Source organism: Streptomyces sp. NPDC085932 (assembly GCF_044540525.1).
Classification (GTDB): domain Bacteria; phylum Actinomycetota; class Actinomycetes; order Streptomycetales; family Streptomycetaceae; genus Streptomyces; species Streptomyces levis.
In genome coordinates this window covers 1-115105 of record NZ_JBITSJ010000009.1, presented here as the reverse complement: position 1 = coordinate 115105, position 115105 = coordinate 1, and the positions used below count along the sequence as shown (strand labels likewise).

Here is a 115105-nt window from a genome sequence, read left to right as displayed (position 1 = left end):
TGTGCCAGCCGCGCGGGTTCTCGCCGTTGCCGCACTCGTAGTGGGCGATGCGGTCGCTGGCCATGGCGATGTTCACGGTGAAGCCGGGGCGGCGGTGGACGGCGCGGTCCATGGCGGCGAAGAGGTGGTGGCCGGTGGGCTCGGGGGCGGCGGGGACGGGCGCGGCGGCGACGGCGTGCAGCCGGGCGAGGGTGGCCACGCCGAAGTGAGGTGCCGTCAGGAGTGGTGTCACCGTGTCGCGTTCGATCCAGCCCTTGATGCGCGCGTGCCAGCGGTCCCGTTCCGCCGGGCTCGCGCCGGCCGCGAGGAGGGCGATGGCCGCGATGAGCTGGTGGCCGTGGAAGTGGTCGCCGCGCAGGATCCGGCGGTCCTCGGTGCGGAGGTGACCGCGGCTGATGGCGCGGCCGTTGACGCTGTCCATGACGAGTCCGTCGTGGATGAGCGGCGCGTAGGCCCGTTCGACGCTGTCGAGGACGATCTGCCGGTTCGGGTCGGTGACCTCCCAGTCGGAGCCGGCGAGCAGGGCGAAGAGTCTGGCCAGGCCGTCGAGCATGACCTGCCCGTAGGTGCCCGAGTAGGCGACCCAGGTGTGCTGCACGAAGGATCCGTCGGCGTAGAGGCCGTCGCCCGTCGTGACGTACGGGAAGACCGGTGAGAGTGCGTCCCGGGCGAGGGCGATCTTGGCCGGGGCGCGGCCGAGGATGCCGCGCAGGGCGACGGAGCGGCACAGGTCGACACGGTTGGCGCCGGTGGAGGTGCCGGAGTAGTCACCGAGGGCGGAGTCCGGGACGAAGTGGTCGACGGCGGCACAGGCGGCCGCGATCCGGTCGTCGCCCAGCCGGTCGTGGAGGGCGGCCGTGATGTCCAGGAGCGGGCGGGGGCTGCCGATCTGCCACTCCCACCAGTTGCCGTAGCGGGTGGTGCCGGGGTGGTAGACGGTGGCGGAGAGGTGGTCGAGGCCGCGCAGGATGCCGGTGAGGAGGTCCGGGTCGCCCGTCGAGCCGGTGCCCTGTTGGACGTAGGCCTGGGTCATGGTCCACAGGCGGTTGTAGCTGCGGGTGATGCCGGCCGGTGGGTCGAAGGGGTGCCCGGCCCAGAGGGAGCCGGCCGTCGGGGCCAGCTGCGCGAGCAGCTCCCGGGCGAGGGCGCCGGTGGCGGCGAGCCGGGAGGCGTACGGCTCCGCCGACGGGTCGTAGCCGGTGCCGAGCGCGATGTCGAGCCAGCGCCTTCGCAGGGTGTCGTAGGGGTCGGCGGGAGCGTCCGCGACCCGGGCCGCGGGCGTCGCGCCCCCGGTCGCCGCGAGCGCCACGGCGGCCAGCAGCAGGGCACGACGACGGCTCGGGCCGTCGGCCACGCCCGTACGACGGAGGGACACACGGCGCTGCGCAGTCATGACCCTGCCCTACCACGGGAGGCCGGTCACCTGAACGGAGGATCCGGCCGAGTGCCCGGGATGGCGGAACGGGGAGTCGGCCCCGGGACGGTGGGCCGGGTGTACCGGCCCGTCAGCCCCGGCGGTCCCGCAACCGGCGGTAGAGACCCGGTTTCAGGGCGCGGGCGCGGCCCTCGGGCGGTGGGGCGAGGTGGGCCTCGTCCCGGTGGCGGCGGACCGCGTCGAAGATCGTGGCGGCGACGTGGCCGGGGGTGAGGAGGCCGGACCGGTGGGTCCGGGACTCCGTGTCGACGGGCCCGGGGACGACGTAGGTGACGCCGACGCCCGTGCCGCGCAGTTCCTCGCGGAGCGCCCCGGCGAAGGCGGCGAGACCGGCCTTGGCGGCGGAGTGCACCGCTTCCTGACCCGCGCCGGCGACCGCGCCGAGCAGCACCACACGGCCCCGCCCGGCCGCGATCATGGTCGGCAGGACCTCGCGCACGAGGTGGAGCGTGGCGTTGAGGTCCAGGGTCAGCACGCGGTCGATGTCGGTGTGCGGCATGGCGGCGAACGGGCCGGTCCAGCGGATGCCCGCCCCGGCGACCAGGACGTCGACCCGGCCGGTCGTGTGCAGCGCGGAGCGGGCCAGCAGGCGTGGTCCGTCCGGGGCGGCGAGGTCGGCGGGCAGCACGACGGCCGACGTGCCGGCGGCGGTCCGCTCCAGGCGGTACCGGTCGCGCCCGCTGAGCAGGAGCTGCCAGCCGTCCATGGCGAAGCGCCGAGCCGTGGCCGCCCCGATGCCCGAGGAGGCGCCGGTGACCAGGGCCACGCGCCGGTCGAGACGCCGTTCCGGTCCGTGGACGCGCGTCCGGGCGGGCCCGGGGGCGCCGGCCCGGCGTGCGGTGGCGTCCGCCGGTGGGTCGTAGGCCGAGCCGGAGCCGGTGAGTGTCACGAGTCGTCTCCCCTGCGCTGTGCCTCGTCTGTCTCCCTACGGTCCTTTGCTACGGAACCTCCTCTTCCGGTGCGCCGCCACCGCACCCCGTCGTCCCGGTGGTCCCGGCGCACCGGCCGACGGGCCCCGCCGCCCAGGTGAACCGCGGGTCGCGGCGTCGCGCACCCGATCGTCGCGGAACCACCCGTGCGGGGCCGCCCGGTGCCGCCAGGCGGCGGTACGGGCCCCCGGTCGGGCGGCCGCGGGAATCCGATGCCGACACACCTTCCAAAGATGTTGAAGCTTGAACGGAATAGGTCTACGGTGGATCCCGTTGAGTAGTTCAACATTCAACATCAAGCCCAGGAGGCACCCCATGAGCATCTTCAGCCGCACCGACGCCGAGACCGCGACCGCCACGGGCACCGCCGTGACCCCGGAGCTCGCCGCTCTGACCGGCGACTACACGATCGACCCCGCGCACTCGACGATCGGGTTCGTCGCCCGCCACGCCATGGTCACGAACGTCAAGGGCAGCTTCCAGGACTTCACCGGCACGCTCCACCTCGACGGCACGGACCCCTCGCGGTCCACAGCCTCGCTGGACGTCGTGATGGACAGCATCGAGACGGGCAACGCGGACCGCGACGGGCACCTCAAGAGCGCCGACTTCTTCAAGGCGGACGAGTTCCCGACCATGACGTTCCGCTCCACCAAGGCCGAGGCGCTCGGCGGTGACGACTACCGCGTCACCGGCGATCTGACGATCCTCGGCACCACCCGCCCCCTGACCATCGACCTGTCGTTCAACGGCGCCGCGAAGGACCCCTTCGGCAACGAGCGCGTCGGCTTCGAGGGCAAGGCGCAGATCCTGCGCTCCGAGTGGGGTCTGACCTGGAACGCCGCGCTGGAGACCGGTGGCGTGCTGGTGTCCGACAAGATCAAGCTCAGCTTCGACATCTCGGCGATCCGGAACGCGTGAACCGGCGGCACCGGCCCGGCGCACCCCCGCCGGGCCGGCCTGGCCGGATCGCGCCCCTTGTGCGAGAACCGTCGGCGTTCCCATAATCCAGCAGCAGAATTTTGACCAGTCCATGCCAGCACATGGACGTTCTTTTTTGCTGCGCTGCTGTCATGCGCTCGTCAAATGATGCTTCGGTTGCACGTCTCCCCGGTCAACCCCCCACGAAGGGCATCACGTTGAAGAGACTCCTCACGGCTCTCAAGAGATGCGCGGCCCTCGGCGCCGCCGCCCTCGCGATCGCCAGCCTCCAGCCCGTCTCCGCCGCGCAGGCCGCTCCCTCGCCCGTCGTCGGCGGAACCCGGGCCGCGCAGGGCGAGTTCCCGTTCATGGTCCGGCTCTCGATGGGCTGCGGCGGCGCGCTCTACACCCAGCAGATCGTGCTCACGGCCGCGCACTGCGTGGGCAGCTCCGGCAACAACACGAGCATCACCGCCACCGCGGGGGTCGTCGACCTGCAGTCCACCAGCGGTCGCGTCCAGGTCCGCTCCACCAAGGTGCTGCGCGCCCCCGGCTACAACGGCACCGGCAAGGACTGGGCGCTCATCAAGCTCGCCCAGCCCATCAACCTGCCGACCCTGAAGATCGCCACCACCACGCAGTACAACACCGGCGACTTCACCGTCGCGGGCTGGGGCGCGAACCGCGAGGGCGGCGCCCAGCAGCGCTACCTGCTGAAGGCGACCGTGCCGTTCGTCAGCGACGCCGCCTGCAAGGCCTACGGCGGTCTGTACAGCGGCCTCGTCGCGAGCGAGGAGATCTGCGCCGGCTTCGACGCGGGCGGTGTCGACACCTGCCAGGGCGACTCCGGCGGCCCGATGTTCCGCAAGGACAACGCCGGCGCCTGGATCCAGGTCGGCATCGTCAGCTGGGGCGAGGGCTGCGCCCGACCCGAGGCGCCCGGCGTCTACACGGAGGTCTCGACCTTCGCCTCCGCCATCGCTTCGGCGGCGTCCACACTCTGACCCGCCACGCACGGGGCCCGGCGCCGGGACGGCGCCGGGCCTTCGGTGTGTGGGGCGCCGGGGGCGCAGGGGTGCCGTTGTGGCGGGCTCAGGGGGTCGGCTCGATGCGGGACTCCAGGTCGGCCACCGTCGACGCCACTCGGGCCTGGCGCAGGCTGGGTGTTGTGGCGCGCAGGACGCCGAGCATCGCCAGGTAGCGGTCCGTGCGGCCTAGGGCGTGGAAGGCCGCCGCGGCCCGTGGGTTCCGCTCCAGGGCCGCCGCCAGGTCGTCGGGGACCCCGGCCTCCTTCTGCGACGCGTACGCCGCGTCCCACCGTCCGTCCGCCCGCGCGGCCGCCACCTCCGCGAGCCCGCCCGGACGCATCCGGCCCTCGGCGGTCAGTTCGCCGACCCGGCGGACGTTGACCGCGGACCAGAGGCTGCCGGGGCGCCGCGGGGTGATCCGCTGGAGGTAGCGCGAGGCGTCGAGTCCCTTGCGCTGCCCCGTGATCCAGCCGTGGCACAGCGCCACGTCGTTGACGTCGGCGGCGCTGACGGAGGGGATGCCCGAGCCCTTCTTCGCGACCTCGATCCACAACCCGGGGTGCGGGGCCGGATGGGCGGTCAGCCAGGAGTCCAGCTCGGCCACGGTCGCGAAGGCGAGGGGGCCGGTGTCGTCGGAGGCGGTCATGGCACCACCGTAGGCGGGCAGTAGGACGGATGCTGTCCGCTACCCGAGCAGGGCGCGGGCCTGTTCGCGGGCGGAGGCGGCGGCATCGGGGAAGATGCCGAGGCCGTGCGCGACCAGGGCGCCCTCGTGGAGCAGCATCAGCGTCCGGGCCAGCTCGCCGGCCCGGTCCGGGACGATGTCCTCGGCGAGCCGGGTGAACAGGTCGAGCATCCACCGCTTCTGGCCGGTGATGACCGGGTGGGCCGGATGGGCGGGGTCACTGATCTCCGCGTGGGCGTTGACCATGCTGCACCCCTTGGGGCTGAGGTCCGCGGCCCAGGCGCCCGTGGCGTCGAAGACGGCCAGGGCGCGTGCGCGCGGATCGGGCCCCGCCGCGTCCAGGTGCTCGGCGAGGAACGCCCGCCAGCGCTCGTCCCGGTCGGCCAGGTACTCCACGACGATCTGCTCCTTGGACCCGAACCGGTCGTAGAGGGTCTTCTTCGTGACCCCGGCCTCGGCGGCGATGAGGTCGACCCCCACGGCGTGGATGCCGCGCTCGTAGAACAGCCGGGCGGCGGCGTCCAGGGCGCGGCGGGCCGCGGGGGTCATCACGATCCGGTGCGGGGTCTGCGCGGGGGTACCCATGACAGTCGAGTATACCGATCTGTATAGTGAGGAGGGAAAGGGTATACCGATCTGTTTACTGGTTGTGATGTCGTGAACATCCTCCTGTCCCTCGCCTTCGTCCTGTGCTGGAGCTCCGGCTTCATCGGCGCCAAGCTCGGCGCGGGCAGCGCGTCCGCGCCGACCATCCTGATGTGGCGCTTCCTGCCGCTGGCCGTCGTCCTCGTGGCGGTCGCCGCCCTGATGCGCCCGGCCTGGCGGGGGCTCACCGCCCGGGACGTCACCCGGCAGGCCGTGATCGGCGTGCTGTCGCAGAGCGGCTACCTCCTCAGCGTCTACTACGCGATCCAGCTCGGCGTCTCCAGCGGCACCACCGCCCTGATCGACGGGGTGCAGCCGCTGGTCGCCGGGGCCCTGGCGGGGCCGCTGCTCGGGCAGTACGTCTCGGGCCGGCAGTGGGTGGGCCTCGGCCTGGGGCTGAGCGGCGTCGCCGTGGTCACCCTGGCCGACGCGACCGCCGGCACCGGTGTGGCCTGGTGGGCGTACGCCGTCCCGCTGCTCGGCATGCTGGCCCTGGTCGCGGCGACGTTCCTGGAGAGCCGGTCCCGCTCGCGGGTGGCGCCCTCGGTGTCGCTGACCGTGCACTGCGCCACCAGCGCCGTCCTGTTCACCGTGCTCGCGCTGGGCGCGGGGGCCGCGGCGCCGCCGGCCGAGCCCGGCTTCTGGATCGCGGTGGCCTGGCTGGTGGGGCTGTCCACGTTCGGCGGGTACGGGCTGTACTGGCTCATCCTCGAGCGCTCCGGGGTGACCAAGGTCAACACCCTGATGTTCCTCATGGCGCCGGTCACGGCCGTCTGGGGTGCGCTGATGTTCGGGGAGCCGTTCGGCGTGCAGACCGCCCTCGGGCTGGCCGTCTGCCTCACGGCCGTCGTCGTGGTGCACCGCGGTGCCGGGCGCACCGGCCCGGCCGTGACAGCGGCCAAGGGCGAGCCGTCGGGGCACCGCTCGGCCCACTCCCCCGACCGCGCCCGGCCCGCGGCGCCTTGCGGACCCGGGCGGCCGCGGTGTCAGAAGCCGCCTCCGAAGTCCCCTCCCCCGCCGCCGAAGTCGCCGCCCCCGAAGCCCCCTCCGAAGTCACCGCCGAAGTCGCCGGAGTCGAAGTCGGCCCCCGAGACGTCGCCACCCTCGTAGCCGCCGAAGTCGCCGTAGCCGGAGCCGTAGTCGGCCGCGTAGGCCGGGCCGGCCATCATGCTGCCGAGCATGGTGCCGACCAGGAGACCGGGCAGCAGGCCGCCGCCGAAGTAGCCGCCGGCCCAGGGGCCGTAGGCCGGGCCGGCCTCCCAGTACGGGCGGCGGCCGTGGTCGGTGTCGACCTCGCGGATCACCGGGTCGCGGCCCTCGGCGAGCCGCGTCCGGTCGGCCGCGCAGACCGGCACCTCGCGCGCGGCGCCTCCCGGCGGCGTCCAGCTCGCGTCGGTGACCGACGGGCCGTGTCGCGGGTCGAAGAAGCAGGGCGGCCGGCGCTCCGGCAGCGGCCTGCCCTCACGGCGCGCAGCGAGTCGGGCCAGGGAGAACCGGCCGTCCTCCACGGCCTCGGTGACGGCCTTCACGTCCTCCGGCCGCACCGCCGCGGCCATCAGGGCCTTGGCCTGCTCGTAGGCGTCCAGCGCGCGTTCGTAGTCGCCGCGCATGGCGTCGTCGGCGCCCGGCTCCCCCGGATGGAAGTCGAGGCGGTCGAGTTCCTCGCCGAACGCGGTGATGTCCTCGTCGACGACCACCCGCAGCTTCTCCAGCGCGGCCCGCTGCTCCTCCTCGTGGCGGCGCCGGTTGCGCCGGACCACGGCGTAGGCGCCCGCACCGCCGGCCGCGACCAGCGCGCCGACCGTGATCAGCCCGCCGACCGGGACGTCACCGCCCGAGCCGTCGCTCCAGCTGCTCGGCGCCGTGCCGCCCACGTTGCGCAGTGCGTCGTCGACGAAGTCGTTCAGCTGCGCCTTGGTGTCGCCCGCGCCGCGCACGGCGGTGACCAGGTTGGACACCGCCTGGCGGCTCATCACGGAGCTGTCCGCGCGGGCGTCGAACCGGTCACCGAGGCGGATGCCGTACAGGCCGGTCACGCCGGTCTCGGTGCGCAGGTTCCGGAAGAGGTCCTGCGTGGGGTACCCGGCCGGGAGGACCGCCACGAAGACGGGCTTGTCCGCGTCCCGGATCTTGTCGGCGAGCGCCTGCGCGTCCGACTCCGCCAGCAGGCCGGCGGCGGCCGGATCGACGTACACGGGGTTCTCGCGCAGTTGCTGGGCGACCTTCGTCAGGTCGGTGGCCGCGTGCGCACCCGGCGCACCGGCCAGCAGCACCGCCAGGACGGCGGCGATCGGCACGATCAGCAGGCGTACGGCAGTGCGCACCAGTGCGGGCCTCATATGTTCGAAGCTACCTGAATCGGTACAGAAACGGATATCCGTGAGGGCAGGGATTTCGGGGCTCGGCTGCGCCTACGATGCCTCCTGGCCCACCGCCGTGGGCCGGTCCGGCCGGTCCGGCCGAGCGGTCGCAGCAGAAGGGGCGGGAAGAGGGGCATGTTCGGAAGACGCAGAGCCGCGGACATGACGGTGTCCGAACTCGCCGAGCTGGACCGGTCGCGGACGCGGTCCGACCTGTTGTGGGAGCTGTTCCGGCATGCCGAGGCCGAGGTGACGTCGGCGATCGACTGGTATCTGGCCCGGCGCCGGGGTCCGGCGCTGTGGTCGCGGTCGCTGCGGGCGCTGGCCGCGCTGCTGGGCATCGTCGGCACCCTCACACCGCTGGTGCACGCCGCCGCGCCCACGGCCGTGCAGCCCGAGTGGGGCTTCGTGTTCCTGGCCGGCGGGGCGGGCTGCGTCCTGTTCGACCGGATCTTCGGCTTCTCCGCGTCCTGGACCCGCTACATCCGCACCCAGCTGGCGCTGCAGCAGCTGCTGAAGAAGGCGCAGTCCGACTGGGCCCAGGCGTACCTGCGCACCACCGACTCCCCGAGCGACAAGGAGCAGGCCGCGCTGCTCGGGGTGATCGAGCGGCTGCGCACGGACGCCCAGCGGATCATCGAGGACGAGGGCACGGCGTGGGTCGGCTACCTGGCCGACGGGGTCGAGGAGCTGACCCGCTCCACGTCCCACGCCGCCGGCCAGCGTCCCCACGCCGCGGGCCTCTTCCGCCTCGACCGCACACCCGGCCGCGACCGGAACGGCGACCTCCCGGGGCCGCGCTCCCGCGACACGGCGATGTGAGGTCCGCGGGTCCCGACCCAGGCGGCCGGGGCCCGCGGCCCGCCCGCGGTTACTGCGCCGGCTCGACTCCCGCGCGCAGCAAGCCGTACGTGTACGCGTCCTCCAGGGCCTGCCAGCTCGCCGCGATGACGTTGTCGGCGACGCCCACCGTCGACCACTCGCCCGAGCCGTCGGAGGTGGAGATCAGCACCCGGGTCGTCGAGTTGGTGCCGTGCTTGCCTTCGAGGATGCGGACCTTGTAGTCCACCAGCTCCAGCTTGGCGAGCTGGGGGTAGATCTTCTCCAGCCCGACGCGCAGGGCCCGGTCCAGCGCGTTGACCGGGCCGTTGCCCTCGGCCGTGGCGACGATGCGCTCGCCCTTGGCCCACAGCTTGACGGTCGCCTCGTTGGCGTGGGACCCGTCGGGCCGGTCCTCGACGATGGCCCGCCAGGACTCGACCTCGAAGTAGCGCAGCGGCTTGCCCTGCACCTCGGTGCGCAGCAGGATCTCGAAGCTCGCGTCGGCGGCCTCGTAGGTGTAGCCCTTGAGTTCGCGCTCCTTGACCCGCTCGACGACCCGGCCGACCAGCTCGCGGTCGCCGCCGAGGTCGACGCCGAGTTCCTTGCCCTTGAGCTCGATGGAGGCGCGCCCGGCCATGTCGGAGACCAGCATCCGCATGGTGTTGCCGACCTGCTCGGGGTCGATGTGCTGGTACAGGTCCGGGTCGACCTTGATGGCCGAGGCGTGCAGTCCGGCCTTGTGGGCGAAGGCGGAGAGGCCGACGTAGGGCTGGTGCGTGGAGGGCGTGAGGTTGACGACCTCGGCGATGGCGTGGGAGATGCGGGTCATCTCGCGCAGGTGTCCCTCGGGCAGGACCCGCTTGCCGTACTTGAGTTCCAGGGCCGCCACGACCGGGAAGAGGTTGGCGTTGCCGACGCGCTCGCCGTAGCCGTTGGCCGTGCACTGCACGTGCGTCGCGCCCGCGTCGACCGCCGCGAGGGTGTTGGCCACCGCGCAGCCCGTGTCGTCCTGGGCGTGGATGCCGAGCCGGGCGCCGGTGTCGGCCAGGACGGTGCCGACGACGGCCTGGATCTGGGCGGGGAGCATGCCGCCGTTGGTGTCGCACAGGACGACGACGTCCGCGCCGGCCTCGGAGGCCGTACGGACGACCGACTTCGCGTACTCGGGGTCGGCGCGGTAGCCGTCGAAGAAGTGCTCGCAGTCGACGAAGACCCGGCGGCCCTGCTCCTTCAGGAAGGAGACCGTGTCCCGGACCATCTCCAGGTTCTCGTCGAGGGTCGTGCGCAGCGCGAGTTCGACATGGCGGTCGTGCGACTTGGCGACCAGCGTGACCACTGGGGCGCCGGACTCCAGCAGTGCCCTGACCTGCGGGTCCTTGGCGGCCGTGGTGCCGGCGCGGCGGGTGGAGCCGAACGCGACCAGCTGGGCGTGGCGGAAGCGGATCTCCTGCTGGGCGCGGGCGAAGAACTCGGTGTCCCGGGGGTTCGCGCCGGGCCAGCCGCCCTCGATGAAGCCCACGCCGAAGTCGTCCAGGTGCCGTGCGATGGCGAGCTTGTCCGCGACGGTGAGGTTGATGCCCTCCCGCTGGGCGCCGTCGCGCAGGGTGGTGTCGAAGACGTGGAACGAATCGTCGAGCTCGCTGGTAGCGGTCATGGTGTCAAGGCTCCTGAGGATGGGATCTCGGTCGTACCGGAATGACCGGCTCCACCGCCCTCACATACTCCCTCGCGCTCTCGCCTCCGGCTGTGGGTGGGCCAGAAATGCGAAAAACCTCTCGCGGGTGCGAGAGGTCTGCGCGCGGGTCGAGGACGACGGTGTCCGCCCGTACCTGGTCGTACGTGGCGGTCACTGCGGACCGGCGCGCCTGCTGCCAATAATCATGGCGAACGAGAGCACGGGGGCAGTCTGGCACAACCCCCGCGCCTCGCTCACGGTTGTCTCAGGATGCGGTCGGTCACCTCGTGTGGCGGACGTAGACGTGCGAGGTGTCGTACGTGTCGCCGGGCACGAGGTCGGGTGAGGAGCTGGCGAAGGCGACCGTGCGGCCGTTCCGGTCGAGGACCGGCGCGGACACGCTGTGGTCGTTGGGACCGCCCTGGGCGTCCGGGCTGGCGAGGACCGTCCGTCCGGTGCGCAGGTCGCGGACGTAGGCGCGGTCGGTGTGGTCGGTGTCGCCCGGGTCGGCCGAGACGAAGGCCAGATACCGGTTGTCGGCGCTGAGTTGTGGGGCGCCGGTGAAGGCGGCCGGGTCGGCGGCGTCGATGCGGCGCAGTCCGTCCGTCCTGAGGTCGCGGACGAAGACGTTGTGGCCCTTGTTGGTGTCGCCGGGCGTGAGCTGCGCGTCGAGGGAGTTGAAGACGGCGTACCGTCCGTCGGCGCTGATCTGCGGGAACTCGGTCTGTCCGTCGGAGGTCCGGCCGTCCGGGGCCCGGTCGGCCTGGATCAGCTCACCGCTCGGCACGTCCCGGACCCAGGCGTCGCTCCAGTCGCCCGAGGCGGGGTGCGGCACGAAGAACTGGTAGGCGACGCGCGTGCCGTCCGCGCTGATGGACGGGTGCGCGGCTGCGGTCCTGCGGTCGCCGGCGGCGGGGACCTGGCTGATGCGGACGGCCTCGCCGCTGGTGCGGTCGACGCGGTAGACGCGGGCCCAGCGGTCCTCGCCCTCCGGGAGCCCGGACTGCTGGGCGACGAACGCGACGTAGCGGCCGTCGGCGCTGAGAGCCGGCTGCCGGCCGGTGTCGTAACCCGGGGCGACGGTGTCCTCGATGCGCTGCAGGGCGCCGGTCCTCAGGTCCTCGACCCAGACGTGACTGCGTCCGTCGGCGGGATCGGTGGCGCTGAAGGCCAGGTGGCGGCCGTTGCCGCTGAGGGCGACGTCGTCGACGGAGCCCTCCACCGCACGGCCGGCCATCCGGGTCGTGCCGGTCCTCAGATCGCGGACGAAGGCGTCGGCGGTGCCGTCGGTGTCACCGGCGACGAGGTTGTCGGCGCTGGAGACGAAGGCCAGAACACGGCCGTCGGTGCTCAGGCTCGGGCCGCCGGAGGGGCCGTTGCCCTCGGTGCCGTCCGGGGCGAGGCTCGCCTTCTCGGTCCGCGGCGGCGCGGGTGCGGCGGTCGCGGGCAGCGCGGCGGCGCCGAGCGTGACGGCCAGGGCCACGCCGAGCGCGCCGGACGTGGCCCTCCTGGTGCTGGTCATGTGCTGTTCCCCCTGTGTTCCCCGTGGACGCTTCTCCCCCGGCCCCGCGCCGAGGGCTCCCCAGAGCCAACAGCACCTGCGGTCACGGGTCAATCCGTCGTAATGAGTACAACCCGGGCGCGCGTTCAGTCGTCCGCGAGGAGGCCGTCGGCGAGGAACTCACGCACGTGGCTCAGCACTTGGGCCCGGTCGGTGCCGCGCAGGCCGATCGCCACGTGGATGGACAGGCCGTCCAGCAGGGCGCGCAGCCGGGCGGCGAAGCGGTCCGGGTCGACGGGGCGGAACTCGCCGCGCGAGATGCCCTCGGCGAGCAGGGCGACCAGGTCGCGGTGCCAGGCGCCCTCGATGGCGGCCTGCCGGTCACGGGCGTTCTCGTCGGCGCCCTGCGAGCGGTTCCAGACCTCCAGCCACAGGGTCCAGTGCGGGTCGCGGTGGCCGTCGGGGACGTACAGGTCGACGTAGGCGTCGAGCCGCTCGCGTGCGGGGGCCGCCCGGGTCAGCAGGCGGGCCCGCTCGGCCCCGAGCCGGCCCTCGCTCCACTCCAGGGTGCGCAGCAGCAGTTCGTCCTTGGAGCCGAAGTAGTAGAGCAGATGACCGCTGCTCATCCCGACCTCGCGGCCGAGCGCGGCCATGGTGAGCTTCTCCAGGCCGCGCTCGGCGATCATCGCCATGGCGGCGGCGAGCACGTCCTCGCGGGGCGGGGCCGGGGTACGGCGGCGGGGCGCGGCGGCGCTACTCATCGGCTCGCCACCACGTCCGCCCCACGGGCCACCGGGGAAGGGTGTCCGCTCGCGTCGGGGCCGGGTCCCAGTGGGAGGCGGAGGGGCTCGGTGGGGTGGGGGGCGGGGGACGCGCGGCGCGGCGTTTCGTTCACCCGTACGTTCTACCTGACGGCCGTCCTCGGCTGCTGTTGCGTGATGCAGTGGATGCCCCCGCCACCGGCGAAGATCGTCCGGGCGTCGACCAGGGTCACGGTGCGCTCGGGGAAGAGGCGGCGGAAGATGCCCGCGGCGATCTCGTCGCGCGGGTCGTCGAAGGCGCACAGCACCACGCCGCCGTTGCACAGGTAGTGGTTGATGTACGAGTAGTCGGCCCAGTGGCCGTCGGCCTCCAGCACGGTCGGGGCGGGGACCTCCACGACCTCCAGGCGCCGGCCCCGCGCGTCCGTCTGCGCCTTCAGCAGGCCGATGACCTCCCGGGTCACCTCGTGGTCGGGGTGGGCGGGGTCCGGCTGGGAGTGCGCCACCACGACGCCCGGCCGGGCGAACGCCGCGACGATGTCGACGTGGCCCAGGGTGCCGAAGCCGTGGGGAGGGTAGTCACCGGTCAGGCCGCGCGGCAGCCAGATCGCCTTGCGCGTGCCGAGTTGCGCGTGGATCTCCGCCTCGACCTGCTCGCGGGTCCACCCGGGGTTGCGCTCGGGGCCGAGCTGCACCGTCTCGGTGAGCAGGACCGTGCCCTCCCCGTCCACGTGGATCGCCCCGCCCTCGTTGACGAGCCGGGAGGCGTACGTCCGCGCCCCCGCGAGGTCCGCGACATGCGCGCCGATCTTCGCGTCGTGGTCCCAGCGTGCCCACTCCTGGGCACCCCAGCCGTTGAACGTCCAGTCGACGGCGGCCAGTCCACCGCCCCCGTCGACGAGGAAGGTCGGGCCGATGTCGCGCATCCAGGCGTCGTCGAGGTCCCGTTCGACGGTGTCGACGTCCGGCCCGAGCAGCGCGGCGGCCTCGGCGGCCTGCCCCGGCCCGCACACCACCGTCACCGGTTCGAAGCGGCGCACCGCGCGGGCGACCGACGCCCAGGCCGCGCGGGCTGCGGCCAGTTCACCGGGGTCGTCGAAGGTGGGGTTGGGGGACGGCCAGGCCATCCAGGTGCGCTCGTGCGGGACCCATTCGGCGGGCATGCGGAAGCCGTCGGCGGCTGCGGGCATCGTTGACCTCAGAGGAAGTAGAGACGGTTGAGGGAGACGGACTCGGCCGGTGCGGAGCGCAGCGGCTCGCCGTCGAGGGTGACCAGACCGGTGCGCTGGTCGACGTCCACCGACCCGGTGCGGGAGTTGAGGCGCAGGTCGGCCGGGCCGATGCCGCGCGTGCCGCGCACCGCGACCCTGCGGCGGCGGGTGGGCAGCAGGTCATGCCCCTGGTCGACGGCGGCCTGTGCGACGAAGGCCACCGAGATCTCGGCCGGGGTCGCCCCGTGCGCGCCGAACTGCGGTCCGAGCACGAGGGGTTCGCAGGTGTCGGTCGCCGCGTTCGGGTCGCCGGTCACGCCGTAGGCCGGGAAGCCGGCCTTGAGGACCAGCTGCGGCTTGGCGCCGAAGTACTCCGGGCGCCACAGCACGACGTCGGCGAGCTTGCCCACCTCCAGCGACCCGACCTCGTGCGCCAGGCCGTGGGCGATGGCCGGGTTGATGGTCAGCTTGGCGATGTAGCGCAGGACGCGCTCGTTGTCGTGGCCGGCGCCGGGGTCGCCCAGCTCGGCCTTCATCTTCCCGGCCATGGCGAAGGTGCGGCGGACCGTCTCGCCCGCGCGGCCCATGCCCTGCGCGTCGGAGGAAGTGATGCCGATCGCGCCCAGGTCGTGCAGGACGTCCTCGGCGCCCATGGTCCCGGCCCGGATGCGGTCCCGGGCCATGGCGGCGTCGCCCGGCAGGTCGGTCTTGAGGTCGTGGACGGACACGATCATGCCGTAGTGCTCGGCGACGGCGTCCCGGCCGAAGGGCAGGGTCGGGTTGGTGGAGGAGCCGATGACGTTCGGCACGCCGGCCATCTTCAGGACGTTGGGGACGTGCCCGCCGCCGCAGCCCTCGATGTGGAAGGCGTGGATGGTGCGGCCCTCCAGCACATGCAGGGTGTCCTCGACCGAGAGGCACTCGTTCAGGCCGTCGCTGTGCAGCGCGACCTGGACGTCGTGCTCCTCGGCGACGCGCAGGGCGGTGTCCAGGGCGCGGGTGTGGGCGCCCATGTCCTCGTGCACCTTGAAGCCGGAGGCGCCGCCCTCGGCGAGGGCCTCGACCAGGGGTGCCTCGCGCGAGGAGGAACCCCGGCCGAGGAAGCCGATGTTGACCGGCCAGGCGTCGAAGGCGCCGAACGCGTGCCGCAGCGCCCAGGGCGAGTTGACGCCCACCCCCCACACGGGCCCGAACTCCTGGCCGATGATTGTGGTCACGCCGGACGCCAGCGAGGCCTCCATGATGCGCGGTGACAGCAGGTGGACGTGGGTGTCGACGGCTCCGGCGGTGGCGATGAGGCCCTCCCCGGAGACGATCGAGGTGCCGGTGCCGACGACGACGTCGACCCCGTCGAGCGTGTCGGGGTTCCCGGCCCGCCCGATCGCGTGGATGCGGCCCTCGCGGATGCCGATGGAGACCTTGCGGATGCCCTGCGCGGCGTCGATCACCACGACGTTGCTGATCACCACGTCACAGGTGTCCCGGACGGCGGCGGCCTTGAGGTGCAGTCCGTCGCGTGCGGTCTTGCCGAACCCGGCGAGGAACTCGTCCCCGGGCCGCTGGGAGTCCGACTCGACGCGGACGACCAGCCCCGAGTCGCCGAGGCGGACGCGGTCGCCGGCGCGGGGGCCGTGGGTGGCGGCGTACTCGTACGGGGTGAGCCGGCGGGCCTGCGCCGGGTGTCCTCCTGGGCGGCTCATCGCTCGGCCTCCTGCTCGGGTGTGTCCGGTACGCCGAGGTAGCCGCAGGCGGCGGCGCGGCGCAGTGCCTCCTCGCGGGCGCCCGGGGCGTCCAGCGGCCCGTCGACCAGCCCGGCGAAGCCGATCGCGATCCGGTCGCCGCCGATCGGCACGAGCCCGACCTCGGCGCGCTCGCCCGGGCCGAACCGCACCGAGGACCCGGCGGGTACGGCGAGCCGCATGCCGTAGGCCCGCTCGCGGGCGAAGTCCAGGCGCGGGTTGGCCTCGAAGAAGTGGAAGTGGGAGGTGACGGAGACCGGCACGGTGGCGGTGTTCACGACCGTCAGCCGCACCTGCGGTTCCGGCTCGGCGTGGTCGGGGCCGGGCAGCAGCGCGCCCGGCGCGTCGGCTCCGCTGCCGCCGCCGATGGGGTCGGAGACGACCGCGAGCCGCGAACCGTCGTCGAAGACCGCCTCGACGTGGACCTCGGTGACGACGTCGGCGACGCCGGGCAGCACGTCGCCGGGCCCGAGCACGGACCGGGCGGCCTCGACGGCCTCCGCGAGCCGCCTGCCGTCCCGGGCGGCCTCGCACACCGTGTCGGCGATGAGCGCGGTCGCCTCGGGGACGTTCAGCCTCAGCCCCCTGGCCCTGCGGGCGCGGGCCAGCTCGGCGGCGCCGAAGAGCAGCAGCCGGTCGCGTTCGGTCGGGGTCAGCCGCATGTCACTCCCTCCGTTTAGAGCATCACTCTAAACATGAATTTCCCTTGTCCGGAAGGTTGACGGCGCACCATCGCACACATCACATTGAACGTCGCTCTAACCGAGGGAGACCAGCATGCCGATCGAACAGCGCGGAGTCGACACCATCCCCGAGGAGGAACGCACCAGTGGGCCACGCGACCTCGTCTCGATCCTGCTGGGCTCCAACCTCTGCCTGGGCGTGATCGTCTTCGGCTGGCTGCCCCCGTCCTTCGGCCTGGACTGGTGGTCGTCGGTCAGCGCGGTGCTCGCGGGCACGGTGGTGGGCTGCGTGTTCACCGCGCCGCTGGCCCTGGTCTCCCTGCGCACCGGCACCAACCTGTCGACGTCCTCCGGGGCCCAGTTCGGGGTGAGGGGCCGTCTGGTCGGCTCGGTGGTCGGGCTGCTGCTGGCCCTCGGCTACACCGCGCTGACCGTGTGGATCGGCGGGGACGTGATGGTGGGCGTACTGGGCCGCCTGGCCGGACTGCCGCAGAGCGACACGGCCTACGCGCTCGTCTACGGGCTGCTCGCGGCGGCCACCGTCGCCGGCGCGGTCTACGGCTACCGGGTGCTGCTGGCGATGTCCCGGGCCCTGGCGTTCGGCATGACGGCCCTGCTGGCGCTCGGGGTGATCGCCTACGCCCCCGGCTTCACGACCGGAGCGCTGCCGGAGGCCGGCGGCTATCTGCTGGGCGGGTTCTGGCCGACGTGGCTGCTCGCGGCCGTGGCGGCCGGGCTGTCCGGCCCGGTCGCCTTCATCACCCTGCTCGGCGACTACACCCGCTACATCTCCCCGGCCCGCCACTCCTCGCGCCGGGTGCTGCACGCGACGTGGCTCGGCCTGATGCTGGGCCTGCTGGTGCCGCAGCTGTTCGGCACGTTCACGGCGTACGCGGCCCGGGCCGCCCTCGACTACGCGGGCCCGCTGGTCGACGCCGCCCCCGCCTGGTACCTGGTCCCGCTGCTGCTCGCGGCCTCGGCGGGCTCGGTCGGCAACGCGGGTCTGATGCTGTACTCGATGGGTCTGGACCTGGACGCGATCCTGCCGCGCGCGTCCCGGGCGCGGGCGACGTACACGGTCGCGGTCGTGGCCACGGCCGCCGTCTTCGCCGGGCACTACCACTCGACCGCGCAGGACGCGATGACGTCGTTCGTGCTGCTCCTGACGGCGATCGGCACGCCGTGGGCGGTCATCACCCTCATCGGTTTCGCCCGCTGCGGCGGGGTCTACGACGCGGACGCCCTCCAGGTCTTCAACCGCCGCGCGCGGGGCGGCGTCTACTGGTACCGCGCCGGCTGGCACGTCCCGGCGACCCTCTCCTGGGCGGCCGGCGCCACGGTGGGCGTCCTGGCGGTGTCCCTGCCGTCGTACGAGGGCCCGCTGCTAGCCCTCACGGGCGGGGTGGACGTCAGCTTCCTGCTGTCGGGCCTGGTAGGAGGCACGGCCTACCTGCTGTCGACCCCGGGCCCCGCACGGAGGGAACCTGCGGCTCGGGGGGCGGCCGCACCCCCGGCCGACACGGAGGACGCGTCGAACGCGACGCGTTGATCGCGGCGGGGGGATGGGGCGAAGGCCGGAAGCGGGGATGGGCAGGGGACGGGGCCGGGGGCCGGGAGGAAGCCGGAGGGCGGGACCGGGCCGCAGTCTGCGACCGGGCCGGAGGGCCGAGGCCGTCCGGGCCGGAGGGCCGCGGCCGGGATCGGGCCCCTGGGCGGAAGGCGGGTCCGGCTTCCTGTGGGGCCGGTTCGGGTGGTGGGTGGGCGCAGGGACGGGGGTCCGGGGGCGGAGCCCCCGGGACCAGGAGGGGTCTAGCCCAGCCGGTGCATCCAGCCGTGCTTGTCCTCGGCCGTGCCCCGCTGGATGTCCAGCAGCGCCTGCCGCAGCCGCAGCGTGACCTCGCCCGGCTCGCCCCCGCTCTGCTTCCACTCGGCCCCGGCCCGCTTGACCGTCCCGACCGGCGTGATGACCGCGGCCGTACCGCAGGCGAACACCTCGGTCAGCGACCCGTTCTCCGAGTCCCGCTGCCACTGGTCGGCCGAGATCCGGCCCTCCTCGGCCTCGTACCCGAGGTCGCGGGCGACGGTGAGCAGGGAGTCGCGGGTGACACCCTCCAGGATCGAACCGGTGAGGGACGGTGTGACGATCTTGTTCCCGTACACGAAGTACAGGTTCATGCCGCCGAGCTCCTCGACCCAGGTGTGCTCCACCGCGTCGAGGTAGCAGACCTGGTCGCAGCCCTTCGTCGCGGCCTCGGCCTGCGCCAGCAGGGAGGCCGCGTAGTTGCCGCCGGTCTTCGCGTCGCCCATGCCGCCGGGGACCGCGCGCACCCGGTCCTCGGAGACCCAGATGGAGACCGGCTTCACGCCGCCCGGGAAGTAGGCGCCGGCCGGCGAGGCGATCACCAGGAACAGGTACTCGTTGGCCGGCTTCACGCCCAGCCCGACCTCGGTCGCGATCATGAAGGGGCGCAGGTAGAGGGATTCCTCGCCACCGTGGGCCGGCACCCACGCCTTGTCCTGCCCGACCAGGGCGTCGCACGCCTCGATGAACGTCTCCACGGGCAGCTCGGGCATCGCCAGCCGCCGCGCGGACCGCTGGAAGCGCTCGGCGTTCTTCTCCGGCCGGAAGGTGGCGACCGAGCCGTCGGGGCGGCGGTAGGCCTTCAGCCCCTCGAAGATCTCCTGCGCGTAGTGCAGGACCGTGGTGGCCGGGTCGAGGGAGATCGGCGCGTACGGCACGAGCTGGCCGTCGTGCCAGCCGCGACCCTCGGTCCACTTGATCGTCACCATGTGGTCGGTGAAGTGGCGGCCGAACCCGGGGTTGGCCAGGATCGCCTCCCGCTCAGCGGCGGAGAGCGGGTTGGCGGAGGGCTTGAGCTCGATCGTGGGCGTCGTCATGGGTTGATGTCCTTCACCGGTTGTAGTGACGGGCCGCGCTCGGTACCGCGCTGATGGTGACCAGTGCTAGGACGTCCGAGCATTCCCTCATTCCGCGGCCTTGCGTTCGATTATCGCCCGGGGGCGGCGGCGGAAGGAACGGGGTGAATCCGGCCCGGTGGTCGATGGTGGCACCCGGCGGGAACACACGGAAGCCGCCGGGCGCGGATGCGACCCGGCGGCTTGCGGAAAGCGGCGGCGGATCAGCCGGCTACGCGTACGGCGAGGGCGTCGCCGATCTCCGAGGTGGAACGCGCGGGCTTGCCGGCCCGTTCGCCGAGGTCGGCGGCGACCGCCTCGTCGATGCGGGCGGCCTCGGCCTCCAGGCCGAGGTGGCGCAGCAGCAGGGCGACGGACAGCACGGTGGCGGTCGGGTCGGCCTTGCCCTGGCCTGCGATGTCCGGGGCCGAGCCGTGCACGGGCTCGAACATCGAGGGGAACTCGCCGGACGGGTTGATGTTCCCGCTCGCGGCGACGCCGATGCCGCCGGAGACGGCCGCGGCGAGGTCGGTGACGATGTCGCCGAAGAGGTTGTCCGTGACGATCACGTCGAAGCGCTCGGGCTGCGTGACGAGGTAGATGGTCGCCGCGTCCACGTGCATGTACTCGGTGGTGACCTCGGGGTACTCCTCGGCCACCTTGTTGAAGATGTTCGTCCACAGGTGGCCGGCGAAGGTCAGCACGTTGTTCTTGTGGATCAGCGCCAGCTTCTTGCGCGGACGGGCCTGGGCACGGGCGAAGGCGTCCCGGACCACGCGCTCGACACCGAAGGCCGTGTTCACGGAGACCTCGGTGGCGACCTCGTGCTCGGTGCCCTTGCGGATCGTGCCGCCATTGCCGGTGTACGGGCCCTCGGTACCCTCGCGGACCACGACGAAGTCGATGGCCGGCTCGCCCTTGAGGGGCGTGTCCACGCCCGGCAGGAGCTTGGACGGGCGCAGGTTGACGTGGTGGTCGAAGGCGAAGCGGAGCTTGAGCAGGAAGCCGCGCTCCAGGACGCCGGACGGCACGGAGGGGTCGCCGATCGCGCCGAGCAGGATGGCGTCGTGCTGCTTCAGGGCGTCGAGGTCGGCGTCGGTGAGGGTCTCACCGGTGGCGTGGTAGCGCCGGGCGCCGAAGTCGTACTCCTTGGTCTCCAGCTTCACATCCTGCGGAAGGACGGCGGAGAGGACCTTCAGGCCTTCGGCCACGACCTCCTGGCCGATGCCGTCACCGGGGATCACTGCGAGATTGATGCTGCGAGACATGCGGGCACCCTACTCCTCGTCCCATGGGATGACACGAGGTGTCCGTGATGCGGACACCCGCGCGGGTGACCGCACGCGGCCGTCGCCCGCCGTTCACCCGTATGTGTTGCGGCCGTTGGCCTCCGCTGGGAAGTTCACTGGCCATGGAGATCCCCCACTTCGGCATCCCGCCCGAGCTCGCCCGCCGGATGAGCATGGCGGAGCAGCACGAGTACCTGCGCACGCGACTGTCCCGGCGGCGCACGCTGGTGACCGCGGGCGCGGTGGCGAGCGGGCTGCTGACCGGCTGCGGCTCCGGCCCGGACTCCGGGCAGGGCGGCGCCCCGGCGACGCGGAGCCCGTCGCCGAGCACCTCGAAGGCCCCCGGCTCGTTCATCACGCCCTTCGGCCGCCACCTCGCCTTCGGGGCCGACCCGAAGACGCAGATGCGCATCTCCTGGCAGGTGCCGCTCGCGGTGAGGAAGCCGTACGTCCGGGTGGGCCTGCGCCCCGACGACCTCGGCCGCAAGGTCGAGGCCGAGCTGCGCGACCTGCACACGCCGGAGCTGACGGGCGTCCGGCCGGCGGTCGAGCAGTACTACCTGCACGCGGCGCTGGACGGCCTGCGCCCGGGGACCACGTACTACTACGGCGTCGGTCACGAGGGCTTCGACCCGGCCTCGCCGCGGCACCGGTCGACCGTCTCGTCCTTCCGCACGGCGCCGGCGCGTCCGCCCGAGCGGTTCGTGTTCACCGCCTTCGGCGACCAGGGCGTCGGCGCGGAGGCGGCCCTCATCGACCGTGCGCTGCTGCGGCAGAGGCCCGCCTTCCACCTCCACGCGGGCGACATCTGCTACGCCGACCCGACCGGCAAGGGCAAGGAGTCGGACGTGTTCGACGCGAGCCAGTGGGACCGGTTCCTGAAGCAGACCGAGCCGGTGGCCCGTTCGGTGCCGTGGATGGTGACGACCGGCAACCACGACATGGAGGCCTGGTACTCCCCGGACGGCTACGGCGGTCAACTCGCCCGGTTCTCCCTGCCGGAGAGCGGCTTCGACGCGCGGACGGCCCCGGGCGTGTACGCCTTCACGTACGGCAACGTCGGCGTGGTCGCCCTCGACGCCAACGACGTGTCCTACGAGATCCCCGCCAACTTCGGTTACACGGCAGGGAGGCAGACCCGCTGGCTGGACCGCACGCTGGGCGAGCTGCGGGCCGCGAAGGACGTCGACTTCCTCGTCGTCTTCTTCCACCACTGCGCGTACTCGACGTCCACGCACGCCTCCGACGGCGGGGTGCGCGCCGCGTGGCTGCCGCTGTTCGCCCGGCACGAGGTCGACCTGGTCGTCAACGGCCACAACCACGTGTACGAGCGGACCGACGCCGTCCGGGGCGGCGAGGTGGGCAGGCCGGTGCCGGTCGGCGGCACGACGGATCCGCGGCGGGACGGGATCGTCTATGTCACCGCGGGCGGCGGCGGCAAGGAGCTGTACGGCTTCCCGGGCGGGGTGAAGGAGAGCTACGAGGGGAACACCGCCGATCACGAGCCGGTGGACTCGTTCCGCTGGACCAGGTCTCGGGACACGCAGGCGGAGACGGTGCACTGGTCGCGGGTGCGCTACCGCGGCTTCTCGTTTCTCTCCGTGGAGGCGGTGAGCGGCGCCGCGCCGAGGCTTCAGGTGTCGGCGCTGACGTCGAGCGGTGAGCGGATCGACCATTTCGAGGTGCGGCGCGGGGCGTGAGGCCCCGCACCGCACCCCGTCGGGTGCGGCTCCCGGTCGGGGTGGTGCGGCTCAGTGGCCGGTGGATCCGCCGTTGTCCCTGCGGTCGAGGGCGCGCTGCAGCGCGGCGGCGGCGTTCTTGCGGTCGGACTCGGTCGCACGGGAAACGTGGCGGACTCGGCGGCGGACGGTCGTCTCGGCCATGGGAAATCGACTCCTTCGACAGCACGGAGTGCAAGGGGAGGGTGGTTTCGAGACGCCGGAAGAGGCGGGGAGCGGTGCCGCAGGGATTGCCTGCACGGGGCCCGGCTCACGACCGCCATTCGCTTGGTCGAGCGAGACGTTCGGCTCCTACAAAGCTAAGGGAGGCCGGAGCGTCTGTCTCCACAATTACTCGGACTTCCTACTATCTGAGACGGCGGACCGGATCACACCCCGCTGACCTGGGGATCCTCAGAGCACGTCCCCGTCGCGCCAGTCGAAGACCAGTTCCTCCCCCGGTTCGGCCGCGAGAGCGGGCCACAGGTAGGTGCTGCCCTCCTCGTCCGGCAGGCGGACGAGGCCGTCCGGGCCCAGGGCGTGGATGGGTCCGGGCCAGGTCCGCCAGCCGCGGGCCGCGTACAGCGCCGCGCCCTCGTCGCTCGCGGACAGCGCCCCGACGTCGTAGGCGCGCACGACGATCTCCTCCAGGGCGCCCATGACCGTGCCGCCGAGCCCGCGCCGCCGTACGTCGCGGCGGACGGCGACGCCCTCCACGTAGCCGACGCGCAGCCAGCGGCCCCGGTGGCGGACCCGGCGCATGACCACCGCCCCGTGCGCCGCGAGGCCGTGCCCGTCGTGCACCAGGGCGTGCATGCCGCCCAGGGTGTGGTCCCAGTCGTCGTCGCCGAAGTCGCCGTCGAACGCGTCGTGCAGCAGGCCGCGGACGGCGGAGAGTTCCGCCGGGGTGAGCCGGGCGGTGTGGGCGGTGCGCACGTCGGTGGTCATCGCCCCAGTATGCGGACCGGCCGGGTGGCTCTCGACGGGTTTGCCGCGCACGATGGAAGGGTCCGGCTCGGGAGGGAGACCCGATGGCCACGGCGCAGGCGCGCGCGCAGGTGATCACCCAGCACCGCTTCGGCGGGCCGGAGGTCCTGGAGGTCGAGGAAGGGCCGCGGCCCGCGCCCGGACCGGGCGAGATCCTGCTCAGGGTGCACGCGAGCGCGGTCGATCCGGCGGACCGCCTGGCCCGTTCCGGCACCGCCCCGCTGTTCGGGGACCCCCCGTTCACGCTGGGGCACGACGTGTCCGGGGAGATCGAGGAGGTGGGGGCGGGGGTCACGCGGTTCCGGCCGGGGGACGAGGTGTTCGGCCGGATCGACGGTGGCGGTCACGCCACGCACGTCACCGCGCCGGCCGGTCACTTCGCCGCCAAGCCCGCCGGGCTCGACCACGTCCACGCGGCCGCCGCCGCGACGGCGGTGCTCACCGCCTGGCGCGCCCTGGTCGACCTGGCCCGTGTCGGTCCCGGCAGCCGGGTGCTGGTGCGCGCGGCGGCCGGCGGGGCGGGGCACGTGGCGGTGCAACTGGCCGCAGCCGAGGGCGCGTACGTCGTCGGCGTCGCCCGCGCCGGGGACCACGGCTTCCTGCGCGACCTGGGAGCCGACGAGGCCGTCGACGACAGGACCGGTGATCTCGCCGAAGCCGTGCACGGCGTCGACGCCGCCCTGGACCCGGTCGGCGGCGACCTGGCACCGGGCGTCCAGGACACGCTGCGCCCGGACGGCATCCTGCTCGCCACCGTCCCGGCCGACCTGGGGCTCGCCCCCGAGGAGGTGGAGGCCCGGGGCCTGCGCTTCGCCCTCGTCCCCGACGCCCCGTCGGGGAGGCTGCTGGAGCGGACGGTCCCGCTGCTGGCCGGCCGGCGCGTCCGTGTCCATGTGTCGGCGACCCTGCCGCTGTCGGAGGCGGCCGCGGCCCATGAACGGGCCGAGGAGGGCTCCCGGGGCGGGATCGTCCTGGTGCCCCACCCCTGAGCCCGAGCCCACGGGTCCCGTGGCCCGGCATGCCGACGGGCCGGGTCGTCGACCCGGCCCGTCGGTCCACGTGGGGCTCAGCCCATGTGCGGGTAGGTGTAGTCCGTCGGCGGGACCAGCGTCTCCTTGATGGCGCGGGTCAGGGTCCAGCGCATCAGGTTCTGCGGGGCGCCGGCCTTGTCGTTGGTGCCGGAGGCGCGGCCGCCGCCGAAGGGCTGCTGGCCGACGACGGCGCCGGTGGACTTGTCGTTGATGTAGAAGTTGCCGGCGGCGTAGCGCAGCTTGTTCGCCGTGTACGCGGCGGCCGCACGGTCGTTGGCGATGACCGAGCCGGTCAGGGCGTAGTCGGAGACGGCCTCCATCTGGGTCAGCATCTCGTCGTACGTGTCGTCCTCGTAGACGTGCACCGCGAGGATCGGGCCGAAGTACTCGGTGCGGAACACCTCGTTGTCCGGGTCGGTGCACTCGATGACGGTCGGGCGGACGAAGTAGCCCTCGGAGTCGTCGTAGGTGCCGCCCGCGACGATCGTGCAGGAGGCGTCCTCCTTGGCGCGGTCGATGGCGGCCTTGTTCTTGGCGAAGGCACGCTCGTCGATGACGGCGCCGATGAAGTTCGACAGGTCGGTGACGTCACCCATCTTGATGCCGTCGACCTCGGCGGCGAACTCCTCCTTGAAGCCGGAGTTCCAGATCGAGGCGGGGATGTAGGCCCGGGAGGTGGCGCTGCACTTCTGGCCCTGGTACTCGAAGGCACCGCGGGTCAGGGCGGTCTTGAGGATCGCCCGGTCGGCCGAGGGGTGGGCGACCAGGAAGTCCTTGCCGCCGGTCTCGCCGACCAGACGCGGGTAGGTGCGGTACTTCTCGATGTTGTTGCCGACCGTCTTCCACAGGTACTGGAAGGTCTTGGTCGAGCCGGTGAAGTGGATGCCGGCCAGCTCGCGGTGCTCCAGGGCGACCTTGGAGACCTCGATGCCGTCGCCGGTGACGAGGTTGATGACGCCCTTGGGCAGGCCGGCCTCCTCCAGCAGCTGCATCAGCAGCACGGCGGCGTGGGTCTGCGTCGGGGACGGCTTCCAGACCACGACGTTGCCCATCAGGGCCGGGGCGGTCGGCAGGTTGCCGGCGATGGCGGTGAAGTTGAAGGGCGTGATCGCGTAGACGAAACCCTCCAGCGGGCGGTGGTCCAGACGGTTCCACACGCCGGGGGCGTTGGCCGGGGGCTGCTCGGCGAGCAGCCTGCGGGCGTAGGAGACGTTGAAGCGCCAGAAGTCGACCAGCTCGCAGGGCGTGTCGATCTCGGCCTGCTGGGCGGTCTTGGACTGGCCGAGCATGGTGGAGGCGGCGAGGGTCTCGCGCCAGGGACCGGCCAGCAGCTCGGCGGCGCGCAGGATGATCGCCGCGCGGTCGTCGAAGGACATGGCGCGCCAGGCGGGCGCGGCGGCCAGGGCCGCGTCGATGGCGTCCTGGGCGTCCGCCTGCGTGGCGTTGCGGTACGTGCCGAGCACGGCCCGGTGGTTGTGCGGCTGGACGACCTGGAAGGCCTCACCGCCGCCCATCCGCTTCTCGCCGCCGATGGTGCAGGGCAGGTCGATCGGGTTGTCGGCCAGCTCCTTCAGCTTGGCCTCCAGCCGGGCCCGCTCGGGCGAGCCGGGGGCGTAGCCGTGCACCGGCTCGTTGACGGGCGTGGGGACCTGGGTCACAGCGTCCATGTTTTCCGTAACTCCTTACTGAGCGGTGGTTCGGTCTCAGCCCTCGGAGGGCTGTCAGCCCTTGGTGAGCATCGAGCGGGCGAAGAAGCGCAGGTTCGCCGGCTTCTCCGCGAGGCGCCTCATGAAGTAGCCGTACCAGTCGGTGCCGTACGCGGTGTACACGCGCATGCGGTGGCCTTCGGCGGCCAGCCGCAGGTGCTCCTCGGCGCGGATGCCGTAGAGCATCTGGAACTCGTAGTCGCCGGGCTTGCGTCCGGCCCGGTGGGCCAGCTCCTGGGCGATCGCGATGAGGCGCGGGTCGTGGGACCCGATCATCGGGTACCCCTCGCCCTCCATCAGCGTCCGCAGGATCCGCACGTACGCACGGTCGATCTCGTGCTTGTCCTGGTGGGCGACCGAGGCGGGCTCCTTGTAGGCGCCCTTGACCAGGCGGACCCGGCTGCCGTCCGCGGCGAGGCGGCGGGCGTCGTCCTCGGTGCGGAAGAGGTAGGCCTGGATGACGCAGCCGGTCTGCGGGAAGTCCTTCCGCAGCTCCTCGTGGATGGCGAACATCGAGTCCAGGGTGGTGTGGTCCTCTGCGTCGAGCGTGACCGTGGTGCCGATCTCGGCGGCGGCCTCGACGACCGGGCGGACGTTCTTCAGCGCCAGCTCGTGGCCGTCCTCCAGGGCCTGCCCGAACATCGACAGCTTGACCGACATCTCGGCGCGGGTGCCGAGCTCCAGCGGCTTGAGGCGGTCGATCAGCTCCAGGTAGGCGTCCCGGGCGGCGGCGGCCTGCGCCGGGCTGGTGATGTCCTCGCCGACGACGTCCATCGTGAGCTCCAGGCCCTGCCCGGAGAGGTCCCGGATGACGGGGACGATGTCGTCGACGTCCTCACCCGGGATGAAACGGTCGACGACCTGCTTGGTCACCGGAGCCGCCGAGATCAGACGTCGCATCCGGTCGCTGCGCGACGCGGCGAGAATCACGGGACCCAGCACGGGGCACCTCCAGAGCACAAGCAACGTGAGGGCCGTATCCCAGGCGGACGACGCCTCGGGTACGGCACGGAGAACCACCGTGAAACCTAAGGATCCCTCCGATCGTCGGCCATCGACAGCTGTCACGCATCCGTGCCACAGATCTCAGACATATGTATGAAGGTGCCCGTGGGGTGGGGGACAATGCCCGGGTGACGCCGGAACACAGGGGTGACTACCAGGAGCTGGCCGACGAGATCTCGGAGCTGCTCGGCGCGCCCGCGACGCTGGAGAACCGCGACTTCGAGCTGATCGCCTTCGGGGCGTACGACAGCGAGGGCGACCTCGATCCGTCGGCCCTGGACCCGGTGCGCACCCGCTCGATCCTCACCCGCCGCTCCACCGCGGCGGTCCGGGCCTGGTTCGAGGGCTTCGGCATCACGCGTGCGACGGGCCCGGTCCGCATCCCGCCGACGCCGGAGGCCGGCGTCTACCGCGGCCGGATCTGCCTGCCCGTCCGCCACCGGGGCGTGGTCCACGGCTACGTCTGGCTGCTGGACGACGACCCCGGCCCGAGCGAGCGGCAGCTGTCGGCGGCCATGGGGGTGACGGCCCGGATCGGTGCCCTGCTCGCCGACGAGGCCCAGCACGGCGCCGACCTCAGCCGCGAACTGCGCGCGGTCCTGACCGCGGAGCGGGACTGGCAGCGCGACATGGCCATCGCCGAGCTGCGCACGGCGCTCGGCCACCGGGCCGACGCCCCGCACACCGTGGTGTGCGTCGCGCCCTGGCCCTCGGCCGACCCCGACGACGCGCCGTCGGTCCGCACGATGCCGGGCGCGGCGGCGCTGTGCACGCTGCCGTGGGGGGCGACGGACCAGTGCGTGGCGGTCCTGATGCGGCTGCGCTCGGCGGACGTCCTGAGCCCGGCGACGACGGCGGCGAACCGCCTGCTGGAACGGGCACGTGCCGCAGGCGCCCCGGGCGACCCCGCGCGGCCCGGGCACCCGGCCGGGGGCAGCGCGGCGGGCGGGCCGGCCGCCGGTGTCGCCACCCCGGGGGCCGGGCTCGCCGGGCTGGGCACCGCCTGGCGGGAGGCGTCCGCGGCGGCCCGTGCCGCGCTGGCGGAGCCCCGGCTGGGGCCGGTCGCCGAGTGGGCGGCGATCGGGCCGTTCCGGCTGCTCACCGCGCTGCCCGCGGAGGTGGCCCGCGACCCGGCCGTACAGACGCTCCTCGTGCCCGTCCACCGGGAACTCGCCCGTACCGCCGAGGTCTACCTCGACTGCGCCGGGCAGGCCGCCCGGGCCGCCGCCGAGCTGGGCATCCACCGCCAGACCCTGTACTACCGCCTGTCCCGGATCGAGAAGCTGACCGGTCTCGACCTGGACGACGGCGAGGACCGGCTGCTGCTGCACATGACGCTGAAGGGAGCCCGGCTCTCCCCCGGCGGGGCCGCGGGGCCGTCCGGGTGAGACCCGTCGCCCGGCCGGGCGGTTTACGGGACCGGCCCGTGCCGTCGCGCCCTCCGCGCGGACACGGTTCTCCCGGTGTGCCATCGGCTGGGAGGAGCTCACGTGCGCGACCGACGTGCCTGGTCCGCGACGCGGACGGCGGTGGCGGGGCTGGCGTGCGGGGTGCTGGCCCTCGCGCTGCCGGTTCCGCACGCGAGCGCCCGGCCCGGCCCCGACGGCCGGGGCGCCCACCGGGACGTGCGGAGCGCCGCGGTCGTGCTCGACTGGATGCGCACGGCGGACGCCGTCATCGAGGCCGAGGCCAGGCCGGGCCCGGCCGAGACGTTCGTCTGGCAGGCGTACGTCTCCACCGCCGTCTACAACGCGGTCGTGGGCGTCGAGGGCCGCTTCGCGCCCTACAAGTGGGACGGGCGGTCTCCCCGTACGGCCTCCTCCGCGGCGGCAGCCGCCGCGGCGGCGCACCGGATGCTGCGTCACCACTTCCCCGCCGCCGCGCCCCGCCTGGACGACGCCCTGACCGGCACCCTCGCGACGATCCCCGACGGCAGGGCCGAGGACGAGGGCGTGGCGTTCGGCCGGCGCGCCGCCGCCCACGTCATCGAGTTGCGCCGGGACGACGGCCGGGGTGCGCCGGTGTCCTTCCCGGCGCGCCCCCGACCCGGCGTCTGGCGGCCCACCCCGCCCGGTCACGAGCCGTTCGCCGGCGCCTGGCTCGGCAGGATGCGGCCCCTGCTGCTGGACTCCCCCGGCCGGTTCCGCCCCGGCCCGCCGCCTCCGCTCGGCTCGGCCCGCTACGCCCGGGACCTGCACGAACTGGCGCTCTACGGAGGGCGGACCGGCTCGCACCGCACACCGCGGCAGACCGACACCGCCCGGTACTTCGTCGCCCTGGACCTCCAGGGGGCCCTGGGTGACCACGCCACCCGCCACGGCTTCGGCATCGCCGAGACGGCCCGGCTGTACGCGGCGGCCAACACGGCCCAGGCGGACGCCGTCATCACGGCCTGGGACGCCAAGCTCCACTACGGCACCTGGCGGCCCGTCACCGCCCTGCGCGAGGCGGACACCGACGGCAATCCGGCGACCCGGCCGGACCGCCACTGGGAACCGCTGCTCACCACCCCGGCCCACCCCGACTACCTCAGCGGCCACGCCACGATGGGCGGCGCGCTGATGCGCATGCTGACCGGAATCCTCGGCACCGCCCGCGTCGACCTGCGCATCCGGTCGGCCACCACCGGCACGACCCGCCACTACCGCTCGGCCCGCGACTACGAACGGGACGTCAGCGACGCCCGGGTCTGGGGCGGGATCCACACCCGGACGGCCGACGAGGTGGGCGTCGCCACCGGCCGGCGGCTGGCCGACTGGGCGCTGCGGACGTACTTCCGCCCCATTCCCTGACTCCGCCGGCCACGGGACCGCGAGAGCGCTCCGTCACGCCCGGGCAGCCGCCTCGATGACCTGCCGGAGCCCCGCGGCGAGCTGACCGGCCTCGGGCGCGCTCCTCGGGTCGAAGGTCCACTGCGCCATCAGGCCCATCATCAGCGTCAGGTAGAAGTACCCGAGGGTGTCCACCCGGTCCTCCGGCACGTCGTCCTCGTGCCCGCCGTGGAAGAGGGTGACGATGCCGCGCGCCCCCTCCCGCTGGGCCCGCGCGAGATGCTCCCGCACCTCCGGCAGTTGGTCCCCCATGGCCACGATCTCCAGGCTGAGCCGCCACAGCGAGCCCGGTTCCCGCATGGTGGCGATGATGTTCGTCCACACCTCGGCGAACCGCTCCAGCGAGCCCGGCTCGCCCCGCAGTTCGCCACCACCCTCGAAGGCCGCGGACATCCCCTCCACCATCTCGATGTAGGCCTGCGCGAGCAGCGCGTCCTTCGAGCCGTAGTGGTAGCCGATGGACGCGAGGTTGGTCCCCGACTCCTTGACGATGTCGCGCGCGGTGGTGCGCAGGAAGCCCTTGGCCAGCAGGCAGCGCTGGGCGCCTTCCAGCAGATCCTCACGGTGTCCCATGGTGCGCCACCCTACTCCGGCGTCCAGACGGCCGTCTTATACAGCCGTACTAGACAAGCGTTTAAGACGCTCGTACAGTCCTGCCCATGACGACGAACCCGTCCCCTCCCGCCCTCGCCGGCCGCCGCGAATGGACCGCGCTGGGCGTGCTGATGCTCCCGCTGCTCCTGGTCTCCATGGACGTCTCCGTCCTGTACTTCGCGGTCCCGGAGATCAGCGCCGACCTGGAGCCCTCCGGCACCCAGCAGCTGTGGATCTTCGACATCTACGCCTTCGTCCTGGCCGGCCTGCTGATGACGATGGGCGCGGTCGGCGACCGGATCGGCCGCCGCAGGCTCCTGCTGATCGGCGCGGCCGCCTTCGGAGCCGCCTCCCTGGCGGCGGCGTACGCCCACAGCGCCGAGGCGCTGATCGCGGCCCGCGCGGTGCTCGGCATCGGCGGCGCGACCCTGATGCCCTCCACCCTGGCGCTGGTCCGCACGATGTTCACCGACCCCGGGCAGCGCGCGAAGGCGATCGCCCTGTGGTCGGGGGTCATGACCGGCGGCGTCGCGCTCGGCTCGGTGATGAGCGGCGTGCTCGTCGAGTGGTTCTGGTGGGGCTCGGTCTTCCTGGTCAATCTGCCCGCGATGGCCCTGCTGCTGGTCCTCGGCCCGCTCCTGCTCCCCGAGTCGCGCGACCCCGCCCCGGGCCGCTTCGACCTGTGGAGCGTGCCGCTGTCGATGGCGGCGGTGCTCCCGGTGATCTACGGCCTGAAGGAGATCACCTCCGAGGGCTGGAACGTCCGGTACGTCGTCTCGATCACCGTCGGCCTGCTCTTCGCGGCCCTGTTCGTCCACCGCCAGCGCACCTCGGCCTCCCCCATGATCCCACCGGCCCTCTTCCGCGGCCGGGGCCTCGGGCCCGCCGTCGTGCTGAACCTGCTCTCGCTGTTCGCGATGATGGGCTCGGCGTTCTTCACCACCCAGTACATCCAGTCGGTGCTCGGCAAGAGCGCCCTGGAGGCCTCGCTGTGGGCGCTGCTCCCGTCCGTGCCCATCGGTCTGGCGGCCCCGGTCACCGCCCAGGTCGTCCGCAAGGGTGCCTCCCGTGTCGCGGTCGTCACGGCAGGCTTCTCGATCTCGGCCGGTGGCTATGTGCTGCTGGCCCTGGCCGGACCGGACTCCATGGCGGTGGTGCTGACGGCCTGCGGTGTCCTGGCCTTCGGCATCGTGATGGTCACCACCCAGGTCATGGACCTGGCCATGGGCGCGGCCCCGGTGGAGCGGGCGGCGACGGCCTCGTCGCTGATGGAGACCGGCGCGGAGTTCGGCGGCGCCCTGGGCATGGCGGTCCTGGGCTCGATCGGTACGGCGGTCTACCGGCACGAGATGCCCGGCTCCGCCCCGGCCCCCGCCCACGAGACGCTCGGCGGCGCGCTGGCCGTGGCCGGGCAACTGCCGGGGCGCGCGGGGGACGCCCTGGCGGCGACGGCCCGGGAGGCCTTCACCAGCGGGATGAACGCGGCGGCCCTCGCGGGGGCGGCGGTGCTGCTGGGCGCGGCGGTGTTCGGGGCGCTGACGCTCCGGCGCGTCCCCGGCTTCCACGGGCCGGACACACAGAACGCCGGACCGGCTGAGAAGCTCAGCCGGTCCGGCGTCTGAGGGACGAACCGCGCCCGGGGGCCGGGCCCCCGGGAAGGTCAGGCCAGGTTCACCGAACGGGCGGACGTGGCGCCGATCTCGGCGGCCACCTCGGCCAGCACCGACGGGGTGACCGTGTCGTCGACGGTGAGGACGGCCAGCGCCTCACCGCCGGCGACGGCACGCGAGACCTGCATACCGGCGATGTTGATGCCCGCCTCGCCCAGGATGCGGCCGACCGTGCCGACGACACCCGGCCGGTCCTCGTACCGCAGCACCGCCATGTGGTCGGCGAGCGCGAGGTCCACGTCGTAGTCCCCGACGGCGACGATCTTCTGGAGGTGCTTCGGGCCGGCCAGCGTGCCGGAGACCGACACCTCCTCGCCGTCGGCGAGGGTGCCGCGCACCGTGACGACGTTGCGGTGCTCGGTCGCCTCGGAGCTGGTGGTCAGGCGCACCTCGACACCGCGCTCCTGCGCGAACAGCGGGGCGTTGACGTACGACACCGTCTCGTCGACGACGTCCTCGAAAACACCCTTGAGGGCCGACAGCTCCAGCACCTTCACGTCGTGCTGGGTGATCTCGCCGTAGACCTCGACGTCGAGGCGGACCGCGACCTCGCCGGCGAGCGCGGTGAAGATCCGGCCCAGGCGCTCGGCCAGCGGCAGACCCGGCTTGACGTCCTCGGCGATGACACCGCCCTGCACGTTCACCGCGTCCGGCACGAGCTCGCCGGCGAGGGCGAGGCGCACCGAGCGGGCGACGGCGATACCGGCCTTCTCCTGCGCCTCGTCCGTGGAGGCACCGAGGTGCGGGGTGGCGACGACCTGGTCGAACTCGAACAGCGGGGAGTCCGTGCAGGGCTCCTTCGCGTACACGTCGAGACCGGCCCCGGCGACCCGGCCCTCCTTCAGCGCCGAGTACAGCGCCTCCTCGTCGACGATGCCGCCGCGCGCGGCGTTGACGATGCGCACGCTCGGCTTGACCTTGCGCAGCGCCTCGTCGCCGATCAGGCCGAGGGTCTCGGGGGTCTTGGGGAGGTGGACGGTGATGAAGTCGGAGACCTCCAGCAGCTCGTCCAGCGACAGCACCTTGACGCCCATCTGCGCGGCCCGGGCGGGCTGCACGTACGGGTCGTAGGCGACGACCTTCATGCCGAAGGCGGACATGCGCTGCGCGACGAGCGCGCCGATGCGGCCGAGGCCGACGACGCCGAGGGTCTTCTCGGCCAGCTCGACACCCGTGTACTTGCTGCGCTTCCACTCGCCGTTCTTCAGCGCGGCGTTGGCCTGCGGGATGTTGCGGGCGGTGGCGAGGAGGAGACCGCAGGCCAGTTCGGCGGCGGTCACGATGTTCGAGGTGGGGGCGTTGACGACCATCACGCCGGCCTTGGTGGCGGCGGAGACGTCCACGTTGTCCAGGCCGACGCCGGCTCGTGCGACGACCTTGAGCTTCTTCGCGGCGGCGATCGCCTCGGCGTCGACCTTGGTGGCCGAACGGATCAGGATCGCGTCCACGTCGGCGATGGCGGGGAGCAGTTCGGCTCGGTCCGCGCCGTTGCAGTGCCGGATCTCGAAGTCCGGGCCCAGCGCGTCGACGGTGGCGGGCGACAGCTCTTCAGCGATGAGTACGACGGGTTTCGAGCTCACGTGAGTCCTCACAAGTCCAGTGCTGCGGACGGCCGTCCCGACGGCCGCAGGCGGTGGAGGGGTGCTTGCCGCGTGGAAGACGCACGACGCTGTGGGCCTGACGCGTATATGTGCAGCAGTGTAGTGGTGCGGCGGGGGGCGTCCTGCGCGTTGGCGGAAGGATCACCCGGACGGGAAAGGGCCCGTCCGCGGCGTCGGTGCCGCGGCCGGGCCCTGGGGGCTCACGCCTCCTCGTCGACCCAGCTCATGAGCTTGCGCAGCTCCTTGCCGGTGGTCTCCAGCAGGTGCTCGGAGTCCTGCTTCTTGTACTCGTTGTACTTCTTCAGACCGCCGTGGTACTCGTCCATCCAGTTCTTGGCGAACGTGCCGTCCTGGATCTCGGCGAGGACCTTCTTCATCTCGGCCTTGGTGGCGTCCGTGATGATGCGCGGGCCGGTGACGTAGTCGCCCCACTCGGCGGTCTCGGAGATGGACCAGCGCATCTTCTCCAGGCCGCCCTCGTACATGAGGTCCACGATCAGCTTCAGCTCGTGCAGGCACTCGAAGTAGGCGATCTCCGGCTGGTAGCCGGCCTCGGTCAGCGTCTCGAAGCCCGCCTTGACCAGCGCCGCGGTGCCACCGCACAGGACGGCCTGCTCACCGAACAGGTCGGTCTCGGTCTCCTCGGTGAAGGTCGTCTTGATGACGCCGGCGCGGGTGCCGCCGATGCCCTTGGCGTAGGACAGGGCCAGCTGGAAGCCGTTGCCCGTGGCGTCCTGCTCGACGGCCGCGATGCACGGAACGCCGCGGCCCTCCTCGTACTGGCGGCGGACCAGGTGGCCCGGGCCCTTCGGGGCGACCATGCAGACGTCGACGCCGGCCGGGGGCTTGATGAAGCCGTAGCGGATGTTCAGGCCGTGACCGAAGAACAGGGCGTCCCCGTCGTTCAGGTTCGGGGCGATGTGCTCCTCGTAGACCTGGGCCTGGATCGGGTCCGGGACGAGGATCATGATGACGTCGGCCTCGGCGGCGGCCTCCGACGGGCTCACCACGCGCAGGCCCTGCTCCTCGGCCTTGGCCTTGGACTTGGAGCCCTCGTGCAGACCGACGCGGACGTCGACACCCGAGTCACGGAGCGACAGCGCGTGGGCGTGGCCCTGGCTGCCGTACCCGATGACCGCGACCTTGCGGCCCTGGATGATGGACAGGTCGGCGTCGGCGTCGTAGAACAGCTCGGCCACTTTGGGTTCTCTCCTCGGGAGTGCAGGTGTTGCGTCCCACCGTATGACGGGGGGCGGAAGGGAAGTCTGAGGGTCTCGGAATACGGGCGGCCGACGGCGCGCCGACCGCCCGTTCCGGGTGTTACGCCGACCGGTCCAGGGCGCGCAGCGACCGGTCCGTGATGGAACGGGCACCGCGGCCGATGGCGATCGTGCCGGACTGGACGAGCTCCTTGATGCCGTACGGCTCCAGCATCTTGAGCATCGCGGAGAGCTTCTCGCCGGATCCGGTGGCCTCGATGGTGACGGCCTCCGGGGAGACGTCGACGGTCTTGGCGCGGAACAGCTGGACGATCTCGACGATCTGGGAGCGCGTCTCGTTGTCGGCGCGCACCTTCACCAGGACGAGTTCGCGCTGGACGGCCTGCGACGGCTCCAGTTCGACGATCTTCAGCACGTTGACGAGCTTGTTGAGCTGCTTGGTCACCTGCTCCAGCGGCAGGTCCTCCACCCCCACGACGATGGTGATCCGGGAGATGTCGGGGTGCTCGGTGACACCGACGGCGAGCGAGTCGATGTTGAAGCCTCGGCGGGAGAAGAGGGCGGCGATCCGGGCCAGGATGCCGGGGGTGTTCTCCACCAGGACGGAGAGCGTGTGCTTGGACATGGTCTTCTTACGTCTCTCTCGCTCAGTCGTCTTCGTTGTCGCCGAAGTCGGGGCGGACGTCCCGGGCGGCCATGATCTCGTCGTTGGAGGTGCCGGCGGCGACCATCGGCCAGACCATGGCGTCCTCGTGGACGATGAAGTCGACGACGACGGGGCGGTCGTTGATGGCGTTCGCCTCCTCGATGACCTTGTCGAGGTCGTCCGGGGACTCACAGCGGATGGCGTGGCAGCCCATGGCCTCCGAGAGCTTCACGAAGTCGGGGACGCGGGTGCCGCGGGCCTCCGGGTTGACGTCGTCCGGGCCGGAGTGCAGGACGGTGTTGGAGTACCGCTGGTTGTAGAAGAGGGTCTGCCACTGGCGGACCATCCCGAGGGCGCCGTTGTTGATGACGGCGACCTTGATCGGGATGTTGTTCAGGGCGCAGGTGGTGAGCTCCTGGTTGGTCATCTGGAAGCAGCCGTCGCCGTCGATGGCCCAGACGGCCCGGTCGGGGGCCCCGGCCTTGGCGCCCATGGCGGCCGGGACGGCGTAGCCCATCGTCCCGGCGCCGCCGGAGTTGAGCCAGGTGCCGGGCTTGTCGTACTCGATGAAGTGGGCGGCCCACATCTGGTGCTGGCCGACGCCCGCCGCGAAGATCGTGCCCTCGGGAGCGAGCTGCCCGATGCGCTCGATGACCGCCTGCGGGGAGAGCGAGCCGTCGCCGGGCTGGTCGTAGCCGAGCGGGTAGGTCTCGCGCCAGCGGTTCAGGTCGTTCCACCACATGCTGTAGTCGCCCTGGTGGCCGTCGCCGTGCTCCTTCTGGACGGCCTGGATCAGGTCGGCGATGACCTCGCGGGCGTCGCCGACGATCGGCACGTCGGCGGCGCGGTTCTTGCCGATCTCCGCCGGGTCGATGTCCGCGTGGACGATCTTTGCGAACGGGGCGAAGCTGTCCAGCTTGCCGGTGACGCGGTCGTCGAAGCGGGCGCCGAGGGCGACGATCAGGTCGGCCTTCTGCAGGGCGGTGACGGCCGCGACCGAGCCGTGCATGCCGGGCATGCCCAGGTGCTGCGGGTGCTTGTCGGGGAACGCGCCGAGCGCCATCAGCGTGGTGGTGACGGGCGCGCCGGTCAGCTCGGCGAGGACCTTCAGCTCGGCGGTGGCCTTGGCCTTGAGCACACCGCCGCCGACGTAGAGCACGGGCCGGCGGGCCTGGGTGATCAGCTTGGCGGCCTCGCGGATCTGCTTGGCGTGCGGCTTGGTCACCGGGCGGTAGCCGGGCAGGTCCATGGTGGGCGGCCAGGAGAAGGTCGTCTTCGCCTGGAGGGCGTCCTTGGCGATGTCGACCAGGACCGGGCCGGGGCGGCCGGTGGAGGCGATGTGGAACGCCTGCGCGATGATCCGCGGGATGTCCTCGGCCTTGGTGACGAGGAAGTTGTGCTTGGTGATCGGCATGGTGATGCCGACGATGTCGGCCTCCTGGAAGGCGTCCGTGCCGATCGCCTTGGACGCCACCTGACCGGTGATCGCGACCAGCGGCACGGAGTCCATGTGCGCGTCGGCGATCGGGGTGACCAGGTTGGTGGCGCCGGGGCCCGAGGTGGCCATGCAGACGCCGACCTTGCCGGTGGCCTGCGCGTAGCCGGTGGCGGCGTGTCCGGCGCCCTGCTCGTGGCGGACCAGGACGTGGCGCACCCTGGTGGAGTCCATCAGCGGGTCGTAGGCCGGGAGGATCGCACCGCCGGGAATGCCGAATACCGTGTCGGCGCCGACCTCCTCGAGAGAGCGGATGAGGGACTGCGCGCCCGTCACCTGCTCGGGGGCGGAGTGTCCTCCGGATCGGGGCCGGGGCTGCGGGTGGTGGGCCCCGGTGGCCTGCTCGGTCATCGGCATTCTCTTCTCAGATGCTGAGGGTTTTTGCGAGGTTCGTGCGGTTTTCGGCTGCTGCACGGGGGGTGCCTGTGCAACAAAAAACCCCTCGTGCCATAAGGCAAGCGAGGGGAGCGCGCCGGGTGGGGTCGCTGAGCGGTCGAGGCTCAGCGTCAGCCGACGCGCTGTCCAAGTACGAGAATTCGGGTGCGCATGGCACAGACCCTCCCCCCGGCACGCACTCACTGTCAAGTGGGTGGGACGGGAGTCTCATTATGTGAACGGAGGGCCGTGCCGCCTCCGATGACGGCGGACACGTTCGCGCTGTACACCCGGCCCGCGCCGCCCGCCAGGGCCGGTTCGGCCGGTGCATGCGGCAGCGGGTAGTGGCCGCCCGCGAGCGCCCGGCGCAACCGGTACTCGTCCAGCGGCCCGGAGAAGGCCATGCCCTGCCCGTGGGTGCACCCCATGGCGCGCAGGGCGACCACCTGCTCGGGCAGATCGACCCCCTCGGCCACGGATTGCAGCCCCAGGTCACCGGCGATGCGCAGCAGCCCGCTGGTGATCTTGTGCAGCCGGGCGGACTCGACGACGCCCTCGACCAGACCGCGGTCGAGTTTGAGGATGTCGACGGGCAGCCTCCTGAGGGCCGTGATCGCCGCACAGCCGTTGCCGAAGCCGTCGAGCGCGATCCGTACGCCGACGCGCCGCAGGGCGCCCAGACGCCGCTCCAGCTCGTCCAGCGGGACTCTCGGGTCCGCGTCGGACAGCTCGATGACCAGCGAGCCGGACGGCAGGCCGTGCCGGGTGAGCAGTGCCTCGATCGTGCCGAGCGGCATGGACTTGTCCAGCAGCCGGCGGGCGCTCATCCGGACGGCGACCGGCACGGACAGCCCGGTCGCGTGCCGTTCGGCGGCCTGCTCGACGGCCTCCTCGATCATCCAGCGGCCCAGCTCGGCGGTCCTGTCGCTGTCCTCGGCCACGCGCAGGAACTCCGCCGGGGTGAAGAGCACCCCCTGGGAGGAGCGCCAGCGCGCCTGCGCGGACACCGACGCGATCCGGCCGTCCGCCAGGCACACCACCGGCTGGTGCAGCAGGGCGAACTCGCCGTCGTGCAGCGCGGCGCGCAGCCGGGTGGCCAGCTCCGCCTTGCGCACGACGTCCTGCTGCATCTGCGGCTTGTACAGCTCGACACGGCCCTTGCCGCCGGCCTTGGCCCGGTACATCGCCAGGTCCGCGTTGCGCAGCAGCTCGCCCGCGCCGAGGCCCGGTTCGGCGAAGGCCACGCCGATGGAGGCGTTGACACGGACATCGTTGCCGTCGATGAGGTAGGGCTGGGACAGCGTCGTCCTGAGGCGGTCGGCGAGCTCCAGGATGTGCCGTTCCCGGGCCTGTCGGTCGCGGGTGTTGTCGCCGACGATCAGGGCCGCGAACTCGTCCCCGCCGAGCCGAGCCGCGGTGTCGCCCTGGCGGACCGAGTCCTGCAGTCTGCGGGCGGCCTGGACGAGCAGCTCGTCCCCGGCCTGGTGCCCGATGGTGTCGTTGACGGCCTTGAAGCCGTCGAGGTCGATGAAGAGCACGGCCGTGTTGCGCAGGGCCAGGCCCCGGTCGGAGGCGCGGCGGCCGGACAGCGCGTGCTGGACGCGCTGGGTGAACAGGGCGCGGTTGGGCAGGTCCGTGAGCGGGTCGTGCTCGGCGTTGTGCTGCAACTGGGCCTGCAGCCGGACCCGTTCGGTCACGTCCCTGCTGTTGAAGATGAGGCCGCCGTGATGGCGGTTGACGGTCGACTCGACGTTCAGCCAGCCGCCGTCGCCCGAGCGGAAGCGGCACTCGATGCGCGTGGTGGGCTCCTCGACCGGGTTGGCGGCGAGGAATCTGCGCACCTCGTGCACGACGCAGCCGAGGTCCTCGGGGTGGATGAGATGGGCCAGCTCCGTGCCCACCAGTTCCTCCGCCGGGCGGCCGTAGACGCCGGCCGCGGCCGGGGAGACGTAGCGCAGGACACCGGTGGGGGCGGCGATCATGATGACGTCGCTGGAGCCCTGGACCAGGGAGCGGAAGTGGTTCTCCTTCTGGGCCAGTTCCTGGGTGAGGGTGATGTTGTCGAGCAGCATGATGCCCTGGCGCACCACCAGCGCGAGCACGACCGTGCCCCCGGTCAGCAGGACCACGCGGTCCACGCTGCGGCCGTTGAGGACGTTGTAGAGGATGCCCAGGGTGCACACGGCGGCCGCCAGGTACGGCGTGAGCGCGGCGAGGGAGCCGGCGATGGGCCGGGCGGCCGGGTAGCGGCTGTGCTCCCCTCCGGGCAGGGCCGGGAGGGAGTGGGGGCCGCTGCGCTGTCCGGGCACGTGCTCGTGCACGACGCGGGTGTGCCCCGCCGCGCCGTGCCGGTCCGGGCCGTGCCGGTCGCCCTCCGCCGCGCGGGGCGCGGCCCACGGGGCGTAGGCCAGGAGCAGCGAGCCCGCGAACCAGCCCGCGTCGAGCAACTGGCCGGAGCGGTAGTCGTGGTGCATCAGCGGCGAGGTGAACAGGGCGTCGCACATCACGGTCAGCGCGAGCGCGCCGATGGCGGTGTTGACCGCCGAGCGGTTCACCGAGGACCGCCGGAAGTGCAGCGCCAGCACCATGCTGACCAGCGCGATGTCGAGCAGCGGGTAGGCCAGCGACAGCGCGGTGTGCGCCACGTCGGGCCCTTCGGACCTCGCGGCCTGGGCGAGGGCGAGGCTCCAGGCCAGGGTGAGCAGCGAGCCGCCGATCAGCCAGGCGTCGAGCCCCAGGCAGACCCAGCCGGCCTTGGTCACCGGCCGCTTGGCGAGGACCAGCAGCCCGACGATCGCGGGCGGCGCGAAGCAGAGGAAGAACAGGTCGGCGTAGCTGGGGCTGGGCACGGGCAGGCCGAGGACCACCTCGTACCACCCCCAGACCAGGTTGCCCAGGGACGCCATCGCCGAGGAGAGGCCGAACAGCAGCCAGGCGGATCGAAAGCGGGTGCGGCGGCTTCGGGCGTAGAGGAAGCACGACACGGAGGCGGTGGCCGCCGCGGCGCTGAGCCCGAAGTCGCCCATGATCAGGGCCATCTCGCGCGAGCCCCAGCCGAACGCGGCGCCGATGGCGTATCCCGCGCAGGCCAGCGCCAGGACGAGTTGGAGGGCCAGGCCCGGCCGGTGGCCGCGGGCGGGCATGCGGGGCAGCAGCGCACTCTGGGGGGCCGGAGACTGTGCCCGCAGCGCTCCGTCCAGCGTGGTGGTCGGGGGCGCGCTCACCGGACGCTCCCGGTCCGTGTCGCTCCGGGGTCCCGCGGGCGCCGATGGACCGGCTGGGCCTGCCTCCTGCGGCTGCCGGGCCTGCGGCGGTGATGGCTGTGATCGGTGTGCCGGTCGCTGTGCTGGGCGCGGTGGCCGCCGTGATCGGCGGGCCGGCCGCGTCTGCCCGCGGCCGTCCGCCAGGGTCGCCGCCGGCCGCCCTGCCCCGTCGGATCGCTCGTCCATAGGCCGTGCATCGCCTGTCGCCCCCCTCACAGTCCTGAAGTGTCCGTCCCCGGCGCCGAACGTGCCCCGGCGCAGCCCCTGTCGGGACGATACACCAGTCTCGTCACTCAGGGACATAGGTTCTCTACTCTCCGTGACGATCAACAGATATATGAGTACCCACCGCGCCCGGAGGATTGCGGACGGTACTCGAAGTCGGTCAGCCGGTGGGTGCACCCGTCGTGAGGATCACGTTGCGGAGCGGCTCCCGGTTCACATGGCGGCTCAACTGGTCCACCAGGAGCCGCTTGGCGCGCGGCAGGAACGCGGAGGTGGGACCGCCGGCATGAGGGCTGATCAGTACCCCCGGCGCACGCCACAGGGGGTGTTCGCGCGGCAGGGGCTCGGGGTCGGTGACGTCCAGGGCGGCGGTGAGGCGGCCGCTCTCCAGTTCGGCGAGCAGGGCCTTGGTGTCCACGACGGGGCCCCGGGCCACGTTGACCAGCAGCGCACCGTCCTTCATGCGGGACAGGAAGTCGGCTCCGGCCAGGCCGCGGGTGGTCTCCGTGAGCGGCGTGGACAGGATCACGACGTCCGCCGCGGGGAGCAGCGCGGGGAGTTCGGTGAGCGGGTGCACCGGCCCGCGCGCCGTGGTGCGCTCGGAGCGCGCGACGCGCGCCACCCGCGCCGGCTCGAACGGAACGAGCCGGTCCTCGATGGCGGAACCGATCGATCCGTATCCGACGATGAGCACGTTCTTGTCGGCGAGCGCGGGCCGGAAGCCGCCGAGCCACTCCCGGCGCTCCTGGGCGCGCACGAAGTCGGGGATCCCGCGCAGCGACGACAGGATCAGCGCCAGGGTGAGCTCGGCGGTGCTGGCCTCGTGGACCCCGCGCGCGTTGCACAGCCGCACGCCCGGACGCAGCCGCCCCAGGCCCGGCTCGACGTGGTCGATGCCCGCGGAGAGGGTCTGCACGACCTCGACGCGGCTCATCCGCGCCAGGGGACGTACGCACAGCGCGCTGGGCTTCATATAGGGGACGACGTAGAAGGCGCAGTCGGCCGGGTCGGCGGGGAAGTCCTCGGCGCCGTCCCAGAAGCGGTACCGCGGCCCCTCGGGGAGTCCCTCGATCTCGTCCGGCGGGATGGGCAGCCACACGTCAGCAGTCATGCTCCGGAGGCTATGTCAGGAGCGCGCCACGGCAGAGGTTAGGTTGGGGTGGCCGGAACAGGGAGGGTCACGACCAGGTGGAGCGCAGGACGATCGGCGCGGGCGCACTCGCGGTGGGGGCCGTCGGACTCGGGTGCATGCCGATGAGCTGGGCCTACAGCACCTCGCGGCAGCGTGGCGAGGAGTCGCTCAGGGCGGTGCACCGGGCGCTGGACCTGGGCGCGTCCCTGCTGGACACGGCCGACATGTACGGCCCGTTCACCAACGAGCTGCTGGTGGGGCGGGCGTTGAAGGAGCGGCGCTCGGACGCCTTCGTGTCGACGAAGGTCGGGCTGCTCGTGGGCGACCAGCACATCGTCGCCAACGGCCGCCCCGGCTACGTGAAGCGGGCCTGCGACGCCTCGCTGCGACGGCTTCAGACGGACGTCATCGACCTCTACCAGCTGCACCGGGCCGACCCGGAGGTGCCCGTCGAGGAGACCTGGGGCGCGATGGCGGAGCTCGTCCAGGCCGGGAAGGTGCGGGCGTTGGGGTTGTGCGCGGTGGGCGCCCGGTCCTCGCGCCGGGGCGGCAGCGGGCTGCACGACGCGACGATCCGGCAGCTGGAGCGGGTGCAGCAGGTCTTCCCGGTGAGCGCGGTGGAGGCGGAGCTGTCGGTGTGGTCGCCGGAGGCGCTGGAGGCCCTGCTGCCGTGGTGCGCGACCCGCGGGGTCGGCTTCCTCGCCGCGATGCCGCTGGGCAACGGCTTCCTGACCGGGCGGCTGCGGCCCGGCGCGGGCTTCGAGGCGGACGACCTGCGCGCCCGGCACCCCCGCTTCACGGCCGAGATGATGGCCGCGAACCAGCCGATCGTCGCGGGCCTGCGCCGAGTGGCCCGCCGGCACGGCGACGGCGTCTCGCCCGGCCAGGTCGCCCTGGCGTGGGTGCTCGCCCAGGGCCGGCACGTGGTGCCGGTCCCGGGGACGAAGCAGGAGCGCTGGGTCACGGAGAACGCGGCCGCCGCGGGTCTGCGGCTGGAACCCGAGGACCTCAGGGAGATCGCGGAGCTGCCCCCGGCCCAGGGCTCGTGGGACTGAGCGGGCGCGGCAGCCGGGTGTGAACCGCCCCCCCCCGGACGTAAGGGGCGAACCCCCTGTTCACGGTTGGACGTTCCGTGATCGGGAACCTGGGAGGCGCGAGCGGTGTATGACAGGGAGAACCCCGCCGCGTCGAAGGGACCATGATCGTGCAACGTCGAGCCGTCCCGGCCGTGTTGGCCGCCGCAGCGCTCCTGCTGACCGCCGGCTGTTCCTCCGACGACGGAGGGCCGGCCGGCGCCGACGCGAGCGCCTCCCCGAGCCGCACGGCACCCGGCTCGTCCGCGCCGCCGCGCCAGGCCGGCGAGGAGACACCCCCCGCGAAGGGCTCGGTCACGGTGGTCCGTACCGTCGCCGAGGGCCTGGAGTCCCCCTGGGGCCTCGCCCCGCTGCCGGGCGGCGGCCTGCTCGTCTCCTCCCGCGACGAGGGGACGATCGTCCGGGTCGACGAGAAGACCGGCAGGAAGACCGAGCTCGGCGAGGTGCCCGGGGTCGCGGCGGAGGGCGAGGGCGGCCTCCTCGGCATCGCGCTCTCGCCCGACTTCGCCTCCGACCACATGGTCTACGCGTACTTCACCTCGGCCGGCGACAACCGCGTCGTCCGCATGCTCTACGACGCCGGCAAGCCCGCCGGCGAGCAGCTCGGCGCGCCCGACACGGTCTTCCGGGGCATCCCCAAGGGCTTCATCCACAACGGCGGCCGGATCGCCTTCGGCCCGGACGGGATGCTGTACGTCGGCACGGGTGAGAGCGGCGAGACCGGTCTGTCCCAGGACCGGGACTCCACGGGCGGCAAGATCCTGCGGCTGACCCCGGAGGGCGAGCCGGCCCCGGGCAACCCGTTCTCCGGCTCGCCGGTGTACTCGTACGGCCACCGCAATGTGCAGGGTCTGGCCTGGGACACCAAGCAGCGGCTGTTCGCCTCGGAGTTCGGGCAGGACACCTGGGACGAGCTCAACGCGATCAAGCCGGGCGGCAACTACGGCTGGCCGGAGGCGGAGGGGAAGTCCGACGACTCGGGGTTCCGGAACCCCGTCGACCAGTGGAGCACGGCCGAGGCCTCCCCCAGCGGCATCGCCTACGCCGAGGGCTCGGTCTGGATGGCGGGCCTGCGCGGCAAGCGGCTGTGGCGCATCCCGCTGAACGGCACCGCGGCCTCGGCCGAGCCGCAGGCGTTCCTGGAGGGCGAGTACGGCCGGCTGCGCACGGTCGTCCCGGCGGGCGGCGACCGCCTGTGGCTGGTGACCAGCAACACGGACGGCAGGGGCGCCCCGGAGGACGGCGACGACCGGATCCTGGAACTGCGCGTGAAGTAGGCGAGGGACTCCGGGGACTCCGAGGACTCCGAGGACTCCGAGGACTCCGGGGACTCCCGGGACTCCGGGGACTCCGGGGACTCCGGGGACTCCGGGGACTCCCGGGACTCCGGGGGCGCCTAGTCCTCCTCGTCGTCCTCGGATTCCGTCGGCGGGCGTACGACGACCTTGCCGGACGCCAGGTCTATCGGGCCGCGTCCGGGGTCGGCGTCGCCGACGTCCTCGCGGGTCAGCTCCAGGCGCTTCTGCTCGTCGCGGGTGTGCTTGCGGCCGGGCGAGAACAGTTCCTCGAACATGTTGAACAACGGAGCCTCCCTGGGCCGCGGCGCTCGCGACGTCCCCTCCAGCGTATGCCTCAGCCCGCCGGCCGTGACGTGAGCGATCCGGCCGGGAACAGACCCAGCCGGTGCGCCACCGCGGCCGCCTCTCCGCGGCCCGAGACGCCGAGCTTCGCGAGGATGTTGGAGACATGGACGCTCGCGGTCTTCGGGGAGATGAACAGCTCCTGCGCGATCCGGCGGTTGGTGTGGCCGGCGGCCACCAGCCGCAGCACGTCCCGTTCCCGGCTGGTCAGGCCGAGGGCCTCGGCGGGGTCGGCGGCGGCCCCGGCCGGTTCGACGGCGGGGACGAGGACGAGACGGGCGCGCCGGGCGAGGGCGTCGGCGGCGTCGGCGAGGGGCCGGGCGCCCAGGTGGCGGGCGACGCCGCGGGCGAGACGGAGCAGTTCCGTGGCCCGGTCGCGCTCGTCCTCACCACCGGCCGTGAGCAGGGCCTCGGCCAGGCGGAGGCGGACGCGGGCGAGGTCGTAGGGGCGGCCCAGGGGTTCGAAGGCGGTGACCACGTCCGACCAGGCCTGCGGGGCGGAGCGGCCGGCGGCGCGGTGCAGCTCCGCGCGGACCCACTGCTCGTGGGCGAGCCACACGGGGGCGTTGGTGGTCAGGCGCTTGACCGTGGCGAAGATCCGCTCCAGGACCTCCTCGCGGCCGTCGCGCGCGGCGGGCAGCTCGCGGGTGTCGGCCTCGGCGGTGGCCGCCTGGAGCAGCAGCGGCCAGGCGTAGCGCTGGGTACCGGGCGGGAAGCCGGAGCGCAGGGTGCGGGTCAGTTCGGCGCGGGCGTCGGGCAGGCGGCCCTCGGCGACGGCGACCCCGATGGTCAGGCCGGCGATCGGCAGGTCGTGCTGCGGCATCGGGTCGTGCGGGCCGTACGAGGCGCGGCCCTCGGCGAGATGCCGGGCCGCCTCGGCCACCCGGCCGCGGGCGAGGGCGAGGAACGCCAGGATGTTGGCGCCGGCGCCGTGCGGCCCTGCCGTCTGCGCGCGCCGCTGGGCGTTGGCCGCGGCCTCGGCGGCCTCGTCCCAGCGGCCCAGGGAGACGAGCGACTCGGCGAGGTTGCCCCAGACCCAGCCCTCGGCGTCCCGCAGGCCCATCTCCGAGGTGAGCCGCAGGCCCTCGCGCAGGATGGCCACGGACTCCTCGGAACGGCCGACGCCTTCCAGGGCGGAGGGCAGGTTCACATGGCTGCGGCCCACGATCGGCGCCAGGCCGCGGACCACCACCTCGTCCTTGACCTCGTACATGTGCGCCAGCCCGGCCTCGATCTGCCCGGCGTCCACCATGAGTCCGCCGAGGGTGAGCCGGGCGTTGGACTCGATGGCGTCGGCGCCCACCATGCGCGCGTACTCCACGGCCCGTTCGGCGGCCGTCAGGGCGTCGGGACCCGGTTCGTGCAGCATCGACCAGTGGGCGGCGGTGGCGAGCACCTCGGCGTGCACCGCGGACGGCGGCAGCCCGCGGACCAGCTCCTGGGCGGTGGCGATCTCCTTCCAGCCGTCGCCGCGGGCGAGCCCCTGCACCAGCCGGGAGCGCTGGATCCAGAACCAGGCGGCGCGCTGGGGGTCCCTGCCCTTCACCCGCGGTGGGGAGCCTGCCGCGGGGCCGTTCTCCTCGTCGAGGAGGCGCAGCGCCCGCTTGGTGATCTTCAGGGCGCGCTCGCGCTCCCCGCAGAGCCGTCCGGCCACGGCCGCCTCGGCCAGCAGGTCGAGGTGGCTCAGCGCGGTGGTGGCCGGGTCGCAGCCGCAGGGTGGGTAGACCTCGGCGTAGTCGGCCGGGCGCAGGGTCGCGCGCACGGCGTCGGGGGCGGAGTCCCACAGCTCCATCGCGCGTTCGAGCAGCCGGAGTTGCTCGGAGTAGGCGTGGCGGCGGCGGGCCTCGACGGCGGCGTCAAGGACGGCGGGCAGGGCCTTGGCGGCGTCGTGGGCGTGGTACCAGTAGCTGGCCAGGCGGGTGGCCCGCTGGTCGGCGGGGACGAGGGTCGGGTCGGTCTCCAGGGCCTCGGCGTAGCGGCGGTTGAGGCGGGAGCGCTCGCCGGGGAGCAGGTCGTCGCTGACGGCCTCGCGGACCAGGGAGTGGCGGAAGCGGTAGCCGTCGCCGCCGGGCGCGGGGGTGAGGATGCCGGCGTTCACGGCGGCCCGCAGCGCCTCGATGAGGTCGTCCTCGGCGAACCGGGCGACGGCGGCGAGCAGCCGGTACTCGACGGTGGAGCCGCCCTCGGCGACGATCCGGGCGACCTGCTGGGCGGACTCGGGCAGTCCCTCCACGCGGACGAGCAGCAGATCGCGCAGGGAGTCCGTCAGGCCGGTGGAGCAGCCCTCGTGGGCGGCGACGGCGAGTTCCTCGACGAAGAAGGCGTTGCCGTCGGATCGGGCGAAGATCGCGTCGACCTGGTCCGGGTCGGGTTCGTGGGCGAGGATGCCGGCGACCTGGAGGCACACCTCGTCGCGGGTGAAACGGGCGAGTTCGAGGCGGCGGACGGTGCGGAGCCGGTCGAGTTCGGCGAGCAGGGGCCGCAGCGGGTGGCGGCGGTGGATGTCGTCGGAGCGGTAGGTGGCCAGGACGACGAGGCGGCCGGTGCGCAGGGTGCGGAACAGGTAGGAGAGCAGGTGGCGGGTGGAGGCGTCCGACCAGTGCAGGTCCTCCAGGGCGAGGACGACCGTGTGCTCGGCGGCGACGCGCTCCAGCAGGCGGGCGGTGAGCTCGAAGAGGCGGGCCATGCCGTCCTCGTCGTGCCGGCCGGAGCCGGATTCGCCCAGCTCGGGCAGGAGCCGGGCCAGCTCCTCCTCCTGCCCGGCGGCCGCGGCGGCCAGCTCGGCGGGCAGGGCGCGGCGCAGGGCGCGCAGGGCCGTGGAGAAGGGGGCGAAGGGCAGCCCGTCGGCACCGATCTCGACGCAGCCGCCGAGCGCGACGACCGCGCCGTGGCGGCGGGCGGCGCCGGTGAACTCCTCGACCAGCCGGGTCTTGCCGACGCCGGCCTCCCCGCCGATGAGCAGGGCCTGCGGCTCTCCCTCGCGGGAGCGGACGAGCGCGTCGTGCAACGCGCCCAACTCCTCGGCGCGGCCGACGAACACGGGGCTGACGGACCTGGTCTCCACGGCCCCGAGCATCGCACGCGGGTCCGACACCCCGGCACCGGTTTTCGCGGCCACGGCGCCCTCACGGCTCATACCGGCCTCCCCACGAGCGACTCCGGAACGCCCGGGCGCTGACCCGGCAGACCCCGCCCCCACCCCGCACGGGCCCCACCAGGTCCCGCCCAGGCCCGGGCGCCGGCTCCGGCCGGACGGTCGGGGCACCCGTGCGCTCGGTCACGGCAGGCGTGCGGTCGGCCTCGGCAGCCGCGTGGCCGATTCCCGTAGCCGCGTGGCCGGTCGCGGCAGCCACGTGGCCGGTCCCTGGTGTTGTCGTGCGGGCGGGTGGCGGGCTCGTGCGAGCGGCCGCGGCCACCGTGGGGGTGGTCGCGGCCGCTGTGTTCACGCGCGCGGTGCCGGCCGTCGGCCCGTCCGGGGCGGCCGTTCCCGCTTCCCCGTTCACGCGGCCCGGGCCGAGCGCAACCGCCGGAAGGGGCGGCTATGGCTCTCGTGCTCCGCGGCCCCGTGGCCGGCTGCGCGGCGGGCCTCGCGGCGGGCGCGGGTGGCCTCGCGGACGCGGCGCTCGTGGTCGGCCCGGCGGATGAGGTCGGCGGTGCGCAGCTGCTGGAGTTCGTACTCGTACATGGCGTGTCCTTGGTGAGAGACCGTCCCGGAGGGGTTCCTCCGCGATGTCTCCACCTTCGTCTCCCAGGCGGGGCCGCCACATCGGGAGAGTTCCGCATCTTGGGAGCCCGGCGGGGCCTTAGACACGCGTGAGGGGTCTTAGGCCCTCCGTAAGGTGCTTACGGAGGGACTGAGACCCCTCGGAGCCGCGGCGGCTCAGCTCGCGGACGGCAGCCCGAGCAGCACGCCGGTGTACTTGAGGACGGCCAGGAACAGGCCGATGACGCCGAGCGCGACACCCGCCCAGGCGACCGACTTGATCCACGGCGCCTGGACACGGCCGGGCGTGCCGAACGCGGGGCGGGCGAGCACCACGACGCCGACGACCAGCGCGGTCAGCGCGAACAGGCCGGCCCACAGCGCGGTGGTCTGCCAGGCGTCGCCGTAGACGGCCTGGATCTGCTTGGCCACGCTCGCGTTCTGCGCGGTCTCCAGCTGGCCGATCAGGTTGCGGCGGGCGGAGGCCACCGTGCCGACCCAGCTGCCGGTGAGCGAGACGACGCCCAGCGCGGCGGAGACCACGGCACCGGCGCCCTGGCCGACTCCCTGGGAGCCGTCCTCCTTGGTCACGGGGGCCGGGGCCTCGGACCCGGTCACCTCGTCGGACTCGGTGATGTCCACCGCCTTCTCGTCGGTCGTGGCCTCGGTGGCCTCGGTCTCGTCCACTGCGTTCGTTGCCATGTCTCGCACCGTAGGGTCGCTGTCTGAGAAGTCTCTTAATGATCGCTGTGACCGGCACGCGCGCGTGCCGCGCGCCACTCGGGCGCCAGCACCGACCAGACTTCGAGGTCGTGCCGTACGCCACCGTAGTGGTGAGCCGCGCGGCGCACGCCGTCGCGGGTCATGCCGAGTCGCCGCGCCACGTTCAGGCTCGGCTGGTTGCCCGAGGCGGCGACCCATTCGACGCGGTGGATGCCGCGCTGCTCGACGGCCCAGTCGATCAGCACCCGCATCGCGCGGGTGACGAGCCCCCGGCCGGTCCCGGCGGGCTCCAGCCAGCAGCCGACCTCGCAGGTGCCGTTCGCCGCGTCGAAGTTGAGGAACAGCACACCGCCGACGAGCGTCCCGTCCAGCCACAGGCCGTGCAGGGAGCCGGTGTCGGCGGCCCGCATGTCGGCGTAGACCTGGAGCTTCGCCCGGGCGGAGAGCAGGTCCGTCTCGGTCGTCCCGAACGGGATGTACCGGCCGATGAAGTCCCGTCCGCGTTCCAGGTGGGCCAGGAACTCGGCGGCGTGCCAGGGCTCCAGGGGCCTCAGCTCGGCGTCGTCACCCAGGGATATCGCGTACATCCCGCTGTCGCTCCTCCTCCGCCAGGACGTCCGCCACCTCGGCGTCCGTCGCGGCGGCCAGCCTCTCATGGGAGGCACGCGTCTCGGGCGGCTCGATGCTGATGCGCGGCATGCGCCGGTCGAGCCATCGGGGCAGCCACCAGTTGGCGCCGCCCAGCAGGTGCATCAGGGCGGGCACGAGCAGGGTGCGCAGGACGAAGGCGTCCAGGGCGACGGCGGCCGCGAGGGCGATGCCGAACATGGCGATCACCCGGTCGCCGCTGAGCACGAAGGCGAGGAAGACGGAGATCATGATGACCGCCGCCGAGTTGATGACCCGGCTGGTCTCGGCGAGGCCGACGCGGACGGCCCGCCGGTTGTCGCCGGTCTCCAGCCACTCCTCGTACATCCGGCTCACCAGGAAGACCTGGTAGTCCATGGACAGGCCGAAGAGCACCGACACCATGATCACGGGCAGGAAGGGCTCGATGGGCCCGGCGCTGCCGAGGCCGAGCAGTTCGCTCCCCCAGCCCCACTGGAAGATCGCGACGACCACGCCGAAGGCGGAGGCGACGGCGGCGACGTTCATCGCGGCGGCCTTCAGCGGGATGCCGATCGACCGGAAGGCCAGCAGGAGCAGCAGACAGCCGAGGCCGATCACCACCCCGACGAAGACGGGCAGCTTGGAGACGATGACGTCGGCGAAGTCGTCGTAGCCGGCCGTCATGCCGCCGACCTGCACGTCCAGCGAGGTACCGGACTCGGCGCGCGGCAGCACCTCCCCGCGCAGCCGGTCCACGAGGTCGCTGGTCCGCTCGGACTGCGGCGAGGAGTCGGGGACGACGGTGAGGTACGCGCTGTGGCCGCCGGAGCCGAACGTCACCGGGGTGACCGAGGCGACGCCGTCGGTGGCGCGCAGGGTGGCGTCGAGGTTGTCCAGGGCGAGCTTGTCGCCGGCCCCGTCGACCTCGGTGACGAGGGTGAGCGGGCCGTTCACGCCGGGGCCGAAGCCGTCGGCGAGCAGGTCGTAGGCCTGCCGGGTGGTGGCGGTGCGCGGGTCGTTGCCCTGGTCGGAGGTGCCCAGGTGCAGGGAGAAGGTGGGCAACGCGAGGACGGCCATCACGGCCAGCGCGACCACGCCGAGGAGCTTGGGGTGGCGCTCGACGAACGCCGACCAGCGGGCCGCGAAGCCGGTGGGCAGCTCGGGCTCGGGCCCGTGCTCGGCCAGCCGGCGGCGCTCGCGGCGGCTGAGGGCGCGCATGCCGATCAGGGACAGCAGGGCGGGCAGCAGGGTCACGGACGCCGCGACGGTGAGGATCACCGTGAGGCTCGCCGCTATGGCGACGCCGTTGAGGAAGCTCAGCCGGAGGATCAGCATGCCGAGCAGCGCGATGCAAACGGTGGCACCCGCGAACACGACGGCCCGTCCCGTGGTCTGGACGGCGTTCGTGGCGGCCTCGGTGACGGACAGCCCGCGTTTGAGACCCCGCCGGTGCCGGGTGACGATGAACAGCGCGTAGTCGATGCCGACGCCGAGCCCGATCAGCATGCCGAGCATGGGGGCGAAGTCGGCGACGGTCATGGCGTGCCCGAGCAGCACGATGCCGGCGTAGGCGGTGCCGACGCCGACCAGGGCCGTGGCGATGGGCAGCAGGGAGGCCGCGAGCGAGCCGAAGGCGAGGAACAGCACCACCGCGGCGACGAGCACGCCGACGATCTCCGCCATGTGCCCGCCGGAGGACTGGGTGAGCGCGACCGCGCTGCCGCCCAGCTCCACTTGGAGCCCGTCGCTCTCGGCGCTCTTCGCGGTGTCGACGACCGCCCGCGCCTCGCCCTCGGCGATGTCCTCGGCCCGGTCGTCGAAGGTGACCGTGGCGTACGCCGTGCGGCCGTCCGCGCTGATCCGGCCGCTGCCCGGCCCGTCGTAGGGGCCGGTGACCGAGGCCACGCCGGGGAGGTTCTCGATGCGGTCCAGGGTGCGGGTCATCGTCTGCTCGACGTCGGCGGCGCGGACGCTGCCGGAGTCGGTGTGCCAGACGACGGTGTCACTGTCGCCGCCGAGCTGCGGGAAGCCCTCGTGCAGCAGCTCGGTGGCGCGGCCGGACTCGGTGCCGGGGACCTGGTAGTCGTTCGAGTACGTGGTGCCGGCGACGGCGGCGCCCGTGGCGACCCCCGCGAAGGCGAGGAGCCACAGCAGAACGGTGACCAGACGGCGTCGGACACACCAGCGTGCGAGGGCTGCCACGAATCGTGCTCCCAGAGTTACTTTTTGTGGATCTTTGACCGGGAACAGTCGTCCATGAACTGAACAGCCCGCAAAGAACGCATGAGCAATGCGAAGCCACTCTTACAGGTGAACGAGATCGTTTGTCGGTTTCGTGGGTTTCTTCACAGCGGTCGCGGCCCGCCGCGATCAGTCGAACTGGTCCCCCAGCGCCATGACCATGACTCCGGCGACCAGCAGCCACAGCGCGCGCCGGGTGCGGCCCCGGGAGCCGAGCAGGGCGGCGGCCGCGCACACGGCGGCGCCCGTGGCGTACGCGGCCGGGACGAGGGCCGGGGCGGAGCGGGCGAGGCGGAGCAGCGCGGCGGCCAGACCCGCGAGGGCGAGGGCGCCCCCGGTGCCGGCGGCGGTCCAGCGGGCCCGGCGGGCGTCTTCCCACAGGTCCTCGGCGTCGTCCTGTTCCGGCCGGTCTTCGGGGTCGTCCTGCTCCACGGCCGTCTCCGAGTCCGCTATCTCCGGGTCGGTGTCGGAATCAGCGCGTCCACTCATGGCCGAGACGGTAGCGCGTCGGCCGGAAAAACCGGGTGCGGGGGCCGGACACCCGCTGCTAACGTCCGCGCGTCCGAGCGACACCCGCGGCATCCCGCCGCCCGGCCGAAGCAGGTGCGTTGTTTGACGGTCCGACCGAGCTCCTCCGCATTCTCTCTCTTCCTCAAGGACTCAAGGAGCCCGTTCACCGATGTCGGACATCACTTCCCGGACCCCGAACGACCCCCTCGCTGACCGGGTGAGCCACCCCGGCTACCCGCGCAGCAACGGCTACGACGCCCGCTGGACCATCGACAACCAGATGGGTCCGCACGCGCTGTGGCTGCTGGAGTGGCTGGCCCCGGCCCTGGGGCTCGACACCCTGAGCCCCGGCTCGCGCGTGCTCGACCTGGGCTGCGGCCGCGCCATGACGTCGATCTTCCTGGCCAAGGAGTACGACGTCCAGGTCACCGCCGCCGACCTGTGGATCAAGCCCGACGAGAACGCCGGGCGCATCGCCGGGGCGGGCGTCGCCGACCGCGTGCTGCCGGTCCTCGCCGAGGCGCACGACCTGCCGTTCGGCGAGCACACCTTCGACGCGATCGTCTCCGTCGACGCCTACCAGTACTTCGGCACCGACGACCTGTACCTGCCGCAGCTGACGCGGCTGCTGAAGCCCGGCGGGCGGATCGGCGTCGTCGTACCGGCGCTGCGCGAGGAGATCGACGGCGTCGAGCCGCCGGAGCACCTCGGGCCGTACTGGGAGCCCGCCTTCTGGTGCTTCCACACGGCCGCCTGGTGGCGCCGCCACTGGACCCGCAGCGGGGCCGTGGAGGTCGAGACGGCTGACTGGCTCCAGGACGGCTGGCGCGACTGGCTGCGCTGGAGCGAGGCCGTGGCCGACGAGCACACCGACCCGTGGCACGTCGAGATGGCCGGCCGGTCGGCCGAGATGCTGCGCCTCGACCGGGGCCGCACGCTGGGCTTCGTCCGGGTCGTCGGGCGCCGCCAGTAAGTGCATGACGAGGGGGGATGCACCGGCTCCGGTGCATCCCCCCTCGGTCGCGTCCGCGGGCGGGCTCAGCCCTCGCCGACGCCCAGCTTCTGCAGGATCAGCTCCTTGACGCGCGCCGCGTCGGCCTGGCCCCGGGTCGCCTTCATGACCGCGCCGACCAGGGCGCCGGCCGCGGCCACCTTGCCGCCGCGGATCTTGTCCGCGACACCCGGGTTGCCGGCGATCGCCTCGTCGACGGCCGCCGTCAGCGCACCCTCGTCGGAGACGACCTTCAGGCCGCGCTTGTCGACGACCTCGTCCGGGGTGCCCTCGCCCGCGAGGACGCCCTCGATGACCTGGCGCGCCAGCTTGTCGTTCAGGTCGCCCTTCGCGACGAGCTCGGTGACCCGGGCCACCTGCTGCGGCGTGATCGCCAGCTCGTCGAGCGCCTTGCCGGACTCGTTGGCGCTGCGGGCCAGCTCGCCCATCCACCACTTGCGGGCGGACGCCGCGTCGGCCCCGGCGTCGATGGTGGCGACGATCGGCTCCAGCGCACCGGCGTTGAGGATCGCCTGCATGTCGGTGCCGCTGATGCCCCACTCCTCGCGGAGCCGGTTGCGGCGGACCAGCGGCAGCTCGGGCAGGGAGGCCCGGATCTCCTCGACCCACTCGCGGGACGGGGCGACCGGCACCAGGTCGGGCTCCGGGAAGTACCGGTAGTCCTCGGCCTCCTCCTTCACGCGGCCCGAGGTCGTCGACCCGGTGTCCTCGTGGAAGTGCCGGGTCTCCTGCACGATCGTGCCGCCGGAGGACAGCACGGCCGCGTGCCGCTGGATCTCGAAGCGGGCCGCGCGCTCCACGGACCGCAGCGAGTTGACGTTCTTCGTCTCCGAGCGCGTGCCGAACTTCTCGGTGCCGTGCGGGCGCAGCGACAGGTTCACGTCGCAGCGCATCTGGCCCATCTCCATGCGAGCCTCGGAGACACCCAGCGCCCGGATGACCTCGCGCAGCTCACGGACGTAGGCCCGCGCGACCTCGGGAGCCCGCTCGCCGGCGCCCTCGATCGGCTTGGTGACGATCTCGATGAGCGGGATGCCGGCGCGGTTGTAGTCCAGCAGGGAGTGGGACGCGCCGTGGATACGGCCGGTGGCACCGCCGACATGGGTCGACTTGCCGGTGTCCTCCTCCATGTGGGCGCGCTCGATCTCCACGCGGAAGGTCTCGCCGTCCTCCAGCTGCACGTCGAGGTAGCCGTCGAAGGCGATGGGCTCGTCGTACTGGGAGGTCTGGAAGTTCTTCGGCATGTCCGGATAGAAGTAGTTCTTCCGGGCGAAGCGGCACCACTCGGCGATCTCGCAGTTCAGCGCGAGGCCGATCTTGATGGCGGACTCGACGCCGGTCGCGTTGACGACCGGGAGCGCGCCGGGCAGGCCGAGGCAGACCGGGCAGGTCTGCGTGTTGGCGTCCTGGCCGAGGGCGGTCGAGCAGCCGCAGAACATCTTGGTCTTGGTGCCGAGTTCGACATGGACCTCAAGGCCCATGACGGGGTCGTAGGACGCGAGGGCGTCCTCGTACGACACCAGGTCGGTCGTGGTGGTCACGGTGAAGGTTCCCTCTCAGCCCAGCAGGACGTCGTCGTCGCCCAGCCGCTTCAGCTCGCGGTAGAGAATGGCCAGGTTGGTGACGACCGCCGCTCCGGTCACGACGGCGTCGAGCAGCCGCAGCGTGTCGTTGTCTCCGCGGGCCTTCTTGATCTGCTTGTAGACACCGACGGCGCCGAACGCCGACGTGGCCATCGAGACGTACAGACCGGACTTGGACTTCTTGAAGCCCTTGGCCTTGGACAGTGCGCTCACAGCGACGGAGCCTCCTCGATCAGCGGGTGGCCCCACTTTTCCACGAAGGCGGCCTCGACGGCGGCGCCCACCTTGTACAGGCGGTCGTCCTTCATGACGGGGGCGATGATCTGCAGACCGACCGGGAGGTTGTCCTCCGGGGCGAGGCCGCACGGCAGCGACATGGCCGCGTTGCCCGCCAGGTTGGTCGGGATGGTGCACAGGTCGGCGAGGTACATCGCCATCGGGTCGTCGGCGCGCTCGCCGATCGCGAAGGCGGTGGTCGGGGTCGTCGGGGAGACGATCACGTCGACCTGCTCGAACGCCTTGTCGAAGTCCTGCTTGATGAGCGTGCGGACCTTCTGGGCGCTGCCGTAGTACGCGTCGTAGTAGCCGGAGCTGAGCGCGTACGTGCCGAGCATGATGCGGCGCTTGACCTCGGGGCCGAAGCCCGCCTCACGGGTGAGGGAGGTGACCTCCTCGGCGGAGTGCGTGCCGTCGTCGCCGGTCCGCAGGCCGTAGCGCAGGCCGTCGAAGCGGGCGAGGTTGGAGGAGCACTCGGAGGGCGCGATCAGGTAGTACGCCGACAGCGCCAGGTCGAAGGAGGGGCAGTCCAGCTCGACGATCTCGGCGCCGAGCTCCTTGAGCAGTTCGACCGACTCGTCGAAGCGCTGGATGACGCCGGCCTGGTAGCCCTCGCCGCGGAACTGCTTGACGACGCCGACGCGCATGCCCTCGACGCTGCCGTTGCGGGCGGCCTCGACGACCGGCGGGACCGGCTCGTCGATGGAGGTGGAGTCCATCGGGTCGTGCCCGGCGATGACCTCGTGCAGCAGGGCCGCGTCGAGGACCGTGCGGGCGCAGGGGCCGCCCTGGTCCAGCGAGGACGAGAAGGCGACCATGCCGTAGCGGGAGACCGCGCCGTACGTCGGCTTCACGCCGACCGTGCCGGTGACGGCCGCGGGCTGGCGGATCGAGCCGCCCGTGTCGGTGCCGATGGCCAGGGGCGCCATGTACGCGGCCAGCGCGGCGGAGGAGCCGCCGCCGGAGCCGCCGGGGATCTTGGTCAGGTCCCAGGGGTTGCCGGTGGGGCCGTAGGCGCTGTTCTCGGTGGAGGACCCCATGGCGAACTCGTCCATGTTGGTCTTGCCGAGGATGACGACGTCGGCGGCCTTCAGCCGCTTGGTGAGCGTCGCGTCGTACGGCGGGATCCAGCCTTCGAGGATCTTGGAGCCGACGGTGGTCGGGATGCCCTCGGTGGTGAAGATGTCCTTCAGCGCGAGGGGGACGCCGGCCAGGGGGCCGAGCTTCTCGCCCCGCCGGCGCTTCTCGTCCACGGCACGGGCCTGGGCGAGGGCGCCCTCGCGGTCGACGTGCAGGAAGGCGTGCACCTTCTCGTCGACGGCCTCGATGCGGGCGAGGTGGGCCTCGGTGACCTCGACGGCCGTGAGCTCGCCGGAGGCGATCTTCGCGGCGGTCTCGGCGGCCGTGAGCTTGATGATGTCCGTCATGGCTTGTTAGTCCTCCCCCAGGATCTGCGGCACCTTGAAACGCTGCTGCTCCTGGGCCGGGGCGCCGGAGAGCGCCTGCTCGGGGGTGAGCGAGGGACGGACCTCGTCCGGGCGCATGACGTTGGTCAGCGGGAGCGGGTGCGAGGTCGGCGGTACGTCTTGGTCGGCGACCTCGCTGACGCGGGCGACCGCGCCGATGATGTCGTCCAGCTGTCCCGCGAAGTGGTCGAGCTCTTCGGGCTTCAGCTCCAGACGCGCCAGCCGGGCGAGGTGGGCGACCTCCTCGCGCGTGATGCCAGGCATGCAGCGATCCTCTGGGGTGAGTGAATGTGGTGTGGCCCAATCCTATGGGGCGGGGGGCCGTGCCCGTGAAACGGTTTGCCCTCCCTCGCCCGGGAGGGCCCGCCGACCGCGTCTCGCGCCCGGCCGCGGGCGGCGCCAGGCCACCCGGCCGGAAGGGTCCGCCGCGCCCGCGGGCCGGCCCACGCGGGCCCAGTCGTCCGCCACGCACGGAGTCGTCCGCCACGCACGGAGTCGTCCGCCACGCACGGAGTCGTCCGCCACGCACGGAGTCGTCCGCTGCGGGCGGAGTCGTCCGCTGCGGGCGGAGTCGTCCGCCGCGCCCACGGGCCGGGCTACACCACGCGGCCCGAGTCGTCCGCCGCGGCCGCCGGGAGCGCCGCGCGGGGGCGCTGCCAGCCCCGGGAGCCCCGGGCGCGGAGCCAGGCCGTGGTCTCGTCGGGCGGCATCGCGGCGGCGACCAGCCAGCCCTGTACGGCGTCGCAGCCCAGGTCGCGCAGGCGTTCCCAGGTTTCGTCGTCCTCGACGCCTTCGGCGACGACGAGCAGGCCGAGGGAGTGCGCGAGGTCGACCGTGCAGCGCACGATCTCGGCGTCCTCGTGGTCGAGCGCGAGCCGCGCCACGAACGAGCGGTCGATCTTGAGCTCGCTGACGGGGAGCCGGCGCAGGTGCACGAGGGAGGAGTAGCCCGTGCCGAAGTCGTCCAGGGACATCTTCACGCCGTGCCCGGTCAGCCCGTTGAGGGTGTCGGCGGCGCGCTGCGGGTCCTCCAGCAGGACGTGCTCGGTGATCTCCAGTTGGAGCGCTCCCGCGGGCACGCCGTGCCGGGCCAGCCGGGCGGCGACCGAGCCGGCGAAGCCGGGGGTGTGCACGTCACGCGGGGAGACGTTCACCGCGACCGGCACGAACAGGCCCTGGGCGCGCCAGCGGGCGACCTGGCCGAGCGCGGTCTCCAGGACGTACTCGGTGAGGTGGGGCATCAGGCCCGAGGACTCGGCGATCGCTATGAACTCGTCCGGCGGCACCTTGCCGCGCTCCGGGTGCACCCAGCGGACCAGGGCCTCCAGGCCCGCGACCTGTCCGTCGAAGCGGACCTTGGGCTGGTAGTGCAGGTGCACCTCGTGCGCGTCGAGCGCGCGGCGCAGATCACCGAGCAGGCCGAGCCGGTCCGGGGTGTTCGAGTCGCGCTTGGACTCGTACACCTCGACGCCCGTGCGGTCCCGCTTGGCCTGGTACATCGCCACGTCGGCCCTGCGCAGCAGGCCTTCGGCGTCGAGTGCGTGGTCGGGGAAGACGGCCACTCCGGCGCTGGCCTCCAGGACCAGCGTGAGGCCGTCGAGATCGAGGGGGGAGCTGAGCGCGGCGACCAGCTGGCGGGCGACGCGGGTCGCGGACGTCGTGGAGTCGGCGACCGGCAGTAAGACGGCGAACTCGTCCCCGCCGAGCCGCGCGGCCTCCGCCCCACGCGGCAGCGCCACCCGCAGCCGGTCGGCGATCTGCAGCAGCAGCCGGTCCCCGGCCAGGTGACCGAGGGTGTCGTTGACCGACCGGAACCGGTCGAGGTCGATCAGCATCAGGGCGGCTCGGGCGTCGATCCGCTCGGCGTCGTCCAGCGCGGTCCAGATGCGCTCCAGCAGCCACTGCCGGTTGGGCAGCCCGGTGAGCGGGTCGCGCAGCTGCTCCTCCGCCCGGGCCCGGGCTATCCACAGCGTGGAGTCCAGGGCGATGAGGGGGATGGAGAACAGCGGCAGCAGGATCGGCTTGGCCACGGTCACCACGCACACCAGCGGCGCGATGCCCAGCAGCGCGACCGCGACCAGGCCCTGTCTGACGAGGGCGGTGCGGGCGACGGTGGGCACGCCGGGGCGGGGGGCGTGCAGGTACCAGAGCAGGACGCGGGTGACGGCGAGGTAGGCGACGGCGACCAGGGCCACCTCGGGTGCCGTGGTCAGCGTCCAGGCGCCCGGGTCCGTGGGGGACTCGACGGACGGCACCGTGCCGAAGGCGGCCAGCACCAGGGCGCCGGCCCCGATGCCGAGGAGGTCGACGGCCCCGTGCAGCACACCCTGGCGCCAGCGGTTGCGGCGGGCTATGCCGACCAGCACGACCACCGTGAGGCTGACCATGCCGGCCGGGAGCCAGCCGTAGAGCAGCAGCACGGCGAGGGTGAGGGCGGCGCCCGAACCGGTGCCGCCCCACCAGCGGGAGCGGCCGAGCATGACGAGGTGTCCGACGATGACGCCGGTCAGCAGGGCCAGCGCCCAGCCGGTCGTGCCCGACGGGAAGAGGGCGTGACCGCCGGTGAAGGCGCGGTAGAAGCCGGCGCCCAGGACGAACCCGGCGGCCGCGACGATCGCCGCGGGCAGCGCGGGCCAGGACGGGTGCCGGTCGCCGTCCGCGTCCGGGCCGGTGTTGGTCAGTGCCGCGGGGTGCTCGGTGCCCGGCTGGGCGGCGCCGCGGCCGTCGGCTGCGGCGCGCCCGGCGGCGGCGCGTGGGTCCGCGGCGCGGCCGTCCGCGGTGTACTGTCCGACGGCGCGCACCTCCGCGCCCGGTCGCCCCGCCGGCCGTCCGGCCCCACGCACTGCGCGCCATGCGACCGCCATCCGGCGCAGCGGTGAGCCCGGCACGGCGCTCTCGGTCGGTTCCATTCCCGTCCCTCTCACAGCCGGCGGTGCCCACGCCCCGCGGCCCGGTGCCCGACAAACTCAACGGCCCGCGTTGGAAAACCCTTCCCCGCACTCCGCGCGAGCACGAAGATGCCCCGACCGCAGCTGGGCACGGCAGGCGCACATCTCAACAGTAGGCCGCAGAAGGCTTCCACGGGCAGCGGTCGCCGACGGTTGCCCGAATGCGCCCCGGCCACCCGTATGCATCTGGTATGCGCCGAACGGGTGGCCTTCAACCGCTACTCCTCGGACGAAAGGGCGACTTCGGCCGCTGCTTCCGGCCCTTGTTCGAGCAGGACCCTGAAACCTTCCTCGTTCAGAACCGGAACCTTCAGCTGCATGGCCTTGTCGTACTTCGATCCGGGGCTGTCGCCCACGACGACGAAGGACGTCTTCTTCGAAACGGAGCCGGTCACCTTCGCACCGCGGCTCTGCAGTGCCTCCTTGGCGCCGTCCCGCGTGAAGTGTTCGAGCGTGCCGGTGACGACGACCGTGAGGCCTTCGAGGGGGCGCGGTCCCTCGTCCTCGCCGGTGCTCTCCGCCTCCATGCGGACGCCCGCGGCCTTCCACTTACGGATGATGTCGCGGTGCCAGTCCTCGGCGAACCACTGCTTGAGGGAGGCGGCGATGGTGGGCCCGACACCCTCGGTGTTCGCCAGCTCCTCCTCCGTGGCCTGGTCGATGCGCTCGATCGAGCGGAACTCCCGGGCCAGGGCCTCGGCCGCGACCGGCCCGACGTGACGGATCGACAGGCTGGTGAGGATGCGGGCCAGGGGGCGTTCCTTGGCGGCGGCGATGTTCTCCAGCATGGCGAGGGCGTTCTTGCGGGGCTCGCCCTGCTGGTTCGCGAACACCGTCGCGACCTTCTCCTCGCCGGTCTTCGGGTCGCGCTTGGGCAGGCCGCTGTCCTGGTCGAGGACATAGGCCTTGATGGGCAGCAGCTGTTCGACGGTGAGGTCGAACAGGTCGCCCTCGTCCGCCAGCGGCGGGGTCTCGGGCTCCAGCGGTGCCGTGAGGGCGGCCGCGGCGACGTAGCCGAAGTGCTCGATGTCCAGCGCCTTGCGGCCGGCGAGGTAGAACAGGCGCTCGCGCAACTGGGCCGGGCACGTGCGGGCGTTGGGGCAGCGCAGGTCGACGTCGCCCTCCTTCATGGGCCGCAGCGGGGTGCCGCACTCGGGGCACTCGCTCGGCATCACGAACTCGCGCTCGCTGCCGTCACGCAGGTCGGCGACGGGGCCGAGGATCTCCGGGATGACGTCGCCGGCCTTGCGCAGCACGACCGTGTCGCCGATGAGGACGCCCTTGGCCTTGACCACGTCCTGGTTGTGCAGCGTGGCGAACTCGACCTCGGAGCCGGCGACGGTGACCGGCTCGACCTGGGCGTAGGGGGTGACCCGGCCGGTGCGGCCCACGCCCACGCGGATGTTGACCAGCTTGGTGTTGACCTCCTCCGGGGCGTACTTGTACGCGATGGCCCAGCGCGGGGCGCGCGAGGTGGAGCCGAGGCGGCCCTGGAGGGGGATCTCGTCGAGCTTGACGACGACGCCGTCGATCTCGTGCTCCACGGAGTGGCGGTTCTCGCCGTAGTGGGCGATGAACTCCCGTACGCCGTCGAGGCCGTCGACCACCTTGTTGTGCCGGGAGGTGGGCAGGCCCCAGGTCTTGAGCAGGTCGTAGGCCTGGGAGAGGCGGGTCAGGCCGGTGAAGCCCTCCAGGGCGCCGATGCCGTGGACCACCATGTGCAGGGGGCGGGTGGCGGTGACGCGGGGGTCCTTCTGGCGCAGCGAACCGGCGGCCGCGTTGCGCGGGTTGGCGAAGGGCTTGTCGCCGGCCTCGACCAGCCGGGCGTTGAGCTCCTGGAACTTCTCCATGGGGAAGTAGACCTCGCCGCGGATCTCCACGAGGTCGGGGACCTCGTCGCCCTTGAGGCGGTCGGGGATCTCCGCGATGGTCCGTACGTTCGGCGTGATGTCCTCGCCGGTGCGGCCGTCGCCGCGGGTCGCCGCGCGGGTGAGGCGGCCGTGCTCGTAGGTGAGGTTCACGGCCAGGCCGTCGACTTTCAGCTCGCACAGGAAGTGGTAGTCCTGCTCGCCCAGTTCGCGGGCGATGCGCTCCGTCCAGGCGGCCATCTCGTCGTCGTTGAACGTGTTGTCCAGCGAGAGCATGCGCTCGCGGTGGGCGACCGCCGTGAACTCCGTCTCGTAGGACCCGGCGACCTTCTGGGTCGGCGAGTCCGGCGTGCGCAGCTCCGGGTGCTCCTCCTCCAGCGCCTCCAGGGACCGCAGCAGCTGGTCGAACTCCGCGTCGCTGACGACGGGAGCGTCCTTCACGTAGTAGCGGAAGCGGTGCTCCTCGATCTGCTCCGCGAGGCGCGCGTGCTTCTCCCGTGCCTCGGCGGGCACCGTCGTCGTCTCCGCTTGCTTGTCGCCGGCCACCGTGTCGTCCTCCCGTTACTCTGGGTTGTCCGCGAGGGATCTCGCCGCCCTGACACAGTGGGCGAGAGCCTGGCGCGCGTACCCCGGGGAGACCCCCGCGAGTCCGCACGCCGGGGTGAGCGTGACCGCCTCCGCGAGAAGCCCCGGAGACAGCCCCAGCCTGCGCCACAGCGTCCTGACACCCATGACGCTACCGGCAGGGTCTGACAATGGGCCCTCCGCGGACGGGACGACACCGGCGAAGAGCCGGGTGCCGGCCTCCACGGCCTCCCCGATCGCCTCGTCGTCACGCTCGGTGAGCAGGGAGAAGTCGAACGAGACGGCCGCGGCGCCCGCCCGACGGAGCAGGGCGAACGGGACCTCCGGGGCGCAGGAGTGGACGACGACCGGGCCGCCGGTGTGGATCCCGGCCAGGTCGCGCAGGGTCTGCTCGACCACCTGCCGGTCGACGGCCCGGTGCGTGCGGTAGCCGCTGGCGGTCTTCACCCGGCCGCGCAGCACGGCGGTGAGGGACGGTTCGTCGAGCTGGAGCACGAGCTGCGCGCCCGGGACGCGCCGCCGCACCTCGGCGAGGTGCTCGCGCACTCCCTCAGCGAGGGAGGCGGCCAGGTCCCGGCAGGCGCCGGGGTCGGACAGGGCCGCCTCGCCGTTGCGCAGCTCGAGATTGGCGGCGAGGGTCCAGGGGCCGACGGCCTGGACCTTCAGCGGCCCCTGGTACTCCTGCGTGAACTCCTCCAGGGCGTCGAGGTCCTCGCCGAGCCAGGAGCGGGCCCGCTTGGTGTCCCGCCCCGGCCGGTCGCCGAGCCGCCAGCCGCTGGGCTCCACGCGCGCGTACAGCTCGACGAGCATCCCGGCGGTCCGGCCGATCATGTCGGCGCCCGGGCCCCGGGCGGGCAGTTCGGGCAGGAAGGGGAAGTCCTCGAAGGACCCGGTGGCGGTCTTGGCGGCCTCCCGGGCGTCGCCCCCGGGCAGGGAGCCGACGCCGGTGGCCGGACCGAACCTGAACTGGCTGTTTTCGCTCACCCGAGAAGCCTACGGAACCGCCCCGGGGGTCAGTTCCCCGGTCGCACCGTCAGGTCGTTGACCTCCGCGTCGCGCGGCAGGTCCAGGGCCATCAGGATCGTCGTGGCCACCGACTCGGGGTCGATCCACTTCGAGGCGTCGTACTCCTTGCCCTCCTGCTGGTGGACCTTGGCCTGCATGGGGCTGGCCGTGCGGCCGGGATAGACCGAGGTGACCCGCACGCCGTTGCCGTGCTCCTCGTGGCGCAGGGAGTCGGCGAGGGCCTTCAGGCCGTGCTTGGAGGCGGCGTAGGCGGACCAGTCTGCGTGGGCGTTGAGTCCGGCGCCGGAGTTGACGAAGAGCACGTGGCCGCGGGCGGCGCGCAGCTGGGGCAGGAAGTGGCGGGTCAACTCGGCGGGGGCGACGAGGTTGACGTTGAGCTGGTGGCGCCAGGCCTTCGGGGTGAGCTCGCCGACCGGGCCGAGGTCGACGACCCCGGCGATGTGCAGCAGCGAGTCCACCCGGTCGGGCAGCGACTGGTGGGAGAAGGCCCAGGAGAGCTTGTCGGGGTCCGCGAGGTCGCCGACCAGGGTCCTGGCGCCCGGGAACCCGGCCGCCAGCTCCTTGGCGCGGCCCGCGTCGCGCGCGTGCAGCACGAGGTCGTCCCCGCGCGCGTGCAGCCGGCGGGCCACGGCCGCGCCGATGCCGGATCCGGCCCCGGTGATCACATGAGTAGCCATGACCGCCATGCTCGCATCAGGTCCGGGTCACGCGATGCCCCGGCTCTCCTCCAGGTAGGCCAGTGCCCCGACCGGCTCCTCCGCGAAGAAGACCAGCTCGGCCAGCGGGCGGGGCAGGAAGCCCTCGTCCTCCATGCGGCGGAACTGCTCCTTCAGGCCGTCGTAGAAGCCCGCGGTGTTGAGCAGGACCACCGGCTTGTCGGTGTGGCCGTGCTTCTTCAGTTCCAGGATCTCGGTCGCCTCGTCGAGCGTGCCCGTGCCGCCGACCATGATGACCACGGCGTCGGCCTTCTCCAGGAGGAGCTTCTTGCGCTCGGCGAGGTCCTCGGCGATGACCATCTCGTCGACGCCCGGGCGGACCTTGGACGCGAGGAACCGCACGGAGACGCCGGTCAGCCGGCCGCCCGCCTCCTGCACGCCGTCGGCGACGACCTTCATCAGGCCGACGTCGGAGCCGCCCCACACGAGGGTGTGACCGCCCTTGCCGAGCAGCTCGGCGAACTCCCGCGCGGGCCGGGTGTAGCGCTCGTCGAGGTCGGCGGCGGAGAGGAAGACACAGATGTTCATGAACCCACCGTACGGGCCCGGTCGGGGGCCGCGGTGAGGCGCATCTTGGACTGGCGGTGCGGCAGCCGCTCCCAGTCGTCCATGAACCGGGCGGCCAGGCCGTGCCGCGCGGCGAGGTCGGTCAGCGTCCGCGTCCGGTAGTAGAAGTCCTCGTGCAGCACCTGGTGCTCCTCGCCCTCGGTGCGGTCGAACGTGAAGTCGAAGAACCCGCCGGGCGCGAGGATCCGCCCGACGTGCGCGAAGCACTCCTCGATGACGGGCAGCGGCGAGTGCGAGAAGACGCTGTGCGCGTGCACCACGTCGAAGTGCGCCTCGGGCAGGAAGGCGAAGGTCAGGTCGTCGGCGAGGGTGAGGTGGGGCAGCTTGGGCTGGAGCTTGTCGGCGACCAGGGTGTCCTGCGCCGCGAGCAGGATGTGCGGCGAGATGTCGATGCCGTAGTAGTGGCCGGTGTCGAGGTAGTCGATGAACAGCCGGCCGGCGCGCAGGTTGCCGCAGCCGATGTCGAGCATGCGGTGGTGCGGCCGCAGGCCGTGCCCCACGAGGTAGTCGAACTGCATGCGCCCGATGCGCGTCCACGCCTCGCGCGAGGGTTGTGCCCCACCGCCGCCTCCGCGCTGCGCGCCGCGTCCGAGGCCATCACGGCCCGGTAGTACGCGATGTGGTCGCGGTAGCGCAGCCGCAGCAGGGCGTCGCGCGCCACCCGCCGGGCGTGCGCCGGCACCCGCTCCGGATGGCGCAGGGCGTACCGGATCTGGTGGGCCAGGCTGGTGCGGTTCCTGGCCGGTCGAGTGGCGCGCATCAGGGCCTCCTGCGGCGAGGGAAGAACTCCGCTTCAGCCTGCGCTGTACCGGAGACGTCGGCTACCCGAGGAGGGCGATCGTGACAACAGGGCACCGCATCACCGTCGAGCAGAGCGGACGGCACGTGCGCGTGGTGCGCGACGGGCAGGTTCTCGCGGAGAGCGACCGGCCGCTGCTGCTGCGGGAGACGGGCTGTCCCGACCGGTACTACATCCCGCCGGAGGACGTGCGCCTGGACCTGCTGACCCCGTCGGGCACGCGGACGTACTGCCCCTTCAAGGGCACCGCGTCCTACTGGTCGCTGCCGGGGGCGGCGGACCTCGTCTGGGCGTATCCGGACCCCAAGCCGGACGTCGCCGGGATCAAGGACCACCTGTGCTTCTACGACGTGGAAGTGACGTGATCGGCTGACGCACGGCCCGCCTCACCCAGGAACACCGCGCGGTGCGGCAGTCTCAACAGGCATGGACAAGAAGACCCTTTCGCGTGACGGCACGCGCATCGCCTACGAGAGCACCGGCCGGGGCCCCACGGTCGTCCTGGTGAGCGGCGCGATGTCGACGGGCGGCACGCTGGCGCCGCTGGCGGTGTCGCTGTCGGAGCGCTTCCAGGCCGTCGTGTACGACCGCAGGGGCCGCGGCGCCAGCGGGGACACGGCCCCCTACGCGGTGGAGCGCGAGGTCGAGGACCTGGCGGCGGTGATCGAGGCGGTGGGCGGCGAGGCGCTGCTGTACGGCATCTCCTCGGGTGGCGCGCTCGCCCTGGAGGCGGCGGCCAGCGGGCTGCCGGTACGGCGGGTGGCGGTGTACGAGACGCCGTTCGCGATGTCCGAGGAGGGCGCCAGGGAGCGTGCGGAGTACACCCGGGGGCTGACGGAGGCGCTCGGCGAAGGACGGCGCGGGGACGCGGTCGAACTGTTCCTGCGACTGACGGGCCTGGCCGAGAGCGTGATCCGGAGCGCCCGCCAGTCCCCCATGTGGGCGGGCATGGAGACCCTCGCGCCGAGCCTCGCCTACGACGACGCCGTCATGGGTGACGGCCGGGTCCCCCGGGAGCGGCTGGCCTCGGTGGGCGTCCCCACACTGGCGGTGGCGGGCGACGCGAGTCCGGCCTGGCTGCGGGAGGCGGCCCGGGCCATCGCGGACTCCGTGCCCGACGGGGCGTACCGCACGCTCCAGGGGCAGACGCACATGGTGGAGCCGAACGTCCTGGCGCCGGTGCTGACGGAGTTCTTCAGCCGGGGCTGAGCGGCCCGTGTACGGCTCCACGCGCGCGTGGAGCCGCTTTCGGGCGGGGGCGGGGCCGGGTCAGGCGACGCCCGCCGTCGCCCGCACGGTCGACGCGATCGTCGCCGAGCCCACCACGCGCGTGCCGTCGTAGAGCACGATCGCCTGGCCGGGGGCGACGCCGCGGACCGGCTCGGTGAAGGTGACCTCCAGGGAGCCGTCGACGACCTCGGCGGTCACCTCGGTCTCGCCGCCGTGGGCGCGCAGCTGGGCCGTGTAGGTGCCGGGGCCGGTGGGGGCGGCGCCGCACCAGCGCGGCTTGATCGCCCGCAGCCCGGTGACGTCGAGGGCGTCGGCCGGGCCGACGGTCACCGTGTTGTTCACCGGGGAGATGTCGAGGACGTAGCGGGGCTTGCCGTCGGCGGCGGGCGTGCCGATGCGCAGTCCCTTGCGCTGGCCGATCGTGAAGCCGTACGCGCCCTCGTGGGTGCCCAGCTTGTTGCCGGCCTCGTCGACGATGTCGCCCTCGGCCCTGCCCAGCCGCTGCGCCAGGAAGCCCTGGGTGTCGCCGTCGGCGATGAAGCAGATGTCGTGCGAGTCGGGCTTCTTGGCGACGGCCAGGCCCCGGCGCTCGGCCTCGGCACGGATCTCGTCCTTGGTGGTGACGGTGTCGCCGAGCGGGAACAGCGCGTGGGCGAGCTGCCGGTCGTCGAGCACGCCGAGGACGTACGACTGGTCCTTGGCCATGTCGGAGGCGCGGTGCAGCTCGCGGGTGCCGTCCTCGCGGACGATGACCTTGGCGTAGTGGCCGGTGCAGACCGCGTCGAAGCCGAGGGCGAGCGCCTTGTCGAGGAGGGCGGCGAACTTGATCTTCTCGTTGCAGCGCAGGCACGGGTTGGGGGTGCGGCCGGCCTCGTACTCGGCGACGAAGTCCTCGACGACGTCCTCGCGGAAACGGTCGGCGAGGTCCCACACGTAGAACGGGATGCCGATGACGTCGGCGGCGCGGCGGGCGTCGCGCGAGTCCTCGATGGTGCAGCAGCCCCGCGCGCCGGTGCGGAAGGATTGGGGGTTGGCGGAGAGCGCGAGGTGGACGCCGGTCACGTCGTGGCCCGCCTCGGCCGCGCGGGCGGCGGCGACGGCGGAGTCGACGCCGCCGGACATGGCGGCGAGGACGCGGAGGGGGCGGGGGCGCTGCGGGGTGTCAGTCATAACCCCTCCAGGGTAAGGGGGCGTGGGAACCAGGACCCGCGAGTATCCGTTGACGATCACATGGGACAGCGGAAGGCTCCGAAGGACGGCGACCGGAGGGTCGGGCGCCGCGCGCTGCTGATCGGCGGCGCGGCGGCCGCGGCGGGCACGGCCGTGCTGGCCCGGGACGAGCTGGCGCGGCTGTGGTGGCGCACGCCGGGCGTGGAGAAGCCGCGCAAGGAGGGCGAGGTCGACTTCGCGGGCGCGCGCTGGGTGGCGGCCTCGGACGCGAACTGGCGGCGCGCGGACCGGCCCGACGACTTCGGCATAGACATGGTGATCGTGCATGTCACGCAGGGCAGCTTCGACAGCGCGGTGAAGGCGTTCCAGGACCCGGGGCACAAGGCGGCCACGCACTACATCGTCCGCCAGGACGGGCACGTGACGCAGATGATCCGCGAGCTGGACGTGGCGTACCACGCGGGCAACCGCGACTACAACGAACGCAGTGTCGGCATCGAGCACGAGGGTTTCGTGGACCGCCCGCAGGACCTCACGGACGAGATGTACGAGGCCTCGGCGCGGCTCACCGCCCGGATATGCGCGCGGTACGACATCCCGGTCGACCGGGAGCACATCATCGGCCACGTGGAGGTGCCGGGCACGGACCACACGGACCCGGGACCGCACTGGGACTGGGACAAGTACATGCGGCTGGTGCGCCGGGCGCGCACGGCGCCCGCCTGACCGGCCCGGCCGGGCCGCGTCAGAAGAGGGCGGCGACGAGGGCGACGGCCGGTGCGAGCCCCTGGCCGAGCGCCCCGCGCCACAGCCGCGGGAACGACACGGCGAAGACGGCGGCGGACACCACGAGGAAGCCGCAGAGGTAGAGGACCAGGGCGCGGCCGGCGCTCTCGTCCCCGGTGTGCAGGAGCACGACCCCGGCGACGAGCCCGAGTCCGAGCAGGATGTTGTAGACGGCGACCCCGGACCGCCACAGCGTCACCTCGGGGGCGTCCGCCGTGGACGTGGTGAGGAACTGCCGGACGGCCGGGCGGTGGTAGAAGAAGCGCTCCAGGACGCCCACCACGAGGTGGATCAAAGCGGCGAACAGGGCGAAGACCTGCGTGACGACGTTCACGTCCGGAGTGTCCGCCCGGCGCCGTGCCCCGGCAAGAGCACGCGCCGAAGCCCGCGCGCCCCTCACGCACGCCGAGCGCCGCGTCGGCCTCCGTGTCGCACCTCGCACAGCGGAGGCTTCGTCACCTCGCACGCCGGAGGCTGCGGCGGTCTCCGTCCCGGGCCTAGGTCAGTCCCGCCGCCCGGGCCCGTTCCACCGCCGGGCCGATGGCCTTGGCCAGGGCCTCGATGTCGGCCTCGGTGGAGGTGTGGCCGAGGGAGAAGCGCAGGGTGCCGCGGGCCAGGTCGGGATCGGTGCCGGTGGCGAGGAGGACATGGCTGGGCTGGGCGACGCCGGCGGTGCAGGCGGAGCCGGTGGAGCACTCGATGCCCTGGGCGTCGAGCAGGAGCAGCAGGGAGTCGCCCTCGCAGCCGGGGAAGGTGAAGTGCGCGTTGGCCGGAAGGCGCCCCTCGGGGTCGGGGTCGCCGCCGAGGATCGCGTCCGGCACGGCCGAGCGGACCGCGGCGATGAGGGCGTCGCGCAGGGCACCGATCTCGCGGGCGAACCACGCGCGCTGCTCGGCGGCCAGCCGCCCGGCGACGGCGAAGGAGGCGATGGCGGGCACGTCCAGAGTGCCGGAGCGCACGTGCCGCTCCTGCCCGCCGCCGTGCAGAACGGGCACGGGAGTGTGCTCGCGCCCGAGGATCAGCGCGCCGATGCCGTAGGGGCCGCCGATCTTGTGGCCGGAGACGGTCATCGCGGCGAGGCCGGAGGCACCGAAGTCCACGGGGATCTGACCGAAGGCCTGGACGGCGTCCGAGTGCAGCGGGACTCCGAACTCGGCGGCGGCGTCGGCCAGTTCACGGATCGGCAGGATCGTGCCGATCTCGTTGTTCGCCCACATGACGGTGGCGAGGGCCACGTCGTCGGGGTTGCGGGCGATGGCCTCGCGCAGGGTGTCCGGGTGGACGCGCCCGTGGGCGTCGACCGGCAGGTACTCGATGGTGGCGCCCTCGTGTTCGCCGAGCCAGTGCACGGCGTCGAGGACCGCGTGGTGCTCGACGGGGCTGGCGAGGACGCGGGTGCGGGCCGGGTCGGCGTCGCGGCGTGACCAGTAGAGGCCCTTGACGGCGAGGTTGTCGGCCTCCGTGCCGCCCGAGGTGAAGACGACCTCGCTGGGGCGCGCGCCGAGGGCCTCGGCGAGGGTCTCGCGGGCCTCCTCGACGGTGCGGCGGGCCTGCCGGCCGGATGCGTGGAGGGAGGACGCGTTACCGGTGGCACCCAGCTGGGCGGTGAACGCCTCAACCGCCTCCGGGAGCATCGGGGTGGTCGCGGCGTGGTCGAGGTAAGCCATGGTGAGCCCGATTCTACGGCTCCCCCTGCGCGGACCTCAGACGGAGGTTGGCCGAAGGTGAACCGCTTTCCGGCGCGGCGGCGGCCCGTCGTCCCCGGGCCCGGCCGCGGCTCGCCGGCGCGTGGTCGGCCGGCGACGGCTCAGAAGCTCCAGGAGATCGTGCTGTCGGACGCCATGAAGGCGGCCAGGACCAGCAGGTCGGCGACGCCCAGACCCAGACCGAGCAGGGCGCGGCCGCGGCGCTCGGTGCCGCGCCACAGGGCGACGCTCGCCAGCACGATGGCGACGGGGCCGAGGAAGATGTTGAGCACGAGCAGGCCGAGCAGGCCGAGGACGAAGGACGCGACGGCCATGCCGTCGGTGTCGCGGATGCCGGTGCGGCGCGAGGCCGGGGCGGTGAGCTGCATGCTGATCGACTCCCGTGGTCGGGTCGGACGTGCGGTGGTCGGTGGGCCCGGTCAGTGGGCCTGCGTGTGGCGCCGGCGGTTGCGCTCGCGCAGCGCGAAGACGCCGAGCCAGACCGCGATGACGGCGGCGGCGGCCAGGGAGAAGCCGAGCGGCGCGTGGGCGACGGTGCCCAGCACGACCCCCAGCAGCAGGAGTGCGGCGACGATGAACAGCACGGGAAACAACCCCCAGGATTTCGGTGAACGTTTGTAGTTACAGTTGTTCACTGACTTCCCAGCCTAGCGCCTCTCATGACTTTCCAATTCCAGAGAACAGTTGTTAACTGCATGGTATGAGTCACACCCTCGGCATCCGGCAGGCCCAGAAGCAGAAGACCCGGCAGGCACTCCTGGACGCGGCCCTCGGGCTGCTGGAGGAGCAGAGCCTGAGCAGCCTCGGGCTGCGCGAGGTCACCCGCGCCGTCGGGGTCGCCCCGACCGCCTTCTACCGCCACTTCCGCTCCACGGCGGATCTGGGCGTGGCCCTGGTCGAGGAGGCGCTGGGCAGCCTGCACCCGATGATCCGGACGACGGTGTCCGGGACGGGTGACCAGGAGGAACGCATCGCGCGCGCCATCGAGTTGATCGCCCGTCACGTCGACGGGTACCCCGCGCATGTCCGATTCATCGCCCGGGAGCGACATGGCGGAGTCCAGCCGGTGCGGGAGGCCATACGGGACCAACTGTCCCGGTTCGCCGGGGAGGTGAAGGACGAGCTGGCCAAGGACCCGGTGTCCGAGGGCTGGAGCGAGGACGACCTGCTGATGCTGGCCCACCTCTATGTCGACCAGATGCTGATCACGGCGTCGCTCTTCCTGGAGGCGCTGGAGGGCCCCGAGGAGGCTCGCGAGGAGCGCGAGCGGGAGGTCGCCCGGGTGGCGACCCGGCAGATGCGCCTGATCGGCCTCGGCCGCCACCATTGGCTGGATTGAGCCGCACCGCACAACCCCGGGGTCACGCCCCGCGCGACGACCCCCGGAGAGGACGCCCCGCGCAACGGCCGGAAGCGGCACCCCCGGCACAACGACCGGGCGCGGCACACCCCCGCACGACGAAGGGCGGCACACCCCGCACAACGACCGAGTGGCACGCCCCGCACAACGACCGAGTGGCACGCCCCGCACAACGACCGGGTGCACGCCCCGCGCAACGACCGGGTGCACGCCCCGTACAACGACCGGGGGCGGCACGCCCGTTCGCGCGTGCCGCCCCGTCGGTTTCCGGCCGCACGAACACGGCCCGCGGTTCAGGCCAGGCGGACCCGGGCCAGCTGCCGGGACTGTGCCACCAGCCGGTCCGCGCTGTCCCACACCTCCGCGTCCTCCTCCAGGAAGCCGCCGGCGAGGTTGCGCGTGGTGATCGACACGCGCAGCGGGCCCGGCGCCGGACGGCTGCGCACGTGCACGGTCAGCTCGACGGTCGGCACCCAGCCCTTCAGGCCGAGTTCGAAGGCGGTGGGCGGCAGGGCGTCCACCGCGAGCAGGAGGGAGAGCGGGTCGGGGTCCCGGCCGTCCTTGAGCCCGAACCAGGCCCGCATCTCACCCTTGCCGGACGGCTGCCCGAGCGCCCAGCCCAGGGTCGACGGGTCCAGCTTGAGCATCAGCCGGTCGGTGATGGCCGAGCTGCCGTCGACGGGGGCGGGCCCGTCCTCCGGGCCGAAGCAGTGCTCGATCGGCGGGATCTCGGGCGGCCGGGCCGTCGTGCGGACGTCGTCGGGCAGGGTGTCGAGGTCGCCGTAGGAGGCGAGCACCCGGATGCGTTCGACCTCGCGGCCCTCGTCGTCGAACTGGAGGAGCGAGGCCTGGCCGGTCGACAGGGTGCGGCCGGTGCGGACGACGTCCGTGCGGACGACCGCCGGGCCGGGCTGCGACGCGGTCAGGTAGTGCGCCGAGATGGTGAAGGGGTCGCCGTGCGGCAGGGCGTCCGCGAGCGCCCGGCCGAGGACGGCCAGCAGGTAGCCGCCGTTGACGGCGCTGATGATCGTCCAGCCGGCGGAGAGGTCGATGTCGTAGACGCCGGGAGCGCGGCGGGTGAGCGCGGTGTCGCGGTCGAACTCGCTGTCGCCGATCGTGGCCCGGACGGCCGGGGCGGAGGCTGCTTCTGGCATGGCTGAACAGTACAAGAAGTGACTACTAAGCGGTAGCTTTGCTCTCACCTCGGCGGGCGGACCCGAGTGAGACGTGGGCAACTTCTTGGTAAGTGCCCGACTCGTCCGTAAACCCCGCGGCCGGTTCCGCCCTCTGTAGGGGCATGAGCCTCACCGGGACCCCGTTCCTCTGCACGCTGGTCGTGCTCTCCGTCGTGGCCCTCGCGCTGCCGCTGGCCCTCTGGACGCGGATCCGCGGCCCCCGCCTCCTGCGGACCGCTGCCCGGACGCTGATGCTGCTGTTCGCGCAGGGAACCGCCGTGGCGCTGGTCTTCACGCTGGTCAACAACGCCAACGGTCTCTACGACGACTGGGCCGACCTGCTCGGCACCGGCGACCACGTGGAGCAGGCGGCGGACCTGGGCGCCGACGGCACCGGTGGTATCGCCCTGAAGCGGCTGCCCCCGGTGCGGCAGACCTTCGAACCCGCCGCCGGGCCCGGGATGCGCGCGGCCGGCGGGGTCCGGGTCACCCAGCTCAAGGGCCGGGTGTCCGGCGTGAACGCCGAGGTCTACGTCTGGCTCCCGCCCCAGTACGACGACCCCGCCTACCGGCACCACCGGTTCCCGGTCGTGGAGCTGCTGCCCGGCTACCCCGGCTCGGCGAAGGCCTGGTTCGGCTCACTGCACGCACACGAACAGCTGGAGCCGCTGATGCGCGACGGCCGTATCGCCCCGTTCATCCTGGTCGCGCCCCGCACCAACCTGCTGGCCGGGGTGGACACCGGGTGCGCCAACATCCCGGGCACGGTCAACGCCGACAGCTGGCTCAGCGTCGACGTCCCGAAGATGGTCATGGACAACTTCCGCGCCCGGCCCGCCCCCGGGGGCTGGTCCGTCGCCGGCTACTCGGCCGGGGCGCACTGCGCGGCCAAGCTCGCCGTCGCCCACCCCGACCGCTACCGGGCCGCCGTGAGCCTGTCGGGCTACAACGACCCGATCGGCGAGCGCGACTCGCTCGCCGCGCGGACCCCCGCGCTGCGCGACGCGAACAACCCGTGTCTGCTGCTGGCCCGGGCGCCCGCCCCGCCGCGGATCGCGCTCTACCTCTCCGGCCAGCCGCGCGACGGGTACGAGGCGGGCAGGGCGCTGGAGCGGATCGCGAAGGCCCCGACGACCGTGCACGTCGTGTACGTCCCGAAGAGCGCCGGCGGGCACACCATGGCACTGTGGCGGCCGCAGGTCGTGCCCGCCTTCGCCTGGCTGACGCAACAGACGGGCGCGCGTCCCGTCACGGCAGGACGGGCTGCTCCTCCTCGCTCACCGTCGACCGCCGGTGCCAGGCCCGCGGAGCTCGCCAGTGGAACCGCATGGCGAGCAGGCGCAGCACGAAGGCCGTGATCACCGCGAGGGCGCTGGTGAACGGGTTCAGGGCGTCGTAGCGGATGCACAGGGCGACCAGGGCGGAGCCGACGATCGCCGGGACCGCGTAGAGGTCGCGGTCCCAGCGCAGCAGCGAGGGCACCTCGTTGGCCAGGACGTCGCGCAGCACGCCGCCACCGACCGCGGTGGTCAGCCCCAGGCCGGCCGAGGCGGTCAGGCCGAGCCCGTACTCGTACGCCTTGATCGTGCCGGCGACGCAGAACAGGCCGAGGCCCGCCGCGTCGAAGACGTTCACGGCGACCTGGATGCGTTCGACCTGCGGATGCAGGAAGAAGACGAGGAGGGTGGCGAGCAGCGGGGTGAGGAAGTACCCCAGGTCCGTGAACGCGGCGGGCGGTACGGCCCCGATGACCAAATCGCGGAAGAGCCCGCCGCCCAGCGCGGTGACCTCGGCGAGGACGGCCATGCCGAAGACGTCGAAGTTCTTGCGCACGGCCAGCAGGGCGCCGGAGATCGCGAAGACGAAGATGCCGATCAGGTCGAGCGTGTGCTGGACGGACGGACTGAAGAGTTGCTGGAGCACACGGGCATTTTCCCCCACGGGTGAGCCCCCGCCCTGATGTGCGAGGGCGGGGGCTCGGGTGGGCTCACTTCTCGACGGTCGCGGTACCGCCGTTCGCCTCGGCGGCCTCCTCGGCCGAGGACAGCAGCTGGGTGTCCTGCGGCTGCTGGTCCTCGAAGTTCTCCGGGTGGTGGCAGGCGACGCGCTGCCCGGCCCGCAGCTCCACCAGCGGCGGCTCGGTCGTCTTGCAGATCTGGGTCGCCTTCCAGCACCGGGTGTGGAAGCGGCAGCCGCTCGGCGGGGCGATCGGCGAGGGCACGTCGCCCTTGAGCAGGATGCGCTCGCTCTTGACGCCCCGGCGCTTGGGGTCCGGGATCGGCACGGCCGACAGCAGCGCCTTGGAGTACGGGTGCATCGGCGACTTGTAGAGCTTGTCCCGGTCGGCCAGCTCGACGATCTTGCCGAGGTACATCACCGCGATCCGGTCGGACACGTGCCGGACCACCGACAGGTCGTGCGCGATGATCACGTACGTGAGGCCGAGTTCCTGCTGGAGGTCGTCCAGCAGGTTGACCACCTGGGCCTGGATCGACACGTCCAGCGCGGAGACCGGCTCGTCGGCCACCACGAGCTTGGGGTTGAGCGCGAGCGCGCGGGCGATGCCGATGCGCTGGCGCTGACCGCCGGAGAACTCGTGCGGATAGCGGTTGTAGTGCTCGGGGTTGAGACCGACCACCGACAGCAGCCGCTGGACCTCCTTCTTCACGCCGCCCTCGGGCTCGACGCCCTGGAGCCGGAAGGGGGCGCCGACGATCGTGCCGATCGTGTGCCGGGGATTCAGCGAGGAGTACGGGTCCTGGAAGATCATCTGCACGTCGCGGCGCATCGGGCGCAGGTCGCCGACGCCGAGGTGCGTGATGTCCTTGCCCTCGAACTCGACCGTGCCGCCGGTCGGTTCGAGCAGCCGGGTGATCAGCCGGCCCATGGTGGACTTGCCACAGCCGGACTCGCCGACGACGCCGAGCGTCTCGCCCTTGCGGACCTCGAAGTCGATGCCGTCGACGGCCCGGACCGCGCCGGTCTGCCGCTGGAGCAGGCCCTTGCGGATCGGGAAGTGCTTCTGCAGGCCCGTCACCTTCAGCAGGATCTCACCGTCGGCGGTGGTGTCCTTGGTGAGGGTGCTGCCGCTGGTGTCCGGTTCGCTCACCGTTTTGTCGTCGCTCACAGCTTCGGCGCAATCTCTTCGGTCCAGATACGCTCCCGCTGCTCCTGGCTCATGTGGCAGGCGGCCCAGTGCGAGCCGCCGACCTCGGTCAGCTCGGGGCGGACCGTGCGGGTGACGTTGTCCTTCGGGATGTCCGCGTACGGGCAGCGCGGGTGGAAGGCGCAGCCCGACGGGAGGTTGATCAGGGAGGGCGGCGCGCCCTTGATCGGGATGAGCCGGTCGGTCTCCTCGCGGTCCAGCCGCGGCATCGAGCCGAGCAGGCCCCAGGTGTAGGGGTGCCGGGGCTCGGAGAAGACGTCCTCGGCGGGACCGCACTCCACGCACCGGCCGCCGTACATGACCAGCAGGTCGTCGGCCATCTCGGCGACCACGCCCAGGTCGTGGGTGATCATGATGACCGCGGAGCCGAACTCCTTCTGCAGGTCGTGGATCAGGTCCAGGATCTGCGCCTGCACGGTGACGTCCAGGGCGGTGGTCGGCTCGTCCGCGATGAGCAGCTCGGGGTTGTTCACCAGCGCCATGGCGATCATGGCGCGCTGGCGCATACCGCCGGAGAACTCGTGCGGGTAGCTGTCGACGCGCTTGGCGGGTTCGGGGATGCCGACCCGGTCCAGCATCTCGATCGCGCGCTGCTTGGCGGCCTTCTTGCTGACGTCGTGGTGGACGCGGTACGCCTCGACGATCTGGTGGCCGACCGAGTAGTAGGGGTGCATCGCGGACAGCGGGTCCTGGAAGATCATGGCCATCTTCCGGCCGCGCAGCCGCCGCACCTCGTCGGGGTCGGCCGCGATCAGTTCCTGGCCGTCCAGCCAGACCTCGCCGGAGACGTGGGCGCGCGCCGAGCGGTGCAGGCCCATCACACCGAGCGAGGTGACGGACTTGCCGGAGCCGGACTCGCCCACGATGCCCAGGGTCTTGCCCTTGCGCACGTCGAAGCTGACACCGTCGACCGACTTGACCAGACCGTCGTCGGTGTCGAAGTGGATGCGCAGGTCGCGGACGGACAGGAACACGTCGTCCGGGACGGACGGGGCGGTGGTGTCCGGTTCGCCGAGCGCGGCTTTGTCGAGCTTGCTCACGAGTACCTCACCCGGGGGTCGATGGCGGCGTACACCAGGTCGACGATCAAGTTGCAGAAGACGATGAAGAACGCGGCGACCAGGGTCACGCCCATCACGATGGGCAGGTCGTTGTCCTTGATGGCCTGGACCGAGTAGGCGCCGATGCCCTGGAGGGAGAAGACGGTCTCGGTGAGCACCGCGGTGCCGACGAGGGTGCCGAAGTCCATGCCGAAGATGGTGACGATCGGGGTGAGCGCGGAGCGCAGGCCGTGCTTGGTCACGACCGTGGTCTCCTTCAGACCCTTGGCCCTGGCCGTGCGGATGTAGTCCTCGTGCATCGTCTCCAGCATGCCCGCCCGGGTGAGCCGGGCGTACAGCGCGGAGAAGAGGAAGGCGAGGCTGATCCAGGGCAGCATCAGATGCCAGGCCCATTCGGCGGGGTTCTCGGTGAAGGGGACGTAGTCGATGCTGTCCCAGATGGGGATCTCGTAGACGAAGAGGGCGAGCAGGATCTGGCCCGTGAAGAAGATCGGGAGCGAGACGCCGGCGAGCGCGATGAACATGGAGATGCGGTCGATCGGCTTGCCCTTGCGCAGGGCCGAGATGACACCGGTCGTCACACCGGAGACCAGCCAGATCACCGCCGCACCGACGGCCAGCGAGAAGGAGACCGGAATCCGCTGCTCCAACTGCGGCCACACCTCGATGTGGCTCTTGAAGGAGTAACCGAAGCAGGGTGCGCTGCAGTGCGTCGCGTCGGGTCCGAACCGGTAGTCGGCGCCCGCCACGAGGCCCTTGATGAAGTTCCAGTACTGCTCGTAGACGGGTTGGTCCAGACCCAGGTTCTTCTTGATCGCGGCGACGGATTCGGGGTTCGCGTCCTTGCCGACGTACTGGGTGGCCAACTGGTCGGGCGTCTGGCCCCCGAGACGGGGCACCAGGAAGAAGATGGCGAAGGTGACTGCGCTGACCACCAGCAGCAACAGCACCGCGCCCATGACGCGTCGGAGGATGTACGCAGCCACAGCTGTACGGCCCCGGGTGGCCGCGGCGGGATCGTCCGCCGCAGCCACCCGGTGCCTTCACCTGCCTTTCGAAAGGTTCCGGCCTGCTGGTTACTTCGAGGAGCTCATCAGCAGGTAGTCGTACATGCCGAGGTAGGCCTGCGTGACCGTGACGTTGTTCGCGGACGTGGGCCGCAGCAGCAGGTTCTTGCGGTAGATCAGCGGGACGACCGAGGCGTTGTCGAGGACCATCTTGTCGATGTCACCCCAGGCCTTGGTGCGGGCGGCGTCGTCGGTGTTGGCGATCGCGTCCGTCAGGGCCTTGTTGATCTTCGGGTCGTCCAGCTCCATCAGGTTGTTGCCGCCGGAGGGCTTGATGGCGGCACCGTTGACGATCTGGTCGAGGAAGCCGTAGCCGGTCGGCCAGTCGGCGCCCCACGCCATGGAGAGCATGCCGAGCTTGTTCTCGTGGACGTAGGACGGGACACCGGCGAAGTTGGAGAAGTACTTGCCGGAGGGGAACTGCTTGATCTCGATGTTGATGCCGATCTTCTTCAGCGACGCCTGGACGGCCGTGGCGGCCGCGACCTCGGCGGGCCGGTCCGAGCGGGCCGTGAGGATCGTGTTGAAGCCGTTCGGCTGGCCGCAGGCCTTCAGCTCGGCCTTGGCCTTGGCGGCGTCACCCTTGTGACCGTCGGTCGCGTAGGTGTCGAACTTGGTGTAGCCGTTGACCGACGGCGGCAGCAGCGTGGTCGCCACGTCGCCCTTCGGCGAGCCGCCCATCGCGTCCAGGACGGACTGCTTGTCCAGACCCCACTGGACGGCCTTGCGGCAGTGCTCGTTGTCGAACGGCTTCACGTTGACGTTGAGCGCGATGTACTGCGTGGCGCCGGCGTAGGAGCTGTCCGTCTGGCCGGCGAGCTTGCCGCGCAGGACCTTCGGCTGGGTCTGCGGCTGCACACCGGTGCCGGCCGCGTCAGCCGTGATCTTGTCGGAGATCAGGTTGTTGTCGACCGTGACCGGGTTGACCTTGAACTTGATCGTGATCTTGTCCGGCAGGGCCTTGCGGATCGGGTCCGTCTTGGGGTCCCAGTTCTTGTTGCGCACGAGGGTGGCGCCGCGGCCCTCCTCGTAGGACTGGAACTGGTACGGGCCGGAGGACTGGATGGCCTGCACGTACTTCGCACCGGTGTCCTTCGCCTTCGGCACGGGCGCCGTCTGCGAGAACGTCGCCAGGTAGTCGAAGTCGGCGAAGGGCTGCTTCAGCTTGAAGACGATCGTGCGGTCGTCCGGCGTCTCGATGGACTTGATGCCGTCGGCCGACTTGTCCTTGTAGGGACCCTTGTACTTGTCGCCGCCCTCCAGGTAGGCCTTGAAGTACGTCGGGCCGTTGGACAGTGCCTCCGGCGCGAAGTTGGAGCGCTCGATGGCGTACTTGACGTCCTTGGACGTCACCGGGGTGCCGTCCTGGAACTTCACTCCGGTACGCAGCTTGTACGTCCAGGTCTTGGCGTCCGGGCTGGACTTGCCGAGGGACTCGGCGAGGTCCGGCACGACCTCCAGGCCTTCCTTGCCCGCCGCCGGCTTGAACGTGGTGAGCGTCCGGCCGTAGAGACGGGAGAAGTTCTGGACCCAGCCGTAGTACGTGTTGCCCGGGTCGAGGGAGTCCGGCACGTCCGAGTGCTCGTACGTGACCGTCCCTCCCTTCTTGTCCGACGCGTTGACGATCGAGTTCAGCGCGGCGTCCTTCTTGCCGTTGCCTCCCCCGTCGTTGTCGTCACCACCGCCGCCGCACGCGGCAGCACCCAGCGACAGTGCCAGGACCGACGCAACGCCGGCGGTCACCCTTCTCGTCTTCACCTGAGGAAGCCCCCTCATTCGATGGATCACTTGCTGCGAGGGTCGAGGGCGTCACGCAGCCCGTCACCCAGCAGGTTGAAGGCCAGGACGGTGATGAAGATCGCCAGTCCGGGCACGAACATGTACTGCGGATCAGCCGTGTAGAGATCCACAGCGTTGCTGAGCATGCCGCCCCAGGAGGCCTGCGGCGGAGCGATACCGACACCGAGGAAGCTCAGCGCGGCCTCGAACAGAATGTTCGTCGGGATGATCAGCGTCGAGTAGACGAGGATCGGCGCGACGAGGTTCGGGAGGAGCTCCCGGAACAGGACGTACGGGCCGCGCGCCCCGAGGCTCGTGGCGGCCTCGATGAACTCCCGCTTGCGCAGGGTCATGGTCTGCGCCCGCACGATCCGGCCGATGTACGGCCAGCTGAAGAAGCCGATCACGAAGATCAGCACGCAGATGCGCAGGGACAGGCCGTCGAGACCGAAGAACCCGTCCTGCACGGAGGCGGAGATGGAGATGGCGAACAGCAGCAGGGGGAACGCCAGGAAGGTGTCCATCAGCCTGCTGATGACGCTGTCGATCCAGCCGCCGTAGTAGCCGGCGATCACGCCGAGGACCGTGCCGATGACCACCGACAGCAGCGTGGCGCCGCCGGCGACCAGCAGGGAGACCCAGGAGCCGTCGATGATGCGGGCGAGCATGTCGCGGCCGTACTGCGGGTCGACGCCGAGCGGGTGGTCCCAACTCATGCCGCCCCAGCCGCCCTTGGGGGCGAGCAGGGCCGGGTCGATGAGGTCCTGGTTGAACTTGTTGGGATCGAGGCCGAAGACCCACTGGATCGGCTTGGAGAACACCGCCATCAGCACGAGCAGGACGACGACGACGCCGCCCGCCATCGCCACCTTGTCCCGCTTGAAGCGCATCCAGGCGATCTGGGTGAGCGAGCGCCCTTCGATCTGGCTCTTCTTGACCCCGGAGAGCACGGCCTCGGGCTGTGCTCCGGCTTCCGCCCCGGTGGTCTCGATCGGTGCGGTCACGGTGCGATTGACCCCTCTCGGGCCGGCGATCGCCTAGCCCCTGGCTGCCGCTGTAGCGGTTTTGTTTGTCTCGTACACGAGACCGACCGGCCCGTGTCTTGCCGGGAGTCTTCAACGCTTTGGCGATCTGTTGCCAGACTTGGCGGTGAAAGGATGCGTAAACGTGATGCTGTCTGGGGGGTTCCGTTATCCGGACAACGGGTAACAGCGGTCGGACGCGGCGAGCTAGGTGGATTTTACGGCACACCCGCGCAAATCGCCCCGATCTACGCGCGGAGAGCTGAGCTGTCCTCGCGTTTGCGCGGGGGTGCGGAACCGGCCTCGGGAACGGTCCGGGGCGGCTCAGAACCTGCCCTGGGCGGGCGGGTATCCGTAGCCGGACGCGGGGGCCTGGACGGGTGCGGTGGCGTGGGCCTCACGGTCGTAGAAGGGGCGGGCGTTGGCCCGCAGCCACATGGCGACCGGGTCGTGTGCGTCGGACATCGCGACGGTGGAGACGGGGAGCCCGTCCGGGACGGCGCCGAGGGACTGCTGCATCATCGCGCGCACGGAATCCACGGCCGGCGGCGAGGTGTCGTACACGTCCAGTCCGATGGCGAGGTACGGCGCGCCCAGCGCGGGCTGCACCCAGGCGCGGCGCAGCGAACGGACGGCCGGGGTGCGGTGGGCGTTCTGCGCGAGCAGGGCGTAGAACTGCGGGACCTCGATGGCCGGTTCGGACAGCCGCAGGGGTCCGGCGGGCTGGCGGTCCAGGCCCGTGGCGATTCTGCGCAGGTCGAGCCAGGGGATGCCGACGCCGCCGCCCGGGGCGTGCGGGTTGAGCCAGAGGCCGTAGTGGTCGGGGTACAGGGCGCGGGCCACGTCGACGCCGTCGACCACCTCGTACGAGCGGTTCCAGCCGCTGGCCGAGAGCTCCTGGGCGGAGGTCACGCAGGGCGCGTAGCCGTAGCCGTCGACCTCCATGTTTCCGTACTGGGCGTCCGGGGAGCCGGCCTGGCCCTGCCACAGGAGCATCCAGATCTGGCCGCTGTGCGGGGTGGCGAGCGCGCGCAGGAGTGCCTCGTAGGCGTCGTAGCGCCCGGGCGTGACCTGGCGCAGCATGTGCTCGACCTGTCCGGCCGCGGCCGTGCCGCTCGCGCTCACCTTTACCGCCCCTTCGTACAACGCCTCGACCGTGACCTAGCTTAAGCCCGCCCACCGACTCCGGACTTGTCCTCGTCGGGCGCGTGCGGGTCCCTCCGCGGCGTGTCGCGCCTCCGCGGGGCAGCGGCAGATGTCACAGCCGGGCCCCCGGCCGGTGACCCCAGGCCGTGTCCGCACCGTCCCTCCTGCCCTGGCCGGGCGGACGGAGGGACGGTGGCCTAGCGCTGATAGAAGGGCCGGACCCGGTCCTTCATCCAGTGGCCCACCGGGTCCTCCGCCACGTCCAGGAGGACGAGGTTGACCGGCCAGGGGGCCGGTGACGCGGTGACGGCCCGGGTCAGGGCCTCCAGGGGCAGGGCCCGCAGGTCGCCTTCCCACTGGGAGAGTTCGACGCCCACGAACATCACGGGCTCGGCGGTCTCGATCGCGGCGAGGCAGCGGCGGGCGGTGAGGACGACGCCGATCGCCTCGAACTCTGCGGAGGCGGCGGCGAGGAAGTCCACCGGGTCGTCCTGCCAGTCGGGCTCGAAGAGGCGGACCCGGCCGCCGCTCGCGGGGCCGTCCAGCGGCGTCCGGCCGGCCCGGCACAGGTCGGCTACGGCGGGCGGCGGCAGGGGTATGCCGACCACGCCGCCGGGGTTGACGACGATCCCCGCGTGCGGGGGCAGGCCGCGGGCGAACTCCACGGCGGGCGCGATGGTGTACGACATGTGCGGGCCGGCGGCCTGGCGGAACTGCTCCTCCGAGCTGAACACCGGCACGAACGCCTGGCCGTCGATCTCGACGGCGGGCAGGTCGAGCGGGCCGCTGTGGGGGCCGCCGCCGCTGGGGAGCGGGACCCAGACGAAGCTCCGGCCGAGCACCTCGACGATCCGGCCGCCGGCCGCGGGCCCGGCGCCGAGGGCGGCCGAGAGCACCTCCTCCAGCTCGTTGCCGGGCCAGCCACCGTGCGGGTGGGTCTGCGTCTGCGCCGGGAAGTCCGCGGAGAAGTCCGCCGGGAAGTCCATCTGCCTACCGCCTGCCTGAAACCACTGCTGAGGCGAAAAGGCTAACGGCTCGGGCGCCGTGAGTGACCGGATCATGCCGAGCGGCGGCCCGAACGCGGCCCGGTCGGCTGTCCGCGCCGAGGGACCGGGCGTCGACGCCGCCCCGCAGCCCGCCTTCCGGATCCCCGGCCGGCATGCCGAATGGTCCGCTGACCGCGTCGAGGGCCCTCGGCGTCGCGCCGTTCGCTGCGCGGGGCCGTCGGCCGCCGGGGCCGTCGGCGGTCCGGACCCGCGGGATCGCCGCCGCCCTGCCCGGCTCACCGCCGTCGTCCCGCCCGCCCCGTATCACCGCCCCGGTCGCGTGGCCGGCCCCGCCCGTCACCCTGTGAAGCCGATGCGGCGGAGCGCGTTCGCCGTGGCGCGGTCGGCGAGGACGGCCGAGCCGCAGCCGGAGGGGAGGTCGCCCTGTTCCACCGCGCGCAGCAGGCGGGTGGTGGCCGCGCGGTGGCGCAGGAACGCGTAGCGCGAGACGCCGCGGCCGCGGTCGCGCTGGCCCGCCAGGGCCTGTTCGGGGGTGACGTCGAGGAGCAGCAGGTGCAGCGTGCCGCCCCGGCGGCGGGCCTCGCGGGCGAGCCAGCGGCGGACCCACGCCTGCGTGCCGCAGTCGTGCACCACGATCCCCTCGCCGCCGCGCAGCGCCCGGCGCAGCCCGGCGTAGTGGGCGAGCCGGACCAGCGGCCGGTAGACCGCGTACGGCAGGAAGCCCGGCATGCGCCGTTCCCAGCGGTCGCGGGTGTCCTGGGAGTCGACGCGCCGGCCCGGGACGGTGCGCCGCATCAGCGTGGACTTGCCACTGCCGGGCAGACCCGTGACCACGACGATGTCCCGGGACCCGAACAGCAGCGCGTGCGGGCCGCGGCCCGGGCGGTCGCGCAGATCGCGGACGACCGGTGCCGGCACCGTGCCGCAGGCCCTCCGGGGCGCGGCAGCCGGCTGCTCGGGCAGCGCGATGCCCGTCGTCGTGGCGTACGCCCTGGTCCTGTTCACCGTGATCGTCCTCCCCTGGGGCCAGGTACGGAGTCCCATCCCCGCCGAGTGTAAAAAGAAGGTAATGCCGCAGGCCTCTCATTTCCGTACTCTTCCTGCAACAGGGCTGCTACAGGTCGCCGTGTCCGGCGCGGGACTCGTGCACTCCCTGGGAAAGGTCCCCCTGCCGCGCCGGAAGGATGCGTGCAATGATGTGCGCGCCAACTGCATACCGGCCGTTTGAATCCGCGCGGGAGAGTTCCCAGCACCGCTGACGCTGGGGCGCCGAAGGAGCAAGTCCCTCCCTTGAATCTCTCAGGCCCCGTTACCGCGCGGGCGAGGCACATCTGAAAAGCGGGCCGCTGTCACAGCGGTCCCACCCAAGGTGCAAGCCATGGACCGGCGCGGTCATGGCGAACCTCTCAGGTTCCGATGACAGATGGGGAGGAACGACCTCGCCCCGTCATCGCCCTGGGAGACGACCGACCGTGAGCAGTACAGGAGAACTCCGTCACACCGCGCTCGATGCCCTGCATCGTTCGCTGGGCGCGACGATGACCGACTTCGCCGGCTGGGACATGCCCCTGCGCTACGGCTCCGAGCGCGACGAGCACCTCGCCGTGCGCACGAAGGCCGGGCTCTTCGACCTCTCCCACATGGGTGAGATCACCGTCACCGGCCCGCAGGCCGCCGCCCTCCTCGACTACGCCCTGGTGGGCAACATCGGCGGCGTGAAGCCGGGCCGCGCCCGCTACACCATGATCTGCCGGGCCGACGGCGGCATCCTCGACGACCTGATCGTCTACCGGCTGGGCGAGACGGAGTACATGGTCGTCGCCAACGCCTCCAACGCCCAGGTCGTCCTGGACGCGCTGACCGAGCGCGCCGAGGGCTTCGACGCCGAGGTGCGCGACGACCGGGACGCCTACGCGCTGATCGCCGTCCAGGGCCCCGAGTCCCCCGGCATCCTGGCGTCCCTCACGGACGCCGACCTCGACGGGCTGAAGTACTACGCCGGCCTGCCCGGCACCGTCGCCGGGGTCCCGGCCCTGATCGCCCGCACCGGCTACACCGGCGAGGACGGCTTCGAGCTGTTCGTGAAGCCGGAGCACGCCGTGGAGCTGTGGCAGGCCCTGACCAAGGCCGGCGAGGGCGCCGGACTGGTCCCGTGCGGCCTGTCCTGCCGCGACACGCTGCGCCTGGAGGCCGGCATGCCGCTGTACGGGCACGAGCTGACCACCTCCCTGACGCCCTTCGACGCCGGTCTCGGCCGCGTGGTGAAGTTCGAGAAGGAGGGCGACTTCGTGGGCCGCGAGGCCCTGCGCGAGGCCGCTGCCCGGGCCGAGCAGAACCCGCCGCGCGTGCTGGTCGGCCTGGTCGCCGAGGGCCGCCGCGTTCCGCGCGCCGGGTACGCCGTCGTCGCGGGCGGCGAGGTGATCGGCGAGGTCACCTCCGGCGCCCCCTCCCCCACCCTGGGCAAGCCGATCGCGATGGCCTACGTCGACGCCGCGCACGCCGCGCCCGGCACGCCCGGAGTGGGCGTGGACATCCGGGGCAGTCACGAGCCGTACGAGGTCGTGGCGCTGCCGTTCTACAAGCGCCAGAAGTAGACACTGGCCACGGGCGCCACGAGCGCCCGGGGTACCTCCACCCCGCTCACCAGCGGTCCCTTCACCAGCACTCCCGCGCGTACAGGAGAATTCAGGCCATGAGCAATCCCCAGCAGCTGCGTTACAGCAAGGAGCACGAGTGGCTGTCGGCCGCCGAGGACGGCGTGTCGACGGTCGGCATCACGGAGCACGCGGCCAACGCGCTCGGCGACGTGGTCTTCGTCCAGCTCCCCGAGGTCGGTGACACCGTGTCCGCGGGCGAGACCTGCGGCGAGCTGGAGTCGACCAAGTCCGTGTCCGACCTGTACTCCCCGGTCTCCGGTGAGGTCACCGAGGTCAACGAGGACGTCGTGAACGACCCGTCGCTGGTGAACTCGGCCCCCTTCGAGGGCGGCTGGCTGTTCAAGGTGCGGGTCACGGACGAGCCGGGCGACCTGCTCTCCGCCGACGAGTACACCGCGTTCTCCGCCGGCTGAGGAGTCGTAGCCGTATGTCCGTCCTGAACACCCCCCTGCACGAGCTCGACCCGGCCGTGGCCGCCGCGGTCGACGCCGAGCTGCACCGCCAGCAGTCCACGCTGGAGATGATCGCCTCGGAGAACTTCGCCCCGGTCGCGGTCATGGAGGCGCAGGGCTCGGTCCTCACCAACAAGTACGCCGAGGGCTACCCGGGCCGCCGCTACTACGGCGGCTGCGAGCACGTCGACGTGGTCGAGCAGATCGCGATCGACCGCGTGAAGGAGCTGTTCGGCGCCGAGCACGCCAACGTGCAGCCGCACTCGGGCGCCCAGGCCAACGCGGCCGCGATGTTCGCGCTGCTCAAGCCGGGCGACACCATCATGGGCCTGAACCTCGCCCACGGCGGTCACCTGACCCACGGCATGAAGATCAACTTCTCCGGCAAGCTCTACGACGTCGTCGCCTACCACGTGGGCGAGGACGGCCGGGTCGACATGGCCGAGGTCGAGCGGCTGGCCAAGGAGTCACGGCCGAAGCTGATCGTCGCCGGCTGGTCCGCCTACCCCCGGCAGCTGGACTTCGCCGAGTTCCGCCGGATCGCGGACGAGGTCGGCGCCTACCTGATGGTCGACATGGCCCACTTCGCCGGGCTCGTCGCGGCCGGGCTGCACCCCAACCCGGTGCCGCACGCGCACGTGGTCACCACCACGACCCACAAGACCCTCGGCGGCCCGCGCGGCGGTGTGATCCTCTCCACGGCCGAGCTGGCCAAGAAGATCAACTCCGCCGTCTTCCCCGGTCAGCAGGGTGGTCCGCTGGAGCACGTGGTCGCCGCCAAGGCCGTCGCCTTCAAGGTCGCCGCCTCGGAGGACTTCAAGGAGCGCCAGCGCCGTACGCTGGAGGGTGCCCGCATCCTGGCCGAGCGTCTGGTGCGGGACGACGTCCGGGCCGTGGGCGTGGACGTCCTGTCCGGCGGCACGGACGTGCACCTGGTCCTGGTCGACCTGCGCGACTCCGAGCTGGACGGGCAGCAGGCCGAGGACCGGCTCCACGGCATCGGCATCACCGTCAACCGCAACGCGATCCCGAACGACCCGCGTCCGCCGATGGTGACGTCCGGTCTGCGGATCGGCACCCCGGCCCTGGCCACCCGCGGGTTCCGGGCGGAGGACTTCGCCGAGGTGGCGGAGGTCATCGCCGAGGCGCTGAAGCCGTCGTACGACGCGGAGGCCCTCAAGGCCCGGGTGAAGGCCCTGGCCGACCGGCACCCGCTGTACCCGGGTCTGAACAAGTAGGAGCGCGGCCGGCGACGGCCGCGAAGAAACCTTTCGGGGGCCGCGCCGGCCACAAGCCGGCGCGGCGCCCACCCCCTTGGCACCACCCCCGTAGTCAGGAGTTCCCCCGTGGCCATCTCGGTCTTCGACCTGTTCTCGATCGGCATCGGCCCGTCCAGCTCCCACACCGTCGGCCCGATGCGCGCGGCCGGCCTGTTCGTCCGGCGACTGCGCAACGAGGAGCTGCTGGGGTCCGTCGCCTCGGTCCGGGCGGAGCTGTACGGCTCGCTCGGCGCGACCGGGCACGGCCACGGCACGCCCAAGGCCGTGCTGCTCGGTCTGGAGGGCGACTCACCGCGCACGGTGGACGTGGAGACCGCCGACGAGCGGGTGGAGACGATCAAGGCCGACGGCAGGCTGAACCTGCTCGGCGAGCACGAGATCGCGTTCTCCTTCGACGACGACATGGTCCTGCACCGCCGCAAGGCCCTGCCCTACCACGCCAACGGCATGACCCTGTGGGCGTACGACGCCTCGGGCGCTCAGCTGCTGACCAAGACCTACTACTCGGTCGGCGGCGGCTTCGTCGTCGACGAGGACGCGGTCGGCGCCGACCGCATCAAGCTCGACGACACCGTGCTGAAGTACCCCTTCCGCACCGGTGACGAGCTGCTGCGCCTGGCCCGGGAGACCGGCCTGTCCATCTCGGCGCTGATGCTGGAGAACGAGCGGGCCTGGCGCACGGAGGAGGAGATCCGCGAGGGCCTGCTGGAGATCTGGCGGGTCATGCAGGCGTGCGTGGCGCGCGGCATGTCCCGCGAGGGCATCCTGCCGGGCGGTCTGAAGGTGCGCCGCCGGGCCGCCACCACCGCGCGCAAGCTCCGCTCCGAGGGCGACCCGCAGGCCCTGTCGATGGAGTGGATCACGCTCTACGCGATGGCCGTGAACGAGGAGAACGCGGCCGGGGGCCGGGTCGTCACCGCCCCGACCAACGGCGCGGCCGGCATCATCCCGGCGGTCCTGCACTACTACATGAACTTCGTGCCCGGCGCCGACGAGGAGGGCGTGGTCCGCTTCCTGCTCGCCGCGGGCGCGATCGGCATGCTGTTCAAGGAGAACGCCTCGATCTCCGGCGCCGAGGTCGGCTGCCAGGGCGAGGTCGGCTCCGCCTGCTCCATGGCCGCGGGCGCCCTCGCCGAGGTCCTCGGCGGCTCGCCCGAGCAGGTCGAGAACGCGGCCGAGATCGGCATGGAGCACAACCTGGGCCTGACCTGCGACCCGGTCGGCGGCCTGGTCCAGATCCCCTGCATCGAGCGCAACGGCATGGCGGCCGTCAAGGCCGTCACCGCCGCGCGCATGGCGATGCGCGGCGACGGGTCCCACAAGGTGTCCCTGGACAAGGTCATCAAGACGATGAAGGACACGGGCGCGGACATGTCCGTGAAGTACAAGGAGACGGCCCGGGGCGGGCTCGCGGTGAACATCATCGAGTGCTGACGGCCGAGCCGGCCCGCGTCTCACATCGCGAGAGGGCTGTACCGCGAAACAAGATGGCTGACATCGTTGTACCAGCCATGTTTCACGCGTGAAAGACCGAGCGATGCCCGCACCAGCCCCCGGTTCAGCCCCGACGCCCGTCAACCCCCGGTCCCGGGTCCTCGTCGCCAGCCTCATCGGCACGACGATCGAGTTCTACGACTTCTACATCTACGCGACCGCCGCGGTGCTCGTCTTCCCGCAGCTGTTCTTCCCGAGCAGCGACCCGACCACCGCGCTGCTGTCGTCCTTCGCGGTCTTCGGCGCCGCGATGGTCGCCCGCCCGATCGGCGCCGTCGTCTTCGGGCACCTCGGCGACCGCCTCGGCCGCAAGAAGACGCTCGTCGTCTCGCTGCTGACCATGGGCGTCGCCACCTTCCTCATCGGCGTCCTGCCCACCTACGCCCAGGCCGGCTGGGTGGCCACCGCGCTGCTCGTGCTGATGCGGCTCGCACAGGGCTTCGCGCTCGGCGGGGAGTGGAGCGGCGCCGCCCTGGTCGCCACCGAGAACGCCCCGAGCGGCAAGCGCGCCCTGTACGGCACCTTCCCGCAGCTCGGCGCCCCGCTGGGCTTCGTCATCGGCAACGGCCTGTTCCTGCTCATGGGCGCGCTGCTGCCCTCCGCGGCCGGCGCCGACCCGTCCCAGCCCTCGGACGCCTTCCTCGACTGGGGCTGGCGCGTGCCGTTCCTCTTCTCCGCCGTGATGGTCGCCATCGGCCTGTGGGTGCGCTCCCGGCTCGTCGAGTCCGCGGTGTTCACCAGGACCCGCGCCTCGGGCGGAGTGCGGCGGCTGCCGCTGGCCACCGTGGTGCGCGGCCACGGCAGGCAGCTGGTCCTGGGCACCTTCATCATGCTGGCGACCTACGTGCTCTTCTACCTGATGACCACGTTCTCGCTCAGCTACGGACGGGCCGCGAAGGACGCCGCCGTGCCCGGCCTGGGCTACGGCTACACCACCTTCGTCCTCATGCTGATCTTCGGTGTGCTGTTCTTCGCCGCCTTCACCCTGGTCTCCGGCCCGCTCGCCGACCGGTACGGGCGGCGCACCACGCTGATCTGGATCACCGCGGCGATCGTGGTCTTCGGACTGGTCTGGGCACCGCTGATCGGCCTGGGCACCCTCGGCGTGGTGCTGTGGCTCGTGCTCGGCTTCACCCTGATGGGCCTGACGTTCGGCCCGATGGGCGCGCTGCTGCCCGAACTCTTCCCGACCAGCGTGCGCTACACCGGCTCCGGCATCTCGTACAACCTCAGCTCGATCCTGGGGGCGGCGGTCGCCCCGTTCATCGCGGTGGCGCTGTGGGAGGCCGGGGACGGCTCACCGTGGCTGGTCGGCGTCTACCTCTCGGCGATGGCCGTCCTGACGCTGACCGCGCTGCTCCTCGGCAAGGAGACCCGGCACGTCTCCCTGGACGACGACGAGACCGCCCGTACCGGCGACCGGACACCCTCCGTGACCGCGACCGGCGGAAGTTGACATCCGCACATCGGGCCACCGCAGCCCGTGCCATGGTGGTGGGCACCAACTCCCCCTCCCCCACGAGCACTTCAGGGAGCCCCCATGCTGCGCGGCATCGACGTGAGCGCCTACCAGTCCTCCTCCTACGCCACCGACGGCCTCTCCTTCGTCTTCGTGAAGGCGACGGAGGGGCGGTCCTACGTGAACCCCAAGCTGGCCGCGCAGACCGAGCGGGCGCGGGACGCCGGGCTGGTCGTCGGCTTCTACCACTTCCTGTGGCCCGGCAACCTCACCGCCCAGGCGGAGTACTTCGTCGGCAAGGCCCCGGACCGGGCGGGCGACATCCTCGCCGTCGACTGGGAGACGACCGGCGACGGCACCCACGCGAGCAACGCGGAGAAGGACCGGTTCATACGGAAGCTGAAGGAACTGCGTCCGGACAACCGTGTGGTGCTCTACTGCAACCGGAACTTCTGGCTCAACGTGGACACGACCTCCTACGCCGGCGACGGGCTGTGGATAGCCGACTACGTCTCCGCGGGAAAGCCCCGCATCAAGGCGAAGTGGCGCTTCCACCAGTACACCGACGACCCACTGGACAAGAACGTGGCCGACTTCGAGAGCAAGGCGGCGCTGCGCAAGTGGGCCACGGGCGCCTGATCCCGCGGACGCCGGATCCCGCCGGTCCTCAGCCGCGGAAGTCCGCCGTGCGCTCCGGGGACGCCTCCGACAGGGCCTTGGTGACGTCCTGGACTCCACCGCGCAGGCCGTAGACCGGGGTGCCGGGCTGCTGGCGCCACGAGTCGTCGAGACCGCCCGCGTCGACCGTGTCGAAGCCGAGTTCCCCGATCAGCTCGCGGACCTTCCGCTTGGCCGCCTCGTCGTCGCCGGCCACCGGGAGGGCAATGCGCTCGGGGTCGCCTTCCGGGCGGTGGCGGTCCAGGATGTCCTGGGCGTAGGTGCCGTTGAAGGCCTTGACGACGGGGTGGCCCAGTTGCCGTTCCGTCCAGCGGCTCTCGGTGAGCCCCTCGTCCTCGATGCCGGCGATCCTGCCGTCGCGCTGCCTGGGGTAGTAGTTGCCGGTGTCGATGACCGCGACGCCCTCCGCCGCGCCGTCCAGCAGGCCGGACGGCAGGTCCGGGACCGCCTTCAGGGGGATGGTCACCACGACGACCTCCGCGCCGCGGGCGGCCTCCTCCACCGGTACGGGTGTCGCGCCGGTCTCCTCCGCCAGGGCGGTGAGGGTGTGCGGACCGCGGGAGTTGGCGACGGACACGTCGTGGCCCAGGGCGGTGAGCCGCCGGGTCAGGTTGCCGCCGATGTTGCCCGCTCCGATGATGCCGATCTTCATGTCCTCGCCCTTCCGGGGGTGGATGGCGCCTCGTGGCTCCTGGTGACCTGGGCAACCTCGGAGGCGGGTGGGCTATTCCTGGCGGCGTGGGCGCGCGGGCATGCCGAGGGGCCCGGTCCGTGCGGGCACGGGCCGGGCCCCTTCGCTCGGATGTCCCGGGCGGCCTACTTGTTCAGGTAGCCCCAGAACTCGTCGAAGCTCAGCTTCTTGTCGCCGTCCAGGTCGCGGCTCTTGATGACGACCTCGGCGACCGACTCGGTGACGTTCCAGTCACCCGACTGGGCCAGGGCGGCCTTGAACTCGGCAGCGGTGATGAATCCGTCACCGTCCGTATCGATCCGCTCGAACTGCTTGCGTGCTTCCTCGATGTCCGCCACCGATCGCCCCTCGTCTCGTGCTGTACGTCGTGCTGACGCAGGTCAGATTAACTGGCCGCGCGGGCTTCCAGTGCGGCGGCCACCCGGGCGGACTCCTCCCGGCGGGCCGCCGCGGACCCGGCGTCCTTCACGACGGTGAGCAACTCCCGTCGGCGGGCGGCCCGATGGGTGACCTGCGGGCGCGGCCGGCGGGAGCTCGCGCAGCGTCCGGATCCGTCGGCGGACCATGCGGGCGGCGTCGTGGAGCCGGCATCCAGCGGATGGGGACTCACCCGCGGTCAGTGCCAGGGCTTGTAGTGCGGGTTGCTCTCGCACTCGCTCATGATCTCCGTCTTGGTCGCCTTGTCGACCGGGCAGACGCCGACGATGTACCGGCGGGCGATGCCACCGGGGAAGGCGACCTCCTGCTGGTCGGCGTACTTGTGGGTGTCGCCGATGGTCCGGTTGACGTCGACGCCGCCGGGGGCGTCGACGTAGTAGTTGAAGGCCGACTTCCACTTCTTGAACAGGTCGTGGTCGTACGTCGTCGACACGTACGGGGACGGCTGGTTGACCAGGACGTACTTCTCCAGGTCGTACTGGCCGTTCACGACGTCCCTGGGGCGGAAGCCCTCCTCGAAGACGACGGAGGGGCCGCGGCCGTCCGCGCGGTAGAGGGTGCCGCAGGTGGTACGCCAGGACGGGTCGGGGGTGATCCGGCCGAGGTCGACCCGCCGGTCGGCGGCGGCTTGGGCCTTGTCGTCGTACTGGACGGGGCAGGCGGCCGGCGCCGGGGCGGCGGGCCGGGCGGGTGACGGGGCCGGTGCGGCGGCCGTGGTGGTGAGGACGGCCGCGAGGGAGAGGGCGGCGGCCGTGGCACGCCGCCGCGGGCGGAGAGTGATCATGCCCAGCACGATCGTGGGTCCGCCGCGGCGGGGCCGGGATCCTCACCCGATCAGGGCGTGTCAACTGCGCTCGTGTGGACGGCGGATGGGGTCAGCGGAAGACGCCCGTGTGACCGAGCGAGTAGCGGCCGGGCTGGGGGTAGACGGCGAGGCCGTGCGGGCCGCTGCCGACGGGGATGCGGGCGAGCTGGGTGCCGGTGCGGGTGTCGATGGCGTACACCTCGGCGTCGTAGCGGCCGGAGAGCCACAGCACCTTGCCGTCGGCGGAGACGCCGCCCATGTCGGGGCTGCCGCCGTCGGGCAGCCGCCACTTCTTGGTGAGCTTGTTCTGCGCGAAGTCGAAGACGGAGACCGTGCCCTCGCCGCGGTTGGACACGTACATCTCGCGGGAGTCGCGGCCGACGTAGAGGCCGTGGCAGCCCCTGCCGGTGGGCAGCAGGGTGGGCTCGGTGAACCTGTCGCCGTCCAGGACCCACATGCCGTGGGCCATCATGTCGGCGATGTAGAACCTCTTGCCGTCGGGGGAGAGCTTCACGTCCTGCGGCATGGCTCCCTCGAACGGCAGCCGCTGCTGGCCGACGACCTCCATCTTCTCCGTGTCGACCTTGAGCAGCTCGCCGCTGAACTCGCAGGAGACGATGAAGTAGCGGCCGTCGAGGGAGAAGTCGGCGTGGTTGACGCCGTAGCAGGAGACCGGGACGGTCTTCTTGACCGCCATGGTGTGCGGGTCGCGGAAGACCAGCTCGCGGTCGAGGGAGGCCATGACGACGGCGTACTTGCCGTGCGGCGTGAAGTACAGGTTGTACGGGTCGTGGACCTCGACCTCCTTGCCCGCCTTGCCGGTCCTCGGGTCGATCGGGGTGAGGGTGTGGCCGCGGTTGTTGTTGACCCAGAGCGTCTTCAGGTCCCAGGAGGGCACGACGTGCTGGGGCTGCCGGCCCACGGGGATCGTCTCGACGATCTCGTAGGTCTCGGGGTCGATGACGGAGACCGTGTCCGACTCGGTGTTGGGGACGTAGACCCGGGACGGGAAGTCCTTGACGACGGGGGACAGCCTGCCGGGGCGGTCGGCCGCGTAGACGTCCTCCGGGTCGAGGACGGGCGGCATGCCGGGCAGGCCCTCCACGGGCTTCTTCTCGGGCGGGGCGGGCACGGCGGCCTTGGTGCCGCGCGCCTCGGAGGTCCGCTCCCCGTCCGTGCCGCAGGCGGCGAGGACGGCGAGGGCGGCACCCGTGACCAGGGCGCTCTTGACGAGGTGACGGTGCATTCCACCATTTAAGGCGCGCATGATCCGGAAACGGGCCATTCGCCCGACCGGCGGCCGGGCGAGCCCCGCGGCCCCGGGTCTCAGCGGTCGGCGACCCGCATCTCGAACCAGGTGGTCTTGCCCCGGGGCAGCAGGTCGACCCCCCAGCGGTCGGCCAGCTTGTCGACCAGGAACAGGCCCCGGCCGCTGACGTCCATCTCCTGCACCGGCATCAGGCACGGCAGTCCGCGGGAGGGATCGCGCACCTCGACACGGATCCAGCCGCGGCGCCGGTGCAGGCGGAGACCGAAGACGCGGGCGCCGGTGTGGCGCACGGCGTTGCCGACGAGTTCGGAGACGAGGAGGACGGCGTCCTCCGTGGTCTTGGGCGTGAGCCCCCAGTGGCGCAGGACCACGACCTGGGTGAGGCGCCTGGCGGTGGCCGCGGACTCGGGGCGGGAAGGCAGTGGGACCTCCGCCTCCGTCGGGTTGCCGTACAACTCCAGCGCCTTCAGCGCGTGTTCGTCCTCAACGGTCGGCGACCAGCGCGCCGCGGACGCATGAGCGTGCCCCCGCGGCTGTTCCATACCCTCCAGCCCCGCCATGCCCCCATCATGGCCGTCCGGGGCGCCCGCCGGGGCCGTTCCCGGGTAATACGCCCGGGAGGACGGGCCCCGGACCGGGGGTCGTCCGTCATATGCCAGTGGCAGTTCGGTCCGACCCGCACCCGGGCCGACCTGCTGGAACGGGCCGTTCCGGGGCAATCGGCGGGCTCCTTCGATCCGGCACGCTTAAGGTTGCCTTAAGGCTGCCATAAACCGCCCCATCGGGGGACCCGGATCAGACACGGCGTCAATTGCAACCCCCTGGAGGGAGGTTCAGAGGAACTTCGCCTTGCCCGGCCCCTCCTCCACGAAGCTGCGCATCCCGCGCTCACGGTCCTCGGTGGCGAACAGGCCCGCGAACCAGTTCCGTTCGATCGCGAGGCCCGTGTCGATGTCCGTCTCCAGGCCCGTGTCGATCGACTCCTTGGCGGCGCGCAGCGCGAGGGCCGGGCCCTGGGCCAGCTTCGCGGCCCAGGCGTGCGCCTGGGCGTAGACCTCGTCGGCGGGCACGACCCGGTCGACCAGGCCGATCTCCTTGGCCTCGTCGGCCTTGACCATGCGGCCCGTGAAGATGAGGTCCTTGGCCTTGGAGGGGCCGACCAGGCGGGCCAGGCGCTGGGTGCCGCCGGCGCCGGGGATCAGGCCGAGCAGGATCTCCGGCTGGCCGAGCTTGGCGTTCTCGCCGGCGATGCGGTAGTCCGCGCAGAGCGCGAGCTCGCACCCGCCACCCAGGGCGTAGCCCGTCACGGCCGCGACGACGGGCTTGGGGATGCGGGCCACGGCCGTGAAGGAGTCCTGCAGGGCGCGGGCGCGCAGGACCATCGCGGTGTGGTCCATCGCCTGCATCTCCTTGATGTCCGCGCCGGCCGCGAACACCTTCTCGCCGCCGTAGACCACCACGGCCCGCACGTCCTCGCGGCGCGCGGCCTCCTCGGCGAGTTCCTTCAGCCGGTCCTGCGTGGCGATGTCCAGCGCGTTCATGGGCGGTCGGTCCAGCCGGAGCGTGCCGACGCCTTCAGCGACTTCCAGAGAGATGGTCATGGGCAGCAGGTTAACGGGGACTAACGGGCAGGGCCCCGGTGCGGTCCGTCACACCGGGGCCCTGCCGTCAGCGCAAGCGTGCTACTTCTTCCACTTCTCCCACGACATGTTCCAGCCGTTGAGCCCGTTGTCCGGGTCGACGATCCGGTCCTCGGAGTTCTTGACGACGACCACGTCGCCGATCATGGAGTTGTCGAAGAACCACGCGGCCGGCACCTTCTTGTCCCAGCCGCCGCGCACGTCGCGCAGGCCGATGCAGCCGTGGCTGGCGTTGTAGTTGCCGAAGGCGCCGCCCGCCCAGTAGTTGCCGTGCAGGAACGTGCCGGAGGTGGTGAGGCGGATGGCGTGCGGGACGTCCTTGATGTCGTACTCGCCGCCGTAGCCGACGGTCTCGCCGTTCATCCGGGTGACCGTGAGCATCTCGCTGACGACCATCTGGCCGTTCCAGGTCTCCATGCCGGGCTTGCCGGTGGTGACGGGGATGGTCTTGACGACCTTGCCGTCGCGCGTGACCTTCATGGTGAGCTTCTTGGCGTCGACGACCGAGACCTGGTTGCGGCCGATGGTGAACTCGACCTTCTTGTCCTGCTCGCCGTAGACGCCGGGGCGGCCCTCGACGCCGTCGAGGTTCAGGTCGACGGTCACCTTGGTGCCGGGCTTCCAGTACTTCTCGGGGCGGAAGTCGAGCCGGTCGTTGCCGAACCAGTGGCCCTCGACCTCGACGGCGGGCTCGGTCTTGATGCGGATGGCGTTCTCGACGGCCTCCGGGCTGGTGATGCCCCGGGAGAAGCGGATGGAGAACGGCATGCCGACGCCGACCTTGGAGCCGTCCTCGGGCGTGAAGGTGCCGATGAAGGTGTTCTTCGGCGTCAGCGTCGTGAAGCCGGCGTCCTCCGCGGCCGTGCGGCCCTCGGAGTCCTTGGCGACCGCGTGGACGGTGTACTTGGTGGCACCGGCCAGGTGCGTGGACGGCGTCCAGGTGGCACCGTCGCCGGATATCTTCCCGTCGATCCTCTTGCCCTCGGCGTCCTTGACGACGACCTCCGAGAGCTTGCCCTTGGCGGCGGTGACCTTCAGGGCGCCGCTGGTCTCGACGGACTTGGCCCCGTCCTTCGGCGCGATGCTGACGACGGCCTCGGACTGCTTGCTCTGCGCGGTGCCCGCGTCCTCGCCCTTGCCGCCGCTCGCACCGGAACCGGAGCCGTCGCCCCCGCCGCCGCACGCCGTCACGGCGAACAGCAACGCGCCGACGACGAGCGCGAGCCTGCCGTGCCCGCGCCCAACCGACGCCCCCGATATCGGTCGCACGTTCAAGTGGTTCTCCCCTCCCCGGACCTGGTCAGGCCCGCTCCCCGGCGCGTGTCCCCCGCGCACCGGCGAATAGTAACCACCAAGTGAGCGGCCCCGGCGGCCCGCGAATGTCACTGTTCGGTCCCAACGGATCGCCGGCTCAACCCGCCCCCCTGTCGGGTTACTTCACCGCACTGCCCGCCTTCCATGCGTTCCAGCCCATATTCCAGCCTCCGAGCCCGTTGTCGGGAGCGACCGTTTTGTCATTGCTGTTGACCACCTCGACGACGTCCCCGACGAGGCTCCGGTCGAAGAACCAGCCGGCCGGGGTGTCCGAACCGCCGCCCTTCACGTCACGCAGCCCGACGCACCCGTGGCTGACGTTGGTGCGGCCGAACACACTGCGGTGCGCCCAGTAGTTGCCGTGCAGGAAGGTGCCGGAGTCGGTCAGGCGCATGGCGTGCGGGACGTCGGGGATGTCGTACTCGCCCTTGCCGTCACGCTTCTTGAAGCCGACGGTGGCGCCGTTCATCCGGGTGACCTCCAGCATCTCGGTCACCACCATCTTGCCGTTGTAGGTGGTGGTCTTCGGGGCGCCGGCCGTGACGGGCACGGTGGCGAGCGGCTCGCCGTCGCGCCGCACCTCCATGGAGTGCCGGGCGGCGTCGACGATGGAGATCTGGCTGCGGCCGACGGTGAAGGAGAACCGCTTGTTCTGCAGGCCGTAGAGGCCGGGCCCGCCCTTCACGTCCCGCAGGCGCAGCGCGACGGTGACCTGGGTGCCGGGCTTCCAGTAGTCCTGGGGGCGGAAGTCGAGCCGGGTCCGGCCGAACCAGTGCGGGCGGATCTCGACGGCCGGGCGGGCGGTGACCCGCACCGCGCGCTCGACGGCCGCCCGGTCCGCGATCCGCCGGCTGAACTGCAGGGAGACGATCATGCCGGTGCCGACCGTGGCGCGGTGCTCCGGCGTGACGTAGCCGATGAAGCGCTCCTTGGGGACGTACGTGGTGAAGGTGGTGTGCCGGGCCGAGCGGCGTCCGTCGCCGTCCACGGCCACGGCGTCGACCGTGTACTTGGCGCCCAGGGCGAGCCGCGGCTCCTCGGGCTCCCAGGTCAGGCCGTCGGCGGAGAGGTGCCCGGGCACGGGGGTCTCCTGCGCGTCCTGCGAGCGGACCACCTTCACCGACTCCAGCCGGCCGTCGGGCACGCGCACCCGCAGGTCCTCCCCGGGGCGCACGCCCCTGGTGCCGTCGCCGGGCGTGATCTCGATGACGTCCTCGGGCGCCGGGGGCGCGCCGAACACCCCGGCGATGCCGCCGCCGTCGTCCGAGGTACAGCCGGTGGCCCCGGCGAGGAGCCCTGCCCATGTCACTACGGCGGCCAGCGCGGCCCTCGCGCGCCGCGCGCGCCCTTGTACGTGCCTCACGAGGTGCCCAACGACCGGTCGCGTCCCCGGGAAACGACCATGCCCGCCCCCGGGGAAACGTGAGTGCGACCCATGCTCTGGGCAGAACAGTGGGGAGGACGACGCGCAGGGGAGCCGCGACCCGGGCCGCCGCACAGGGCCGCACCCCTCTGTCCCCCGTCGTTCCACGAGCCGCGGGAGGCTGACAGGTGTCCAGCGCAGCCGAGCAGGAGGCGGTGGCCGGTCATCAGGCCACCGGGAACGGGCGCCAGGCCGCCGCCGTGAACGGCACGCGGCGGGCCGCGCCGCCGCCCGTCGTGCCCGCCCGGCCGGGCGCGCCGACCCCGCTGGGCGCCCGGTTCCGGGTCGGTCCGGACGGGGTGGCCGGGACCAATTTCGCGTTGTGGGCGGGCGGGGCCGAGGGGGTCGAGCTGTGCCTCTTCGACGAGGCGGGCAAGGAGTCGCGGGTCCGGCTCGCCGAGCTGACCCACGGGATCTGGCACGGTTTCGTGCCGGGCGTGCTGCCCGGGCAGCGCTACGGCTACCGGGTGCAGGGCCGCTGGGACCCCTGGACGGGTGCCCGCTGGAACCCGGCGAAACTGCTGCTCGACCCGTACGCACGGGCCGTCGACGGCGACTTCGGACTGCCGCCCGAGGTGTACGGGCACGTCCGCGACTGGCCGCAGCAGCACGTCGCCGACACCGTGCGCGACGACCGGGACTCGGCGCCGTTCGTGCCGAAGGGCGTCGTCGTCCACGATGACGACGACTGGTCCGACGACCGCCGCCCCAAGACACCGTGGGCCGACTCGGTGATCTACGAGCTGCACGTCAAGGGCTTCACGCAGCTGCACCCGGGCATCCCCGAGGAGTTGCGCGGCACCTACGCCGGCCTCGCGCATCCGGCGGCGGTGGAGCACCTGGTGAAGCTGGGTGTGACGGCGGTGGAGCTGCTGCCGGTGCACCAGTTCGCGCACGAGGACCACCTGCTGCGCCGGAGCCTGCGCAACTACTGGGGCTACAACTCCGTCGGCTACTTCGCCCCGCACGCGGCCTACGCCGCCTCCGGCACGCGGGGCCAGCAGGTCGGCGAGTTCAAGCGGATGGTGCGCGCCCTGCACGCGGCCGGCATCGAGGTCATCCTCGACGTGGTCTACAACCACACCGCCGAGGCGGGCGAACTGGGCCCGACGCTGTCCCTGAAGGGCATCGACAACCGCGGCTACTACCGCCTCCAGGACGACGCCCGCCGCTACGCCGACTACACCGGCTGCGGCAACACCCTGCACGTGGTCCAGCCGCACGTGCTGCGCCTGATCACGGACTCGCTGCGCTACTGGGTCACCGAGATGGGCGTGGACGGCTTCCGCTTCGACCTGGCGGCGGCGCTGGCCCGCTCCATGCACGACGTCGACATGCTCTCCCCGTTCCTGGCGGTGATCGCCCAGGACCCGGTGCTGCGCCGGGTGAAGCTGATCGCCGAGCCGTGGGACGTGGGGTCGGGCGGCTACCAGGTGGGCGCGTTCCCGCCGCTGTGGACGGAGTGGAACGACCGGTACCGCAACGCCGTGCGGGACTTCTGGCGGCACGCGCTGCCCGACGTGCGCGAGATGGGCTACCGGCTGTCGGGCTCCAGCGACCTGTACGCCTGGGGCGGGCGCCGGCCGTACGCGTCGGTCAACTTCATCACCGCGCACGACGGGTTCACGCTGCGCGACCTGGTGTCCTACCAGCGCAAGCACAACGAGGCCAACGGCGAGGGCAACCGGGACGGCACGGACGACAACCGGGCCTGGAACTGCGGCGCCGAGGGCGAGACGGACGACGAGGGCGTGCGGGCGCTCAGGCGCCGGCAACTGCGCAACCTGCTGACCACGCTGCTGCTGTCCACGGGCGTGCCCATGCTGGTCGCGGGCGACGAGCTGGGCCGCACGCAGCGCGGCAACAACAACGCCTACTGCCAGGACAACGAGATCAGCTGGGTGGACTGGAGTCTGCTGGAGGACCCCGGCTGGCGGGCCCTGTGCGAGCTGACCTCCCGGCTGATCGCGCTGCGCCACCGGCACCCGGTGCTGCGCCGCCGGGCCTTCTTCTCGGGCCGGGCCCAGACCGCGGACGGGCTGCGCGACCTGGCCTGGTTCACCTCGCGGGGCACCGAGATGACGGAGCAGGACTGGTACGCGCCCGCCGCCACGCTGGGCATGTACCTCTCCGGCCGGGACATCCCGGGCCGGGACGAGCGCGGGGAGCAGATCCTCGACGACAGCTTCCTGGCGGTGCTGCACGCGGGCGAGGGGCCGGTGGACTTCGTGCTGCCGGGGCCGCCGTGGGCGGAGCGCTACGAGGTCGTCGTCGACACGAGCCTGGAGGAGCAGGGGGAGGCGCCGGGCGTGGAGCACCCGGCCGGGACGGAGATCACGGTGCCGGCGCGGGCGGTGCTGCTGCTGCGGGTGGCGGGCTGAAACGCCTGCGGGCAGGGTCCTCCGCCGTCCGGGTGGAAGGGGCGGGGAGCCGCAGGTCGTAGGACCAACGGCCGATGCGGGTCGGGCGAAAACTCGGTGGGCAGTGTCAGTGGTGAACCGTAGGCTCGCTGCTGATGGCCACGACACCCGCACCCGCCCAGGACCGTTCCGTCGTGCGTACGCTGCTGCGCCTGTGGCCGTATGTCCGGCCCGTGCGGGCCAGGCTGTTCACCGCCGCGTTCGTCGCGATACTCGCCTCCTGCGTCGGCCTGGTCATCCCGCTCGTGCTGAAGTGGATGGTGGACGGGCCGGTCGCCGACCGGGACCCGGCCGGGGTGTGGCTGGGGGCGCTGTTCCTGCTGCTGCTCGGCTTCGCCGAGGCGCTGCTGTTCGGGCTGCGGCGCTGGCTGGTGGCGCGTCCGCTCTCCCGTGTCGAGGCCTCCATGCGGGCGGCGCTGTACCGGCACCTGCAACGGCTGCCGGTGTCCTTCCACGACCGGTGGGCCTCGGGGCAGTTGCTGTCCCGGGGGACGACGGACCTGATGCTGCTGCGCATGTTCCTCGCCTTCCCGCTGACGTTCCTGCTGGTCAACGGGGTGACGATCCTCGCTGGCGTGATCATCATGGTGCTGCAGGACTGGACCCTGGGGCTGGTCGTCCTCGGACCCGCCGTCCCCCTCCTGGTCACCTGCGTGATCTTCGAGAAGCGTTACGCCACGGCGGCACGGCGCGCCCAGGACCAGGTCGGGGACCTGACGACGGTCGTCGAGGAGAGCGTGCTCGGCATCCGCATCGTCAAGGGCTTCGGCCGCCACCGGAGCCAGGCCCGGGCCTTCCGCGAGCTGTCGCGGAAGCTGCGCGGCACGGAACTGCGCAAGGCCCGCCTGCTCGCGACCATCTGGGGCGTCATCGTGACGCTGCCGGAGGTGGCGATCGGCGCCGCGCTGGTGGTCGGGGTCGTCCAGGTCGCCGACGGGGAACTGTCCGCGGGCACGCTGGTGGCCTTCCTCTCGACGGCACTGGCGCTGCGCTGGCCGGTGGAGTCGATCGGCTTCCTGCTGGCGATGACGCAGGAGGCGGCGACGGCGACGGAGCGGTACTTCGAGGTGATGGACGAGCGGGCCGAGGAGACGGATCCGGCGCCGGGGGCGGTCCCGCCCGACCCCGGGGACCGGGGACTGCGCTTCCACGACGTCACCTTCCGCTACCCCGACGCCCCGCCCGGCTCCCCTCCCGTGCTCCACCACATCGACCTGCACATCCGCCCCGGCGAGTCCATGGCCCTGGTCGGCACCACCGGCAGCGGCAAGACGACCCTCACCGCGCTCGTCCCCCGCCTGTACGAGGTGACCTCGGGCCGGATCACGCTCGACGGGGTCGACATCATCGCCCTGCCCCGACAGGCCCTGCGCGCCAAGGTCGCCGTCGCCTTCGAGGAACCCACGCTCTTCTCGGCCGCCGTCGGCGACAACGTGCTCATGGGGGCCGGGGACACCGCGGACCCCGCGGCGCTGGAGCGTGCCCTGGCCGTCGCCCAGGCCGACTTCGTGCACACCCTGCCCCAGGGGACCGACACCCAGGTCGGCGAGCAGGGCCTGAGCCTCTCCGGCGGTCAGCGGCAGCGCATCGCCCTGGCCAGGGCGGTCGTGGGGCAGCCGGAGTTCCTCGTGCTCGACGACCCGTTGTCGGCGCTGGACGTGCACACGGAGGCCGCCGTGGAAGCCGCACTGCGGCAGGTCCTGGCCGGCACCACCGCCCTGATCGTGGCGCACCGCCCGTCGACGGTGCTGCTCGCGGACCGGGTCGCCCTGCTGTCCGGCGGCCGGATCGCCGCGGTCGGCACCCACCACGAACTGCTGCGCACCCACGCCGAGTACGCGCACCTGATGTCCGGAGCGGAGTCGGAACGACAGGAGGAGGCCCGATGACGGCGGCCACCACGGCACCGGCCGGCGGCAAGCCCGACGACCGCCGCCCCGCCCCCGGGGACCCCTTCGACCGGGACGTCCTGCCCACTCCCCCGGGCGCCACCGCGGCCCTGCTGCGTTCCCTGCTCGCGCCCATGAAGGCCCGGGTCGCGGTGACGACGCTCCTGCTGCTGCTCCAGCAGGCGGTGGTGCAGGCGGGGCCGCTGCTGGTGGCGTACGCCATCGACCGTGCCGTGCCGGCGTTCCGGGCGCAGGACCACGGGCCGCTGATCGCGGTGGGGGCCGGCTATCTGGGGTGTGCGCTGGCCGCGGGCGCCCTGCAGTGGGCGTTCATCGCCGCCGCCGCCCGCGTCAACCAGGACGTGCTGCTGGACCTGCGCGGCCGGATCTTCCGGCACGCCCAGGCGCTCAGCGTCGACTTCCACGAGCGCTACACCTCGGGCCGGCTCATCTCCCGCTCCACCACGGACGTGGAGTCGCTGCGCGAGCTGCTCGACGAAGGGCTCCAGGAGCTCGTGACGGTCGTGCTGTCGTTCGTCTACATCTCGGCGCTGCTGCTCTGGCTCGACCTCGGCCTCGGCGGCGTGGCGGTGGCGTCCCTGGTGCCGCTGTACGGGCTCGTGCGGCTCTACCAGCGGCGGGCGGCCCGGGTGTACCGGGCGCGGTCGACCGCGATCGCCGCCGTGATCGTCAAGTTCGTCGAGACGATGAACGGCATCCGGCCGGTGCGCGCCTTCCGCCGCGAGGCCGCCAACGACGCCGACTTCGGCCGGCTCAACCAGCGGCACGAGCGGACCAACGGCGACGCGCTGCTGGAGATGGCCCGGTACGTCACCGGCTCGCGGCTGATCGCCAACACGGCGGTGGCGGCGATCGTGCTGTGGGGTGCCCATCGGGTCGCCGACGGCACCCTGGCCCTCGGGGTGCTGGCCGCGGCCGTGCTGTACCTGCGGCGGCTGTACGACCCCATCGACCGGCTGGGCATGTTCCTCAACTCCTACCAGTCGGCGGCGGCCTCCCTGGAGAAGATCGCGGGGCTGCTGGCCCAGACGCCGTCCGTGCCCGAGCCCGTCACTCCGCGGCCGCTCCCGCCGGCGCGGAGCGAGCACCCCGGGCGGGAGGTCGTCTTCGACGGCGTCAGCTTCGGCTACCGCACGGGCGGCGAGGTGCTGCCCCGCTTCGACCTGACGCTCCCGGCCGGGCAGACGGTCGCGGTCGTCGGCTCCACGGGCGCCGGCAAGTCGACGCTGGCCAAGCTGCTGGCCCGGTTCTACGACCCCTCCGACGGACGGGTGCTGCTCGACGGCGTCGACCTGCGTGACCTCGCCGTGCCGGAACTGCGGCGCGGTGTGGTGATGGTGACGCAGGAGGCGTTCCTGTTCTCGGGCACGGTCGCCGACAACATCGCGATCGGCCGGCCGGAGGCGACCCGGGCGGAGATCGAGCAGGCGGCGAAGGAGATCGGCGCGCACGACTTCATCAGCGCCCTGCCCGACGGCTACGACACCGACGTCCGCAAGCGCGGCGGCCGCATCTCGGCCGGCCAGCGGCAACTGGTCGCCTTCGCGCGGGCGTTGCTGGCCGACCCGGCGGTGCTGATCCTCGACGAGGCGACCAGCTCCCTGGACGTTCCCGGCGAGCGCGCCGTGCAGCGGGCCATGGCGACGGTGCTGAAGGGACGCACGGCCGTGGTCATCGCGCACCGGCTGTCGACGGTGGAGATCGCGGACCGGGTCCTGGTGATGGAACACGGCAGGATCGTGGAGGACGGCGAACCGGCCGGACTCATCGCGGGTACGGGCCGCTTCGCGGAGCTGCACCGGGCGTGGCGGGACAGCCTGGCGTAGCCCGGACGCCCGCCAGTGCACGCAGAGCGGCCATCGCCGGGTTCCGGGCCAGGGCCGGATGCTGACGTTCGAGGTACTCCACACCGTCGGTGACGAATCTCCGGGCCTCGCACGCGTAGGCGTCGAGCGGACAGCCGGGGGCCGGCGCCGGAGCGTCGTGCGAGGCGGTGAACCGCACCCGGTCACCCACGAGTTCGAGCCGTATGACGTAGGTGTTCTCGGTGAAGTCGATCGTCGCCGCGCCCTCGGTCCGCAGGCCGTGCAGCGAGTGGCCCACGGTGAACATGAGGTCGACCAGAGGCGTGTCGGCGGCCGCGAGGAAAGCGTGGCCGTCCACGGTGAAGTCGACCGGGTACTCGAAGAATCCGTAGCGCAGGTCGGTCGCCGTGAGGGCCGCCAGGTCGACCCGGCCGGCCTGCCAGGCCCGTTCCCAGCCGGAACCGATGTCCCTGCTGCTGTCGGGCGTGAAACGGATCTGCAAGGGGCTCCTAAGTGTCCGTGTCCGTATAGCGAACATGAACTTCCGGTCAACGGACCGTTTCCGGCCATTGTATTGACGCGCTCCTGACAGAAAGCGCGGTCCCCTGCCACGCTTCCCACGACTGCTCCACAGCAACCCCACAGCAACACCTCCACCTCCCCAGGCCGGGCGATCCCCGGTCCCGCAGAAGGAGTCCGTGTTGAGTAGCAGTTCCTCTGGCAGAGGCACCTCCCACAGACGCACTCCCCACACCCCCCGCCGCACCGCGGCCGTGGCCCTCGCCGGCGTCGCCGCGCTGATCGCCGCAGCCGTGCAGAGCGGCACCGCCGTCGCGGCCCCGGAGAAGGCACCGCAGGCCGCGAGCAAGGCGATCCCCGGCTCGGAGCCGGTCAAGCTCACCCCCGCCCAGCGGGCCGCGCTGATCCGCGAGGCCGACGCGGCCAAGGCCCGCACCGCGGAGGACCTGGGCCTGGGCGCGAAGGAGAGGCTGGTCGTCCGTGACGTCCTGAAGGACCGGGACGGCACCGTGCACACCCGCTACGAGCGCACCTACGACGGCCTGCCGGTCCTCGGCGGCGACCTCGTCGTGGAGAGCACGAAGGCGGACGAGACCGCCGCCGTCGTGAAGGCCACCCGCGCCGCCATCAAACCGGCCACGACGAAGACGGCGGTGCCCGCGGCGAAGGCCCGGCAGCAGGCCCTGGCCGCCGGGAAGGCCGAGGAGGCGAAGAGCCCCGGCATCAACCGCGAGCCCCGCAAGGTGATCTGGGCCGCGAACGGCAAGCCCGTCGTGGCGTACGAGACGGTCGTCGGCGGCTTCCAGCACGACGGAACCCCGCAGGAACTGCACGTCGTCACGGACGCCACCACCGGCGAGAAGCTGTACGCGTGGGAGGCCATCGAGACCGGCACCGGCAACACGGTGTACTCCGGCACCGTCGACCTCACCACCACCCAGTCCGGGTCGACGTACAACCTCACCGACGGCGCCCGCGGCGGCCACAAGACGTACAACCTCAACCGCGGCACCTCCGGCACCGGCACCCTCTTCTCCGGCCCGGACGACGTCTGGGGCAACGGCAGCCCGTCCAACCTGGAGTCCGCCGCCGCCGACGCCCACTACGGCGCCGCGCTCACCTGGGACTACTACAAGAACGTGCACGGGCGCTCCGGCATCCGCGGCGACGGGGTCGGCGCGTACTCGCGCGTCCACTACGGCAACAACTACGTCAACGCGTTCTGGTCGGACAGCTGCTTCTGCATGACCTACGGCGACGGCTCCGGCAACGCCAACCCGCTGACGTCGATCGACGTGGCCGCGCACGAGATGACCCACGGCCTCACCTCGAACACGGCCAAGCTCGTCTACTCCGGCGAGTCCGGCGGCCTGAACGAGGCGACCTCCGACATCTTCGGCGCGACCGTCGAGTTCCACGCCAAGAACTCCTCCGACGTCGGTGACTACCTCATCGGCGAGGAGATCGACATCAACGGCGACGGCACGCCGCTGCGCTACATGGACAAGCCCAGCAAGGACGGCGCCTCGAAGGACGCCTGGTACTCGGGCCTGGGCTCGATCGACGTGCACTACTCCTCGGGCCCGGCGAACCACTTCTTCTACCTGCTGAGCGAGGGCAGCGGCACCAAGACCATCAACGGTGTCACCTATGACTCGCCCACCTCGGACGGGCTCCCGGTCACCGGCATCGGCCGGGACAAGGCGGAGAAGATCTGGTTCCGCGCCCTGACCACCAAGTTCACCTCGACCACCAACTACGCGGGCGCCCGCACCGGCACCCTCGCGGCCACCGGTGAGCTCTACGGCACCGACAGCGCCGAGTACAAGGCGGTCCAGGACGCGTGGGCGGGCGTGAACGTCGGCACCCGCTCGGGCGGCGGAGGAGGCGGGGGCACGTCCTTCGAGAACACCGCCGACGTGGCGATCCCGGACCGGGGCGCGGCGGTCACCTCGTCCGTCACGGTCACCGGCCGGACCGGCAACGCGCCGTCCAACCTCCAGGTCGCCGTGGACATCGTCCACACCTACATCGGTGACCTCCAGGTGCAGTTGGTGGCGCCCGACGGCACGGCGTACACGCTGAAGGGGTACGGCACCGGCGGCAGCGCGGACAACCTGAACACCACGTACACGGTGAACGCGTCCTCCGAGGTGGCCAACGGCGTCTGGCAGCTGCGGGTCCAGGACAACGCGGCCGTCGACACCGGCTACATCAACAGCTGGAAGCTCACCTTCCCGTAGGTCCCGAGCGGGTTCCGAGTCAGGGCGCCGCCCCGGTGGGTTCGAATCCCCCGGGGCGGCGTCCGTCGTCCCGCTCCGGACGCACACCTCGCCGTCGATTTCCGGCCAACATCACGTGACGTACCTGACATGTACGCGTCTGGAGTGCCACTCTTCCCCCACCCGCCGCACAGCACCCAGCAGTTCCCCCACACCTAGGAGCTCGTGTGATCACCCCCCGCTACGCGCGTCGCCGGCGCACCACGCTGGCCATCGCCACCGCCGTGGCCGCCGGCGCCCTGCTCACCACCGGACTGACCTCCGGCAGCAGCGCCGCCGCCGACGCGCAGGGCAAGCCGGCCCTCGCCGCCGCGCCCGTCCTCCTCACCGCGCCCGCCCGCGCCGCCCTCATCCAGGAGCAGCAGGCGGACGCCGCCGCGACCGCCGGCGAGATCGGCCTCGGCGCGCAGGAGAAGCTGGTCGTCAAGGACGTCGTGAAGGACGCCGACGGCACCGTCCACACCCGCTACGAGCGCACCTACGCGGGCCTGCCGGTCCTCGGCGGCGACCTCGTCGTGCACGAGTCGAAGTCCGGCGAGCCGCAGGGCGTCACCAGAGCGACGAAGGCCGCGATCAAGGTGGCCTCGCTCAAGCCGGCCGTGCCCGCCGCCAAGGCGGAGCAGCAGGCCGTGACCCTCGCGAAGGCGGCCGGCTCGGAGCAGACCGAGGCCGACGCCGCGCCCCGCAAGGTGATCTGGGCGGCCGACGGCAAGCCCGTCCTCGCCTACGAGACGGTCGTCGGCGGCCTCCAGGAGGACGGCACGCCCAACGAGCTGCACGTCGTCACCGACGCGGCCACGGGCAAGAAGCTCTACGAGTACCAGGCCATCGAGACCGGCACCGGCAACACCACGTACAGCGGCACGGTGAACCTCACCACCACCAAGTCGGGCACCTCGTACAACCTCACGGACGGCACCCGCGGCGGCCACAAGACGTACAACCTCAACCGCGGCACCTCCGGCACCGGCACCCTCTTCTCCGGTGCCGACGACGTCTGGGGCAACGGCAACCCCTCCAACCTGGAGACCGCCGCCGCCGACGCCCACTACGGGGCCCAGGTCACCTGGGACTTCTACAAGAGCGCCTTCGGCCGCAGCGGCATCCGCAACGACGGCAGGGCCGCCTACTCGCGCGTCCACTACGGCAACAACTACGTCAACGCCTTCTGGTCCGACAGCTGCTTCTGCATGACCTACGGCGACGGCGCGGGCAACGCCAACCCGCTGACCTCGCTCGACGTGGCCGCCCACGAGATGAGCCACGGCCTGACCTCGGCCACGGCCGGCCTCAACTACAGCGGCGAGTCCGGCGGTCTCAACGAGGCGACCAGCGACATCCTCGGCGCGGGCGCGGAGTTCTTCGCGAACAACTCCGCCGACGTCGGTGACTACCTCATCGGCGAGGAGATCGACATCAACGGCGACGGCACGCCGCTGCGCTACATGGACAAGCCCAGCAAGGACGGCGCCTCCAAGGACGCCTGGTCCTCCAGCCTGGGCGGTCTGGACGTGCACTACTCCTCGGGCCCCGCCAACCACTTCTTCTACCTGCTGTCCGAGGGCAGCGGCGCGAAGACGATCAACGGCGTGGCCTACAACTCGCCCACGTCCAACGGCTCCACGGTCACCGGCATCGGCCGCACCAAGGCGCTGCAGATCTGGTACAAGGCGCTGACCACGTACATGACGTCGACGACCAAGTACGCGGCCGCCCGCACGGCGACCCTGAACGCGGCCTCGGCGCTGTACGGCGCGTCCAGCACCGAGTACAAGGCGGTCGCGGCCGCCTGGTCCGCCGTCAACGTCGGCTGACCGAACCACGACCACGGGCGGTACCCGGACCGAAGGCGGGTCCGGGTACCGCCCTACTCTTGGTGCCCGTGTCTCAACCGGATCCGAAAGACTTCACGTACGCCGACGTCGGCGCCACCCGCGACCAGGGCTTCTGCCCGCCGGGCTTCCACCCCCTGCACGTCCGCACCAGGCTCGGCGAGGGCGAGGAGGTCTTCCGCCGGGCGTCGGAAGCCGTCCTCACCTGGCAGATGCACCGGTCCATGGGCGTCGGCATCGACGCGACCGCCGACCGGGCCGCCCCCGGCGTCGACGTCACCGTCACCCTGGCCGGCATGATCAAGGCCCCCTGCCGCGTGGTCTGGACGGTCGAGGAACCCCGCCGCGCCGGCTGGGCCTACGGCACCCTGCCCGGCCACCCGGAGAGCGGCGAGGAGTCCTTCGTGGTCGACCGCACGGGCGACGGCACGGTGTGGCTGACGGTGAACGCCTTCAGCCGGGCGGCGAAGTGGTACGCGCGGGCGGGCGGCCCGGCGACCAGGGGCTTCCAGCACGCGTACGCCCGCCGGTGCGGCAGCGTCCTGCGCACCCTCGCCACCCAGGGCGCCACGTCGCCCTGAGCCGGACTCAGCGCATCAACAACCCCCCGGCCGCCACCAGTTCCTCGGAGGGCCCGGCGACCAGGCCCAGCTCCGCGCTCGAAGCCAGCAGCCGATGCGCGGGGAGGATCCGCACCGTGTACCCAAAAGGTCCGGTGCGATCCAGCGACAGGGGACCCTCGTAGACCCACTGCCCGTCCTGCTCGGCGGAGCCCACCGGCTTCAGCGGGACGATCGTCGCGTCACCGATCCGGTCCTCCTCGTCCACCCGCCCCGAGACGACCTGCACGTCCACGTCGTCCGGCCCGAGCTGACCGAGGCCGACCCGTACCCGCAGCCCCAGCGTCGTACCGAGCTCCGCCAGCGCCTCGGCGGCGGACGTCTCCACATGGTCGACCGTCACGCCGGGCCAGGCCGCCCGCACCCTGCCCTTCCACTCCGCGAGGTCCCGGGCCGCGTCCGGATCCATCGTGCGGTGGGCGAGCGCCGCCGGCGCGTAGAGGCGCTCGACGTACTCCCGGACCATCCGCCCGGCCAGCACCTTCGGCCCGAGCGTGCTCAGCGTGTGCCGGACCATCTCGATCCACCGGTCGGGCAGCCCGCTTCGTCCCCGCTCGTAGAAGCGGGGCGTCACCCGCTGCTCCAGCAGGTCGTACAGCGCCGCGGCCTCTATGTCGTCGCGGTGGTCGGGGTCGGTCCCGGCCCCGTCGGCCGTGGGGATGGCCCAGCCGAAGTCCGGCTGGAACCACTCGTCCCACCAGCCGTCCAGGACGGACAGGTTGAGGCAGCCGTTGAGCGCCGCCTTCATGCCGGACGTGCCGCAGGCCTCCAGGGGCCGCAGCGGGTTGTTCAGCCAGATGTCACAGCCGGGATAGAGCTTCTGCGCCATCCCCATGCCGTAGTCGGGCAGGAACACGATCCGGTGGCGCACCCGCGGGTCGTCCGCGAACCGCACGAGTTCCTGCACCAGCCGCTTGCCGCCGTCGTCCGCGGGATGTGCCTTGCCCGCGACGACGATCTGGATCGGCCGCTCGGGGTGCAGCAGCAGTTCCATCAGCCGGTCGCGGTCGCGCAGCATCAGCGTCAGGCGCTTGTACGACGGGACGCGCCGGGCGAAGCCGATGGTGAGGACGTCCGGGTCGAGCACGCCGTCGATCCAGCCCAGCTCGGCCGTGCCGGCGCCGCGCTGCCGCCAGGAGGCCCGCAGCCGCTCGCGGACCTCCTCGACGAGCTGCTCGCGCAGCACCCGCCGCAGGTCCCAGATGTCCTGGTCGGGGATGTCGGCCACGGAGTCCCAGCGCTCCGAGCCGCCGACCGTCAGGGCGTCCTCGGCGCGCTGCACGCCGATCTGCCGGGCGCCCAGCCGGAACACCTCGGGGGCGACCCAGGTGGGGGCGTGCACCCCGTTGGTGACGGAGGTGATCGGCACCTCGTCCGGGTCGAAGCCGGGCCACAGGCCGGAGAACATCTCGCGGCTGACGTTGCCGTGCAGCAGGGAGACGCCGTTGGCGCGCTGCGCCAGCCGCAGGCCCATCACGGCCATGTTGAACAGGTTGGGCTCCCCGCCGGGATAGGTCTCCATGCCGAGCCGCAGGACGCGATCGACGTCGATGCGCGGCAGTTCGGCGTCGGGCCCGAAGTGGCGGGCGACCAGCTCGCGGTCGAAGCGGTCGATGCCGGCCGGGACGGGGGTGTGGGTGGTGAAGACCGTGCCCGCGCGGACCGCTTCCAGTGCCGAGTCGAAGTCCATTCCCTGGGCGCAGAGTTCGGCGATGCGCTCCAGGCCGAGGAACCCGGCGTGCCCCTCGTTGGTGTGGAACACCTCGGGCGCGGGGTGGCCGGTCAGCCGGCAGTACGTGCGCACCGCCCGGACCCCTCCTATGCCGAGGAGCATCTCCTGGAGCAGCCGGTGCTCGCTGCCGCCGCCGTAGAGCCGGTCGGTGACGCCGCGCTCGCCGAGGTCGTTCTCCTCGACGTCGGAGTCCAGCAGCAGCAGCGGGACCCGGCCGACCTGCGCCAGCCAGATGCGGGCGTGCAGCTGCCTGCCGCCGGGCAGCGCCAGGGCGACCTGGGCGGGTGTGCCGCCGGGCTCCTCCAGCTGGGCGACGGGGAGCTCGTTCGGGTCGAGGACCGGGTAGTGCTCCTGCTGCCAGCCGTCCCGGGACAGGGTCTGGCGGAAGTAGCCGTGCCGGTAGAGCAGGCCCACCCCGATCAGCGGGACGCCCAGGTCGCTGGCCGCCTTCAGATGGTCGCCGGCGAGGATGCCGAGGCCGCCGGAGTACTGCGGCAGGGCGGCCGTGATGCCGAACTCGGGTGAGAAGTAGGCGATGGCGGCCGGCAGGTCCTCGGGCTGGGCCTGGTACCAGCGGTCGCCGGTCATGTAGTCGTTCAGGTCGCCCGCGACCGCGGCGAGGCGGCGCAGGAAACGGCGGTCCTCGGACAGCTCGGCGAGCCGCGTGGGCGGCACACTGCCCAGCAGCCGGACCGGGTCGCCGCCCGAGGCGGCCCACCGCTCGGGGTCGACGGCCTGGAACAGGTCACGGGTCTCCGCATGCCAGGACCAGCGCAGGTTGCGGGCCAGATCGCTGAGTGGCCTCAGGGGGTCGGGGAGCACGGGTCGGACGGTGAATCGACGGATCGCCTTCACGGGTTCCACCTCGGCGCGTTGTGGATGCTGCAGGGCTTCAACGACGTCTCCTACGACAGTACCGGCGAGGGTGCCGCCCTCGCGGACGCTCCGCCACCGTGCCCCCGATCGGCCTGAACAGGCCCGTACGCGGATATGGCCGATTCCGCCCCCATAGGCGTCCTTGTGGTGCTTCACCCGCCACGAGAGGCTGCCCCCTGGCGTACCGGCCCGCGCCGGCCGCACGCGGCTCCGCGCGGCAGCCGTACGCCGAGTCGAGGAGGGGAACTCGGACCATGGCACGGACGCGTCAGCGGCGTCTGCGCGGGACGGGAGGCCTGGCCGCGGCGCTCTGCGCCCTTGCGTTTTCGGCCACCACCCTGCCCGCGCACGCCGTACCGGAGGGGCGGATACTCGGCGCCGGAGCACCCGGCTCCGTGCACGGAAGTTACCTGGTGACACTGGAGGAGGGCACGCGGGCCGATTCGGCGGCCGGAAGGGACCTGGCCGGGACGTACGGGGCGGAGATCAGCCACACGTACGACACGGTGCTGAACGGCTGGGCGGTCCGGACCGACGAGAGACGGGCGCGGCGGCTCGCCGCCGACCCGCGGGTCGCCTCGGTCGTCCAGGACACCCTCGTCCGGCTGGAGGGCACCCAGCCGAGGCCGCCCTCCTGGGGGCTGGACCGGATCGACCAGCCGGCGCTGCCGCTGGACGGCGGCTACACCTGGCCCGCCGCGGCGGGGGCCGGGGTGACGGTCTACGTGATCGACACCGGCGTGCGCACCACGCACCGGGACTTCGGCGGCCGGGCACGCCACGGCTGGGACTTCGTCGGGGGCGACGGGATCGCCTCGGACGCCAACGGCCACGGCACGCACGTCGCCGGGACGGTCGCGGGCACCGTCCACGGCGTCGCGAAGAAGGCGCGGATCGTCTCCGTGCGCGTCCTCGACGCCGCGGGGGCGGGCACCACGGCCCGGGTGATCGCCGGGATCGAGTGGGTCACCCGCAACGCGAGGAAGCCGGCGGTCGCCAACCTCAGTCTGGGCGGGCCGCGCAACGACCGGCTGGACGCCGCCCTGCGCGCCTCCATCGCCTCCGGCGTCACGTACACGGTCGCCGCGGGCAACGACGGCAGGCCGGCGGGTCTGTACTCCCCGGCGGCTGTCAAGCAGGCGATCACGGTCGGGGCGACCGACCGCAAGGATGCAAAACCGGCCTTCTCCAACCACGGCCCGGCCCTCGATCTGTTCGCCCCGGGCGTCGCCGTCACCTCCGCGACCGCCGCGAGCGACACCGCGCGGGCAGTCTTCTCGGGTACCTCGATGGCGTCCCCGCATGCCGCGGGCGCTGCCGCTCTTCATCTCTCCGCGCATCCCCGGGCGACTCCGGCCCAGGTCAGCGCGGCTTTGACGGGTGCGGCGGCGAGCGGAAAGGTCTCCGCCCGAGGGTTCGGTTCACCGGACAAGTTACTGCGGGTGCCGCGGGGGTAGGCGGAAGCAGCAGACGCGCGCAGGGACCGGCCTCGTCCGCCGCGGACGAGGCCGGTCTTGTGTGTCGACATACGCGTGAGTAGTTAACAAAGTGCCGGATTGCCCACCCGAATAGGGTGGGAAGGCTCCTCCGGGTACCCCTCACAGGAGCACCACGCAGGACCCACCTCCCCATACACATCCGCCCACCCACGTTGACGCGGACAGGAGCGGTCATGCCCGCCAAGCACCACTCGCCAGCACCTCCCGACCACCGCGCCACCGGGGCGCGCGCACCCGGCGGCGAAGCACGCCCCGCGCGCCCGGCCGCCGCCGGCCCACCCGTCCCCCAGCCACCCCCCGGCGACGCGGCGACGGCCGTCGGGCGCATACCCGTCCTCGATGTCCGCCCGGTCGTCCAGCACGGACGCCGGCCGGCCAAGGCCGTCACCGGTGAGACCTTCGAGATCTCGGCGACGGTGTTCCGGGAGGGGCACGACGCGGTCGCCGCCAACGTCGTCCTGACGGATCCCGAGGGCCGCCCCGGACCGTGGACGCGGATGCGGGAGCTGGCGCCCGGGACGGACCGGTGGGGTGCCACGGTCACGGCCGGGGAGCCGGGCCGGTGGACGTTCGCCGTGGAGGCGTGGGGCGACCCGGTGGCCACCTGGCGCCACCACGCCCGGATCAAGATCCCGGCGGGCATGGACACGGACGTCGTCCTGGAGGAGGGCGCGCGCCTGTACGAGCGGGCGGCCGACGGCGTACCCGAGGAGGAGGGCCTGCGGGACGTGCTCCTGGCCGCCGTCGACGCGCTGCGGGACGAGACCCGCCCGGCGGCGTCCCGGCTGGCGGCGGCGCTGACGCCCGAGGTGGACGCGGTGCTGGACCGCCATCCGCTGCGGGACCTGGTCACGAGCAGTGAGCCGCTG

The 115105-nt window shown here is 72.3% G+C and carries 96 protein-coding genes, 2 pseudogenes and 1 riboswitch (1 of these 99 cut by a window edge); of the genes and pseudogenes, 32 read left to right on the top strand and 66 right to left on the bottom strand.

The window, feature by feature from the left end; genetic code table 11:
• Positions 1-1393: the 5' portion of a polysaccharide lyase 8 family protein gene (locus ACIGAQ_RS35330; protein ID WP_399790310.1), read on the bottom strand. Its footprint begins 971 nt before the window's first position; 1393 of the gene's 2364 nt are visible here — the first part of the coding sequence; it begins with the start codon at positions 1391-1393; its stop codon lies off the left edge, out of view.
• Positions 1394-1505: 112 nt separating this feature from the next.
• Positions 1506-2324: an SDR family NAD(P)-dependent oxidoreductase gene (locus ACIGAQ_RS35325; RefSeq protein WP_399790307.1), complete on the bottom strand. Its 819-nt coding sequence runs from the start codon at positions 2322-2324 to the stop codon at positions 1506-1508.
• 355 nt (positions 2325-2679) lie between these two features.
• On the opposite strand from ACIGAQ_RS35325, the gene ACIGAQ_RS35320 reads away from it, so the two are divergent.
• Positions 2680-3285, top strand: coding sequence for a YceI family protein (locus ACIGAQ_RS35320; protein ID WP_399790304.1), 606 nt, complete (start codon positions 2680-2682; stop codon positions 3283-3285).
• A gap of 218 nt (positions 3286-3503) precedes the next feature.
• On the top strand, positions 3504-4289 hold the full coding sequence (locus ACIGAQ_RS35315; protein WP_311685480.1) for a serine protease: 786 nt from the start codon (positions 3504-3506) through the stop codon (positions 4287-4289).
• An 88-nt stretch (positions 4290-4377) separates the two neighbouring features.
• Here the strand turns inward: ACIGAQ_RS35315 and ACIGAQ_RS35310 are convergent, their stop codons facing one another.
• Positions 4378-4959, bottom strand: coding sequence for a YdeI family protein (locus ACIGAQ_RS35310; protein ID WP_399790301.1), 582 nt, complete (start codon positions 4957-4959; stop codon positions 4378-4380).
• Between the two features lie 39 nt (positions 4960-4998).
• Positions 4999-5583, bottom strand: coding sequence for a TetR/AcrR family transcriptional regulator (locus ACIGAQ_RS35305; protein WP_399790298.1), 585 nt, complete (start codon positions 5581-5583; stop codon positions 4999-5001).
• Positions 5584-5655: 72 nt separating this feature from the next.
• On the opposite strand from ACIGAQ_RS35305, the pseudogene ACIGAQ_RS35300 reads away from it, so the two are divergent.
• Positions 5656-6516, top strand: a pseudogene (locus ACIGAQ_RS35300) (DMT family transporter); the annotation flags it as partial.
• A gap of 113 nt (positions 6517-6629) precedes the next feature.
• Here the strand turns inward: ACIGAQ_RS35300 and ACIGAQ_RS35295 are convergent.
• On the bottom strand, positions 6630-7982 hold the full coding sequence (locus ACIGAQ_RS35295) for a hypothetical protein (RefSeq protein ID WP_399790296.1): 1353 nt from the start codon (positions 7980-7982) through the stop codon (positions 6630-6632).
• 183 nt (positions 7983-8165) lie between these two features.
• On the opposite strand from ACIGAQ_RS35295, the gene ACIGAQ_RS35290 reads away from it, so the two are divergent.
• The gene (locus ACIGAQ_RS35290) at positions 8166-8825 is read left to right on the top strand and encodes an SLATT domain-containing protein (RefSeq protein WP_362284220.1); all 660 of its coding nucleotides are present in this window, start codon (positions 8166-8168) and stop codon (positions 8823-8825) included.
• Between the two features lie 49 nt (positions 8826-8874).
• Here the strand turns inward: ACIGAQ_RS35290 and cimA are convergent, their stop codons facing one another.
• The 6 genes from cimA to ureA form a co-directional block, all read right to left on the bottom strand.
• Entirely contained in the window at positions 8875-10479 is a 1605-nt protein-coding gene (gene cimA, locus ACIGAQ_RS35285; RefSeq protein ID WP_399790292.1) for a citramalate synthase, read from the bottom strand.
• Positions 10480-10780: 301 nt separating this feature from the next.
• Positions 10781-12022, bottom strand: coding sequence for a hypothetical protein (locus ACIGAQ_RS35280; protein ID WP_399790289.1), 1242 nt, complete (start codon positions 12020-12022; stop codon positions 10781-10783).
• A 125-nt stretch (positions 12023-12147) separates the two neighbouring features.
• Positions 12148-12762 (bottom strand): TetR/AcrR family transcriptional regulator, encoded by a 615-nt coding sequence (locus tag ACIGAQ_RS35275; protein WP_399790286.1) that lies wholly within the window; start codon positions 12760-12762, stop codon positions 12148-12150.
• A gap of 143 nt (positions 12763-12905) precedes the next feature.
• On the bottom strand, positions 12906-13952 hold the full coding sequence (locus tag ACIGAQ_RS35270) for an agmatine/peptidylarginine deiminase (RefSeq protein WP_399790283.1): 1047 nt from the start codon (positions 13950-13952) through the stop codon (positions 12906-12908).
• An 8-nt stretch (positions 13953-13960) separates the two neighbouring features.
• Complete coding sequence (locus ACIGAQ_RS35265) at positions 13961-15673, bottom strand: urease subunit alpha (RefSeq protein WP_399790280.1); 1713 nt, start codon at positions 15671-15673, stop codon at positions 13961-13963.
• Complete coding sequence (ureA, locus tag ACIGAQ_RS35260; RefSeq protein ID WP_311685500.1) at positions 15670-16374, bottom strand: urease subunit gamma; 705 nt, start codon at positions 16372-16374, stop codon at positions 15670-15672. Before ureA ends, ACIGAQ_RS35265 begins: the two co-directional genes overlap by 4 nt.
• A gap of 115 nt (positions 16375-16489) precedes the next feature.
• On the opposite strand from ureA, the gene ACIGAQ_RS35255 reads away from it, so the two are divergent.
• Positions 16490-17944 carry a cytosine permease gene (locus ACIGAQ_RS35255; RefSeq protein ID WP_399790277.1) on the top strand — a complete coding sequence of 485 codons (1455 nt, stop codon included), beginning with the start codon at positions 16490-16492 and terminating at the stop codon, positions 17942-17944.
• 260 nt (positions 17945-18204) lie between these two features.
• On the opposite strand, the gene ACIGAQ_RS35250 is transcribed toward ACIGAQ_RS35255, so the two are convergent.
• Both ACIGAQ_RS35250 and ACIGAQ_RS35245 read right to left on the bottom strand, forming a co-directional pair.
• Positions 18205-19293: a branched-chain amino acid aminotransferase gene (locus ACIGAQ_RS35250; RefSeq protein WP_311685504.1), complete on the bottom strand. Its 1089-nt coding sequence runs from the start codon at positions 19291-19293 to the stop codon at positions 18205-18207.
• A gap of 242 nt (positions 19294-19535) precedes the next feature.
• The gene (locus ACIGAQ_RS35245) at positions 19536-20579 is read right to left on the bottom strand and encodes a 3-isopropylmalate dehydrogenase (RefSeq protein WP_362284197.1); all 1044 of its coding nucleotides are present in this window, start codon (positions 20577-20579) and stop codon (positions 19536-19538) included.
• A 143-nt stretch (positions 20580-20722) separates the two neighbouring features.
• Here ACIGAQ_RS35245 and ACIGAQ_RS35240 point away from each other — a divergent pair, with 143 nt between their 5' ends.
• Positions 20723-22300, top strand: a complete 1578-nt coding sequence (locus tag ACIGAQ_RS35240; protein ID WP_399790273.1) for a purple acid phosphatase family protein — start codon at positions 20723-20725, stop codon at positions 22298-22300.
• A gap of 51 nt (positions 22301-22351) precedes the next feature.
• On the opposite strand, the gene ACIGAQ_RS35235 is transcribed toward ACIGAQ_RS35240, so the two are convergent.
• Positions 22352-22483, bottom strand: coding sequence for a hypothetical protein (locus tag ACIGAQ_RS35235; RefSeq protein WP_311685510.1), 132 nt, complete (start codon positions 22481-22483; stop codon positions 22352-22354).
• A gap of 249 nt (positions 22484-22732) precedes the next feature.
• A complete protein-coding gene (locus ACIGAQ_RS35230; RefSeq protein ID WP_311685512.1) occupies positions 22733-23266 on the bottom strand; it encodes a GNAT family N-acetyltransferase in 534 nt (177 codons plus the stop codon).
• A gap of 83 nt (positions 23267-23349) precedes the next feature.
• Here ACIGAQ_RS35230 and ACIGAQ_RS35225 point away from each other — a divergent pair, with 83 nt between their 5' ends.
• Positions 23350-24294 (top strand): zinc-binding alcohol dehydrogenase family protein, encoded by a 945-nt coding sequence (locus tag ACIGAQ_RS35225; RefSeq protein ID WP_399790264.1) that lies wholly within the window; start codon positions 23350-23352, stop codon positions 24292-24294.
• Positions 24295-24371: 77 nt separating this feature from the next.
• Here ACIGAQ_RS35225 and pruA read toward each other — a convergent pair whose 3' ends face one another.
• The gene (pruA, locus tag ACIGAQ_RS35220; protein WP_311685516.1) at positions 24372-26003 is read right to left on the bottom strand and encodes an L-glutamate gamma-semialdehyde dehydrogenase; all 1632 of its coding nucleotides are present in this window, start codon (positions 26001-26003) and stop codon (positions 24372-24374) included.
• A gap of 54 nt (positions 26004-26057) precedes the next feature.
• Positions 26058-26984 carry a proline dehydrogenase family protein gene (locus ACIGAQ_RS35215; RefSeq protein ID WP_311685518.1) on the bottom strand — a complete coding sequence of 309 codons (927 nt, stop codon included), beginning with the start codon at positions 26982-26984 and terminating at the stop codon, positions 26058-26060.
• A 152-nt stretch (positions 26985-27136) separates the two neighbouring features.
• On the opposite strand from ACIGAQ_RS35215, the gene ACIGAQ_RS35210 reads away from it, so the two are divergent.
• Positions 27137-28435 (top strand): PucR family transcriptional regulator, encoded by a 1299-nt coding sequence (locus ACIGAQ_RS35210; protein WP_399790260.1) that lies wholly within the window; start codon positions 27137-27139, stop codon positions 28433-28435.
• 102 nt (positions 28436-28537) lie between these two features.
• The gene (locus tag ACIGAQ_RS35205) at positions 28538-29839 is read left to right on the top strand and encodes a vanadium-dependent haloperoxidase (protein ID WP_399790257.1); all 1302 of its coding nucleotides are present in this window, start codon (positions 28538-28540) and stop codon (positions 29837-29839) included.
• A 33-nt stretch (positions 29840-29872) separates the two neighbouring features.
• On the opposite strand, the gene ACIGAQ_RS35200 is transcribed toward ACIGAQ_RS35205, so the two are convergent.
• Positions 29873-30451 (bottom strand): TetR/AcrR family transcriptional regulator, encoded by a 579-nt coding sequence (locus ACIGAQ_RS35200; RefSeq protein WP_311685524.1) that lies wholly within the window; start codon positions 30449-30451, stop codon positions 29873-29875.
• An 86-nt stretch (positions 30452-30537) separates the two neighbouring features.
• On the opposite strand from ACIGAQ_RS35200, the gene ACIGAQ_RS35195 reads away from it, so the two are divergent.
• On the top strand, positions 30538-32094 hold the full coding sequence (locus ACIGAQ_RS35195; protein ID WP_399790254.1) for an MFS transporter: 1557 nt from the start codon (positions 30538-30540) through the stop codon (positions 32092-32094).
• A 38-nt stretch (positions 32095-32132) separates the two neighbouring features.
• Here ACIGAQ_RS35195 and serA read toward each other — a convergent pair whose 3' ends face one another.
• The 6 genes from serA to ACIGAQ_RS35165 form a co-directional block, all read right to left on the bottom strand.
• Complete coding sequence (gene serA / locus ACIGAQ_RS35190) at positions 32133-33722, bottom strand: phosphoglycerate dehydrogenase (RefSeq protein WP_094056256.1); 1590 nt, start codon at positions 33720-33722, stop codon at positions 32133-32135.
• A gap of 221 nt (positions 33723-33943) precedes the next feature.
• Positions 33944-34942, bottom strand: coding sequence for a ketol-acid reductoisomerase (gene ilvC / locus ACIGAQ_RS35185; protein ID WP_311685529.1), 999 nt, complete (start codon positions 34940-34942; stop codon positions 33944-33946).
• A gap of 121 nt (positions 34943-35063) precedes the next feature.
• A complete protein-coding gene (gene ilvN / locus ACIGAQ_RS35180) occupies positions 35064-35588 on the bottom strand; it encodes an acetolactate synthase small subunit (protein WP_010048631.1) in 525 nt (174 codons plus the stop codon).
• A 22-nt stretch (positions 35589-35610) separates the two neighbouring features.
• Complete coding sequence (locus ACIGAQ_RS35175) at positions 35611-37455, bottom strand: acetolactate synthase large subunit (RefSeq protein WP_311685534.1); 1845 nt, start codon at positions 37453-37455, stop codon at positions 35611-35613.
• 230 nt (positions 37456-37685) lie between these two features.
• On the bottom strand, positions 37686-40703 hold the full coding sequence (locus tag ACIGAQ_RS35170) for a putative bifunctional diguanylate cyclase/phosphodiesterase (RefSeq protein WP_399790248.1): 3018 nt from the start codon (positions 40701-40703) through the stop codon (positions 37686-37688).
• A gap of 424 nt (positions 40704-41127) precedes the next feature.
• A complete protein-coding gene (locus ACIGAQ_RS35165) occupies positions 41128-42078 on the bottom strand; it encodes a 2-hydroxyacid dehydrogenase (protein ID WP_311685538.1) in 951 nt (316 codons plus the stop codon).
• Between the two features lie 77 nt (positions 42079-42155).
• Here ACIGAQ_RS35165 and ACIGAQ_RS35160 point away from each other — a divergent pair, with 77 nt between their 5' ends.
• The gene (locus ACIGAQ_RS35160; RefSeq protein WP_399790245.1) at positions 42156-43154 is read left to right on the top strand and encodes an aldo/keto reductase; all 999 of its coding nucleotides are present in this window, start codon (positions 42156-42158) and stop codon (positions 43152-43154) included.
• A 143-nt stretch (positions 43155-43297) separates the two neighbouring features.
• The gene (locus tag ACIGAQ_RS35155; RefSeq protein WP_311685542.1) at positions 43298-44470 is read left to right on the top strand and encodes a PQQ-dependent sugar dehydrogenase; all 1173 of its coding nucleotides are present in this window, start codon (positions 43298-43300) and stop codon (positions 44468-44470) included.
• Between the two features lie 119 nt (positions 44471-44589).
• Here ACIGAQ_RS35155 and ACIGAQ_RS35150 read toward each other — a convergent pair whose 3' ends face one another.
• The 7 genes from ACIGAQ_RS35150 to ACIGAQ_RS35120 all read right to left on the bottom strand — a co-directional run bounded on the left by ACIGAQ_RS35150 (position 44590) and on the right by ACIGAQ_RS35120 (position 52598).
• Positions 44590-44766 (bottom strand): DUF6191 domain-containing protein, encoded by a 177-nt coding sequence (locus ACIGAQ_RS35150; protein ID WP_399790580.1) that lies wholly within the window; start codon positions 44764-44766, stop codon positions 44590-44592.
• A 59-nt stretch (positions 44767-44825) separates the two neighbouring features.
• The gene (locus tag ACIGAQ_RS35145; RefSeq protein WP_311685545.1) at positions 44826-47969 is read right to left on the bottom strand and encodes an AAA family ATPase; all 3144 of its coding nucleotides are present in this window, start codon (positions 47967-47969) and stop codon (positions 44826-44828) included.
• A gap of 363 nt (positions 47970-48332) precedes the next feature.
• The gene (locus ACIGAQ_RS35140) at positions 48333-48518 is read right to left on the bottom strand and encodes a hypothetical protein (RefSeq protein WP_311685547.1); all 186 of its coding nucleotides are present in this window, start codon (positions 48516-48518) and stop codon (positions 48333-48335) included.
• Positions 48519-48713: 195 nt separating this feature from the next.
• Positions 48714-49238, bottom strand: a complete 525-nt coding sequence (locus ACIGAQ_RS35135) for a hypothetical protein (RefSeq protein WP_311685549.1) — start codon at positions 49236-49238, stop codon at positions 48714-48716.
• A gap of 35 nt (positions 49239-49273) precedes the next feature.
• Complete coding sequence (locus ACIGAQ_RS35130) at positions 49274-49846, bottom strand: GNAT family N-acetyltransferase (RefSeq protein WP_399790240.1); 573 nt, start codon at positions 49844-49846, stop codon at positions 49274-49276.
• Positions 49824-52070 (bottom strand): MMPL family transporter, encoded by a 2247-nt coding sequence (locus tag ACIGAQ_RS35125; protein ID WP_399790237.1) that lies wholly within the window; start codon positions 52068-52070, stop codon positions 49824-49826. Before ACIGAQ_RS35125 ends, ACIGAQ_RS35130 begins: the two co-directional genes overlap by 23 nt.
• A 168-nt stretch (positions 52071-52238) precedes the next feature.
• On the bottom strand, positions 52239-52598 hold the full coding sequence (locus tag ACIGAQ_RS35120; RefSeq protein ID WP_399790234.1) for a hypothetical protein: 360 nt from the start codon (positions 52596-52598) through the stop codon (positions 52239-52241).
• A gap of 190 nt (positions 52599-52788) precedes the next feature.
• On the opposite strand from ACIGAQ_RS35120, the gene ACIGAQ_RS35115 reads away from it, so the two are divergent.
• On the top strand, positions 52789-53592 hold the full coding sequence (locus ACIGAQ_RS35115) for a methyltransferase domain-containing protein (protein ID WP_311685556.1): 804 nt from the start codon (positions 52789-52791) through the stop codon (positions 53590-53592).
• A gap of 65 nt (positions 53593-53657) precedes the next feature.
• Here ACIGAQ_RS35115 and gatB read toward each other — a convergent pair whose 3' ends face one another.
• From gatB to ACIGAQ_RS35065, 10 genes and pseudogenes are all read right to left on the bottom strand, one after another.
• The gene (gene gatB / locus ACIGAQ_RS35110; protein WP_399790230.1) at positions 53658-55172 is read right to left on the bottom strand and encodes an Asp-tRNA(Asn)/Glu-tRNA(Gln) amidotransferase subunit GatB; all 1515 of its coding nucleotides are present in this window, start codon (positions 55170-55172) and stop codon (positions 53658-53660) included.
• A 15-nt stretch (positions 55173-55187) separates the two neighbouring features.
• On the bottom strand, positions 55188-55427 hold the full coding sequence (locus tag ACIGAQ_RS35105; protein ID WP_019329755.1) for a hypothetical protein: 240 nt from the start codon (positions 55425-55427) through the stop codon (positions 55188-55190).
• Entirely contained in the window at positions 55424-56917 is a 1494-nt protein-coding gene (gene gatA / locus ACIGAQ_RS35100; protein WP_311685561.1) for an Asp-tRNA(Asn)/Glu-tRNA(Gln) amidotransferase subunit GatA, read from the bottom strand. The genes ACIGAQ_RS35105 and gatA overlap by 4 nt, the downstream gene beginning before the upstream one ends.
• Positions 56918-56923: 6 nt before the next feature.
• Entirely contained in the window at positions 56924-57220 is a 297-nt protein-coding gene (gene gatC / locus ACIGAQ_RS35095; protein ID WP_031117542.1) for an Asp-tRNA(Asn)/Glu-tRNA(Gln) amidotransferase subunit GatC, read from the bottom strand.
• Between the two features lie 332 nt (positions 57221-57552).
• On the bottom strand, positions 57553-59865 hold the full coding sequence (locus ACIGAQ_RS35090) for a putative bifunctional diguanylate cyclase/phosphodiesterase (protein ID WP_399790226.1): 2313 nt from the start codon (positions 59863-59865) through the stop codon (positions 57553-57555).
• 257 nt (positions 59866-60122) lie between these two features.
• Complete coding sequence (ligA, locus tag ACIGAQ_RS35085; RefSeq protein ID WP_399790224.1) at positions 60123-62318, bottom strand: NAD-dependent DNA ligase LigA; 2196 nt, start codon at positions 62316-62318, stop codon at positions 60123-60125.
• 15 nt (positions 62319-62333) lie between these two features.
• A complete protein-coding gene (locus tag ACIGAQ_RS35080) occupies positions 62334-63341 on the bottom strand; it encodes a methionine synthase (RefSeq protein WP_311685570.1) in 1008 nt (335 codons plus the stop codon).
• A 29-nt stretch (positions 63342-63370) separates the two neighbouring features.
• Positions 63371-64069: an SDR family oxidoreductase gene (locus ACIGAQ_RS35075; protein WP_311685572.1), complete on the bottom strand. Its 699-nt coding sequence runs from the start codon at positions 64067-64069 to the stop codon at positions 63371-63373.
• Positions 64070-64087: 18 nt separating this feature from the next.
• Positions 64088-64627, bottom strand: a complete 540-nt coding sequence (locus ACIGAQ_RS35070; RefSeq protein WP_311685574.1) for a TIGR00730 family Rossman fold protein — start codon at positions 64625-64627, stop codon at positions 64088-64090.
• Positions 64624-65426: pseudogene (locus ACIGAQ_RS35065) on the bottom strand (class I SAM-dependent methyltransferase). The gene ACIGAQ_RS35070 and the pseudogene ACIGAQ_RS35065 overlap by 4 nt, the downstream one beginning before the upstream one ends.
• Before the next feature lie 80 nt (positions 65427-65506).
• Here ACIGAQ_RS35065 and ACIGAQ_RS35060 point away from each other — a divergent pair.
• Together ACIGAQ_RS35060 and ACIGAQ_RS35055 are read left to right on the top strand one after the other, a co-directional pair.
• The gene (locus ACIGAQ_RS35060) at positions 65507-65830 is read left to right on the top strand and encodes a DUF427 domain-containing protein (RefSeq protein ID WP_399790220.1); all 324 of its coding nucleotides are present in this window, start codon (positions 65507-65509) and stop codon (positions 65828-65830) included.
• A 61-nt stretch (positions 65831-65891) separates the two neighbouring features.
• The gene (locus ACIGAQ_RS35055) at positions 65892-66674 is read left to right on the top strand and encodes an alpha/beta fold hydrolase (protein ID WP_311685581.1); all 783 of its coding nucleotides are present in this window, start codon (positions 65892-65894) and stop codon (positions 66672-66674) included.
• A 60-nt stretch (positions 66675-66734) separates the two neighbouring features.
• On the opposite strand, the gene mnmA is transcribed toward ACIGAQ_RS35055, so the two are convergent.
• Entirely contained in the window at positions 66735-67865 is a 1131-nt protein-coding gene (gene mnmA, locus ACIGAQ_RS35050; protein ID WP_362284134.1) for a tRNA 2-thiouridine(34) synthase MnmA, read from the bottom strand.
• A 60-nt stretch (positions 67866-67925) separates the two neighbouring features.
• Here mnmA and ACIGAQ_RS35045 point away from each other — a divergent pair, with 60 nt between their 5' ends.
• Positions 67926-68591, top strand: coding sequence for a peptidoglycan recognition family protein (locus ACIGAQ_RS35045; protein ID WP_311685585.1), 666 nt, complete (start codon positions 67926-67928; stop codon positions 68589-68591).
• Between the two features lie 19 nt (positions 68592-68610).
• Here ACIGAQ_RS35045 and ACIGAQ_RS35040 read toward each other — a convergent pair whose 3' ends face one another.
• The 4 genes from ACIGAQ_RS35040 to ACIGAQ_RS35025 form a co-directional block, all read right to left on the bottom strand.
• Positions 68611-68985, bottom strand: coding sequence for a DUF1304 domain-containing protein (locus ACIGAQ_RS35040; protein WP_311685587.1), 375 nt, complete (start codon positions 68983-68985; stop codon positions 68611-68613).
• A 163-nt stretch (positions 68986-69148) separates the two neighbouring features.
• Complete coding sequence (locus tag ACIGAQ_RS35035; protein ID WP_311685589.1) at positions 69149-70318, bottom strand: cysteine desulfurase family protein; 1170 nt, start codon at positions 70316-70318, stop codon at positions 69149-69151.
• A gap of 140 nt (positions 70319-70458) precedes the next feature.
• On the bottom strand, positions 70459-70725 hold the full coding sequence (locus ACIGAQ_RS35030) for a DUF4190 domain-containing protein (protein ID WP_311685591.1): 267 nt from the start codon (positions 70723-70725) through the stop codon (positions 70459-70461).
• Between the two features lie 51 nt (positions 70726-70776).
• Complete coding sequence (locus ACIGAQ_RS35025; RefSeq protein ID WP_094056284.1) at positions 70777-70941, bottom strand: hypothetical protein; 165 nt, start codon at positions 70939-70941, stop codon at positions 70777-70779.
• 116 nt (positions 70942-71057) lie between these two features.
• On the opposite strand from ACIGAQ_RS35025, the gene ACIGAQ_RS35020 reads away from it, so the two are divergent.
• Positions 71058-71696, top strand: a complete 639-nt coding sequence (locus ACIGAQ_RS35020) for a TetR family transcriptional regulator (RefSeq protein ID WP_311685593.1) — start codon at positions 71058-71060, stop codon at positions 71694-71696.
• A gap of 314 nt (positions 71697-72010) precedes the next feature.
• Here ACIGAQ_RS35020 and ACIGAQ_RS35015 read toward each other — a convergent pair whose 3' ends face one another.
• Complete coding sequence (locus ACIGAQ_RS35015) at positions 72011-72871, bottom strand: thioesterase family protein (RefSeq protein ID WP_311685596.1); 861 nt, start codon at positions 72869-72871, stop codon at positions 72011-72013.
• A 143-nt stretch (positions 72872-73014) separates the two neighbouring features.
• Here ACIGAQ_RS35015 and ACIGAQ_RS35010 point away from each other — a divergent pair, with 143 nt between their 5' ends.
• Positions 73015-74250 (top strand): alpha/beta hydrolase, encoded by a 1236-nt coding sequence (locus ACIGAQ_RS35010; RefSeq protein ID WP_399790212.1) that lies wholly within the window; start codon positions 73015-73017, stop codon positions 74248-74250.
• Here the strand turns inward: ACIGAQ_RS35010 and ACIGAQ_RS35005 are convergent.
• From ACIGAQ_RS35005 to ACIGAQ_RS34965, 9 genes are all read right to left on the bottom strand, one after another.
• The gene (locus tag ACIGAQ_RS35005; RefSeq protein ID WP_094056288.1) at positions 74141-74815 is read right to left on the bottom strand and encodes a trimeric intracellular cation channel family protein; all 675 of its coding nucleotides are present in this window, start codon (positions 74813-74815) and stop codon (positions 74141-74143) included. The two genes, ACIGAQ_RS35010 and ACIGAQ_RS35005, sit on opposite strands and share 110 nt — an antisense overlap.
• Before the next feature lie 64 nt (positions 74816-74879).
• The gene (locus ACIGAQ_RS35000) at positions 74880-76019 is read right to left on the bottom strand and encodes a dipeptide ABC transporter ATP-binding protein (RefSeq protein WP_311685600.1); all 1140 of its coding nucleotides are present in this window, start codon (positions 76017-76019) and stop codon (positions 74880-74882) included.
• Positions 76016-77098 carry an ABC transporter ATP-binding protein gene (locus ACIGAQ_RS34995; RefSeq protein WP_399790208.1) on the bottom strand — a complete coding sequence of 361 codons (1083 nt, stop codon included), beginning with the start codon at positions 77096-77098 and terminating at the stop codon, positions 76016-76018. Before ACIGAQ_RS34995 ends, ACIGAQ_RS35000 begins: the two co-directional genes overlap by 4 nt.
• Positions 77095-78105: an ABC transporter permease gene (locus tag ACIGAQ_RS34990; protein ID WP_399790205.1), complete on the bottom strand. Its 1011-nt coding sequence runs from the start codon at positions 78103-78105 to the stop codon at positions 77095-77097. The genes ACIGAQ_RS34995 and ACIGAQ_RS34990 overlap by 4 nt, the downstream gene beginning before the upstream one ends.
• Before the next feature lie 90 nt (positions 78106-78195).
• The gene (locus ACIGAQ_RS34985) at positions 78196-79962 is read right to left on the bottom strand and encodes an ABC transporter substrate-binding protein (protein WP_311685606.1); all 1767 of its coding nucleotides are present in this window, start codon (positions 79960-79962) and stop codon (positions 78196-78198) included.
• 8 nt (positions 79963-79970) lie between these two features.
• Entirely contained in the window at positions 79971-80969 is a 999-nt protein-coding gene (locus ACIGAQ_RS34980) for an ABC transporter permease (RefSeq protein ID WP_399790201.1), read from the bottom strand.
• A gap of 342 nt (positions 80970-81311) precedes the next feature.
• A complete protein-coding gene (locus ACIGAQ_RS34975; protein WP_311685610.1) occupies positions 81312-82112 on the bottom strand; it encodes an enhanced serine sensitivity protein SseB C-terminal domain-containing protein in 801 nt (266 codons plus the stop codon).
• A gap of 218 nt (positions 82113-82330) precedes the next feature.
• Positions 82331-83119, bottom strand: coding sequence for an enhanced serine sensitivity protein SseB (locus tag ACIGAQ_RS34970; protein WP_362284119.1), 789 nt, complete (start codon positions 83117-83119; stop codon positions 82331-82333).
• Between the two features lie 357 nt (positions 83120-83476).
• On the bottom strand, positions 83477-84145 hold the full coding sequence (locus ACIGAQ_RS34965) for an AAA family ATPase (protein WP_311685613.1): 669 nt from the start codon (positions 84143-84145) through the stop codon (positions 83477-83479).
• A gap of 220 nt (positions 84146-84365) precedes the next feature.
• Positions 84366-84465, top strand: a riboswitch (glycine riboswitch).
• 147 nt (positions 84466-84612) lie between these two features.
• On the opposite strand from ACIGAQ_RS34965, the gene gcvT reads away from it, so the two are divergent.
• From gcvT to ACIGAQ_RS34935, 6 genes are all read left to right on the top strand, one after another.
• On the top strand, positions 84613-85734 hold the full coding sequence (gcvT, locus tag ACIGAQ_RS34960; protein ID WP_399790196.1) for a glycine cleavage system aminomethyltransferase GcvT: 1122 nt from the start codon (positions 84613-84615) through the stop codon (positions 85732-85734).
• A 98-nt stretch (positions 85735-85832) separates the two neighbouring features.
• Positions 85833-86210 (top strand): glycine cleavage system protein GcvH, encoded by a 378-nt coding sequence (gcvH, locus tag ACIGAQ_RS34955; protein ID WP_086562694.1) that lies wholly within the window; start codon positions 85833-85835, stop codon positions 86208-86210.
• 14 nt (positions 86211-86224) lie between these two features.
• Entirely contained in the window at positions 86225-87487 is a 1263-nt protein-coding gene (gene glyA, locus ACIGAQ_RS34950; protein ID WP_399790192.1) for a serine hydroxymethyltransferase, read from the top strand.
• A gap of 108 nt (positions 87488-87595) precedes the next feature.
• Positions 87596-88963, top strand: coding sequence for an L-serine ammonia-lyase (locus ACIGAQ_RS34945; protein WP_311685620.1), 1368 nt, complete (start codon positions 87596-87598; stop codon positions 88961-88963).
• A 103-nt stretch (positions 88964-89066) separates the two neighbouring features.
• The gene (locus ACIGAQ_RS34940; RefSeq protein ID WP_399790188.1) at positions 89067-90479 is read left to right on the top strand and encodes an MFS transporter; all 1413 of its coding nucleotides are present in this window, start codon (positions 89067-89069) and stop codon (positions 90477-90479) included.
• Positions 90480-90563: 84 nt separating this feature from the next.
• On the top strand, positions 90564-91121 hold the full coding sequence (locus tag ACIGAQ_RS34935; RefSeq protein ID WP_311685624.1) for a glycoside hydrolase family 25 protein: 558 nt from the start codon (positions 90564-90566) through the stop codon (positions 91119-91121).
• 28 nt (positions 91122-91149) lie between these two features.
• Here the strand turns inward: ACIGAQ_RS34935 and ACIGAQ_RS34930 are convergent, their stop codons facing one another.
• From ACIGAQ_RS34930 to ACIGAQ_RS34895, 8 genes are all read right to left on the bottom strand, one after another.
• Positions 91150-91836 (bottom strand): NADPH-dependent F420 reductase, encoded by a 687-nt coding sequence (locus ACIGAQ_RS34930; RefSeq protein ID WP_399790577.1) that lies wholly within the window; start codon positions 91834-91836, stop codon positions 91150-91152.
• Between the two features lie 140 nt (positions 91837-91976).
• Positions 91977-92189, bottom strand: a complete 213-nt coding sequence (locus ACIGAQ_RS34925) for an EF-hand domain-containing protein (RefSeq protein WP_384856257.1) — start codon at positions 92187-92189, stop codon at positions 91977-91979.
• 278 nt (positions 92190-92467) lie between these two features.
• A complete protein-coding gene (locus ACIGAQ_RS34920) occupies positions 92468-93073 on the bottom strand; it encodes an ADP-ribosyltransferase (RefSeq protein ID WP_362284107.1) in 606 nt (201 codons plus the stop codon).
• A gap of 91 nt (positions 93074-93164) precedes the next feature.
• Positions 93165-94340, bottom strand: coding sequence for a YncE family protein (locus tag ACIGAQ_RS34915; protein WP_399790183.1), 1176 nt, complete (start codon positions 94338-94340; stop codon positions 93165-93167).
• Positions 94341-94420: 80 nt separating this feature from the next.
• Positions 94421-95029, bottom strand: coding sequence for an ATP-binding protein (locus ACIGAQ_RS34910; RefSeq protein ID WP_399790574.1), 609 nt, complete (start codon positions 95027-95029; stop codon positions 94421-94423).
• A gap of 168 nt (positions 95030-95197) precedes the next feature.
• On the bottom strand, positions 95198-95965 hold the full coding sequence (locus tag ACIGAQ_RS34905; RefSeq protein WP_311685632.1) for an enoyl-CoA hydratase-related protein: 768 nt from the start codon (positions 95963-95965) through the stop codon (positions 95198-95200).
• An 81-nt stretch (positions 95966-96046) separates the two neighbouring features.
• On the bottom strand, positions 96047-97279 hold the full coding sequence (locus ACIGAQ_RS34900; RefSeq protein ID WP_399790180.1) for an Ig-like domain-containing protein: 1233 nt from the start codon (positions 97277-97279) through the stop codon (positions 96047-96049).
• Between the two features lie 157 nt (positions 97280-97436).
• On the bottom strand, positions 97437-98681 hold the full coding sequence (locus ACIGAQ_RS34895; RefSeq protein ID WP_399790177.1) for an Ig-like domain-containing protein: 1245 nt from the start codon (positions 98679-98681) through the stop codon (positions 97437-97439).
• A gap of 188 nt (positions 98682-98869) precedes the next feature.
• Here ACIGAQ_RS34895 and glgX point away from each other — a divergent pair, with 188 nt between their 5' ends.
• The 3 genes from glgX (at position 98870) to ACIGAQ_RS34880 (ending at position 104897) form a co-directional block, all read left to right on the top strand.
• The gene (glgX, locus tag ACIGAQ_RS34890) at positions 98870-101122 is read left to right on the top strand and encodes a glycogen debranching protein GlgX (protein ID WP_399790174.1); all 2253 of its coding nucleotides are present in this window, start codon (positions 98870-98872) and stop codon (positions 101120-101122) included.
• A gap of 134 nt (positions 101123-101256) precedes the next feature.
• Complete coding sequence (locus ACIGAQ_RS34885; RefSeq protein ID WP_399790171.1) at positions 101257-103050, top strand: ABC transporter ATP-binding protein; 1794 nt, start codon at positions 101257-101259, stop codon at positions 103048-103050.
• Positions 103047-104897 (top strand): ABC transporter ATP-binding protein, encoded by a 1851-nt coding sequence (locus ACIGAQ_RS34880; RefSeq protein WP_362284091.1) that lies wholly within the window; start codon positions 103047-103049, stop codon positions 104895-104897. Before ACIGAQ_RS34885 ends, ACIGAQ_RS34880 begins: the two co-directional genes overlap by 4 nt.
• Here the strand turns inward: ACIGAQ_RS34880 and ACIGAQ_RS34875 are convergent.
• Positions 104836-105378, bottom strand: coding sequence for a hypothetical protein (locus ACIGAQ_RS34875; RefSeq protein ID WP_399790167.1), 543 nt, complete (start codon positions 105376-105378; stop codon positions 104836-104838). The two genes, ACIGAQ_RS34880 and ACIGAQ_RS34875, sit on opposite strands and share 62 nt — an antisense overlap.
• Before the next feature lie 199 nt (positions 105379-105577).
• Here ACIGAQ_RS34875 and ACIGAQ_RS34870 point away from each other — a divergent pair, with 199 nt between their 5' ends.
• The 3 genes from ACIGAQ_RS34870 (at position 105578) to ACIGAQ_RS34860 (ending at position 110090) form a co-directional block, all read left to right on the top strand.
• On the top strand, positions 105578-107638 hold the full coding sequence (locus ACIGAQ_RS34870; RefSeq protein WP_399790164.1) for a M4 family metallopeptidase: 2061 nt from the start codon (positions 105578-105580) through the stop codon (positions 107636-107638).
• A 209-nt stretch (positions 107639-107847) separates the two neighbouring features.
• Complete coding sequence (locus ACIGAQ_RS34865; RefSeq protein WP_399790571.1) at positions 107848-109491, top strand: M4 family metallopeptidase; 1644 nt, start codon at positions 107848-107850, stop codon at positions 109489-109491.
• Positions 109492-109553: 62 nt separating this feature from the next.
• Positions 109554-110090, top strand: coding sequence for a DUF1990 domain-containing protein (locus ACIGAQ_RS34860; RefSeq protein WP_311685649.1), 537 nt, complete (start codon positions 109554-109556; stop codon positions 110088-110090).
• A 7-nt stretch (positions 110091-110097) separates the two neighbouring features.
• Here the strand turns inward: ACIGAQ_RS34860 and ACIGAQ_RS34855 are convergent, their stop codons facing one another.
• A complete protein-coding gene (locus ACIGAQ_RS34855; RefSeq protein WP_399790161.1) occupies positions 110098-112716 on the bottom strand; it encodes a glycosyltransferase family 1 protein in 2619 nt (872 codons plus the stop codon).
• Between the two features lie 275 nt (positions 112717-112991).
• Between ACIGAQ_RS34855 and ACIGAQ_RS34850 the strand changes: the two genes are divergently transcribed.
• Both ACIGAQ_RS34850 and ACIGAQ_RS34845 read left to right on the top strand, forming a co-directional pair.
• The gene (locus ACIGAQ_RS34850; RefSeq protein ID WP_399790158.1) at positions 112992-114194 is read left to right on the top strand and encodes a S8 family peptidase; all 1203 of its coding nucleotides are present in this window, start codon (positions 112992-112994) and stop codon (positions 114192-114194) included.
• A gap of 215 nt (positions 114195-114409) precedes the next feature.
• Positions 114410-115105 (top strand): maltotransferase domain-containing protein (locus ACIGAQ_RS34845; protein WP_399790156.1); only part of this gene is annotated, 696 nt, incomplete at its 3' end.

Bases quoted from the DNA above. Each gene is read 5' to 3' on its own strand.
- ACIGAQ_RS35320 (WP_399790304.1), top strand. From the start codon at position 2,680: ATGAGCATCTTCAGCCGCACCGACGCCGAGACCGCGACCGCCACGGGC.
- ACIGAQ_RS35310 (WP_399790301.1), bottom strand. From the start codon at position 4,959: ATGACCGCCTCCGACGACACCGGCCCCCTCGCCTTCGCGACCGTGGCC.
- ACIGAQ_RS35305 (WP_399790298.1), bottom strand. From the start codon at position 5,583: ATGGGTACCCCCGCGCAGACCCCGCACCGGATCGTGATGACCCCCGCG.
- ACIGAQ_RS35295 (WP_399790296.1), bottom strand. From the start codon at position 7,982: ATGAGGCCCGCACTGGTGCGCACTGCCGTACGCCTGCTGATCGTGCCG.
- ACIGAQ_RS35290 (WP_362284220.1), top strand. From the start codon at position 8,166: ATGACGGTGTCCGAACTCGCCGAGCTGGACCGGTCGCGGACGCGGTCC.
- cimA (WP_399790292.1), bottom strand. From the start codon at position 10,479: ATGACCGCTACCAGCGAGCTCGACGATTCGTTCCACGTCTTCGACACC.
- ACIGAQ_RS35280 (WP_399790289.1), bottom strand. From the start codon at position 12,022: ATGACCAGCACCAGGAGGGCCACGTCCGGCGCGCTCGGCGTGGCCCTG.
- ACIGAQ_RS35275 (WP_399790286.1), bottom strand. From the start codon at position 12,762: ATGAGTAGCGCCGCCGCGCCCCGCCGCCGTACCCCGGCCCCGCCCCGC.
- ACIGAQ_RS35270 (WP_399790283.1), bottom strand. From the start codon at position 13,952: ATGCCCGCAGCCGCCGACGGCTTCCGCATGCCCGCCGAATGGGTCCCG.
- ACIGAQ_RS35265 (WP_399790280.1), bottom strand. From the start codon at position 15,673: ATGAGCCGCCCAGGAGGACACCCGGCGCAGGCCCGCCGGCTCACCCCG.
- ureA (WP_311685500.1), bottom strand. From the start codon at position 16,374: ATGCGGCTGACCCCGACCGAACGCGACCGGCTGCTGCTCTTCGGCGCC.
- ACIGAQ_RS35255 (WP_399790277.1), top strand. From the start codon at position 16,490: ATGCCGATCGAACAGCGCGGAGTCGACACCATCCCCGAGGAGGAACGC.
- ACIGAQ_RS35250 (WP_311685504.1), bottom strand. From the start codon at position 19,293: ATGACGACGCCCACGATCGAGCTCAAGCCCTCCGCCAACCCGCTCTCC.
- ACIGAQ_RS35245 (WP_362284197.1), bottom strand. From the start codon at position 20,579: ATGTCTCGCAGCATCAATCTCGCAGTGATCCCCGGTGACGGCATCGGC.
- ACIGAQ_RS35240 (WP_399790273.1), top strand. From the start codon at position 20,723: ATGGAGATCCCCCACTTCGGCATCCCGCCCGAGCTCGCCCGCCGGATG.
- ACIGAQ_RS35235 (WP_311685510.1), bottom strand. From the start codon at position 22,483: ATGGCCGAGACGACCGTCCGCCGCCGAGTCCGCCACGTTTCCCGTGCG.
- ACIGAQ_RS35230 (WP_311685512.1), bottom strand. From the start codon at position 23,266: ATGACCACCGACGTGCGCACCGCCCACACCGCCCGGCTCACCCCGGCG.
- ACIGAQ_RS35225 (WP_399790264.1), top strand. From the start codon at position 23,350: ATGGCCACGGCGCAGGCGCGCGCGCAGGTGATCACCCAGCACCGCTTC.
- pruA (WP_311685516.1), bottom strand. From the start codon at position 26,003: ATGGACGCTGTGACCCAGGTCCCCACGCCCGTCAACGAGCCGGTGCAC.
- ACIGAQ_RS35210 (WP_399790260.1), top strand. From the start codon at position 27,137: ATGTATGAAGGTGCCCGTGGGGTGGGGGACAATGCCCGGGTGACGCCG.
- ACIGAQ_RS35200 (WP_311685524.1), bottom strand. From the start codon at position 30,451: ATGGGACACCGTGAGGATCTGCTGGAAGGCGCCCAGCGCTGCCTGCTG.
- ACIGAQ_RS35195 (WP_399790254.1), top strand. From the start codon at position 30,538: ATGACGACGAACCCGTCCCCTCCCGCCCTCGCCGGCCGCCGCGAATGG.
- ilvN (WP_010048631.1), bottom strand. From the start codon at position 35,588: ATGTCCAAGCACACGCTCTCCGTCCTGGTGGAGAACACCCCCGGCATC.
- ACIGAQ_RS35175 (WP_311685534.1), bottom strand. From the start codon at position 37,455: ATGACCGAGCAGGCCACCGGGGCCCACCACCCGCAGCCCCGGCCCCGA.
- ACIGAQ_RS35165 (WP_311685538.1), bottom strand. From the start codon at position 42,078: ATGACTGCTGACGTGTGGCTGCCCATCCCGCCGGACGAGATCGAGGGA.
- ACIGAQ_RS35155 (WP_311685542.1), top strand. From the start codon at position 43,298: ATGATCGTGCAACGTCGAGCCGTCCCGGCCGTGTTGGCCGCCGCAGCG.
- ACIGAQ_RS35150 (WP_399790580.1), bottom strand. From the start codon at position 44,766: ATGTTCGAGGAACTGTTCTCGCCCGGCCGCAAGCACACCCGCGACGAG.
- ACIGAQ_RS35145 (WP_311685545.1), bottom strand. From the start codon at position 47,969: ATGAGCCGTGAGGGCGCCGTGGCCGCGAAAACCGGTGCCGGGGTGTCG.
- ACIGAQ_RS35140 (WP_311685547.1), bottom strand. From the start codon at position 48,518: ATGTACGAGTACGAACTCCAGCAGCTGCGCACCGCCGACCTCATCCGC.
- ACIGAQ_RS35135 (WP_311685549.1), bottom strand. From the start codon at position 49,238: ATGGCAACGAACGCAGTGGACGAGACCGAGGCCACCGAGGCCACGACC.
- ACIGAQ_RS35130 (WP_399790240.1), bottom strand. From the start codon at position 49,846: ATGTACGCGATATCCCTGGGTGACGACGCCGAGCTGAGGCCCCTGGAG.
- ACIGAQ_RS35120 (WP_399790234.1), bottom strand. From the start codon at position 52,598: ATGAGTGGACGCGCTGATTCCGACACCGACCCGGAGATAGCGGACTCG.
- ACIGAQ_RS35115 (WP_311685556.1), top strand. From the start codon at position 52,789: ATGTCGGACATCACTTCCCGGACCCCGAACGACCCCCTCGCTGACCGG.
- gatA (WP_311685561.1), bottom strand. From the start codon at position 56,917: ATGACGGACATCATCAAGCTCACGGCCGCCGAGACCGCCGCGAAGATC.
- gatC (WP_031117542.1), bottom strand. From the start codon at position 57,220: ATGCCTGGCATCACGCGCGAGGAGGTCGCCCACCTCGCCCGGCTGGCG.
- ACIGAQ_RS35090 (WP_399790226.1), bottom strand. From the start codon at position 59,865: ATGGAACCGACCGAGAGCGCCGTGCCGGGCTCACCGCTGCGCCGGATG.
- ACIGAQ_RS35075 (WP_311685572.1), bottom strand. From the start codon at position 64,069: ATGGCGGTCATGGCTACTCATGTGATCACCGGGGCCGGATCCGGCATC.
- ACIGAQ_RS35070 (WP_311685574.1), bottom strand. From the start codon at position 64,627: ATGAACATCTGTGTCTTCCTCTCCGCCGCCGACCTCGACGAGCGCTAC.
- ACIGAQ_RS35055 (WP_311685581.1), top strand. From the start codon at position 65,892: ATGGACAAGAAGACCCTTTCGCGTGACGGCACGCGCATCGCCTACGAG.
- mnmA (WP_362284134.1), bottom strand. From the start codon at position 67,865: ATGACTGACACCCCGCAGCGCCCCCGCCCCCTCCGCGTCCTCGCCGCC.
- ACIGAQ_RS35045 (WP_311685585.1), top strand. From the start codon at position 67,926: ATGGGACAGCGGAAGGCTCCGAAGGACGGCGACCGGAGGGTCGGGCGC.
- ACIGAQ_RS35035 (WP_311685589.1), bottom strand. From the start codon at position 70,318: ATGGCTTACCTCGACCACGCCGCGACCACCCCGATGCTCCCGGAGGCG.
- ACIGAQ_RS35030 (WP_311685591.1), bottom strand. From the start codon at position 70,725: ATGCAGCTCACCGCCCCGGCCTCGCGCCGCACCGGCATCCGCGACACC.
- ACIGAQ_RS35020 (WP_311685593.1), top strand. From the start codon at position 71,058: ATGAGTCACACCCTCGGCATCCGGCAGGCCCAGAAGCAGAAGACCCGG.
- ACIGAQ_RS35015 (WP_311685596.1), bottom strand. From the start codon at position 72,871: ATGCCAGAAGCAGCCTCCGCCCCGGCCGTCCGGGCCACGATCGGCGAC.
- ACIGAQ_RS35010 (WP_399790212.1), top strand. From the start codon at position 73,015: ATGAGCCTCACCGGGACCCCGTTCCTCTGCACGCTGGTCGTGCTCTCC.
- ACIGAQ_RS34985 (WP_311685606.1), bottom strand. From the start codon at position 79,962: ATGAGGGGGCTTCCTCAGGTGAAGACGAGAAGGGTGACCGCCGGCGTT.
- ACIGAQ_RS34970 (WP_362284119.1), bottom strand. From the start codon at position 83,119: ATGGACTTCCCGGCGGACTTCTCCGCGGACTTCCCGGCGCAGACGCAG.
- gcvH (WP_086562694.1), top strand. From the start codon at position 85,833: ATGAGCAATCCCCAGCAGCTGCGTTACAGCAAGGAGCACGAGTGGCTG.
- glyA (WP_399790192.1), top strand. From the start codon at position 86,225: ATGTCCGTCCTGAACACCCCCCTGCACGAGCTCGACCCGGCCGTGGCC.
- ACIGAQ_RS34940 (WP_399790188.1), top strand. From the start codon at position 89,067: ATGCCCGCACCAGCCCCCGGTTCAGCCCCGACGCCCGTCAACCCCCGG.
- ACIGAQ_RS34935 (WP_311685624.1), top strand. From the start codon at position 90,564: ATGCTGCGCGGCATCGACGTGAGCGCCTACCAGTCCTCCTCCTACGCC.
- ACIGAQ_RS34920 (WP_362284107.1), bottom strand. From the start codon at position 93,073: ATGATCACTCTCCGCCCGCGGCGGCGTGCCACGGCCGCCGCCCTCTCC.
- ACIGAQ_RS34915 (WP_399790183.1), bottom strand. From the start codon at position 94,340: ATGCACCGTCACCTCGTCAAGAGCGCCCTGGTCACGGGTGCCGCCCTC.
- ACIGAQ_RS34905 (WP_311685632.1), bottom strand. From the start codon at position 95,965: ATGACCATCTCTCTGGAAGTCGCTGAAGGCGTCGGCACGCTCCGGCTG.
- ACIGAQ_RS34885 (WP_399790171.1), top strand. From the start codon at position 101,257: ATGGCCACGACACCCGCACCCGCCCAGGACCGTTCCGTCGTGCGTACG.
- ACIGAQ_RS34880 (WP_362284091.1), top strand. From the start codon at position 103,047: ATGACGGCGGCCACCACGGCACCGGCCGGCGGCAAGCCCGACGACCGC.
- ACIGAQ_RS34850 (WP_399790158.1), top strand. From the start codon at position 112,992: ATGGCACGGACGCGTCAGCGGCGTCTGCGCGGGACGGGAGGCCTGGCC.